General features: G+C 60.7%; 100 protein-coding genes and 9 pseudogenes (2 of these 109 running past the window's edge). 74 read left to right on the forward strand and 35 right to left on the reverse strand.

The window, feature by feature from the left end; genetic code table 11:
• The 5 genes and pseudogenes from ACUN0E_RS08645 to ACUN0E_RS08665 form a co-directional block, all read left to right on the forward strand.
• Positions 1-925, forward strand: partial view of an alanine racemase gene (locus tag ACUN0E_RS08645; RefSeq protein ID WP_445566300.1) — the 3' portion only. 176 nt of this gene lie to the left of the window's left edge; 925 of the gene's 1,101 nt are visible here — the last part of the coding sequence; its start codon lies beyond the left edge, outside the window; it ends in the stop codon at positions 923-925.
• A gap of 61 nt (positions 926-986) precedes the next feature.
• Positions 987-1,379, forward strand: coding sequence for a RidA family protein (locus ACUN0E_RS08650; RefSeq protein ID WP_445566301.1), 393 nt, complete (start codon positions 987-989; stop codon positions 1,377-1,379).
• 23 nt (positions 1,380-1,402) lie between these two features.
• Positions 1,403-2,188: an SDR family oxidoreductase gene (locus ACUN0E_RS08655; protein ID WP_445566302.1), complete on the forward strand. Its 786-nt coding sequence runs from the start codon at positions 1,403-1,405 to the stop codon at positions 2,186-2,188.
• Between the two features lie 27 nt (positions 2,189-2,215).
• On the forward strand, positions 2,216-2,959 hold the full coding sequence (locus tag ACUN0E_RS08660) for a ribonuclease activity regulator RraA (RefSeq protein ID WP_445566303.1): 744 nt from the start codon (positions 2,216-2,218) through the stop codon (positions 2,957-2,959).
• A gap of 73 nt (positions 2,960-3,032) precedes the next feature.
• Positions 3,033-3,197: pseudogene (locus tag ACUN0E_RS08665) on the forward strand (IS6 family transposase); the annotation flags it as partial.
• 141 nt (positions 3,198-3,338) lie between these two features.
• On the opposite strand, the gene ACUN0E_RS08670 reads toward ACUN0E_RS08665, so the two are convergent.
• Positions 3,339-3,575, reverse strand: a complete 237-nt coding sequence (locus ACUN0E_RS08670; protein WP_408240275.1) for an Arm DNA-binding domain-containing protein — start codon at positions 3,573-3,575, stop codon at positions 3,339-3,341.
• 99 nt (positions 3,576-3,674) lie between these two features.
• Between ACUN0E_RS08670 and ACUN0E_RS08675 the strand changes: the two are divergent.
• Positions 3,675-3,854, forward strand: a pseudogene (locus tag ACUN0E_RS08675) (IS5/IS1182 family transposase); the annotation flags it as partial.
• 76 nt (positions 3,855-3,930) lie between these two features.
• Here the strand turns inward: ACUN0E_RS08675 and ACUN0E_RS08680 are convergent.
• Together ACUN0E_RS08680 and ACUN0E_RS08685 are read right to left on the reverse strand one after the other, a co-directional pair.
• A complete protein-coding gene (locus tag ACUN0E_RS08680; RefSeq protein WP_445566304.1) occupies positions 3,931-5,286 on the reverse strand; it encodes a sensor histidine kinase in 1,356 nt (451 codons plus the stop codon).
• Positions 5,273-5,956, reverse strand: coding sequence for a response regulator transcription factor (locus ACUN0E_RS08685; protein WP_408240281.1), 684 nt, complete (start codon positions 5,954-5,956; stop codon positions 5,273-5,275). Before ACUN0E_RS08685 ends, ACUN0E_RS08680 begins: the two co-directional genes overlap by 14 nt.
• Positions 5,957-6,118: 162 nt before the next feature.
• Here ACUN0E_RS08685 and ACUN0E_RS08690 point away from each other — a divergent pair, with 162 nt between their 5' ends.
• The 9 genes and pseudogenes from ACUN0E_RS08690 to ACUN0E_RS08730 all read left to right on the forward strand — a co-directional run bounded on the left by ACUN0E_RS08690 (position 6,119) and on the right by ACUN0E_RS08730 (position 17,476).
• Positions 6,119-6,796 (forward strand): response regulator, encoded by a 678-nt coding sequence (locus tag ACUN0E_RS08690; protein WP_445566305.1) that lies wholly within the window; start codon positions 6,119-6,121, stop codon positions 6,794-6,796.
• Between the two features lie 149 nt (positions 6,797-6,945).
• Positions 6,946-8,436 carry an efflux transporter outer membrane subunit gene (locus tag ACUN0E_RS08695; protein ID WP_445566306.1) on the forward strand — a complete coding sequence of 497 codons (1,491 nt, stop codon included), beginning with the start codon at positions 6,946-6,948 and terminating at the stop codon, positions 8,434-8,436.
• A complete protein-coding gene (locus ACUN0E_RS08700; RefSeq protein ID WP_445566307.1) occupies positions 8,433-9,644 on the forward strand; it encodes an efflux RND transporter periplasmic adaptor subunit in 1,212 nt (403 codons plus the stop codon). Before ACUN0E_RS08695 ends, ACUN0E_RS08700 begins: the two co-directional genes overlap by 4 nt.
• Positions 9,641-12,754: an efflux RND transporter permease subunit gene (locus ACUN0E_RS08705; protein ID WP_445566308.1), complete on the forward strand. Its 3,114-nt coding sequence runs from the start codon at positions 9,641-9,643 to the stop codon at positions 12,752-12,754. Before ACUN0E_RS08700 ends, ACUN0E_RS08705 begins: the two co-directional genes overlap by 4 nt.
• Before the next feature lie 262 nt (positions 12,755-13,016).
• Entirely contained in the window at positions 13,017-13,178 is a 162-nt protein-coding gene (locus ACUN0E_RS08710; RefSeq protein ID WP_408509182.1) for a hypothetical protein, read from the forward strand.
• Positions 13,179-13,691: 513 nt separating this feature from the next.
• Positions 13,692-14,612 carry a hypothetical protein gene (locus ACUN0E_RS08715; protein WP_408240299.1) on the forward strand — a complete coding sequence of 307 codons (921 nt, stop codon included), beginning with the start codon at positions 13,692-13,694 and terminating at the stop codon, positions 14,610-14,612.
• A gap of 470 nt (positions 14,613-15,082) precedes the next feature.
• Entirely contained in the window at positions 15,083-16,006 is a 924-nt protein-coding gene (locus ACUN0E_RS08720) for a class I SAM-dependent methyltransferase (RefSeq protein WP_445566309.1), read from the forward strand.
• A 595-nt stretch (positions 16,007-16,601) separates the two neighbouring features.
• Positions 16,602-16,829: pseudogene (locus ACUN0E_RS08725) on the forward strand (GTP-binding protein); the annotation flags it as partial.
• Positions 16,830-16,831: 2 nt separating this feature from the next.
• Positions 16,832-17,476, forward strand: coding sequence for a sigma 54-interacting transcriptional regulator (locus ACUN0E_RS08730; protein ID WP_445570405.1), 645 nt, complete (start codon positions 16,832-16,834; stop codon positions 17,474-17,476).
• Here the strand turns inward: ACUN0E_RS08730 and ACUN0E_RS08735 are convergent.
• Positions 17,441-17,635: pseudogene (locus ACUN0E_RS08735) on the reverse strand (DDE-type integrase/transposase/recombinase); the annotation flags it as partial. The gene ACUN0E_RS08730 and the pseudogene ACUN0E_RS08735 overlap by 36 nt on opposite strands.
• 175 nt (positions 17,636-17,810) lie before the next feature.
• On the opposite strand from ACUN0E_RS08735, the gene ACUN0E_RS08740 reads away from it, so the two are divergent.
• The 10 genes and pseudogenes from ACUN0E_RS08740 (at position 17,811) to ACUN0E_RS08785 (ending at position 29,523) form a co-directional block, all read left to right on the forward strand.
• Positions 17,811-18,776, forward strand: coding sequence for an ornithine cyclodeaminase family protein (locus ACUN0E_RS08740; protein ID WP_445566310.1), 966 nt, complete (start codon positions 17,811-17,813; stop codon positions 18,774-18,776).
• A gap of 223 nt (positions 18,777-18,999) precedes the next feature.
• A complete protein-coding gene (locus tag ACUN0E_RS08745) occupies positions 19,000-19,932 on the forward strand; it encodes a LysR substrate-binding domain-containing protein (RefSeq protein WP_445566311.1) in 933 nt (310 codons plus the stop codon).
• A gap of 205 nt (positions 19,933-20,137) precedes the next feature.
• Positions 20,138-21,682: an APC family permease gene (locus ACUN0E_RS08750; RefSeq protein WP_445566312.1), complete on the forward strand. Its 1,545-nt coding sequence runs from the start codon at positions 20,138-20,140 to the stop codon at positions 21,680-21,682.
• Positions 21,683-21,742: 60 nt separating this feature from the next.
• Positions 21,743-22,504 (forward strand): SDR family NAD(P)-dependent oxidoreductase, encoded by a 762-nt coding sequence (locus ACUN0E_RS08755; protein ID WP_408195192.1) that lies wholly within the window; start codon positions 21,743-21,745, stop codon positions 22,502-22,504.
• 72 nt (positions 22,505-22,576) lie between these two features.
• Complete coding sequence (locus ACUN0E_RS08760) at positions 22,577-24,007, forward strand: aldehyde dehydrogenase family protein (RefSeq protein ID WP_445566313.1); 1,431 nt, start codon at positions 22,577-22,579, stop codon at positions 24,005-24,007.
• Positions 24,008-24,169: 162 nt separating this feature from the next.
• Entirely contained in the window at positions 24,170-25,255 is a 1,086-nt protein-coding gene (locus ACUN0E_RS08765; protein WP_445570406.1) for a DSD1 family PLP-dependent enzyme, read from the forward strand.
• 53 nt (positions 25,256-25,308) lie between these two features.
• On the forward strand, positions 25,309-26,487 hold the full coding sequence (locus ACUN0E_RS08770) for a porin (RefSeq protein ID WP_445566314.1): 1,179 nt from the start codon (positions 25,309-25,311) through the stop codon (positions 26,485-26,487).
• Positions 26,488-26,500: 13 nt separating this feature from the next.
• Positions 26,501-26,688: pseudogene (locus tag ACUN0E_RS08775) on the forward strand (IS6 family transposase); the annotation flags it as partial.
• Between the two features lie 664 nt (positions 26,689-27,352).
• Positions 27,353-28,840, forward strand: coding sequence for a catalase (locus ACUN0E_RS08780; RefSeq protein WP_445570407.1), 1,488 nt, complete (start codon positions 27,353-27,355; stop codon positions 28,838-28,840).
• Positions 28,841-28,908: 68 nt separating this feature from the next.
• On the forward strand, positions 28,909-29,523 hold the full coding sequence (locus tag ACUN0E_RS08785; RefSeq protein ID WP_445566315.1) for an ankyrin repeat domain-containing protein: 615 nt from the start codon (positions 28,909-28,911) through the stop codon (positions 29,521-29,523).
• 22 nt (positions 29,524-29,545) lie between these two features.
• On the opposite strand, the gene ACUN0E_RS08790 is transcribed toward ACUN0E_RS08785, so the two are convergent.
• The 3 genes from ACUN0E_RS08790 to ACUN0E_RS08800 are packed head-to-tail and all read right to left on the reverse strand — an operon-like array spanning position 29,546 to position 33,313.
• A complete protein-coding gene (locus ACUN0E_RS08790) occupies positions 29,546-31,810 on the reverse strand; it encodes a molybdopterin cofactor-binding domain-containing protein (protein ID WP_445566316.1) in 2,265 nt (754 codons plus the stop codon).
• Positions 31,810-32,259: a (2Fe-2S)-binding protein gene (locus tag ACUN0E_RS08795; RefSeq protein WP_408229441.1), complete on the reverse strand. Its 450-nt coding sequence runs from the start codon at positions 32,257-32,259 to the stop codon at positions 31,810-31,812. The genes ACUN0E_RS08790 and ACUN0E_RS08795 overlap by 1 nt, the downstream gene beginning before the upstream one ends.
• A 55-nt stretch (positions 32,260-32,314) precedes the next feature.
• Positions 32,315-33,313: an aldo/keto reductase gene (locus tag ACUN0E_RS08800; RefSeq protein WP_408229435.1), complete on the reverse strand. Its 999-nt coding sequence runs from the start codon at positions 33,311-33,313 to the stop codon at positions 32,315-32,317.
• A gap of 157 nt (positions 33,314-33,470) precedes the next feature.
• Between ACUN0E_RS08800 and ACUN0E_RS08805 the strand changes: the two genes are divergently transcribed.
• The 5 genes and pseudogenes from ACUN0E_RS08805 to ACUN0E_RS08825 form a co-directional block, all read left to right on the forward strand.
• The gene (locus ACUN0E_RS08805) at positions 33,471-33,905 is read left to right on the forward strand and encodes a winged helix-turn-helix transcriptional regulator (RefSeq protein WP_445566317.1); all 435 of its coding nucleotides are present in this window, start codon (positions 33,471-33,473) and stop codon (positions 33,903-33,905) included.
• Positions 33,906-34,018: 113 nt separating this feature from the next.
• The gene (locus ACUN0E_RS08810) at positions 34,019-35,236 is read left to right on the forward strand and encodes an MFS transporter (protein ID WP_445566318.1); all 1,218 of its coding nucleotides are present in this window, start codon (positions 34,019-34,021) and stop codon (positions 35,234-35,236) included.
• Positions 35,233-35,751 carry a helix-turn-helix domain-containing protein gene (locus tag ACUN0E_RS08815; protein ID WP_445566319.1) on the forward strand — a complete coding sequence of 173 codons (519 nt, stop codon included), beginning with the start codon at positions 35,233-35,235 and terminating at the stop codon, positions 35,749-35,751. The genes ACUN0E_RS08810 and ACUN0E_RS08815 overlap by 4 nt, the downstream gene beginning before the upstream one ends.
• A gap of 87 nt (positions 35,752-35,838) precedes the next feature.
• Positions 35,839-35,925: pseudogene (locus ACUN0E_RS08820) on the forward strand (ABC transporter ATP-binding protein); the annotation flags it as partial.
• An 83-nt stretch (positions 35,926-36,008) separates the two neighbouring features.
• A pseudogene (locus ACUN0E_RS08825) lies at positions 36,009-36,092 on the forward strand (IS6 family transposase); the annotation flags it as partial.
• A 4-nt stretch (positions 36,093-36,096) separates the two neighbouring features.
• On the opposite strand, the gene ACUN0E_RS08830 reads toward ACUN0E_RS08825, so the two are convergent.
• Both ACUN0E_RS08830 and ACUN0E_RS08835 read right to left on the reverse strand, forming a co-directional pair.
• On the reverse strand, positions 36,097-36,714 hold the full coding sequence (locus ACUN0E_RS08830) for a hypothetical protein (RefSeq protein ID WP_408229426.1): 618 nt from the start codon (positions 36,712-36,714) through the stop codon (positions 36,097-36,099).
• A gap of 43 nt (positions 36,715-36,757) precedes the next feature.
• Positions 36,758-37,453: an NADPH-dependent F420 reductase gene (locus ACUN0E_RS08835; protein ID WP_408229423.1), complete on the reverse strand. Its 696-nt coding sequence runs from the start codon at positions 37,451-37,453 to the stop codon at positions 36,758-36,760.
• A 112-nt stretch (positions 37,454-37,565) separates the two neighbouring features.
• Between ACUN0E_RS08835 and ACUN0E_RS08840 the strand changes: the two genes are divergently transcribed.
• Positions 37,566-38,474 carry a LysR family transcriptional regulator gene (locus ACUN0E_RS08840; protein ID WP_445566320.1) on the forward strand — a complete coding sequence of 303 codons (909 nt, stop codon included), beginning with the start codon at positions 37,566-37,568 and terminating at the stop codon, positions 38,472-38,474.
• Positions 38,475-38,544: 70 nt separating this feature from the next.
• Here the strand turns inward: ACUN0E_RS08840 and ACUN0E_RS08845 are convergent, their stop codons facing one another.
• Positions 38,545-39,447 carry a LysR family transcriptional regulator gene (locus tag ACUN0E_RS08845; RefSeq protein ID WP_445566321.1) on the reverse strand — a complete coding sequence of 301 codons (903 nt, stop codon included), beginning with the start codon at positions 39,445-39,447 and terminating at the stop codon, positions 38,545-38,547.
• 275 nt (positions 39,448-39,722) lie between these two features.
• Here ACUN0E_RS08845 and ACUN0E_RS08850 point away from each other — a divergent pair, with 275 nt between their 5' ends.
• The 3 genes from ACUN0E_RS08850 (at position 39,723) to ACUN0E_RS08860 (ending at position 43,796) form a co-directional block, all read left to right on the forward strand.
• The gene (locus ACUN0E_RS08850) at positions 39,723-41,492 is read left to right on the forward strand and encodes an amidohydrolase family protein (RefSeq protein ID WP_445566322.1); all 1,770 of its coding nucleotides are present in this window, start codon (positions 39,723-39,725) and stop codon (positions 41,490-41,492) included.
• A 186-nt stretch (positions 41,493-41,678) separates the two neighbouring features.
• Positions 41,679-42,395, forward strand: a complete 717-nt coding sequence (locus ACUN0E_RS08855; RefSeq protein ID WP_445566323.1) for a YczE/YyaS/YitT family protein — start codon at positions 41,679-41,681, stop codon at positions 42,393-42,395.
• Between the two features lie 324 nt (positions 42,396-42,719).
• Positions 42,720-43,796 carry a porin gene (locus ACUN0E_RS08860; protein ID WP_445570408.1) on the forward strand — a complete coding sequence of 359 codons (1,077 nt, stop codon included), beginning with the start codon at positions 42,720-42,722 and terminating at the stop codon, positions 43,794-43,796.
• 114 nt (positions 43,797-43,910) lie between these two features.
• Here the strand turns inward: ACUN0E_RS08860 and ACUN0E_RS08865 are convergent, their stop codons facing one another.
• Positions 43,911-44,753 (reverse strand): helix-turn-helix transcriptional regulator, encoded by an 843-nt coding sequence (locus ACUN0E_RS08865; protein WP_445566324.1) that lies wholly within the window; start codon positions 44,751-44,753, stop codon positions 43,911-43,913.
• 295 nt (positions 44,754-45,048) lie between these two features.
• Here ACUN0E_RS08865 and ACUN0E_RS08870 point away from each other — a divergent pair, with 295 nt between their 5' ends.
• The 8 genes from ACUN0E_RS08870 to ACUN0E_RS08905 all read left to right on the forward strand — a co-directional run bounded on the left by ACUN0E_RS08870 (position 45,049) and on the right by ACUN0E_RS08905 (position 55,625).
• Positions 45,049-46,170, forward strand: a complete 1,122-nt coding sequence (locus tag ACUN0E_RS08870; RefSeq protein WP_445566325.1) for a polyamine ABC transporter substrate-binding protein — start codon at positions 45,049-45,051, stop codon at positions 46,168-46,170.
• A 36-nt stretch (positions 46,171-46,206) separates the two neighbouring features.
• A complete protein-coding gene (locus ACUN0E_RS08875) occupies positions 46,207-47,745 on the forward strand; it encodes a DUF3138 family protein (protein WP_445566326.1) in 1,539 nt (512 codons plus the stop codon).
• A 56-nt stretch (positions 47,746-47,801) separates the two neighbouring features.
• Entirely contained in the window at positions 47,802-49,094 is a 1,293-nt protein-coding gene (locus tag ACUN0E_RS08880) for an NAD(P)/FAD-dependent oxidoreductase (protein ID WP_445566327.1), read from the forward strand.
• A gap of 73 nt (positions 49,095-49,167) precedes the next feature.
• The gene (locus ACUN0E_RS08885; protein ID WP_445566328.1) at positions 49,168-49,599 is read left to right on the forward strand and encodes a cupin domain-containing protein; all 432 of its coding nucleotides are present in this window, start codon (positions 49,168-49,170) and stop codon (positions 49,597-49,599) included.
• A gap of 1 nt (position 49,600) precedes the next feature.
• The gene (locus tag ACUN0E_RS08890) at positions 49,601-51,031 is read left to right on the forward strand and encodes an amidase family protein (protein ID WP_445566329.1); all 1,431 of its coding nucleotides are present in this window, start codon (positions 49,601-49,603) and stop codon (positions 51,029-51,031) included.
• Between the two features lie 109 nt (positions 51,032-51,140).
• Positions 51,141-52,634 (forward strand): aldehyde dehydrogenase, encoded by a 1,494-nt coding sequence (locus ACUN0E_RS08895; RefSeq protein ID WP_445566330.1) that lies wholly within the window; start codon positions 51,141-51,143, stop codon positions 52,632-52,634.
• A gap of 232 nt (positions 52,635-52,866) precedes the next feature.
• Positions 52,867-53,061: a heavy-metal-associated domain-containing protein gene (locus ACUN0E_RS08900; RefSeq protein ID WP_445566331.1), complete on the forward strand. Its 195-nt coding sequence runs from the start codon at positions 52,867-52,869 to the stop codon at positions 53,059-53,061.
• Positions 53,062-53,450: 389 nt separating this feature from the next.
• Positions 53,451-55,625, forward strand: a complete 2,175-nt coding sequence (locus tag ACUN0E_RS08905) for a carbohydrate-binding protein (protein ID WP_445566332.1) — start codon at positions 53,451-53,453, stop codon at positions 55,623-55,625.
• A 340-nt stretch (positions 55,626-55,965) separates the two neighbouring features.
• Here the strand turns inward: ACUN0E_RS08905 and ACUN0E_RS08910 are convergent, their stop codons facing one another.
• Positions 55,966-56,523 carry a sugar O-acetyltransferase gene (locus tag ACUN0E_RS08910; RefSeq protein WP_445566333.1) on the reverse strand — a complete coding sequence of 186 codons (558 nt, stop codon included), beginning with the start codon at positions 56,521-56,523 and terminating at the stop codon, positions 55,966-55,968.
• A gap of 600 nt (positions 56,524-57,123) precedes the next feature.
• Between ACUN0E_RS08910 and ACUN0E_RS08915 the strand changes: the two genes are divergently transcribed.
• The 16 genes from ACUN0E_RS08915 (at position 57,124) to ACUN0E_RS08990 (ending at position 75,808) form a co-directional block, all read left to right on the forward strand.
• Positions 57,124-58,326 (forward strand): pyridoxal phosphate-dependent aminotransferase, encoded by a 1,203-nt coding sequence (locus ACUN0E_RS08915; RefSeq protein ID WP_445566334.1) that lies wholly within the window; start codon positions 57,124-57,126, stop codon positions 58,324-58,326.
• Between the two features lie 100 nt (positions 58,327-58,426).
• Positions 58,427-59,611, forward strand: coding sequence for an acetylornithine deacetylase (gene argE / locus ACUN0E_RS08920; protein WP_408229377.1), 1,185 nt, complete (start codon positions 58,427-58,429; stop codon positions 59,609-59,611).
• 80 nt (positions 59,612-59,691) lie between these two features.
• On the forward strand, positions 59,692-61,080 hold the full coding sequence (locus tag ACUN0E_RS08925) for an MFS transporter (RefSeq protein ID WP_408229374.1): 1,389 nt from the start codon (positions 59,692-59,694) through the stop codon (positions 61,078-61,080).
• 110 nt (positions 61,081-61,190) lie between these two features.
• Entirely contained in the window at positions 61,191-62,279 is a 1,089-nt protein-coding gene (locus ACUN0E_RS08930; RefSeq protein ID WP_445566335.1) for a porin, read from the forward strand.
• 58 nt (positions 62,280-62,337) lie between these two features.
• Positions 62,338-63,480 (forward strand): aminotransferase class V-fold PLP-dependent enzyme, encoded by a 1,143-nt coding sequence (locus ACUN0E_RS08935; RefSeq protein WP_408229368.1) that lies wholly within the window; start codon positions 62,338-62,340, stop codon positions 63,478-63,480.
• 61 nt (positions 63,481-63,541) lie between these two features.
• Positions 63,542-64,960, forward strand: coding sequence for an amino acid permease (locus tag ACUN0E_RS08940; RefSeq protein WP_408229365.1), 1,419 nt, complete (start codon positions 63,542-63,544; stop codon positions 64,958-64,960).
• 13 nt (positions 64,961-64,973) lie between these two features.
• Positions 64,974-65,210, forward strand: coding sequence for a hypothetical protein (locus ACUN0E_RS08945; protein WP_445566336.1), 237 nt, complete (start codon positions 64,974-64,976; stop codon positions 65,208-65,210).
• The gene (locus tag ACUN0E_RS08950; RefSeq protein WP_445566337.1) at positions 65,207-66,304 is read left to right on the forward strand and encodes an LLM class flavin-dependent oxidoreductase; all 1,098 of its coding nucleotides are present in this window, start codon (positions 65,207-65,209) and stop codon (positions 66,302-66,304) included. The genes ACUN0E_RS08945 and ACUN0E_RS08950 overlap by 4 nt, the downstream gene beginning before the upstream one ends.
• An 11-nt stretch (positions 66,305-66,315) precedes the next feature.
• A complete protein-coding gene (locus tag ACUN0E_RS08955; RefSeq protein ID WP_445566338.1) occupies positions 66,316-66,501 on the forward strand; it encodes a hypothetical protein in 186 nt (61 codons plus the stop codon).
• Positions 66,502-66,584: 83 nt separating this feature from the next.
• Positions 66,585-67,286 (forward strand): GntR family transcriptional regulator, encoded by a 702-nt coding sequence (locus tag ACUN0E_RS08960; RefSeq protein ID WP_408229353.1) that lies wholly within the window; start codon positions 66,585-66,587, stop codon positions 67,284-67,286.
• Between the two features lie 68 nt (positions 67,287-67,354).
• Positions 67,355-68,101, forward strand: a complete 747-nt coding sequence (locus ACUN0E_RS08965) for an HpcH/HpaI aldolase family protein (RefSeq protein ID WP_408484636.1) — start codon at positions 67,355-67,357, stop codon at positions 68,099-68,101.
• Between the two features lie 86 nt (positions 68,102-68,187).
• Positions 68,188-69,531 carry an MFS transporter gene (locus tag ACUN0E_RS08970; RefSeq protein ID WP_445566339.1) on the forward strand — a complete coding sequence of 448 codons (1,344 nt, stop codon included), beginning with the start codon at positions 68,188-68,190 and terminating at the stop codon, positions 69,529-69,531.
• Positions 69,532-69,536: 5 nt separating this feature from the next.
• Complete coding sequence (locus ACUN0E_RS08975; RefSeq protein ID WP_445566340.1) at positions 69,537-70,961, forward strand: FAD-binding oxidoreductase; 1,425 nt, start codon at positions 69,537-69,539, stop codon at positions 70,959-70,961.
• A gap of 97 nt (positions 70,962-71,058) precedes the next feature.
• Positions 71,059-73,281: a thiamine pyrophosphate-dependent enzyme gene (locus tag ACUN0E_RS08980; RefSeq protein WP_445566341.1), complete on the forward strand. Its 2,223-nt coding sequence runs from the start codon at positions 71,059-71,061 to the stop codon at positions 73,279-73,281.
• Positions 73,274-74,908 carry an indolepyruvate oxidoreductase subunit beta family protein gene (locus ACUN0E_RS08985; protein ID WP_445566342.1) on the forward strand — a complete coding sequence of 545 codons (1,635 nt, stop codon included), beginning with the start codon at positions 73,274-73,276 and terminating at the stop codon, positions 74,906-74,908. Before ACUN0E_RS08980 ends, ACUN0E_RS08985 begins: the two co-directional genes overlap by 8 nt.
• Positions 74,909-75,028: 120 nt before the next feature.
• Positions 75,029-75,808, forward strand: coding sequence for a cyclase family protein (locus tag ACUN0E_RS08990; protein ID WP_408229335.1), 780 nt, complete (start codon positions 75,029-75,031; stop codon positions 75,806-75,808).
• A 154-nt stretch (positions 75,809-75,962) separates the two neighbouring features.
• Here the strand turns inward: ACUN0E_RS08990 and ACUN0E_RS08995 are convergent, their stop codons facing one another.
• Entirely contained in the window at positions 75,963-76,601 is a 639-nt protein-coding gene (locus ACUN0E_RS08995; protein ID WP_408509203.1) for a TetR/AcrR family transcriptional regulator, read from the reverse strand.
• Positions 76,602-76,828: 227 nt separating this feature from the next.
• Here ACUN0E_RS08995 and ACUN0E_RS09000 point away from each other — a divergent pair, with 227 nt between their 5' ends.
• Together ACUN0E_RS09000 and ACUN0E_RS09005 are read left to right on the forward strand one after the other, a co-directional pair.
• Positions 76,829-77,230, forward strand: a complete 402-nt coding sequence (locus tag ACUN0E_RS09000) for a nuclear transport factor 2 family protein (RefSeq protein ID WP_445566343.1) — start codon at positions 76,829-76,831, stop codon at positions 77,228-77,230.
• Between the two features lie 41 nt (positions 77,231-77,271).
• Positions 77,272-78,027 (forward strand): SDR family oxidoreductase, encoded by a 756-nt coding sequence (locus ACUN0E_RS09005; RefSeq protein WP_408336186.1) that lies wholly within the window; start codon positions 77,272-77,274, stop codon positions 78,025-78,027.
• Positions 78,028-78,155: 128 nt separating this feature from the next.
• Here the strand turns inward: ACUN0E_RS09005 and ACUN0E_RS09010 are convergent, their stop codons facing one another.
• Positions 78,156-79,160: an aldo/keto reductase gene (locus ACUN0E_RS09010; RefSeq protein WP_445566344.1), complete on the reverse strand. Its 1,005-nt coding sequence runs from the start codon at positions 79,158-79,160 to the stop codon at positions 78,156-78,158.
• 432 nt (positions 79,161-79,592) lie between these two features.
• Between ACUN0E_RS09010 and ACUN0E_RS09015 the strand changes: the two genes are divergently transcribed.
• From ACUN0E_RS09015 to ACUN0E_RS09025, 3 genes are all read left to right on the forward strand, one after another.
• Positions 79,593-80,495, forward strand: a complete 903-nt coding sequence (locus ACUN0E_RS09015; protein ID WP_408229320.1) for a LysR family transcriptional regulator — start codon at positions 79,593-79,595, stop codon at positions 80,493-80,495.
• 126 nt (positions 80,496-80,621) lie between these two features.
• Positions 80,622-81,383 carry a glucose 1-dehydrogenase gene (locus tag ACUN0E_RS09020; RefSeq protein ID WP_445566345.1) on the forward strand — a complete coding sequence of 254 codons (762 nt, stop codon included), beginning with the start codon at positions 80,622-80,624 and terminating at the stop codon, positions 81,381-81,383.
• A gap of 57 nt (positions 81,384-81,440) precedes the next feature.
• A complete protein-coding gene (locus ACUN0E_RS09025) occupies positions 81,441-82,235 on the forward strand; it encodes a shikimate dehydrogenase family protein (RefSeq protein WP_445566346.1) in 795 nt (264 codons plus the stop codon).
• Between the two features lie 77 nt (positions 82,236-82,312).
• On the opposite strand, the gene ACUN0E_RS09030 is transcribed toward ACUN0E_RS09025, so the two are convergent.
• Positions 82,313-82,501, reverse strand: a complete 189-nt coding sequence (locus ACUN0E_RS09030; RefSeq protein WP_445566347.1) for a hypothetical protein — start codon at positions 82,499-82,501, stop codon at positions 82,313-82,315.
• Positions 82,502-82,555: 54 nt separating this feature from the next.
• Positions 82,556-83,338, reverse strand: coding sequence for an SDR family oxidoreductase (locus tag ACUN0E_RS09035; RefSeq protein WP_445566348.1), 783 nt, complete (start codon positions 83,336-83,338; stop codon positions 82,556-82,558).
• Positions 83,339-83,456: 118 nt separating this feature from the next.
• Between ACUN0E_RS09035 and ACUN0E_RS09040 the strand changes: the two genes are divergently transcribed.
• Positions 83,457-84,356 carry a LysR substrate-binding domain-containing protein gene (locus ACUN0E_RS09040; RefSeq protein WP_445566349.1) on the forward strand — a complete coding sequence of 300 codons (900 nt, stop codon included), beginning with the start codon at positions 83,457-83,459 and terminating at the stop codon, positions 84,354-84,356.
• Positions 84,357-84,395: 39 nt separating this feature from the next.
• Here the strand turns inward: ACUN0E_RS09040 and mug are convergent, their stop codons facing one another.
• A complete protein-coding gene (mug, locus tag ACUN0E_RS09045; protein WP_445570409.1) occupies positions 84,396-84,974 on the reverse strand; it encodes a G/U mismatch-specific DNA glycosylase in 579 nt (192 codons plus the stop codon).
• Between the two features lie 175 nt (positions 84,975-85,149).
• Here mug and ACUN0E_RS09050 point away from each other — a divergent pair.
• A pseudogene (locus ACUN0E_RS09050) lies at positions 85,150-85,437 on the forward strand (LysR family transcriptional regulator); the annotation flags it as partial.
• A 146-nt stretch (positions 85,438-85,583) separates the two neighbouring features.
• Here ACUN0E_RS09050 and ACUN0E_RS09055 read toward each other — a convergent pair.
• The 6 genes from ACUN0E_RS09055 to ACUN0E_RS09080 form a co-directional block, all read right to left on the reverse strand.
• Positions 85,584-86,852, reverse strand: coding sequence for a hypothetical protein (locus tag ACUN0E_RS09055; RefSeq protein ID WP_445566350.1), 1,269 nt, complete (start codon positions 86,850-86,852; stop codon positions 85,584-85,586).
• Between the two features lie 195 nt (positions 86,853-87,047).
• Positions 87,048-87,938: a glycosyltransferase family 9 protein gene (locus tag ACUN0E_RS09060; protein WP_445566351.1), complete on the reverse strand. Its 891-nt coding sequence runs from the start codon at positions 87,936-87,938 to the stop codon at positions 87,048-87,050.
• A 56-nt stretch (positions 87,939-87,994) separates the two neighbouring features.
• The gene (locus ACUN0E_RS09065) at positions 87,995-88,951 is read right to left on the reverse strand and encodes a glycosyltransferase family 9 protein (RefSeq protein ID WP_445566352.1); all 957 of its coding nucleotides are present in this window, start codon (positions 88,949-88,951) and stop codon (positions 87,995-87,997) included.
• A gap of 121 nt (positions 88,952-89,072) precedes the next feature.
• The gene (gene bamA, locus ACUN0E_RS09070) at positions 89,073-91,388 is read right to left on the reverse strand and encodes an outer membrane protein assembly factor BamA (protein WP_408229293.1); all 2,316 of its coding nucleotides are present in this window, start codon (positions 91,386-91,388) and stop codon (positions 89,073-89,075) included.
• A 103-nt stretch (positions 91,389-91,491) separates the two neighbouring features.
• Positions 91,492-91,890, reverse strand: coding sequence for a hypothetical protein (locus tag ACUN0E_RS09075; RefSeq protein ID WP_408229290.1), 399 nt, complete (start codon positions 91,888-91,890; stop codon positions 91,492-91,494).
• Between the two features lie 367 nt (positions 91,891-92,257).
• A complete protein-coding gene (locus tag ACUN0E_RS09080; protein ID WP_445566353.1) occupies positions 92,258-93,316 on the reverse strand; it encodes a LacI family DNA-binding transcriptional regulator in 1,059 nt (352 codons plus the stop codon).
• A 97-nt stretch (positions 93,317-93,413) separates the two neighbouring features.
• On the opposite strand from ACUN0E_RS09080, the gene ACUN0E_RS09085 reads away from it, so the two are divergent.
• Positions 93,414-94,607 (forward strand): phytanoyl-CoA dioxygenase family protein, encoded by a 1,194-nt coding sequence (locus tag ACUN0E_RS09085; protein ID WP_445566354.1) that lies wholly within the window; start codon positions 93,414-93,416, stop codon positions 94,605-94,607.
• Positions 94,608-94,615: 8 nt separating this feature from the next.
• On the opposite strand, the gene ACUN0E_RS09090 is transcribed toward ACUN0E_RS09085, so the two are convergent.
• The 6 genes and pseudogenes from ACUN0E_RS09090 to ACUN0E_RS09115 all read right to left on the reverse strand — a co-directional run bounded on the left by ACUN0E_RS09090 (position 94,616) and on the right by ACUN0E_RS09115 (position 99,864).
• Positions 94,616-95,257 (reverse strand): MAPEG family protein, encoded by a 642-nt coding sequence (locus tag ACUN0E_RS09090; RefSeq protein WP_445566355.1) that lies wholly within the window; start codon positions 95,255-95,257, stop codon positions 94,616-94,618.
• Between the two features lie 156 nt (positions 95,258-95,413).
• The gene (locus ACUN0E_RS09095; protein ID WP_408229278.1) at positions 95,414-95,815 is read right to left on the reverse strand and encodes a VOC family protein; all 402 of its coding nucleotides are present in this window, start codon (positions 95,813-95,815) and stop codon (positions 95,414-95,416) included.
• A gap of 303 nt (positions 95,816-96,118) precedes the next feature.
• On the reverse strand, positions 96,119-96,781 hold the full coding sequence (locus tag ACUN0E_RS09100; protein ID WP_445566356.1) for a TetR/AcrR family transcriptional regulator: 663 nt from the start codon (positions 96,779-96,781) through the stop codon (positions 96,119-96,121).
• Between the two features lie 173 nt (positions 96,782-96,954).
• Positions 96,955-97,857, reverse strand: a complete 903-nt coding sequence (locus ACUN0E_RS09105; protein WP_408229272.1) for a metal-dependent hydrolase — start codon at positions 97,855-97,857, stop codon at positions 96,955-96,957.
• Between the two features lie 64 nt (positions 97,858-97,921).
• Positions 97,922-98,980, reverse strand: a pseudogene (locus ACUN0E_RS09110) (SDR family oxidoreductase); the annotation flags it as partial.
• An 11-nt stretch (positions 98,981-98,991) separates the two neighbouring features.
• Positions 98,992-99,864, reverse strand: a complete 873-nt coding sequence (locus tag ACUN0E_RS09115) for a M24 family metallopeptidase (protein WP_445566357.1) — start codon at positions 99,862-99,864, stop codon at positions 98,992-98,994.
• A gap of 275 nt (positions 99,865-100,139) precedes the next feature.
• Between ACUN0E_RS09115 and ACUN0E_RS09120 the strand changes: the two genes are divergently transcribed.
• Entirely contained in the window at positions 100,140-100,493 is a 354-nt protein-coding gene (locus ACUN0E_RS09120) for a DUF1428 domain-containing protein (protein WP_408392867.1), read from the forward strand.
• A 75-nt stretch (positions 100,494-100,568) separates the two neighbouring features.
• Here the strand turns inward: ACUN0E_RS09120 and ACUN0E_RS09125 are convergent, their stop codons facing one another.
• The 4 genes from ACUN0E_RS09125 to phnA all read right to left on the reverse strand — a co-directional run bounded on the left by ACUN0E_RS09125 (position 100,569) and on the right by phnA (position 105,553).
• A complete protein-coding gene (locus tag ACUN0E_RS09125; protein ID WP_445566358.1) occupies positions 100,569-101,726 on the reverse strand; it encodes an alpha-hydroxy acid oxidase in 1,158 nt (385 codons plus the stop codon).
• Positions 101,727-101,918: 192 nt separating this feature from the next.
• Complete coding sequence (locus ACUN0E_RS09130) at positions 101,919-102,611, reverse strand: NnrU family protein (RefSeq protein WP_445566359.1); 693 nt, start codon at positions 102,609-102,611, stop codon at positions 101,919-101,921.
• 238 nt (positions 102,612-102,849) lie between these two features.
• Positions 102,850-104,304: a phosphonoacetaldehyde dehydrogenase gene (phnY, locus tag ACUN0E_RS09135; protein ID WP_445566360.1), complete on the reverse strand. Its 1,455-nt coding sequence runs from the start codon at positions 104,302-104,304 to the stop codon at positions 102,850-102,852.
• A 13-nt stretch (positions 104,305-104,317) separates the two neighbouring features.
• A complete protein-coding gene (phnA, locus tag ACUN0E_RS09140) occupies positions 104,318-105,553 on the reverse strand; it encodes a phosphonoacetate hydrolase (protein ID WP_408336220.1) in 1,236 nt (411 codons plus the stop codon).
• 228 nt (positions 105,554-105,781) lie between these two features.
• Here phnA and ACUN0E_RS09145 point away from each other — a divergent pair, with 228 nt between their 5' ends.
• The 5 genes from ACUN0E_RS09145 (at position 105,782) to ACUN0E_RS09165 (ending at position 112,435) form a co-directional block, all read left to right on the forward strand.
• The gene (locus ACUN0E_RS09145) at positions 105,782-106,837 is read left to right on the forward strand and encodes a putative 2-aminoethylphosphonate ABC transporter substrate-binding protein (protein ID WP_445566361.1); all 1,056 of its coding nucleotides are present in this window, start codon (positions 105,782-105,784) and stop codon (positions 106,835-106,837) included.
• A 118-nt stretch (positions 106,838-106,955) separates the two neighbouring features.
• Entirely contained in the window at positions 106,956-108,047 is a 1,092-nt protein-coding gene (locus ACUN0E_RS09150) for a putative 2-aminoethylphosphonate ABC transporter ATP-binding protein (protein WP_408392699.1), read from the forward strand.
• Positions 108,044-109,771, forward strand: coding sequence for a putative 2-aminoethylphosphonate ABC transporter permease subunit (locus ACUN0E_RS09155; RefSeq protein WP_408229245.1), 1,728 nt, complete (start codon positions 108,044-108,046; stop codon positions 109,769-109,771). The genes ACUN0E_RS09150 and ACUN0E_RS09155 overlap by 4 nt, the downstream gene beginning before the upstream one ends.
• A gap of 34 nt (positions 109,772-109,805) precedes the next feature.
• Positions 109,806-110,936 (forward strand): 2-aminoethylphosphonate--pyruvate transaminase, encoded by a 1,131-nt coding sequence (locus ACUN0E_RS09160; protein ID WP_445566362.1) that lies wholly within the window; start codon positions 109,806-109,808, stop codon positions 110,934-110,936.
• Positions 110,937-111,046: 110 nt separating this feature from the next.
• Positions 111,047-112,435 carry an FAD-dependent oxidoreductase gene (locus ACUN0E_RS09165; protein WP_445566363.1) on the forward strand — a complete coding sequence of 463 codons (1,389 nt, stop codon included), beginning with the start codon at positions 111,047-111,049 and terminating at the stop codon, positions 112,433-112,435.
• 100 nt (positions 112,436-112,535) lie between these two features.
• Here the strand turns inward: ACUN0E_RS09165 and ACUN0E_RS09170 are convergent, their stop codons facing one another.
• A complete protein-coding gene (locus ACUN0E_RS09170) occupies positions 112,536-113,243 on the reverse strand; it encodes a phosphonate utilization associated transcriptional regulator (RefSeq protein ID WP_445566364.1) in 708 nt (235 codons plus the stop codon).
• 132 nt (positions 113,244-113,375) lie between these two features.
• Between ACUN0E_RS09170 and ACUN0E_RS09175 the strand changes: the two genes are divergently transcribed.
• Positions 113,376-113,534, forward strand: a complete 159-nt coding sequence (locus tag ACUN0E_RS09175) for a hypothetical protein (protein ID WP_445566365.1) — start codon at positions 113,376-113,378, stop codon at positions 113,532-113,534.
• Positions 113,535-113,550: 16 nt separating this feature from the next.
• Here the strand turns inward: ACUN0E_RS09175 and ACUN0E_RS09180 are convergent, their stop codons facing one another.
• Positions 113,551-113,844 (reverse strand): DUF1330 domain-containing protein, encoded by a 294-nt coding sequence (locus ACUN0E_RS09180; RefSeq protein ID WP_408229232.1) that lies wholly within the window; start codon positions 113,842-113,844, stop codon positions 113,551-113,553.
• 296 nt (positions 113,845-114,140) lie between these two features.
• On the opposite strand from ACUN0E_RS09180, the gene ACUN0E_RS09185 reads away from it, so the two are divergent.
• Positions 114,141-115,072: the 5' portion of a porin gene (locus ACUN0E_RS09185; RefSeq protein WP_445566366.1), read on the forward strand. 232 nt of this gene lie beyond the right edge of the window; the window shows 932 of its 1,164 coding nt (coding positions 1-932); the start codon lies at positions 114,141-114,143; its stop codon lies beyond the right edge, outside the window.

Below are 115,072 nucleotides of genomic sequence, written 5' to 3' on the forward strand. Positions count from 1 at the left end.
CGTTTCGTTGCTGCTGGCCAATGGAGTCCTCGCTTTCAAAGCCAGTACGCTCGCGGAGGTCGAAATGGTGCTGACCGCGGGCGCCACACGCGTCACCTGGGCGTTTCCCACTGTCAATCCGCAAAACATCGGCCGCTTCATCGAATTGGCCCGGGCATTTCCGAAGGCCGAACTCACGGGCCTGATTGATTCCCGCGAGGGACTGGACGTATGGACGCGGCTACTCGACGGCGCTTTGCCTTCGGTTCGCCTACGTATCGATCTCGATCCCGGAATGGGGCGCACAGGCGTGGCGATGGACGAGGCAGCGCTCGAACTCGCGCGCGGGGTGGAGGGACTTGGTCGGCTTGCGGGGTGGCATGTTTACGACGGCCACATCCGGGGCGCGTATGACGAGCGCAAAGCCGAAGTGGAGAAACTTGCCGGCACGCTGGAGTTTCTGCAGTCTAGCCTGCGCGGAGACGGCATCGATGTCGACGTCGTCGGCGCATGCAGTTATACGTTCGACCTGTGGCCGCGCTCTGTGATGCAGTACGTGTCGCCGGGCACCTGGGTGTATTCGAACGCCCAGCACTTGAGGGAGCTATCGCATCACAACTGGGTTGCGGCCGGGTTTGTATTGACAACCGTTGTTTCAACGCGCAATGGCACGTCGACATTGGACGCCGGCAGTAAGGCGATCTCACCTGACAAACCGCTGCGGCAGCGTTTTGACGGCGTCGGCGAGATCGTGATGATGAACGAAGAGCACACCGTGATCCGCAGCGAGGCACTTCACACCGGCGACAGGCTGTTGCTGATCCCGGAGCACACGTGTACCACCGCCTACCTGTACAGCAATGCCCTGGTTCGATCTCTTGACGGACAGTGGGAATACCGCGATCAGCTCGGCAACGAACGTTCTGTTGTCGCGTTGACGCGGTGACTGCCAAAAGGCGAGTACATGCGGACCCTGTCCGTACTCCTCCCAACTTGAGACCTCACACATGACCGAATCAAGCAAGCAACCGTCCACGGGCGGACACTACAGTCTATGGCGCCGCGCAGGCGGACTGATTTTCGTGGCGGGTCAGGTTCCGCGAGATCCTGAGCGAAACATTATTGGCGACACGCTCGAAGAGCAAACGACCGCGGTGCTCAACAATTTGCGTCTTGTCCTGGAAGACGCCGGCACTGATTTCAGCCGACTTGTTCGCGTCCAGGTGTATCTGTCGGACATCAGCGAATTCCAACGCTTTAACACCGTATACGCCCAGGTGATGGGCACTGCCGCCCCCGTACGAACCACTATCGGGTGCGCTTTGAATGGCGTGCGTATCGAAATTGATGCTGTTGCGGAACCCGGTGACGCACCGATCCGCCCAGCGGTAAATAGTTAACCGGTTTCTCACAGGGAAAGAGGATGGACCTACAGTTAAAAGATAAGACCGCTCTCGTGCTTGGCGGTGGTGGCGGTCTTGGTGGCGTCATCTCGCGAACGCTTGCGGCCGAGGGCGTTCGCGTTGCCGTTGCCGATATTGATCTGGCGGCAGCCGAAACGACCGCAAAAGCAGTGAGAGAGGCGGGCTCCCATGCCATTGCGCTTCAGTGGGATCTTGGAGATCTGTCTGCCGTGGACAGTCATGTCGCCCGGATCGAGGACGAACTGGGCTCCATCGACATACTGGTGAACAATACCGGAGGCCCTCCGCCGACGCCGGCGCATGGACAGGATGCAGCACTGTGGCGCGAGCATTTCGAGAGCATGGTCTTGTCGGTGGTATCCATCACCGACCGGGTGCTTCCGGGAATGCGCGAACGTGGTTTCGGCAGGGTGATCACTAGCACCTCATCGGGTGTTGTCTCGCCTATACCGAATCTCGGGTTGTCGAACGCACTGCGCATGTCTCTCGTCGGCTGGTCGAAAACACTGGCGCGGGAAGTCGGTCGCGATGGCGTTACCTGCAACATCGTGCTGCCCGGACGTATTGCCACCGATCGCATCCGCTTCCTTGACGAGGCCAAAGCCATGCGTGAAGGGCGATCGGTCGAGGACGTTGCTGCCGAGAGCACTGGGTCGATTCCGGTGGGGCGCTATGGCGAGCCGCAAGAGTACGCAGATGTGGTGACCTTCCTTGCGAGTCCTCGGGCTTCATACATTACTGGCTCGACAGTCCGGATCGACGGCGGCCTCATCGCCAGTACCTGATCACTTTTTTTGGGGAAACGCCAAACCATGACCATCGACTCACTTCCGCTCGACGAAAAAATCGTTGCAACCCTCTCGGGCGTATCTACGGCCACGCTTACGACGGTCCTGCTCAAGCATGGTCTTCGCAACGTATGGCTTCGCGGTACCCGACCGATAGCGGAAGGTCAGCGACGGCTCGTCGGCCGTGCATTCACGCTCCGTTTCGTGCCGGCCCGGGAAGACCTTGCGACCCCCGCTTCGTGGGGCTCGCCCATTTCAACCCGCGCGGCTATTGAAGCAATGCCACGTGGCTGTATTGCCGTAGTGGGCGCACTGGGCGTAACCGATGCGGGAATCTTCGGCGACATTCTCTGCGCACGGATGCACAAGCGCGGAGTCGCAGCGCTTGTCACGGACGGCGTGGTTCGGGATATTGCGGGCGTGCTGAATACCGGCCTTCCAGTCTGGTGTCAGGGTACCGCATCGCCACCCTCAGTGGCCGGTCTGACGTTTGTCGGCTGGCAGGAACCTATCGACTGCGGTGGCGTCGCGGTATTTCCAGACGACGTAATCGTGGTCGACCGGGATGGCGCTGTGCTTATTCCGGCCGCGCTTCTTGACGAGGTTGTTGCCGCGTCGGTCGAACAGGAGCGACTGGAAAACTGGATCATGAGCGAGGTCGAAAACGGCGCTGCTTTGCCAGGCCTCTATCCGCCGAATGAGGCAAACCGGGATCGCTATGCAGCGGCGAATATTTCATCGGGCAGTGCGTCGAACGTAGGTGAGTAACGCGTAGTAAAAACGAGGTCTTACATATCCCGGCTCTGTCAAGTTGATGGGGAGGCGGCGATAGAATGAAGTGATGAAGAAAACGATATCGCTTTATCGCGGTCACCGCTTCCCTGCCGTCGTCATCAGCTGCGCGGTTCGCTGGTATTTCCGGTTCAGCCTGAACCTGCGCGACATCGAGGAGTTGTTGCTCGAGCGTGGTGTCGTGATCACGTACGAAACGATCCGTTGCTGGTGTTGATGTTCGTTAATTCAGGGAGTGGACGAAAAGTTGGGGAGGGCGGCTTTCAGCTTTGATTATTTCTGGCGATCTGAAGTGAGGAAACCGTTTGGCGAAGCAGGCCCTCAGTCTTCAAGATACGCACCTACTCGTAGGCCATCATCGGTTCTGTGCGCGAGTTGTTTCGCGAACTTGGAGTGGGAAAACTTGCGCATAGTCGAACGTGCCGCGCGATACTTCGTACAAGATTTGTGCACGGTGTTGTTCAGCTCGTTTCAGGTTAGCGGCTGTAGGCGGCAACGGGATTGATTCGCGCCGGCGCTTGCCTTCGTACTGGAACGTGATTTCGACGCTGGTTTCAGATTTTGGCTTAACGCCACGCCCGTTTCGCCCCATTCTGAAAATCCCTCTGTGCTTATCATGACACGGCCATCAGGCGCTTTGCGCCAGAGTTGGTTCTCGGGCCAGACACGGTCCTCAATTTTGCGTCGGATCTGGTCCAGCGTCTGCCCGGGTTGCCCTATGAAGGAACGATGTTCACCCAGCGACTATCGTCGCATCCGAAGATGGGAGCACGAGAACATACTGGAAACCATGCAGCGACGGCTCGACGGGAAGCCCGATGCAATGACCATCCGCCGAAGTACTGTCGAGCATGTCTTCGGTACGCTCAAGCGTGCGCGCAAGTGAAGACGTGATCTGGAGGTAGCGCCGTTTCCGGATCAGTTAGTCTTGACGCCGGGCGCACGCACTATTCGGTCGGTCTGTACAAAAGGACTTCACATCCGGGCGTCGCGTCCTTGAAACGGATCGACATGCCGTGCATGCCGGCCACCGCCAGCACAAGGCTCAGGCCAAGCCCGCTGCCGGGTGTGTGACGGCTCGCCTCACCGCGATAAAAGCGCCGCAGCACGGCTTGCTGTTCGGCAGGCGCAATGCCCGGCCCGTCGTCCGAAACGGTGACGCCTGCGCCGGTCTTGTCGCGGAACACGGTGATCCGAACATGCCCGCCGTGCGGTGCGAACTTGATGGCGTTTTCCACCAGATTCGCCAGCGCCTCAAATAGCAGGTTCGGATCACCCTGGATATCGAGCGGTCCTGATACCGTTCGTTGCAGCTCGAAGGCGATCTGCTTGTCCTCGGCAGTCGGATCATAGAACTCGAAGACGTCGTCGGCAACGGCAGCCAGATCGACCGTCGTGAATCCCGCGCGGCGCACACCGCTCTCGATTTCCGAAATACGCAGCAGCGCGTTGAAGGTGCGCAGTAACCCACTGGTCTCGACGATGGTTTCATCGATTGCCGCGCGATACTCCGTTTCGGTTTTGGCGCGGCGCTGTGCACGTTCGAGTCCGCCGAGCATCCGTGTGAGCGGGGTGCGCAGATCGTGCGCAATCGCATCGCACACGCCTTTGACCTCGTTCATGAGCCGTTCGATTTCGTCGAGCATACCGTTCACAACGCCGACGAGGCGATCCACGTCGTCGCGTTTCGAATGCACCGGCAGACGCCTGCTGAGATTGCCGGCGACGATTTCTTCGATCGAGGCGGTCACCGCATCGAGCCGCCGCATTGCGGAAATGCCGATCAGGCTCGCCCCGACCAGGCCGATCACGAGCGTGATCATGGCGGTGGAAAGCAGCGCGTGCAGCAACTCTTCGTCGAAGTGGTCAAGCTCACGGGTGTTCTGGCATTGCAACGCAATGCGGTTATCCGGCACGCGCGCGGCGATGCAACGGCCGGGCGGATGACCGGGCAGCTTCGCGAGACGCATGGAGAACGGTTTGTCGAAGACCGGGATGGCCGGCTGATCGCCCGCGTAACCGCCGGCAAGATGCTTTCCGGCGGCGTCGAACAGACCGAACGGGCGCTGACGGCGCGGATCGAACTGGTTTTGATGTTCGAATCGCGCGATCAGTTCGTCCGGCTCTTCGCGTTGCAACTGTGCATGCTCGCGAAGCAGCCAGTCGTCGATGCGCTCCTGTTCGAAGCCGGTGATCTCGCGGTACAGATAGCCGAACAACAGTATCGCGATCACGCCGAACAGCATCAGAAACAGCGTGGCGAGGCGAAAGCCGGTGGTGCGATGCAGTTCAGTCAGGCGCATGGAGCATGTACCCCGAACCGCGCACGGTATCGATCATAGGAGCCGTCCCGTCCGGGTCCAGCTTCTTTCTCAGGCGGCTGATGTGCACGTCGATCACATTGGTCCGCTCGTCGAGCCGGTAATCCCATACCGCCTCGAATAACATGGTGCGGCTCACCACCTGGCCCTCATGCTGCATCAGGTATTCGAGCAGCCGGTATTCGCGTGGCAGGAGCGGGACCGGACGACCGGCGCAGCTCACTTCGCGCTTGAGCGGGTCGAGACGCAACGGGCCGACCTGATATTCCTGCACACCGGGCGCCGCTTCGCGCCGACGCATCAGCGCGTCGAGCCTTGCGGTCAGCTCGATGAATTCAAACGGCTTGGTCAGATAATCGTCGCCGCCTGCGCGCAGACCGCGCACACGTTCGTCGACCGCGGAGAGCGCGCTCAGAATCAACACCGGCGTGAGCACGCCGGCGCTGCGCAACGCTGCCAGCATGCCGAGCCCTTCGAGTCCGCCGGGCAACATGCGATCGAGCACGATAGCGTCATAATGGTTGGCGACCGCAAGCATCAACCCGTCGCGGCCTGTGCTCGCAGTCTGCACCTTGCAGCCGTGATCGGTCAGCGCTTCAACGATCTCCGCGAGGGTTTGCCCGTCGTCTTCGACGACCAATACGTTCGACATCCGTTTTTCCAGAAGTAAGCGCGCGGTGAACCTGTGCGAGCCGGTCATTTACACTACGCATCGTACCTACGATGCACCGAAGTATGCCGCGCGAAGCTGCACAGGCGTTTCGCGCCAACATTAAAAATTTTTAATGTTGGCCCTCATCAACCGGTTTAGCACATGCGAATCCTGCTGGTCGAAGACGATATGCGCGCCAGCCAGTTCCTGGCGCGCGGCTTGAGCGAGAGCGGTCTCATTGTCGACACCGTGGCGGACGGTGCAACCGGGCTCGCCTACGCGCGCGAGGGCATTTACGACGTGATTGTGACCGATCGGCTCCTGCCGGCGCTCGACGGCATCGCCCTCGTGCAGCAATTGCGCGCGGGTGGCGATACCACGCCGGTGCTGATGCTGTCCGCGGTGGGTGGGCTGAACGAACGCGTTGAAGGCATCCGCGCGGGTTGCGATGATTACCTCATGAAGCCCTATGCCTTCGCCGAAGTGCTGGCGAGAGTCGAGGCGCTCGCGCGGCGTGCGGATCGCCGGAGGATGAGCGAGCGGCTCGAATGCGCGGATCTGGTGCTGGACACCCGGGCGCGAACCGCGACACGCGGCGGCCGCGATCTGCGTCTGCAGCATCGCGAATTTCTATTGCTCGAATGCCTGGCGCGTCGGGAAGGCCAGGTGGTGACGCGCAGCATGCTACTCGAGGCGGCGTGGAATTACGATTTTGAACCGCGCGGCAATATCATCGATATGCACGTGCATCGGCTGCGGGCGAAGGTGGATCGCGATTTTCCCGTGGCGCTGATTCATACCGTGGTGGGTGCGGGTTATGTGCTGAACCCGGCGCCGTAGGCGGCTTTGGGTGGACGTGAATAGCCTCGTGGTGGCGCGTTCCCACGGCGTGTTGCGGCACATTAAATTTTTTTAATTATTGGGCGAAAGCGCCGACAGGACCCGCTGACTAATCTGGTGACATTCCCATGTTGCCGGAGCGTTCTCCAATGTCAGGGCTGCCCCGTTCGGCGCTGTTTTCGCACGTCGTCAGTCCTCGTGCGCCTCATCTGAGGGCGCGCGCTACCGTATGTGCCGTGTGTGCCGCAGTCTGCGCAGTCGGTGTCGCGGTTCTGGCCGGGTGCTCGCTCGTGCCGGCCTATCAGCGGCCAGGTGCGCAGCTTGCACAGCGCTTCGACGGCGCGGCGAGTGCATCGCTCGCCGATACCGTTCCTGTCAGGAGCGGCTGGTGGCGAGAATATCGCGACCCCGCGCTCGATGCGCTGGTCGATCGCAGTCTGCGCAACAACTTCACGCTGGCGTCTGCAATCGCGAGCGTCGAACAGGCGCGCGGCAACGCCGAGAAAGCCGGCGCGCCGCAGTATCCGTCGCTGTCGCTCGGCGCTACCTTCGACCGCAGTCACCAGGGGCGCGGCTCGACCACCAAAACCCAGAGCCTGTTCGCCGAAGCCAGCTACGAGGTCGACTTCTGGGGCTTCAACGCCGCCAACGCCAGCGCGGCGGACCTGCTCGCGCGCGCGTCTGAGTTTGATCGCGATACGGTGGCGTTGACGCTGACCGCATCGGTGGCGGACACGTATTTCCAGGTGCAGAGCCTGCGCCGTCGTCTGGCGATCGCACGGTCCATCTCCGATGATGCCGCGCACATTCTGCAATTGTTGCTCGCGCAACAGGAGGCGGGCGTCGCGACCGAGCTGCAGGTGCAGCAGCAGCGCAATGCGCTCGCCACCTTCCAGGCGGCGGTGCCGGCGTTGCAACAGCAACTGGACACCAACATCCATGCGCTCGCGGTGCTGGTGGGCACCGCGCCCGAGCAGTTCACGGTCAACGACGCGGCGCTCGCCGGCATCGCCATTCCGCAACCGCGTCCGGATCTGCCGGCCAGCCTGCTGGAAACGCGCCCCGATATTCGCTCGAAAGAAGCGCAGTTGCAGTCGGCCAATGAGAGCGTCGGCGCGGCGCGCGCGGCCTTCCTGCCGAACATCGTGCTGACCGCCGACGGCGGGCTCAGCAGTAAGTCGCTTTCGCATTTCCTGTCGAGTCCGTTTGCGAGCCTCGCCACTTCGCTGGCTGCGCCGCTGTTCGACGGTGGCGCGCTGCATGGTCAGTTGCACGCAAGCCAGGCCGCCGAAGCAAAGGGCGTCGCCGATTACCGGCAGGCTGTGGTAACTGCGCTGCAGGACGTCGAGGATTCGCTCTCGGCGGCGCAACAGCAACAGCTCGCGGAGGCCGCGGACCAGACCGCTGCCGACGCCGCGCGCAAAGCCGCCACGCTCGCGCAAGCCCAATACAGGCTCGGCACCGTCGACTTTCTGACCGTACTCGACGCCCAACGCACGCTCTTTCAAGCCGAAGACACGCTGGTGCAGGCGCGGCTCGCACGCCTGCAGGCTTCGGTGAGCCTGTTTCGCGCGTTCGGCGGCGGCTTCGGCGTGACCGACAGCAGCACCGCTTCCACTTCTACGCCGTCTCCCTCATGAAACCTGCAGACCTTTCGAACCACGAGGCGCCCCGCGGGCGCCGTCGCGCGCCGCTAGTGGCGGCGTTCGTTGTCCTTGTCGTGATTCTTGTCGCATGGTTATGGCCGAGGCATCCGGCCGTGAAGCCTGCGGCTGCAGTGCCGGTCAACGCCGGCCGTCCGGTAATCAGCGACTTTCCGATTCGGGTGGCCGCAGTGGGTACGGTGCTGGCGCTCAATACCGTGGACGTCAAAGTGCGTGTGGACGGCCAGTTGCAGCGCGTCGCCTTCAATGAAGGGCAGGACGTGAAGGCAGGGCAGTTGCTCGCCCAACTCGACCAGGGCCCGCTCACCGCGCAATTGCATCAAGCGGAAGCGGCGCAACGCAAGGACCAGGCCTCGCTCGATAACGCAAGGCTCGATCTCGCGCGGTACTCGAAGCTGGTCGGCATCGGTGCGGCGACCACCCAGGCCGTGGACACCGCGAAGGCGCAAGTCGAAGCACTCGCCGCCACGGTCGCGGCAGACGCAGCACTGGTGCAGAGCGAGCGCCTGCAACTGAGCTTCACCACGCTCTTCGCGCCGTTCACCGGGCGTGTGGGCGCGCGCGAGGCCGACATCGGCGCGATCGTGCATCCCACCGACACGACCGGCATCGTCACCGTCACGCAGATGGAGCCGATTACCGTGCTGTTCTCCGTGCCACAAGACGTGCTGCCCGATTTGCTCGCAAATCAGGCGGTCGCGCCTTTGGCGGTGAACGTCACCACGCGTGCCGGCAGCACAGCGCTCGCCGACGGCACGCTCGTGTTCATCGACAGTACGGTCGATCCCACCACGGGGCAGATCAAACTCAAGGCCTCGTTCACCAACAAGGACCGCAAGCTGTGGCCGGGCGAGCTGGTGAATGCGCGCGTGCTGTTGCGCACCGATACGCAGCGGCTCGCCGTGCCGAGCCGCGCGGTGGTGAACACGCAGAACGGCACGCAGCTGTACGTGATCAACGCGAATGGCACGGCGCAGATGCGTCCGGTGCAAACCGGCGTGACGGTTGATGGAATGACGGAAATTCGCAGCGGCGTTGCGCCCGCGGATATCGTTGTATTCGATGGACAAAGCCGCTTGAACCCAGGCGTGCGTGTGGCGGTCACCACGGTGCCGACAGTAGCCCAGGCACCGGTCAACGCAAACTCGGCGGGCAGCCAGACTAACCAGGACAATCCGTCATGAGCCTGATGGAACTGTTCATCAAGCGGCGCATTGCGACCAGTTTTCTTGCCATCGCAGTGCTGCTGGCTGGCGCGGTGGCATATTTTCTGCTGCCGGTCGCGCCCTTGCCGCAAGTCGACTTCCCGACCATCCAGGTCGTGGCGAAGTTGCCGGGCGCGAGTGCAGAGACCATGGCGACGTCGGTAGCGACGCCACTCGAACGGCAACTCTCGTTGATTGCGGGCATCACGCAGATGACGTCGTCGAGCTCGCTGGGAACCACCAACATCGCCGTGCAGTTCGACTTGACGCGCGATATCAACGGCGCGGCGCAGGATGTGCAGACGGCGATCAACGCTGCCGGCGGCACCCTGCCGAAGAATCTGCCAAACCCGCCGACCTACGAAAAGGTCAACCCAGCCGACTTCACCTTGCTGTCACTGGCACTGACGTCGCCATCGCTCACGCTTACGCAACTCGACAGTTACGCCGAAGACTATCTGGCGCAGCAGATCTCGCAGATGCCAGGCGTAGGTCTCGTCGATTTCCATGGCCAGCAGCGGCCCGCCGTGCGTATTCAGCTCGATCCCGACAAGCTCACCGCACGCGGCCTCACGCTGGAAGACGTGCGCTCGATCGTCGGCTTGCAGACGGTGAACGCCCCGAAGGGCAGCCTGAACGGCCCGGATCGCTCGGTGATTTTCAATGCGACCGATCAGATCACGACCGCCTCGGCGTATCGCGATCTGGTGGTCGCGTACAAGAACGGCGCGCCGGTTCGCGTATCCGATCTCGGCACCGTTCTGAACGCCGCCGAAGACAACCAGCAGGCCGCATGGCTTCAGCACGAACGCGCGATCATCCTCGATATCCACAAGCAGCCTGGCTACAACGTCGTACAGACGATCGCCAACATCAAGGCGAAGCTGCCTGCGCTGCAAGCAACGCTGCCCGCGGCCGCGCATCTGCATGTGGTGGGCGATCGCACGCAGACCATCAATGCATCGGTGCACGACGTGCAGTTCACGCTGATGCTGACGGTCGCGCTTGTCGTGATGGTTATCTTCTCGTTTCTGCGCAACGTGTGGGCGACGATCATTCCGAGCCTGACGATTCCTTTGTCGCTGGTCGCTACATTCGGTGTGATGTATCTGCTCGGCTATAGCCTCGACAATCTGTCGCTGATGGGTTTGACCATCGCGGTGGGCTTCGTGGTGGACGATGCGATCGTCGTGATCGAAAACGTGATGCGGCATGTCGAGGAAGGCGTGCCGCGCATGAAAGCCGCGCTGCTCGGCGCGATGGAAGTGCGCTTCACCATTATTTCGATGACGATCTCGCTGATCGCGGTGTTCATCCCGATCCTGCTGATGGGCGGCATTGTTGGGCGCCTGTTCCGCGAATTCGCGGTGACGGTGAGCGCGGCGATCCTGATGTCGGCGCTGGTCTCGCTGACCGTCACGCCGATGCTATGCGGCTGGCTGATCCGCTTGCCTGAGCCGGACGAAGCAGGGCGCATGCGCAAAGTCGAAGCGTGGCTCGAACGAGGCTTCGTTGCGGTGGAGCGGCGTTATGAACGTGGTCTCGATTGGGTGTTGAATTGGCCGAAACTGATGCTTGGCGTGACGATTGCAACGATCGTCGCGACGATCGCGCTGTTCGTCGTGATCCCGAAGGGCTTCTTCCCGCAGGAAGACTCCGGTTTGATCATGGGTGTCGCGCAGGCCGCACCGGATATTTCCCCGCGCGCGATGTCTTTGGAAATGCAGCAACTGGGCAATATCATCGAAGCCGATCCCGCCGTCGATAATGTCTACTACTGGATGGGCGCGAATCCCACCGTGAGCCAGGGCCGCGTGATGATCAACCTGAAGGCGTTCGGTCAGCGCAAGGACAGCGCCGCGCAGGTGCTCAATCGTCTGAAGCCGCAGTTAGCAAAGGTGATGGGCATTTCACTGTCGATGCAGGTCCGCCAGGATATTCAGGTAGGTGGCCGTATCAGTGCCGCGCAGTATCAGTACACGCTGCAAGACCCCGATATCAACGAATTGAATCATTGGGCCGGCGTGCTGACCGACAAGCTATCGACTTTGCCGCAACTCGCGGACGTCACCTCCGACCAGCAAGCGGCTGCTACCAGCGCGACACTCGTAATCGACCGCAGTACGGCCTCGCGCTTCGGCATCACCGCACAAGCCATCGACGACACGCTCTACGACGCGTTCGGCCAACGGCAGATCGCCACGCTGTTCACGCAACTGAATCAGTACCACGTTGTCGAGGAAGTCGATCCGGGTTTCCAGTTGACCACCGACGCGCTCGCGCACCTCTACGTGCGTTCACCGTTGACGAATGAACTGGTGCCGCTCAACACGCTGGCGAAGATCGACAACAACGTGTCGCCGATTTCGGTGAATCACCAGGGGTTGTTCCCGGCTGTGACGATCTCGTTCAATCTGGCGCCGGGGCAATCGCTCGGCAATGCCGTGACGGCGATTCATCAGGCCGAAGCCGCGGCAGGCAAACCCGACAGTTTGACGGGGTCGTTCCAGGGCACGGCGCAGGCGTTCCAGGCTTCGCTTGCCAGCGAACCGTATCTGATCGCGGCGGCGCTCGTCGTGGTGTATCTGATTCTCGGCATCCTGTACGAAAGCGCAATTCATCCGCTCACCATCATTTCGACGTTGCCCTCGGCGGGGGTGGGGGCATTGCTTGCGTTGATGCTGTGCGGCCAGGATCTCTCGATCATGGGGATGATCGGCATCATCCTGCTGATTGGTATCGTGAAGAAAAATGCCATCATGATGATCGACTTTGCGCTCGTGGCTGAACGCGAGCAAGGCTTATCGCCGCGCGAAGCGATCCGTCAGGCATGCGTACTGCGCTTCCGGCCGATTATGATGACGACGCTCGCCGCGCTGTTTGGCGCGCTGCCGCTCGCGCTGGGTCATGGCGCGGGCGCGGAATTGCGAGTCCCGCTCGGTATTGCGATTGTCGGCGGCCTGATTCTTTCGCAGATGCTGACGCTCTTCACGACGCCGGTGGTGCACCTGTGGTTCGACCGTTTATCGCATTGGCTAGCGAAACGGCGCGCCAGAGGCAGTCTGCTCGAGTGTGAATCGGTGGGTTGAGCCCCGACGGCGTGCAACTGCCTGCGCGCTCACCCTGCTCAGCGTGTCATCCCGGCACGCATTCCAACTCTGTGGGACCGCCACCGATCCGGCGCGGCGATCCCTGCCTTCAGGCTGAATGTCCTGAGTGCGTTAATGCACTTTGGCTGCGACCTCCTTCGCGAGCAGGCGTTGCGCCTGCTGATCGCCTTTGCCTGCTTCCTGCGCGGTTTGAACCGACGTCTCGCTTGCTTCGGCCAACAAGGCACGCGCGGCGCCGCTAATGTTGACCGTATACGACGACCCGGACGACGCGGACGTGCTGGTGCTCGACCCCGTAGCCGAAGAAGCGCTCGTGCCTGATGCCGGCGCGCTCGCCGCAGAACTCGAGGTCGACGCGGTGGATGTAGCTGATGCTTGCGCGGTGCTTTGCCCGATTGCCTGAATGGACATCCCAATCTCCCGATAGAAAAACGTGTGTACTGCGCTCTGTCTATCGGCCTCGATTCGGAGGGCTTGAGCAGTATATTTTTCAGAAATTTCCATCTTCTTAAGGATCTCTTAAGGAGAGTTAAGAAAAGGCCAAAAGAGAGCGTTGACAAGATAAATCCGTTTGCCGTAGAAGCGTCCTTTTCTTAAGGTTGGCATAAGGTTTCTCACTGCATTGAGAGCCGTCACCGTTGAGTCACGCGCGCATGTTTTTATCTATTCCGTTTCATTACCGGCTACCTCGCAAAAGTCGGTGCCCATGCCTTCCCACCCCGCATAAATGTTTCAGGAGACAAACATGCCGAGCATTCGATCTGTTCACGCAGTAAGCCGCATTTTTAGTCGCACCGCGCTCGCGTTCACCGCCCTCTGTTTCGCGGCCGGCAGCGCCGACGCGCAAACCTCGGCGAAGCCGATCGTCACTCCGGGTTTTAGCATGACTGTGTTCGCAGCGGGTTCCGGCGGGTTGATGAGCGCGCCGGACTCCCTGGCCGTGCTTGATGGTCACGTTTGGGTCGGCTATGCAAACAACGGCGCACCCGATGGCTCGAACGGTGCGATGAGCGTGATTGTCGAATACGCGCAAGACGGCAGTGTCGTGAAGACTTATCAAGTCGCGGGACACAACGATGGCCTGAAGGTCGATCCGTACACTCGCGAGATCTGGGCGATGCAGAATGAGGATGCGAATCCAAACCTCGTCATCATTAATCCCGCGACCGGCCAGGCATCCAAACCGTATTCCTTTGGCAAGACGCTGCACGGCGGCGGTTACGATGACATCGTGTTCAAGGACGGCCAGGCCTACTTCAGCGCGTCCAATCCCACCCTTAACAGTAGCGGCAAGAATATGGGGCCCGCGATTGTCCGCGTTGTGCACCTTGATGCAAACACCTACACAATCGACGTTACTCCGGTAATGCGCGGCACATTGGACGCCAGCAATATTCCGTTTGGCACGGTAGCGAACCTCACCCTGACCGATCCGGATTCGATGACGCTGACGCCGTCGGGTGATGTACTGCTCGATGATCAGGGAGATGGTCAGCTTGTCCTGTTGCGCTCGTCGGGCGATGAACCGCGAGTGCAATATCTGCCGCTTCTCGGCAACGTGCAGGTTGACGACACGGTATTCGCCACTGCGCGACGGGGCTACCTGCTGGTGTCCGATACAAAGGCGAACACGGTGTACAAAATAAGCGCCAATGTCTGGCAGCGTGACGCAGCGTTCTCCGCATCAACGGGCGTGGCCGCTACGAGTAGCACGCCGGCGGTGCCGGCTTATGTAGGCCAACTTGATTTGCGTAGCGGGGCACTCCTTCCGTTGGTAACCAATCTGGCCAGTCCGCACGGCATGGCCTTTGTACCGGCAGATGACGACCAGAAGTAACAGCCGCGCGTTGATTGCCGGATGACGTGATCGCCGTAAGCAATTCCGCGGCGGTTGCGTTGGCCGGTGCGTGCTTTCCCGACGCCTGCGTGACTCGCCAAACTGCTTGCGCGTCTGGAAAAGCTCGTATCCGATCCGATCGGGATGTCCGGCTTGCAATGCATCGAATCGAGGCGCCGTTGGCCGAACGCTCGGTTGTCCCCTGGCGCGGATCGCCTCGCAGTCGGGTCGGCGTGATGCGAAGCCTCTCATAGCGCGGCCCCCTTTGTCTATCCACAGTCCGACTCCAGACATTCCTACGTGGTCTCCCGTTCTGATAGAAAATCCTTCAGGTTCTCATAAGGTAACGTCCCTTACATTCATGTGCCGACGGCGATGCCGCTCAATTGCTGGTCGGCTGGTCCGGGATGAGGTTCGAGTCTTTGGTCATTCGACACACCTCGTTATCCAATCGACATTCGTCCTTCGACATGAATAGTTTCGACTCCCAGCCCCAATCCGATGTGTGGTCCGATTGGCTGTTACATATTCGGCACGGAGATGATCCAGGGCACGAACGAGCCCTCCATGTCGAACTCAAACCCCATGTGGACCGCGTTCTGGACGGCGTGATGCTTGCCCCTGGCATGACGCTCGCCGACATCGGTACCGGCGATGGACTGATCGGTTTAAGCGCGATCGACCGCATAGGCCAGTCGCTGCACGTGCTTTTCACGGATATCTCAGTGCCTCTGCTTCGTCACACTGAAGCACTTGCAGTTCAGCGGAACATCCAGGATCAGTGCGTCTTCATCCAAGGCTCCGCCGAATCACTTGATGGCATTGAGGATGGCGCTGTCGATGCGGTCGCGACTCGGGCCGTTCTCGCCTATGTCCCTGACAAGATGGCCGCCCTGCGAGAATTTCATCGGATTCTCAAACCTGGTGGCCGGCTATCGATCGCTGAACCGATCATGCGCGACGATGCAATCGAGGCAAGCTCGCTGCGGAAAATCGTCGAAGGTTTGCCCGAGAGAGCCGGGGACAACTTCTTCCACCTGCTGCATCGCTGGAAATCCGCTCAGTTTCCCGACACTGAGGAAAAAATTTCTGCGAGTCCGATTGCCAACTACGGCGAACGCGATCTGGTCCGCTTCGCTTTAGATGCGGGATTCGCGGATATTCATATGGAGTTTCACATTGATGTACGCCGCGCTGCGGTCACCTCGTGGGACGTGTTGCTTGGCAGTTCGCCGCACCCTTGGGCTCCGCGGCTCGGCGACATTCTCGCGACACAGTTCACAGTGGACGAACGACTATTCTTCGAACAGATCCTCCGCCCGCAAGTTGAAGGTCGCCGAATGGTCATGGCCGAGCGCACCGCTTACCTTACCGCACTAAAGCCTCTTCGCTGACGCGCACAGCCGCTTCGATCACTTGGCTCGGTTCCCGTTCGGGAGTGCCGGTAGCCCAAGGACCTTTGCCGAACCATTGTGAAGTGTTTGAACGCCCGGTGCCCGGTAGTCGCGTTGGGCGCATCGCCAGCGCAGGATTTGCGCTGGGTGGTCATCCGCGAAGGTAGCGCGCCATACCGTGCGAACGACACTTCGGCGGATCGTTTGCCGGCCACCGAGGCTGTACCAACGGCTGTTATACATTGCGGTTCGTCGTTCAACTCGGGCGGCGTCGAAGGGCCGAAGTGGGCCGTGTGTCGCAGATGACCAGTCACACGTCAGCAAAAGCGGGATGTCCCATTTTGAAACAGGTCAGACGGCCTGCTTTATCCATACGTCCGATTTTGCGACAGCACGGGCCACTCTCGACCAGCGTTATGTCCTGCGCACCCTTGTCCATCACGTAGACCGCGCCCATGCCTGGCGATTTCAGGATTATTGGCACGGAGCTTGCGCAGGAAGCGGTAGAGAAAATTCACAAGCGTGTCAGATAGATCTTGCAGTGGCCGACCACACGCTCGAACCCGAAACACAACATGATTGACGGAGACGAAACGTGAAAGCCGCAGTGCTGCACCAGTACGACGAATCATTGACCCGCGACGAGTTCGTGCGCTACGAGGAGATCGCGGATCCGAAAATCGAACACCCCACCGACGTGATCGTCCGTATCGGAGGCGATCTCGTCGTGGGCGCGGAAGACGAAGTCGTCGAACTGAACAACGGCTGTATCTGCTGCAAGGTGCGGGGAGATCTGATTCGCGTGCTCGCAGGCGTGTGCCGGTTCTGATCGAGGGCGAAACCGGGGTCGGCAAAGAATTGTTCGCGCGCGCCATACATGGTGAAGAAGGGGGAGGCAGACCTTTTGTCGCGTACAACTGCGGGCCTGCGTCGGAAGAATTGATCGCCAGCGAGTTGTTCGGCCACGTGCGTGGTGCCTTTACGGGGGCGACTGCCGAGGGGCGGCCGGGCCGATTCGAACTGGCTCACGGAGGCAAGCTATGTCTCGACGAAATCGGTGAGATGCCGCTCGAACTTCAACCGGTCCTGCTGCGCGCACTCGAGGAGGGCGTTATTTACCGGCTAGGGGACACTCAGCCGCGACATGTCGACGTGCGCTTGCTGGCGATGACCAATCGCAATCTGCGCGAAGAGGTCGACGCGGGCCACTTCCGACGCGATCTTTATTACCGCATCAGCGTTACGCGCATACGCATTCCGCCGCTGCGCGAACGGGACATCGACATCGATCTCCCCGTCGCGGTTTTCAACCAGCGACTCGCTCAACGCCACGCGGTTCCCGAGCGACGACTAAGCGCCGAAATCATGGCGGTGCTACGCGCTTATTCCTGGCCCGGCATCTTGGATTCGCTTATGTGGCGCCTCCCCGGCATTCTACGCAGCGGGCGCAGTGGTATCTTTGAGGCTTAGCTTCACGAGGTTGAATTGACCTTTGCGAATGCGATGCATCAACTCAATGCTTGCCAGAGTGATCGTGGCATTCCTGAAGCATTTGAAGCCGAGCATGACGTTCGTTCTAGACTTGACGTTGCGATGATCCTGTTCGATGAGATTGTTCAAATACTTCGATCCGGCGTATGACGCTTCACCCAACCGCGCGCGGCCTACGTGAACGCTCGCAATCCGAACGTGTCGTATTTCGACGCGACACGCAATCGTCTTTGCATGAGTCCATACTGGAACGGCATTGGTCTGCCGGATTTATTACCGCTATGTTCAGGGGTTTTAATTCTGCGAGGCTTTCATGTTGATCATTCCGGAGCAACTGGCGTCCCAACTCGTGTCCGTGGAAGACGCGATCGCCGCCGTCGGCGATGCTTTTGCCGCAAGCCACACTGGCAATGCCCGATCGTATCCAGTCGTGCGCGAACAAACTGGCCATGCCGACGCCGTATTCGGCGTGAAAGCCGGCTTTGATGCGTCGCTGCCGGTGCTCGGTCTCAAGGCCGGCGGTTACTGGCCGGGCAATGTAAAAAGGGGACTGGGTAATCACCAGTCTTCAGTACTTCTGTTTGATGCAGACACCGGTCGCGCGGCCGCCCTTGTAGGCGCGAACTATCTCACCGGCATTCGCACTGGAGCGGCCAGCGCACTTGCGACGCGTGGTCTCGCGTCCCCGGACGCGTCGATTCTCGGTATCGTCGGCACCGGCGTACAGTCGATTCATCAATATCGCGCGACGTGCGCAGTGCGTCCGATCACGCGTGTGCTGGCGTGGGACCCGAATCCGGACAACCTGCGCACGTTGCGAGACGAGGTCGAGGCGGACGGTCTGCGATTCGATGCGCTGTCCCTTGAGGCGGTCGCGCGCCACGCCGACGTGTTGATTACGGTAACGCCGTCGCATATGCCGCTTATCCGCCGCGAGTGGATTCGCCCGGGCGTCCACATCAACGCAATGGGAGCCGACACAATCGGCAAGCAGGAACTCGAGGTAGAACTGGTGGCGGCAGCCAGCATTGTCGTCGACGAGATCCAGCAGGCGGTCTCGATTGGCGAATGCCAGCATGCATACGCCCGTGGTTTGCTCGCGGCGGAAAAGTTGCGCTTCACGCTCGGCGGTTTGGTGAGTGGCGCCCAGCAGCGTGGCGCAACCGACGACATTACGATCTTCGACGGAACCGGCACCGCGCTACAGGACCTGGCTGTCGCGGCGCTCGCCTGTCGACGCGCGCTAAGCGAAGGTCTGGGGGTTGCATGCGACTTTTGATCGTCAGGTGAGCCCTCTGACCGGTGTGTTTTGGCCCATTGATGGTGCATCCTTTTCGTTTGCCACCGACAGCGTTGTGCGCGTGCACCACAATGGGCCGTCAGCATTTCCCTTATGGCGTATTCGGCTCGGCACAGCAGTTGCTTCGTCTTGCATCTGCCTTCGGCGAGCATGACTTCATCGGCGCGGGCATTTCTTCGACTGAAGCGGTTGGTTTTTGCCCATGGAACTGAAGTGGCTTGAAGATTTCCTGACGCTGGCGGCCACGCGTAATTTCTCGCGCACCGCCGAGCTGCGTTTCATGACGCAGCCGGCGTTCAGCAGGCGCGTCAAGATGCTGGAAGAGTGGGTCGGCGTCACGTTGCTCGATCGTAACGCGCAACCGATTGCGCTGACCGCAGCGGGTGAGCGGTTCCGCGATATCGCCGAGGAGGTGGCCCGGCAGCTCTACCAGGGGCGCGACGAGTTGCGTGCGGCAGCGGAGGGACTCGCCAGTACGGTCAAGTTTGTCGCGACACACAGCCTTTCACTGACATTCTTCCCCCAGTGGATCAGCGCTTCTGAAAAAACAGGGGAAGTGCTGAAGTTCCGGCTCGATACCGGCCATGCGAACGCGTGTGTGCACATGATGCTGCAGGGCACGAGCCACTTTATGCTGTGCCACACGCATCCTTCAGTCGATATTGGCCTCGACCCGAAACAGTTTCTTGTCTATCGCGTTGGCTTCGACCGCTTATTGCCGTTGTCGCGGCCCGGTGCCGACCATGAGCCGATCGATTCGCTTGACGGTGCGTCTTCGCATCGCTGCCGGTACCTGGCGTACGCCGAAACGTCTGCCATCGGTCGCGCGGTCGAGAACCTGTTGCGTACCTCGCCGGCAGCCAATCAGCTCGACCGCGTCTTCGTTTCGCCGCTCGCCGGCGTGTTGAACTCGATGGTGCGCGATGGGCGCGGACTTGCGTGGCTGCCGCAGAGTCAGGTCGGTCGCGAACTCGAATCGGGGGAACTGGTGCGCGCGGGTTCTTCCGAATGGGACCTCGACGTCGACATCACGCTGTTTCGTCCACGCGCTCGCTTGCCCAGCAGCGCCGAAGCATTCTGGGAAACGCTGACGGCCGCTTCCGCAACGAATGCGGTTCTGCCGGCTGCGGCCTGAGTCGCTGAAAGCGCAAGCCGCTATTCAAGTCACCGCAATCGGCAAAGTCCGGTCGCGAGGCCTATGTTCGTGCCCATCCGGATAAGTCACACGAATACGCCATAGCGTCATGCCCGCTCAGCATCGCGTGATCGAATTTCGGCATTGGATTGCAGTTTTGTGGCCACCTACGATGCGCTCAAGTTGACCTGACTGGAGCGATTAGATGACGACGAAAGAGATGAGCGCGAGTGCTGAGGCCGATGGCCTCAAGCGCAACGCGTTGGGATTGATCAGTGCGATGGGCATGTCCCTCGCGTTTATCTCGCCGACCATCGGCGTGATGTTCATATCGGCGCTGATCGGCGGCAAGGCCGGCGTGTCTTCGCCATTTGTGTTCGTGCTGGGGACTGCCGGCATTGCGCTAATGGCGCTGACGATCGCGGAATTCGCCAAGCGTGTCACGTCAGCGGGTGGCTTCTACAAGTTCATTACGCTGGGTCTTGGGCCCGAAGCCGGTTTTGCAGCCGGGATGCTGATGCTGTTCGCGTACGCACTGCAAAGCCCGATCAATACCAACCTGTTCGGCGGTTTTCTCAGCAACGCACTTCGGAATGACTTTGGCATCATGGTGCCGTGGTGGGCGTTGATGATCGGCGTCGTGGTCCTGGTCGGCATTCTCGCGTGGTATTCGGTCCATGCGTCGATGCAATTCGACGTCGCGCTGCTGATCGCGGAAGTCGTCGTGGTGGGCGGCCTATTGATCGTTATCGTGATCAAGGGTGGCGATGCGGGTCAGGTGCCGGAGAGCTTTTCGCCGATGCACGCGGATCAGGGGTTCGGCGGTATCGGCCAGGCATTCGTCTTTATCGTCATGGCGTTTTTCGGCTTCGAATCGTGCCTGACTGTGGCGGAGGAATGTCGTAATCCGCGCCGCAATCTGCCGATCGCGCTGATTGGATCAGTCGTGCTCGCTGGCTTGTGGTTCACGTTCGCGATGTATTCGATCGTGGTCGGCTACGGTTCGGCGCACATGGACAAGCTCGCCAATTCCCAGGAACCGATCCACGACCTTGCCGTGCGCTATCTTGGGCACATGTACGGCAATCTCGTCGATCTCGCGGCGGTCTCTGCAATCGTCGCTGTCGTGCTTGCCATCCATACCGCTAATTTCCGCGTGTTGTATTCGCTGGGACGCGATGGGCTGCTTCACAAGGCGCTCGGCCGCACTCATCCGAAGCACAAGACGCCTCACGTCGCGATTATCGTGTACTCGATCCTGACCCTCGTGGTGGGGATTGGCGCAGGGTTCTGGTGGGACCCGATGTCCGCGTTTGGCAATCTCGGCTATCTGTCGTCACTCGGCATGCTGCCCATCCTGATCCTCACCAACGTCGCATTGCCTGTCTTCATGTGGAAGCGCTATCGCGCAGAGTTTTCGCTGGTGCTGCATGTCGCGTTCCCTGTTATCTCCAACGTCATTTTCCTGGCAGCGATCTGGCTGAACGTTCATCCGTGGCCTGCCGCGCCGTTGACCGTGTTCCCGTGGATTGTCGTGGCCGTGATCGTCCTCGCCGCGTTGTGGGGCCGGCAACTCAAGCGTCGCGGCTCGCCAGCGCTCTATCGCCTGGGTGCCGTGCTCTTCATTGAAGGCGATGCGATTCCGGAAATGGTCGATGTCGAAATCGAATCACTCGATGAATTGCCGGTCGGCTCGGCGACAACACGCGGCGCTGACAAGGCACTTGGCTACGGCAACGAAGCGGCCTGAAATTTTCTTCGCCACGCAGAGGTCTCTTCGTGGCTTGTGGCAACCAACCTGAGAATCGTGATGGGCAGACTAAATGGCAAGATCGCGCTGATTACCGGTGGTGCGTCAGGCATAGGCAAGGCAATTGCGCAGTTGTTCGCGCAGGAGGGCGCGCATGTCGTGATCACCGACATCAACACCGCGGCGCTCGCCGCAGCGGTAGACGAACTGACGCAATACGGCAACGTGTCCGGCTGCACAGGCGACGTGCGTTCGATGACGGATGCCGGCTACATGGTGGAGCACGCTGTCGATGAGCATGGCGGCCTTGACATCCTCGTATGCAATGCGGGCATTACCAGTGTGATGCCGATCGAGCAACTATCCGAGGACGAGTGGGACGCGGTTCTGACCACCAACGTCAAGGGTATGTTCACGATGGTCAAGCATGCGGTGCCTAAGATGATCGAGCGCGGCGGCGGCAAAATCGTCACGCTCGGCTCGGAGATGGGCATCGTCGCGGTCCCTGAGTCACCGGCATATAACGCCAGCAAAGGCGCGGTAATGATGTTCACAAAGTCGATCGCGCTCGATCTGATTCGTCACAACATTCGCGTCAACGCGCTGTGTCCGGGCATTACGCGTACGCCGCTGCTGCAGGCGGAAGTCGATAACAGCCTGGACCCCGCGAAGACCGCCGCGGCTCAGGCGTCGTGGGCGCCGATCATGCGCGTGGCCGACGCACGCGAAATCGCCTACGGCGCACTTTTTCTGGCAAGCGACGAGAGCTCGTTTGCGGTCGGCACGGATCTCGTGCTCGACGGCGGCTTTACTGCGCGCTAGGTATTCCACTCATTCCCGCAACGTTCGGCCGCTGATGCGGCGGCCGGCTTGCGCCTCCACAGGAGTCACATAATGAAACAGACGGCCGCCTTCATCGACGCAGAGTCGATCGAGACAAACAATACGGTTGCGGTGCTGGACCCATCCAGCGGCAAGGTGATCGCCCTGACAGCGGATTGCGGTCCCGATGAGATCGATCGCGCTGTGCGCGCGGCCCGGCGCGCGTCGCGGCAATGGCGCAAGGTTGCGGTTGCCGAGCGCGCTCGCATCCTGCGGCGCATCGCCGAACTGATCAAGCGTGACGAGGCGGATCTCGCACATCTCGAAGCGCTGCAAACCGGCAAGCCGTTGAAGCAGGCGCGGCGCGACGCGGAACTCACCGCCCGGTATTTTGACTTCTACGCCAGTGCGGTGGAAACACACTACGGCTCATCGATCCCGCTGAATGCGGACACGATGATCTTCACGGAATGGGAGCCGCACGGCGTCACGGCGCATGTGATCCCGTGGAATTACCCGATGCAGATTTTCGCACGCACGATTGCGCCGGCGCTAGCGATGGGCAACTGCTGCGTGTTGAAGCCCGCCGAAGAGGCGCCGTTGACCGCCGTGCGGCTCGCATCGCTCGCATTCGAAGCAGGTCTGCCTGCGGGCGCTCTCAATGTCGTAACCGGGTTTGGTGAGACCGCGGGCGCGGCATTGACGGGGCACGACGACATCGACCATATCTCATTCACCGGCTCGGTCGAAGTGGGGCGCATCATCGCTCACGCGGCGGCCAACCGCGTGATCCCGGCGACGATGGAGCTGGGCGGCAAGTCGCCGAATATCGTGTTTGCCGATGCGGATCTCGAGCGCACGGTGCCGGGTGTGATCAACGCGATCCTGCAAAACGCAGGTCAGACGTGCTCTGCCGGTTCGCGGTTGCTGGTCCACGAGAGCCTGCACGCCGTGATGGTGGCGCGCGTTGCGCAGGCCTTCGCCAACGTGGAGATCGGTCCCGCGCTGAATGACCCGGCACTGGGTCCGCTGATTTCGAAGACTCAGCGCGGCCGCGTCATGTCGTTCGTCGAACGGGCGCGCAGTCACGGCGCAAAAATCGTTGTCGGCGGCGATGCGCTCAACGGCGGTGTACTGGGCGACGGATTTTTCTTTCAGCCGACACTGATCGACAACGTCGATCCGTACAGCGCGATCGGTCAGGAAGAAGTATTCGGGCCGGTACTGGCCGTCACGCCGTTCCGCGATATTGATGAGGCGGTGCGCCTCGCGAATGGTACCGACTACGGTCTTGTCGCCGGCGTATGGACGCGCGACATCGGCATCGCGCACCGGATGATCCGGGAGGTGCTGGCCGGACAGGTCTTCGTCAATACGTACGGTGCGTCCGGTGGCGTTGAGCTGCCCTTCGGCGGCTTCAAGCGCTCCGGCTACGGCCGCGAAAAAGGGGCTGAGGGGCTGCGCAGCTTTGCCCAGATCAAGACCGGCGTCGTCGCGCTGTAAGTGCGTTCACTTCTTTCTACATTCCGACTCATGACCAGCATCATGCCAACACCGCGCTCGCGCGGTGAGCCGAACATCGTCGGCGATTCGCAATACGTTCCTGCTTCAACCCGATCAATCGAATATCTGGCCACGCCCTCGCTACTGCTCGACGAAAGCCGGATGACCCGCAACATCGCCCGTCTGCGGGGAATGCTCACGGGGCTCGGTGTCAATTTGCGTCCGCACCTGAAAACGGCGAAATCTCTCGACGTTGCACGCCGTGTCATGGATGGCCCAGCCGGCCCAGCGACGGTATCGACGTTGCGCGAGGCCGAGCAATTCGCGGAGGGCGGCGTGCGCGACATCCTCTATGCCGTCGGTATCGCGCCGGGCAAGCTCGAGCGCGTGACGGCATTGCGTCGGCGTGGGATCGATCTGTCGGTGGTGGTCGACAACCTGGATGCCGCCCACGCGGTCGCGAAGCAGTCACGCATCAGTCGCGATCCCATTCCCACGCTGATCGAGATCGACTCGGACGGTCATCGTGCCGGCGTAAGCCGCAAGGCCTCTGAGCAACTCGTGGCCATCGGTCGTGTGCTGCGTGAGGGCGGCGCGCTGTTGCGCGGCGTCATGACCCATGCGGGCGAGTCGTACGGGTGCGACACCGTCGAAGCGATCAGCGCGATGGCCGAGCGCGAACGTGCGGAAGCGGTTGCGTGTGCGGCCGTGTTGCGCGATGCGGGTCTCCCCGCGCCGGTAGTGAGCGTGGGGTCGACGCCGACGGCTCACTTCGCGCGTGATCTGAGCGGCGTCACGGAAGTACGCGCCGGGGTGTTCGTGTTCTTCGATCTCGTGATGGCGGGTCTCAACGTGTGCGCCATCGACGACATCGCGCTCAGCGTGCTCGCGACCGTGATCGGCCATCAGCCCGACAAAGGCTGGATTCTGGTCGATGCGGGCTGGATGGCGATGTCGCGCGATCGCGGCACGGCATCGCAGAAGCTCGATCAGGGCTACGGCGTGGTCTGCGATGTCGATGGCGTGCCGTACCCCGACTTGATCATGGTCCAGGCGAATCAGGAGCAGGGCATTCTCGCGCTGCGCAGCGGGGCGGACGCCCAGTTGCCGCGGCTGCCGGTTGGGTCGCTGGTGCGCATTTTGCCCAACCACGCGTGCCCGACCGCCGCTCAGCACGATCACTACGCGGTCATCAGGACGGGATCGCATGAAATTCTCGATCACTGGTCGAGATTCCGGGGATGGTGAAGATGCAGCCGCATTTGGCAGAAGCCGTTCCAATTCAACGAAGAAGAGATCAGATGAAGATTAACCTCCTGGCTGGGCTAGCATGCGGTGCGCTGGCCAGCGCCGCACAGGCGCAAAGCAGTGTGACGCTATACGGCACGCTTGATACCGCTGTCGGTTATGTGAGCAATCAGCCGAAAGCGAATGGCGGAACGGGCAGCGCATTCCAGATGATAAACGGGACGCTGAGCGCCAACTCCTGGGGCTTGAAGGGCACGGAAGATTTGGGCGGCGGACTCTCCGCGGTCTTCAGGCTCGAAAACGGCTTTGTTCTCAGCAACGGCGCGCTGAACAACAACGGGCGGGAGTTCGGCCGCGTTGCGACCGTCGGCCTGGCGAGCGTTCCGCTCGGCACCGTCACGCTCGGACGGCAATTCGATCCGCTCGTCGACCTCATCGAACCGCTGACGGAGGACGCGATCTTCGGTTCGGCGTTCGCGACGCCGGGCGATCTCGACAACTACGACGAAAGCCTGGGTGTCAATAATGCCGTGAAGTATGTGAGCCCGAGTTATGCGGGCTTTCAGTGGGAAGGAATGTATGCGCTCGGTGGAGTCGCGGGCAACGCGTCGAGCGGTCAGACCTATGCGCTTGCAGCGGCATATGCGAACGGTCCGCTGAATCTTGCCGCCGGGTATCTTCACGCGAACTTCGCGAACGATTTCGTGTTGACCAGCAGCGGTGTGTCGCTCGCACCGGGCGCCAGCGCACCGACGACCGACAACCCCTATTTTTCGAGTATCAATCGCGGACTATTCTCGGCGAAGTCGGTGAGTATGATTCGCGCGGCCGCGAGTTATCAATTCGGTTTGTTCCAGTTCGGCGCGGTGTACAGCAATGTCGCATACGGAGAAGGATCGCTTTCGGCCAATACCCACTTTAACAACGCTACCGTCTATATGAACTACAAACCGGTTCCCACAACGACACTGGGCATCGGCTACGACTTCACCAAGGGCGACGGCGGCGCGCAAACCGACGCAACCTACAATCAGGTCAGCCTGGGTGCCGACTACACCTTCTCAAAGCGTACTGACGTCTACGCGCTCGCTGCATATCAGAAGGCATCTGGTCGAACGGCCGATGGCACAGGCGGCAGTACGGCAGCTACCGCGTCAATTGGCTCCTATGGCCTCGATTCGGGGAAGAACTCGGAGACGATGGTACTGCTCGGCGTGCGGCATCAGTTCTAAAGCGCAGCGCTGTCGCTTGCGTGGCTTTCGCGATCCCGAACCCACGCAAGAGCGTTGCTGTCGAGCTTCAACCCAATTCGCCAGCACTACGCGCTCAGGCGACATCTACTGTGCATCCCGCTCTATCGAAAACGACTCGGCGAGCGCTTTGTTGCAGGAATGGTTATCGATAGCACCTCAATTCACATTCGAGACGATTGATGAAATCAGGAAAGGCATCTCCAATTATTGGTGCGCATGCCTGCGGTCCTGATTTAATTGTCACTATTTCGTGCAATGATAAGGTTAACTTAAGGCGATTTATAAAATAATTAAACGTTTTCTGGATGTGATGGATAAAAACATATCATTCATAAGGGTATGCGAGAAAATAATAAATGAAGTTTAAATTATTCGAACTGAATAAAGCGCACACGGCGCCTGCCCACATATCGATCACGTGGCTTGCCCGGCATATCGCCGCACCAGGTTATCCACACGGCATACCACGGCTCAGTCCGACGAGCCACGCACGGCGCCTAGGCGGGCCGCCACGCGCGTGACGCGGCGTCATTGTTGGGAAACGGCAATGCAACAAGACCCATGACAGATTCTCTCTTCGAAATTCCGAATAATCTTTTAATTCACGTTTTCGTCATGGAATCCGCAATCTCTTTTCATTTAAATTCGTTTAAATTGTCAACTTTATTTTTGTAATTTTTATTTTGCAGGGTAATTCAGTGGCTATTGAAATGATAGGAAAAAGAGATTGGATAATCGAATGACTGAGTCATAGGATCCTTCTGGTTTCCCCATGAACCAGGAATCCAACGTGAAAATACTGAAGACACAGATTGCAGCAAGCATTTTCTCGATCGTCTCGGCAATGGCGATCGCTCAGCCGGCGTATGCCGTGGATATGACCCAGGATAGCGGGTCGCCTGTCGGCGACAACCAGAACTCCCAGACGGCAGGCCCCGAAGGTCCGGTTCTTTTGCAGGACTCTCATCTCATCGAGAAACTGCAGCGCTTCGACCGGGAACGGATACCCGAGCGCGTCGTGCATGCGCGTGGCACAGGTATCTTTGGCGAGTTCGTGCCGACTACAGACCTCAGTTCGCTGACCGCTGCCCAGGTGTTCACGCCTGGAACGAAGACCCCGGTCTTCGTCCGATTCTCGACGGTGATGGGCTATCGCGGGTCGCCCGAGCAGGCACGAGACCCGCGCGGTTTCGCTATCAAGTTCTACACGCAGCAAGGCAACTGGGATATGGTCGGCATCAACTGGCCGATCTTCTTCATTAGGGACGCCATCAAGTTTCCTGACTTTGTGCATGCGAACAAGCCATCGGCAGTGACTGGCGTGCAGGATCCGAATCTGGCGTTCGACTTTTTCGCCCATTCGCCCGAAGCGACGAACATGCTGACGCACCTCTACACGGACGAGGGCATGCCGGATTCGTATCGCCACATGGACGGCTACGGCGTGCACGCCTTCAAGTTCGTCAATGCAAAAGGGGAAGTTCACTACGTGAAGTTTCACTGGAAGAGCCGTCAGGGTGTCGAAGGCATTCGTCCCCAGGATATCCCGCATTCGATCGGCGCGGACTGGAATCTGATGACCAATGACCTGTACAACTCCGTCAAGGCGCGTTCATATCCACAGTGGGACCTTTACATCCAGGTGCTCTCGCCGAAGGACATGGACAAATTCGACTTCGATGCGCTGGATGACACGAAGGTGTGGCCGTCCTCCATCCCGGAGCAGAAGGTGGGCACGATGACGCTCAACCGCATTCCGGACAACTATTTTGAGTCCACGGAAGAGTCGGCTTTCGCGCCGTCGCGGCTCGTGCCGGGGATCGAACCTTCCGAGGACCGGATGTTGCAGGGCCGCCTGTTCTCCTATGCCGATACGCAGATGTATCGCCTCGGCCCGAACTACAACCAGTTGCCGATCAACCGCCCCATCGTCCCGGTCTACAACAACAACCAGGACGGCTTCATGAACGAGGGGGATCGAAAGGGCGAAGTGAACTACGAGCCGTCCGGAGTCGCCGAAATCTCGCAGCAGGACAAGTACAAGTCCGTGCAGACGCCGCTGAAAGGGACAACCCAGCAAAGAGCGATCCACAAGACGCTCGACTTCCGTCAGGCCGGCGAGTATTACCGGACGCTGTCTGAGACCGGCAAGACCGATCTGATCACGGCGCTGTCGGGCGACCTTGGCCGCGTGACCAACGACGCGAACAAGTACGCAATGCTCTCGTACTTCTATAAGGCTGATGCCGACTACGGTACCCGCCTCGCGCGTGCGACCAACGCGGATGTCACTCGTGTGAAGGATGCAGCCGCACACCTGAGCGATAACTGAAGCATGCACGGGAGCCTGCGCAAGCAGGCTTCCCAGCTGATTAGACAGGCTTTCTTACGGAGAACGCAATGCGATGCTCTTTCACTGCCCGGCGCCTTGTTCGGACCGTGGCGGTCGCCACCCTGGCCGCACTGTTGACGGCGAGTTGCGCACAGCATGTGTATCAGCCGGGAACGTATTCGGCCGTGACGGACACGCCGCGTTACACCGAAGACTGGTTTGTCGCGGCGCGTGCGGGACGCACGGATATCGTTCAGGCGCTGATCGACGCGCATTTCCCGCTCGAGACAACGACACCCGAAGGCTATACCGCGCTGATCCTTAGCGCGTATGACAATCACCCGGAGACATTGAAGGTCCTTCTTTCTGCCGGCGCCAACGCTTGCGCCGCCGACCGGCATGGCAACACGGCACTGATGGGGGCGCTCTTCAAAGGCGAGACGAATATCGCGACGATGTTGCTCGACACGCATTGCGACATCGACCAAACCAACAACGCGGGGGAAACGGCATTGTCGTTTGCTGCGCTATTCGGCCGACTCGATATGATTCCGGTGCTTGTCGCGCACGGCGCCAACGCGAATCATGTCGATGCGCGCGGCGGGACCGCGTTGCAAATGGCGATCGCACAACACAACCCGGTTGCGGAGGATGCATTGCGGCACGCCGGCGCGACACAATGAGACGTGACCGATAACCCGCCGTTCACGCCCGCTTTAACAACGCGCTATCGACCGGCAACGCCCGAATCCGCGTGCCTGTCGCATGGAAGATCGCGTTGCAGATCGCAGCCATTGCCGGCGGCACACCCGGTTCGCCAACACCGCCAGGCGGTGCAGCGCTCGGCACGATATATACGTGCGTTTCCGGCACGGAGTCGATACGGGCGACACGGTAGTCGGTGAAGTTCGACTGGTCGGCCGCACCCTGACTGAATGTCAGTTCGCTGTATAGCGTGTTGCCGAGCGCCATCACGACAGCCCCTTCGAACTGCGCGATCACGCGATCGGGATTGACGATACGTCCGCAGTCGACCGCCAGATCGATACGTGTCACGCGCACCGAGCCATCGTCGGCAACCTGCACCTGCGCGACGGCGGCGACGTACGACAGAAAGCTGCGATGAACAGCGATGCCGCGCCCATGGCGAGCGGGCAACGTGGCGGACCAGTTCGACCGCACCGCGGCCGCGCGGACCACCGCGGCATAGCGTGCGGTATCGATCGGATACTCGTCGATCGACGCGCCGTAGTTCGGATAGTCGACCCCCAGCGCATGCAGATCGACATGGCGCGGACTGCCCAGCAGCGCGAGCAGATGCTGCACCGGATCCTGTCGCGCAGCGGCGGCGAGTTCGTCGACGAACGAACCCAGCGCGAAGCCGTGCGGAATGTTGTACACCGAGCGATACCAGCCGATACGTGTATGCGCCGGCGCCGCTCCGTTTTCGCACTGCACGTTGGCGACGTCATAAGGCATGTCGGTCACACCCTGACCGAGTTCGCCCGCCGAACCATAAACGACGTTCGGCGTGAACGTCGAACCGATCGACGGAAACACGCTCCGGTGCAACCACGCAATGGTCCTGCCCTGCGCATCGAGTCCGCCTTCCATGTGCTGCGCGCACACGGCATGGAAGTAGTCGTTTCGAATGTCGTCTTCGCGTGTCCACGTCAGCTTGACGGGTGTGCCGACTTCGCGCGCCAGGAACGCGGCCTCGGCCACATAGTCCGGTTTCGACTTGCGGCCGAAGCCACCGCCGAGCAACGTGACATTGATCGTCACGGCCTGCTCCTGCAGGCCGAGCACCTGTGCGACGGTTGTACGCGCTTGCTGCGGATTTTGCGTCGCGGTCCAGACCTCAACCACGCCGTTCGCAAACGATGCAGTCGCAGCCAGCGGCTCCATCGCCGCGTGCGCCAGATGCGGCACGTAATAGTCCGCTGACACATGTCGTGCAGCGTTTTTCAGCGCGCCCGCGGTATCGCCGTTGTTGCGCACAACTTTCCCAGGCTGACGCGCGGTGTCCTCAAGCGCCTTGCGATACGCGTGGCTATCGTAAGTGCCGTTCGGCCCGAGGTCCCATCCGAGCTTCAGTTTCAGACGCCCTTGCTGCGCGGCCCACGTGTTGGTCGCTATCACTGCAACGCCGCCCAGCGGCCGGAAGCCGGCGGGCAGCGGGGTGGAAGCAATGCGCACCACGTGCAACACGCCGGGCACCTTCATCGTTTCGGTCGAGTCGACGCTTTTGAGCGTTGCACCGTACACGGGCGAACGTTCGACCGACGCATACGTCATACCGGGTAATACGACATCGATGCCGTACGTCGCACGGCCGTGAACAATGTCGTCGAGATCGACGATCGGCAGCGACTTGCCGATATAGCGCCACGTGTCCTCATTTTTCAGGTGCAGCGTGTCGCGGCCGGGCACTGGCTGACGCGCCGCGGCTACGGCCACCGCGCCGTATGAAAGGCGCCGCCCACTCGCAGCATGCACCACATGACCCGGTTCAGTCCGGCAACTCGCCGGGCTCACGCACCACTGCGCAGCGGCGGCGGCCATCAACATCTGGCGCGCAGAGCCGCCTGCCTCGCGCAGTGGCTGGAAGAACTGGCGGATGCTGCGCGAGCCGTCGGTATTCTGGTCGCCGTACTTCGCATCGCCTTGTGCCTGCACGACCTTGACGGTGTTCCAGTCGGCATCGAGTTCGTCGGCGAGGATCATTGCGAGGCTGGTGCGAATGCCGGTGCCCATCTCGGAGCGATGCACGACCAGCACGATCTCGCCCGACGGCGCGACCGATACATAGACGTTCGGTGCAAATACCGTTCTGGCGCCGCTCGCCGAAGCGAGCGGGCTCGCTGCGAACGCCATGCGTGCGCCGCCGACTTGCAGGCCCAATACCACCCCGCCCGCCAAAGTGCCCTTCAGCACCCGGCGCCGGCTCAGATTGACAATCTCGCTCATTACGCCTGCTCCGCCGCTGCCTTGATGGCAACCTTGATGCGTTGATAGGTGCCGCAGCGGCAGACATTGCCGGACATCGCTTCGACGATCTGCTCATCGCTCGGTTTCGGCGTCTGTTTTAGCAGCGACGCAGCCTGCATCATCTGGCCAGGCTGACAGTAGCCGCACTGCGGCACATTCGCGGCTTTCCACGCTCGCTGCACGGGATGCTCGCCGCCTTTGCCCAAGCCTTCGATCGTCGTCACGGGCTTGCCCTGCACATCGCTCAGTGAGGTGACGCATGAACGCACCGCCACGCCGTCCAGATGTACGGTGCAGGCGCCGCATGCGCCCACGCCGCAGCCAAACTTGGTGCCATGCAGGCCTAACAGGTCACGCACCGCCCATAGCAGCGGCATGTTCGCGTCGGCGTCGAGGTTGTGATGCACGCCATTCACAATCAGTTCCATCGGTTCACTCCTTGTTGTCGACGCACGCCACATCTGCCAGGCGTCTGGCTCCCTGTCATGCTACGAGCACACGTTCCGGGGGCGCCATGAATTCCGGCCCAACAGGATCTTTGACGAATTGCGCAACAATCGCGTCAATCTGCTCGAACGCCTTCTCGTCGAGGCGCCAGCCGAACACATCTTCGATCCCGTCGAGCTGCGCCGGGCGACGTGCGCCCCACAGCGCGATCGTCGGGCCGCGGTCGAGCACCCAGCGCACCGCCAGCGCGAGCACCGATTTATCGAAGTTATCGCGCGCGAACACGTTGAGTGCTTTTACGGCCGCGACATACTGCTCGCGACGCGGCTCGCGAAACTTCGGGTCGCGCTGGCGCAGATCGTCGCCCTCGAACCGCGTCTCGACACCGATGCGCCCGGCCAGCAGTCCGCGGCATAGTGCCCCATAGGCAAGCGCGACGAGCCCATGCTGTTTTGCGTACGGCAGCACATCACGATCGATATCGCGCTCGAACAGGTTGTACGGCGGTTGCGTGGCTGACAGCGGCGCCACGCGCCGGAATGCATCCATTTGCGCAGGCGAGAAGTTGCTGACGCCCAGCGCCCGCACCTTGCCTTCCTTGCGCAGATCGTCGAGCACCGCGGCGGTCTCTTCGATCGGCACGAGCGGATCGGGCCAGTGCACCTGATACAGATCGATGTAATCTGTCCGCAAGCGCCGAAGCGTATCCTCTACTTCTTGACGAATGCGCTCTGGCGACGAATTGCGGAACACCGCACCGTCGTGCCATTCCAATGCGACCTTGGTCGCGATGACCGCCTTGTGCCGATACCCATCGGCCAGCGCCTTGCCGACAATCTCCTCCGAAGCGCCGAAGCCGTACACCGGCGCTGTGTCGATCAGATTGACACCGCTGTCGAGCGCCCGGCGGATCACCGCGATCGAGTCTTTCTCGTCGGTGCCGCCCCACATCCATCCGCCGATCGCCCAGGTGCCAAGGCCGATGCGTGAGACGGGGGTCGTTAAACCTTCAATTGCGATTGTTTCAATAGTCATGTGAAGCTCTCTAATCAAAGCACTACGTAAAGCACCGCATCCGGGTCGAATGCAATCTGACTAACGGCGACGTGCCCATCGGACGGGCAGGCAAGTCGATTATTTCAGCGGCATCCGGCGATCACAAGAAGGCACCTGACGGTTTCATACTTTCCCCATGGAAACTAATTGCTACGACGGCGCTTACGCGCACGACAACCCACAAAAAAAAACCGACGACCTGGCGCGGAACATCATCGAGCAGATCGCGGACAAGTGGACGATCCTCGTCATCGACGCACTCGGTACGCATGGCGAGATGCGTTTTTCGCGGCTGCGCGAAGTGGTGGAGGGCGTGAGCCAGAAAATGCTCACCAAGACGCTGCGGCAGCTCGAGCGTGACGGCCTCGTTACGCGCTACGTGCATCCGGTGATCCCGCCGCGAGTCGACTATCAGCTGACGCCACTGGGGCGGAGCCTGCTCGACAAGATCTGCGGGATATGGGATTGGGTCGAAGTCCACATGAGCGAAATGGAATTGGCGCGGCGCGAGTTCGACCACGGCGAAAAGCGGATCGATCACCTACGTCCGCGTGAGGTGCCGATCGCTTAACGCCGCCGCTGGAATGTAAGGTCGAAGCTGACCGCCACGGTCGAGCCGCCAGCAAGGCCGTGAGAAATTGCCCATAATTGCCCGCAATCTTCGAGCAACCGTTGGGACGTTTCATGAAAGCAGCTGCTGTCACACCGCAATCCCCGATTGCATTTCTGGCTGTCGCGTTGGCGTTCGCGATCAACATGATGGGTACAACGCTACCGACGGCAATCTATCGGTACTACCAACTGCAGTATGGTTTTACACCGACCATCATCACGGTGATCTACGCCTCGTATGCAGTCGGGGTGCTGGGTGCGCTGCTACTGGTCGGCAACTGGTCCGATCAGCTAGGCCGTCGTCGCATGCTACTGGCGGGACTGTGTGCGTCGGCCGCATCAGCGCTGACGTTCCTGCTTGGCGACGGGTTGGTGCTTCTGATGCTCGGCCGCCTGCTGTCGGGAATTTCCGCCGGCATCTTCACAGGAACCGCCACCGTAGCCGTGATCGAACTCGCGCCGCCTGCGTGGCGCGGCAAAGCCATGCTCGCGGCCACGGCATCAAATATGCTCGGGCTGGGTTGTGGTCCTTTGCTAAGCGGCATCCTCGTCGAATTATTCCCCTGGCCAACGCGCTTGCCCTATGCGGCGCATCTCGCGTTGGTGGGCGTCGCCGTGCTAGTTGTCCCTGGCGTGCCGGAGACCGCTACGATTCCTGCCCGGGTGAAGCTCGGCATCCAGAAAATTTCGCTTCCTGCCGAAGTACGCCGTGCGTTTATTCCTGCCGCGCTGGCGGGGTTTGCCGGTTTCGTCGTGGTGGGCTTCTTTGCGGCTGTCGCCCCGCAACTGATTCGGGTCGTACTCGGCTTTCACAGCGGCATCGTGACCGGCGCGATCGTGTTCCTGCTGTTCGCGTGCTCCGCACTCGGGCAAATCGTACAGACGGTCATTGCTGCCCGACGGAGGCAAGCGGCTGGCTGCGTTGGACTCGTCGTGGGACTGATATGTGTTGGTCTGTGCGTGCCGGAGCGCTCGCTCGGTGCGCTTTTGCTCGGCACCGCCCTGGCAGGAATCGGGCAGGGCATCAGCTTCCGCGCCGGGTTGGGCGAGATCGCGTCCGCGGCGCCGGCGCACAGGCGAGCGGAAGTCACGTCCAGCTTTTTCGTCGTGCTTTATGTGGCGATCTCACTACCCGTGATTGGCCTTGGCATCGCCGTGCAGCTCGCCGACATTCAACGCGCGACGTTGCTCTTCGTTGGCTTGACGATCGTGCTTGTGCTTATCGCGCTGCTCCTGCTGATGCGTGAGCAGGCGAACCAGGGGCAGGACAATGAAGCGATCCGGGATTGAATGCGAAACTCCAGCAGATCAGCTGCCGTGTTGTCTTTCGACGCGATTCCACGCTCGATTCAGGCACCTTGATTCTCAAAGCAATGCTGGTGCCGACCGAATACGAGTTGGGCGGACGCGACGAGCGTCTGATGCTGCTGATTCTCGACGAGATGGTGCGTCTGCCGACCGCGCCCTTGTACCTGCGGATGCCCGCCGATGAACGTCTGCTACGCGTGTGCCGCGCGCTCGTCGCAGCGTCCGACGATGCGCGCGACATGGACGAGTGGGCTGCTCTCGCGAACATGTCGCGTCGCACGTTTACGCGCACGTTCAGGAACGAAACGGGATTGAGCTTTTCGGACTGGCGCCAGCAGGTGCGGATCTTCGAGCCGCTGGCGCTGCTCGCGACGGGGAAGTCGGTCACGGCGACGGCACTCGAAGTCGGCTACGGCAGTGTGAGTGCGTTCACGGCGATGTTCCGCCGCAGCTTCGGCATTGCGCCAACCGCGTATTTGAATGAGCGTGTGGACTAGGATGGACCCTTGTTGTCTGCGGCCGGCCGTGCTGGCGATCGTTCGGCGCTACGGTGTTTTGTTCACCGGGCGTACGCATGCAGATTTGTTTCTCAGTCGCACGCGGTCTGTCCGCGTATGACGCTGTACGACAACATGGCGTTCGGCCTGAAACTCGCGGATGCAAGAAAACCAGGCTCGCCTAGGTAGGTCATGTCACGTTGCTGAGATGGTCGAGTAAGGTCGCGTGAGGAAGAATGCGAGATCGCTTTACCACGATCAAGGCTGCGCGTCGCAAGCCTGGCTCGACCTGGCACCTCGACGAAATGTGCGTGACACTGTGCGGCGAGTCTTATCTGCTCAAGTTCATTGACGACGCGTGTAGCTATAGCGGTTGCCAAGCCACTTGATGGGTGCACTCCCGGCAGCCGTGAAGTACTGGTCCTTCAATTCATGATCGGCGTCCTGACGCAGGATCACTTGCTCCATGCGGAGCATTTGCCCGTTTGCGCCGGCCCCGGTGCCGCTCGGCGTGGCGAAGGGCAGGAAGCTCATGAACACGCGCTGCTCTGGGTCTGCGTCGAGGCTCCAGGCAGACATCAATCCGTCCGGAACACGGCTGTCCATGGACATATATTGCCATCGCCCTTCGAGCCGATTGAAGGTCAAATAGTCTGCACGACTGAAGGACGCCCTGGTTGTGCCAGGACTCGGTTGCAGGACCTCTTCGAGCATCGGCCCGATCATTCGGCGTTCGGCCACGAGCCCAGTGATGACGACAGGCGCAGCGCCCGGCGCATCCCAACTCGTGATCGTGACGTCCCAGGTTCCGACGCGTCGGGCCAGGGCCTCGGCTTCCGGGCCCGCCTGGTTCAGCCGTTCGATCAGCGTTGGCGGCTCTTTGGCCACTGCGTGCACGCCGGCGAGGTTCGACGATACAACCAGAATGGCCGCAAGGGTGCGGAGAGAGCGATTGAGGTTCATGGGAGATCCAGGTGATGACACAAGCAACCGGCGATGCACTGCCTCAAATAGGCGACTCGAACGAGCCCGGGCTGCTCGCGGTCCCGGACCACTCGGCGGTACGCTCTCGCCGAGCCTGCTGCAGCGCTGCGCGCACTCCTGCGGAGTCAAAGTCCTGGAGGTAGCCTGGCGTGCCCGGTTGCTGGCGCCAGGAGTCGGCGATCGTGCCGGCATCCACGGTGTCGAAACCGATGTCGTCCAGCAGCTTCATGACGACAGTTTTCTCATCCGCCTCGTCGCCGGCGACCGCCAGCGCAATCCGCCCCGGCGTGCCCGCGGGCCGTCCGTTCTCAACGAGACTCTGCGCCAGGATCGAGTTGAACGCCTTGACGACGCGGTGTCCGATACGTTGCTGCACCCAGCCACTTTCGGTGGTGCCGGCTTCGATATCGCCGATGCGACCGTCGCGCTGACGCGGATAGTAGTTGCTTGTGTCGATGACGATCGGGCCACGCGCTGCACCGGAAAACAGACCAGCGGGCAGGGACTCGACGTTCTTCAGAGGTATTGACAGGACCACGACCTCGGCGCTTTGCGCGACCTCGTTGACCGAAGAAGCGCGTGCACCAGTCTCGCGCTCCAACTCGGCCAGGGAAGCCGGGCCACGCGAGTTGGCAACGGTGACTTCGTGTCCGGCCGCGCGGAAAAGGCGCGTGAGGGCGCCGCCGATGTTGCCTGATCCGATGATTCCGATTTTCATGTTCATTCCTTTCGTCCGTGTCGATATGACATCCGATGGGTTTGAGTGTATCAATCTCGTTTTAGATAATAATTACTCAATTGAGCATTAGTCTCACCACCAGGAGTAGTGAATGGATCGGCTTGCCAGCATGACCACGTTCGTCAAGGCCGTGGACCTGGGCTCGTTCGCCGCCGCGGCCTCAGCCCTCACGATGTCGCCGCAAATGGTCGCCAAACACGTCAGCTACCTCGAAGCGCGCCTTGGCGCGCGGCTTCTCAACCGCACCACCCGGCGCCAGAGCCTCACCGAGATCGGCAAGACCTACTACGAGCGCTGCAAGCTGGTGCTGGCGGAGGCCGAATGGGCGGATGCGGCTGGCGACAACGCTACAGGCACCCCGCGGGGGCGTCTGCGAGTCAATGCCCCGGTGTCGTTCGGCACACACACGCTGATGCCCCTCGTGACCCGCTACCTGCGCCAATATCCCGAAGTCGAGATGGAGTTGATCCTCACCGACCGATATGTCGATCTGGTCGAGGAAGGTTTTGAGGCCGTCTTCCGGATCGGCCGGCTGGCAGACTCGTCGCTGACGGCGCGCGCGCTGCGTCCATTCCGCGTGGTCGCCTGCGCATCACCGGCGTATCTGAATCAACGAGGAATCCCCCGCGACCCGACAGACCTGAAGGCGCATGAATGCCTTGGCTATGCCGACACGTGGGCATCGTCAGTCGACTGGCGATTCTTGCGCGACGGTCGCAAAATCGACGTCCGGGTTCGCAGTCAGCTACAGGTGAACAATGCCGCCGCCTTGCTCTCGGGAGCGCTCGAAGGGTTCGGCATCGCCTTCATCGCTGAAGATCTCGCGCGAGCATCCATCGCCAGCGGTGAGCTCGTCCGGATACTGCCGGACTTCGACACCCCGTCGCGACCGATGCACCTGCTCTTCCACGCCGACCGGCGGCAGACCACGAAGCTGCGCAGCTTCGTGGACGTTGTCATGCGGGAACTCGGCTCCGAGAACATTGCGAAGGCGCCCTGAGTAAAAATTCAGGAGCCCAAATATTTCCTGAACGACTTGGCGCGACAGATCCCCATTTCATGGGCCAGCGTCATCCGCTCATTGCCCCCAATACACCCATGATTTCCTCAGCGAGCAGCAAGCTCGCAAGGCCGTGTCCGAGCTTTTCGCGGCGCACGAGGGAGAGGACGTTCTTGCTGAAGACGCGGTCACGAATCTGTCGATAAGTGAGAATCTCCTGGCGGTGCTCCTCCGCGATGTCGAACTTGCTGAGAAACGCAATGCTTTCGCTCGCAGCGGCGAGGCGTTTCATGGTCTCGATCGAATTCGTTCGAAAGGCTGGTTCGACGCTGAGTCCCGCTTCCACGAAAGTATCGGCGACGATGCCGTGCATAAGCATGGATCGGTCGGCGAAGATGAGTGGATAAGAGGTGCAGTAGGCGAGCGGTATGGACTCCATGCGCGCCAATGCATGGTTCGGTGCGATCACAGCACCGAGGCGCGTGTCCATCTCCCAAAGGATTTCGAGTTGTGGTGATGGCGCCAGGTTGAAGCCCAAGCCCAGATCGGCTTCACCGCTGACAAGCGCGTCCAGGATTTCACGCGCGGACATGGCCGTGATCGAAATCTTGATATGAGGGTGGTGCGTACAGAAACTTGCTGCTGCAGTGGAGGCGATTCCGCTGGCCAGCCCGGTCACGGTGGCAATGATCACCTCGCCCTTCTGCAGCGTCTTGAGGTCGCGTATCTCGGCTTCGACCTGGCGGTATTCCAGAATGGTTTTGCGCACATGGGCAAGGAGGATTTCCCCTGCCTGCGTCGGTCGCAGTCCGCGCGGCAGGCGCTCGAACAGCGGTTCGCCGATCTCCTCTTCAAGGAGCAGCAGATGCTTATTGATGGCAGAAGGGGCAATGTGCAGCTTTTCGCCAGCACCGCGGATCGAGCCGGAACGTGCAACTTCGTCGAGGTAGCGCAGCAATCGTGAATGGAGCATGTTCGGCTGCCTCCCTGGTCGGTCGCCTGCCTCTCTGGTCGGCATAGCGTACTCGAAAAGTGCACGCTCCGTGCAAAAAACGCTTCTTTTTAGAAACGCTCACTTCAGTCTTAATTGCACCAGTCGCAGCCGCTGGTGATGGGATCTGAAATGGCCTGCCCAGCACGCTCCCGACCGGTTTTTCCGCAAATATTGTTTGGATCTATTCCAACAAATTGGTCCGCTGCGGCGCGACAAAAAGCAGGCTCAAACTAATTGATGAAAGTGAGACAACCATGTATCAAGAAGTCAGCGAGAGAAACGTCACAGCATCCGGGCAACATGGCCAGGTGAGTACCCACTATGACCAGGTGAGAGCGATTTTCGAGGTTCTCAATGGAAGAAAGGAGGCCGATCTTCTCCTGAAGAATCTGAATATCCTCGACGTCCATAGCGAAACTGTCTATCAAGGGTCCATTCTTGTTTACGACAAGCGCATCGTTGCATTGAATCCTGACGAAACGGCTATCAAGGTGCGCGAGGTTTTTGACGGTGAAGGCCTTTATGCCATCCCGGGCCTGATCGACGCCCACGTTCACTTCGATGCGCAATTGGCCCATCCGGCAGCGTTTGCCGAGGCCATCGTCCCCTGCGGTACGACCACCATTTTTTCCGAATGCCTCGATTTTGTGAGTGCGGCGGGCGCAGAAGCGGTGCAGGCCACCGAGCAACTGTTCAAGAATCACGAACGCCTACCCTATCGGGTGTATGCGTTCGCACCAGGAAAGAAAACTTCCGTGGAGGTCACCGATGCCCTGCTGAAGATGGATCCGGTGATCGGCCTGGGCGAGCTCGCGCACCTGACCTATAGCGTGGGCAATGACGACGACTTCCGCAAATCGGCCTTGGGGCGTGCCAAGGGCGGTTTCATGAACACTCACTGGGGCGTGACTGCGCTATCGGACATGATGCTGAACTACATGCCCGCGATCGGCGCCTTCGCCAACCACGATGTCTGGAAGGAGGACGACATCGAGAAAAGCGTCCGCTACGGGCTTCAGACGCAAATCAAATTCGGCGTCGGCAGCAGCGACGTGATTAAAATCATGCTGCGCGCGATTGTCAAACGTAAGTGGCCTGCCGAGAATTTTCAACTGTGCGCGGACAATATCTCGGTCGACCGCCTGTTGACCAAGGGCCACATGGACTGGATCGTTTCGCTGTGTGCCGAAATGGGCATCGATCCGATCAAGGCGATCAAGATGGCGACCCTTTATACGGCGCGTGCATTCCGGATGGACAACAAGTTCGGTTCCCTGACGCCAGGCCGGTTTGCCGATATCGTGCTGACCGACAGCCTGTCGAAGATCAACCCGCGTTTTGTTTTCAAGGATGGCGAACTGGTCGCCAAAGATCGCAAGCTGTTGAAGCAAGCCGATATCGACTATTCCAGCATGGTGAAAAAGCCGGTTCCGGGTCTCGGCGATCTGACGCCGGAACAACTGGACCTTGTTCCGCTGGAAATCTCGGCAGATGGCGAGCAGGCGAAGGTGTACCTGTTCGACGTCTATGGCCGTGGCCACGAGAAGTTCTATCAGGAAGTGTGGGTGCCGTTGCGGGACGGCAAAGTCGTCGCCGAAGTAGGGGGCGTCAAGCTCAACCGGATTTCGGTCGTACAGCGCTATGCCGACGGCAAGCGCCATGTGGTCAACGGTCTGTTCAAAGGCGTTTACATCGATCGCGGCGCCGTGGCAACGTTTTGGCCTGCGCCCAAAGCTTACTTCGTCGCGGTCGGACAGGACAGCGCAGAAATGTGCCACTGCCTTCAACGGGTCGACACCTATGCGGGTGGGTGCGTCGTCACCGACAACAAGGAAATCAAGGCGGTGTTGCCCCTCGACATCTACGGCGTCCAGGCCAACATGAACCTTTCCGAGTTGCTCAGCGCGACCCGCGCCGTCGACGCCGCGTTGGAGGCGATGGGTAACCGCAATGAGGGCGAGCCCGTGGTGAACAAGCTTTTGACCTTGTTCATCTCTCTCGACCGGTTCGGTTTCATGGTTTGATGTTAACCCGATAGGAAGAGAAGGCCGGCGGGTGCGCTAGATTCCCGCCGGCCGTGGGAGCTGAGGATGGAACCGGCACGTTCACTCCGGTACATCGCGGAAAACGCCTCACCATAGCGCGGTGCCCCATCATCAAGAAAGGCGAACAGCACCGCACAAAAGCAGGAAGACAACCAAGGGGCAGTAATGGCGCACCATGCAAGGGAAGCTGAAGTCATTGATACCGGGAGCCTGAAACGGCGCTGGATCACCTACGTCATTGGCATTTACATACTGACCTTGGGCATCAGCCTGGCGATCAGGGCTGGCATAGGCATTTCACCGCAAAGCAGCCTGACCCGGACGATGACCCTCGTGTACCCGCGTCTGAGCCAGGGAACGTACAACTTCATGCTCGAGTTGTTCATGCTGTTCCTGACTTATCTGGCCGCGCGGAAAGACTTCAAACTGAAGAACTTCGCCTCGTTGATTCCGGCATTTGTGCTGGCTACGTGCCTGGATCTGAACCTGATGCTGACCAGGTCGATCGGTTTTCAGGACTATCTCCCGAAATTCTTCCTGTTAGCTTTCGCAGATGCATTGCTGGCTTTCGGCCTGTTCCTGATGATCCGCGCGAATCTCGTGCTCATGCCGATCGACATGTTCGTCAATACACTTTTCAAGCGCACGGGACGAAAGTGGGGTGACATAAAGACGGCCTTTGACTGCACGCTTTTGATCGTCAGTGCGGTGATCGGGTTCACCCTGCTTGGCGGGCCCAAATTCATCCGCGAAGGCACGTTCATGAACGCCATTCTGGTGGGGCAGTACATCAAACTCTATTTCTTTCTGTTCCAGAAAATCAAAACTGCGATCGTGTTGTATCACCGAAGATCGTTGGAACATCGGTCCTATTCGCGTTAGCGCTTCTGAACCAGGGCGGCTGCCAGCGACGGAGTCGATGGCAATCGTCCTGGCTTTGCGTGTCGCACCAAACCCGACGCTGCACACATACCAACGCGGGGAACATCAAAGGCGGCTCCCCAAACAATCGATTGTTTGTGATCGTGTGATCGCCTGCAGGTCGCATCCGGCACGCTGCCGCATTTGATTTGCGGCCAGACCTCCGGCCTTGAATTCCGCCTCAGGTATAAGTTGCGCCCGCAATTACCCCCGGCTTCGAGACGTCAATCATGACGTCGGCATCCATTCGTCATTTAAAAGAGCGAAAGAGGTAATACTATGCTTATAGAAAGTGCTTGCACTGTTTTGCTGAAAAGGATCTGCCGCATTGCTGCGATAATCGTCTTTATGGTGGTAGGCGCTCATTCATACGCGCAATCGAGCGTGCAGCTGTATGGCATCGTCGATACATGGGTCGGCGTCCAGAAATATCCCGGCAAAGCTGCTAGCTGGCAGGAAGGCGGCGGTGGTCTGTCTACCTCGTTCTGGGGCTTCGGTGGTCAGGAGGACCTGGGTGGCGGCTACAAGACGATCTTTGCTATCGAGGGATTTTTCCGTCCACAGAATGGCGCGTACGGCTCCTTCAACGGCGATCCGTTTTTCTCACGTAACGCCTATGTCGGTCTCACGACACCCGCCGGCACTGTCACGCTGGGACGCCAGAGCAGTCTGCTGTATTTGCAGGCATGCCAGTTCAATCCGTTTTACGCTTCTTTCACGTTCTCGCCGACCATCGCCCAGATGTATGCAGGCCTTGGCACTTATCCGGCGTACAAGACAGATCAGGGGATTGTCGGCGGGACCGCCTGGAGCAATGCGGTCCAGTACGCCACTCCCGATCTGCACGGATTCACCGGTCACGCGATCTACGCGTTCGGCGACAGCAACGCGGGGAACGGTAGCAAGCGGTATTCCCTGCAGGCTTCTTATCGGAACGGTCCCTTTGCCGCCGGCGCTGTCTACCAATACGCGAACTTTAACTCGACGGCGGGCGACCTGAATTCGCTGCTGAAGGGTTTTCACAGTCAGACGGCGACTCAGCTCGCGGTTTCGTACGAGTTTTCGTTTGCGAAGCTATACGGCGAATACACCTATACGGACGACAACGTGGTCAGCAAGGATTTTCACGTCAACATGTTCGAAGGCGGCGCGGCAATCGCTGTCGGAACGGGCAGGATTCTGGCGTCGTATGCGTATTCGCGCGATTCCGGCGGACTCAATCAGACCCGCCAGACTGCATCGCTCGGATACGACTACCCGCTCTCCAAACGCACCGACCTGTACGCCGTATATATGTACGACCATTTTGCCGGTTTGTCGTCTGGCGAGACTGCGGGAGTGGGGATTCGCGCGCGGTTCTAGGCATAAGCGGCACCGCCATCAAAGTCCACCGGACGGTGGCGGTTTTTAGCAGATCCGTTTCTCGAGGAAAATACCCACGAAGCCCGTCGGACAGCCGCGCGTCATCTGGCTCCACTAAACGCCTTCGCTGTCATGTCTTAGCGGTGCGCTCTTCAGCACGAGCGCCATCAATTGTCGCCGCGAATCGACGCCGAGCTTCGCGAATGCCCGCTTCGCATAGGTCTCGACGGTCGAGGGTTTCAGTCCCATCGATTGCGCGATCGCCGGTGTCGTCATTCCCTGGATGAACGACGAGCACACGTGCGTTTCGCGTGACGTCAGCTTGCCGTGCAACTGCGGAAGCCACTGCGCGAGCAGGTTGTTGTCCGACGTATCCGGGCGGCCATCGTCCGGCGAGATCGCGCCGATCAGTCGCTTGTGTACCGCCGACAGCGGTAGCACGACGTGCGCGAACTGCTTCAGCAGGCTCAACTCCTTCAGCGAAAACGATGGCAGGCGCCGTGAGCGCGCCATCGATATCGAGTATCGCGTGCCGTTCGTCACGCCGAAGACCACGCATTCATCGTGGATGTTGCCGATGTCGAAGAACAGATGCCGGAGCTCGCTCGCAACCTTCTGCGCGGAGATCTGGATCAACTGCACGTCGCGCTTGTCGCCGATTCCTTCGTATGTCGCGTCCTCGCTCGCATAGCTCCGGTAGTAGTGCCGCATCACCTGCTCGACGAGCTCACGATCGCGACCGAAACTCCCGATCCAGCCGATGCTGCGCTGGCCGGGCGGGGACACACGTTCGTAGTCCAGATGCACCGCGTCGAAGTCGACGAAACGCACAAGACTTTCATACACGACCTGAATGAACTGCGGAGCGCCGACGGCTTGCGCGACGTCGCCCAACGTCTCGGTCACGAACGCGACCTGACTGAGCTGGATATCCGGGGAGGTGGGCGCGGCGTTCATCACTTCGGCTCTCAATGGTTTCTGGGTGGCGCTACTGGTACCACGACAAATTCCCCATGCCTACACGGGAATGCACCCAAACCGCCGTCATAGGCGATGACGTTTGTCCTTTGTTCCAGGGACAGACGATGCGTACCCCGATCTTTACAGTGCGATACAGCACCGCGCGCCGATACCCGTTACCCAACGTTCTCTCTGCACGTCGACGATTGCCTCGCGACGCTTTAACGACTTTGCTTATCGGCAGTATCCGCATTGAACGGGGCGGCCGACTCACCCTAACAGGAGATTTTCTATGCGTGCCCGTTTTCGTCGCCGCCCGATCGTCAGGATCGTGTTCGCCGCATCAGCCAGCCTCGCGTTCGCGGCGAGCCAGTCCGTCCAGGCCGGCGACACCAATCTGAACGTTTACAACTGGTCAGAGTACATCGCGAAGGACACGGTGCCAATCTTCGAGAAGCAGACCGGCATCAAGGTGCGCTACGACAGCTATGACGGCGACGATACGCTGCAGACCAAGCTGCTCACCGGCAGTTCCGGCTACGACATCGTCGTGCCGACGTCGAACTATCTCGCGCGGCAGATCCAGGCGGGCGTCTACCAGAAGCTCGACAAGTCGAAGATACCGAACCTTGCGAACCTCGACCCGGTGCTGATGAAGATGATGGCGAAGGCCGATCCCGGCAACCAGTACGGCGTGCCGTGGGCGTGGGGCACGACGGGGGTTGGCTACAACGTCGAGGCCGTCAGGAAGCGGCTTGGTGACAATGCGCCGACCGACAGTTGGGCGCTGCTGTTCGATCCGGCGAACGTGTCGAAGCTGAAGGGCTGCGGCGTATCGCTGCTCGACGCGCCGGACGCGGCATTCGCGGCGGTGCTGCAATACATGGGCAAGGACCCGGAAAGCAGGAACCCGGCGGACTATCAGGCGGCCTACGAGGTGCTGAAGACGATTCGTCCGTACATCACGCAGTTCAATTCGGTGGGCTATGCGGACGATCTTGCGAACGGCGACGTGTGCGTGGTGCTCGGCTGGTCGGGTGACGTCAGCCTCGCGCGGCGGCGCTCGGCGGAGGCGAAACACAGTTACGAGGTCCGCTACGTGAATCCCAAGGAAGGCGGCCTGCTGTGGTTCGACGCGATGGCGATCCCGAAGGATGCGCCGGATCCCGAGGCGGCGTTGAAATGGATCAACTACATCGAGGATCCGAAGACCAACGCGGCAATCACGAACGAGATCGCCTATCCGAGCGCGAACAAGGCCGCGCGCCCGTTCGTGAAGCCGGAGATCGCGCAGGATCCGAACGTTTACGTGACTGACAGCGCGCTTGCCAAAATGTCGCTCGCGATGCCGATCAGTGCCGAACTCACGCGTTTGCAGAACCGCCTGTGGCTGCGCTTGAAGTCCGGCGGTTGAGGAGTCCGAATCGAACAACAACAAGGAGACGGTTTCATGAAGAAGAGGTTAATCAGCGCGCTGGTGGCCGGGGTGCTGCCGGGGCTGGCCGCGGCGAGCCCGACCGGCGATCAGATCAAGGCGCTGCAGCAGCAGCTCGCCACGCTGCAGCAGGAGGTCAAGGGGCTGCAGTCGCAGCTTGCCGCGAAGCCCATCGCCGCGCCGGCGCCAGCGAGGACGGCCGCGGTCGATCCGTCGTCGGCGGACTACGGCCTGGCGCCGGCAGTATTGACCAACGACGACGTCGCCGAGTTGAAGCAGCAGACCGCGAGCCAGCAGCTGAAGGTCGATGCGCTGACCGACGCTGCTCAAACTGGCCCGATTGCAGGGCTGTCGGTGACCGGCTACATCGATCCCTCCTATCTGTATAACCGTGCAGCGGGCACGTCGTCGTTCCAGTTCGCAAACCACGAGAACGCGTACCAGTACTACAACAGCACGTTCGGCGATCTGTACCTCGACATCAAGAAGACGTTCGGCGTTGGTCCGATGGCGCCCTCCGTCGAAGTGACCTTGATGCCGAACCGCGGCGCCGGGATGTACCTGATGAACGAACACGGCGACAGCGGGCTCAACATTCTGAACACCGCGATCGCGACGGTGCCGCTGACACCGACCACGTCGGTCGTCGCCGGCCTGATGGCGGGGCTGAGCGGCTACGAGATGCAGCAGTCGAACCAGATGCTGACGCTCACGCACAACCTGCTGTACGACTTCTCGGATCCGGGCAGCTCGATCGGCGCCGGTGTGAACTACACCGGTGATCAGTGGGCATGGAAATTCCTGCTCGGCAACGAGCAGTTCCGTACCGCCGGCTCGGTTACGCAGACCGGCACGAACGCACTCGGTGATCCGATCACGACGAGCAACCGCATGCCGACGTTCACCGCGCGGGTCGACTACTTCCGCGGCAGCCAACTCGACGTCGGCGGCTCGTTCGCGGTCGGACGGCAGACGCTGCCGAGCGCGATCGACCCGGCGACAGGCTCGGTCAGCTACGGCTGGGGCGGCCAGGCGTCGAACGGCTACGGCACGTTCTTCTTCACCGAAGCCGATGCGACGTACGCGCTGGCCGACGTACAGTACAACGCCGAAATCGACTACGGCCAACAGCAGAATGGCGCATGGAACGGCGGCCAGGCGCAGTGGTACGGCCTGTCGCTGCTCGCGCATCGGAAGTTCAGGCTGCCGGTGGTCGGGCGGATGGGCGTGACGGCCCGCTACGACCTGTTGGTCGACAGCAAGAACGGTGGCGGTGGCGGTGGGGTCGCCCTCAACGGCAATGGCATGGATCCGTATAACGGCTTCGGCGTCGACGTGAATTGCCTGGCGGCTTCGAGCAACCACGGCTTTGAGTGCAAGGGCGCGACGCGCCAGGACGCCGCGCTCGACCTGCTGTTCTATCCGACCCAGCAGGTCACAGTGAAGGTGGAATACCGGCACGATTGGGCGAGCCATCAGGTGTTCCTGCGTAGTGACGGTACGTATGCGAAGTCGAACGACCTCCTGGCCGCGCAATTCATCTACTCTTTTTGATGCGATGCCGGCGTCGGCCTGAGGAAACAGGGCCGCCGCCGATCGCGAGGCTTTTCATGCTCAAGTTCGAAAATCAAGCACATGTCCCGTCGTATTACGCGGCCACCGCGAACGACTGGACGTGTTATCCACCGCTCAATGCGTCGGTATCCGCTGACGTCTGCGTGATCGGCGGTGGACTCACTGGCCTTTCCAGCGCGCTCAGTCTCGCGGAGCGCGGTTACTCGGTCGTGCTGCTCGAGGCGTCGAAGATCGGCTGGGGCGCCAGCGGACGCAACGGCGGCCAGCTGATCGCGGGCTATTCGTGTGACATCGATACGTTCTCGTCCTACATGTCGCAAGAGGACGTGCGGCGCGTCTGGGCAATGGGGCTCGAGTCGGTCGAGATCGTCAAGGAGCGGATCGCGAAGCACCAGATCGATTGTGACCTGACTTTGGGCTACGTGACCGCGGCAAACAAGCCGCGCCACGTCGACGCGCTGCGTGCCTGGCGGGAAGCCGCCGAGAAGCGCTTCGGTTGTAGCGCGTACCGGTATGTCGAGCGTGACGAGATGCGCCAGGTGGTCGCTTCGGATCGCTACCTGGGCGGGCTCCACCATGCCGGCAGCGGCCATCTGCATCCGCTCAACTACACACTCGGTCTGGCGCGCGCGGCGCGCGACGCAGGGGTGTCGATCCACGAGGACACGAGCGCGCACGCAATCGTGAAGACCGCGCAAGGCCATTGGGTGACGTGCGCGCGCGGGCTGGTGGACGCGCGCTACGTCGTGCTCGCGGGTAACGCCTATCTCGGCCGGCTGGCGCCGGCGCTTGCGCGCAAGATCATGCCGGTGGCGACCTACCTGATTGCGACCGAGCCGCTCGGCGACGCGAGGGCGAGCGACACAATGCCAACGGACGTGGCGATCAGCGACTGCAATGCAGCGCTCGACTATTTCCGCCTGACGAAGGACCGCCGGATGCTGTGGGGCGGCAAGGGGAGTAGCTCGACGCGCACGCCGCGCGATCTCGCCGCCGTGATGCGACGAGACATGCTGAAGACGTTTCCGCAACTCGCGGACGTGAAGATCGACTACGCGTGGGGCGGGTTCGTTGACGCGACGATGAATCGCGCGCCGCATTTCGGCCGCATCGAGTCGACCGTGTATTTCGCGCAGGGTTTTTCCGGGCACGGCGTGAACGTCACGGGGCTCGCGGGACGGCTGATCGCGGAAGCGATCGACGCACAGGCCGCCCGCTTCGACCTGTTCGGCAAGATCCGGCACCGCGACTTCCCGGGCGGCCGCCTGTTGCGCACGCCGATGCTGATGCTCGCGATGACCTGGCACCGGATGATGGACGCGCTTTGAGCCGGCGCCGGCCGGCACGTTCGGCCGCGCGGTACCTGACCCATATCGAACACTGCATACCTTGGATGCATTCATGACAGACATCACGAATATCGTTGACCTGATGCGGGACCCGGCGGAGCTGACCCAGTCCCGCGTGCCGCGCGGGCTGCTGCTGGGCGGCAATCCGATGCAGACGCTCACGCATCACTACATCAGTCCTTGTGGACAGTTCAGCTCCGGCATCTGGGAGAGCACGCCCGGCCATTGGACGATCGAGTACGATGAATCCGAGTACTGCGAGATGTTGAGTGGCGTGGCGATCGTGCGAGACATGCAAGGGAACGAAAAGGTGCTGCGCGCCGGGGATCGCTTTGTGATTCCCACTGGTTTTCGCGGCACCTGGGAGGTGGTAGAGGCGTGCAGGAAGATTTATGCGTCGCATGCCCCGCAGGTCGAGCCGTCGCATGCGCAGCGCGACGGCTCGACCTGCAACGTCAATCATCGGAATCAACCAGGAGCATGACATGACTCAGGATTTGTGGCGTCTGAGCGCTGCGGAAATGGTCGAGCGCGTCGCGCGTCGCGACGTGTCGTCGACGGAACTTACGCAGAGCTGCCTGCAGCGACTCGAGGATGTGAATCCCGGCATCAACGCGATTGTCGACGTACTGGCCGACAGCGCGTTGATGGCCGCGTCGCAGGCTGACGCGGCGATCGCGCGGCGCGAGCCGGTCGGCCCGCTGCACGGCGTGCCGGTGACGGTCAAGATCAACGTCGATACGGCTGGCTACGCGACCACCAACGGCGTGAGCGCGTTCAAGGACCTCGTCGCGGACGAGGACAGCCCTGTGGTCGCGAACCTGCGCAAGGCCGGCGCGATCGTGATCGGCCGCAGCAACGCGCCGGCGTTTTCCTATCGCTGGTTCACCGGCAACGATCTGCATGGCCGCACGCTGAATCCGTGGAATCCGCACCTGACGCCGGGCGGTTCCAGCGGCGGGGCTGCGGCTGCGGTCGCCGCCGGCATCGGCGCGATCGCGCACGGCAACGACCTTGGGGGCTCGATCCGCTATCCGGCCTACGCGTGCGGTGTCGCGGGACTGAGGCCGAGTACCGGCCGCGTACCCGCGTACAACCCGACGCAGGCGAAGGACCGGACGCTCGCAGTCCAGCTCGCGTCGGTGCAGGGGCCGCTCGCGAGAACGGTTGGTGACCTGCGCATTGCGCTGGAGGCGATGGCGGGCGGCGATCCACGCGACGCATGGTGGATGCCGGTAGAGCCGGTCGGCGATCGCGCGCCGTTTCCTGCGCGTGTCGCCGTCTGTGCGGAACTGCCCGGTGTCCGTTCCGACCCGGCGGTCGTCGACGCGATCCGGCAGGCGGCGGCCTGGCTTGAGGACGCGGGTTGCATCGTCGAAGAAACCGTCCCGCCGCAGATGGCCGAGGCCAGCGCGTTGTGGCTGGACCTCGTCACCAACGAAGCGCGGAGCGGGCTTGGCGACGTGATCATGCGTCATGGCGATGACGCGATCCGGACTGCGTTTGCCAGCCAGCGCCGCCTTGCTGCACCGCTCGACCTGACTGGCTACATGAACGGTCTGGCGCGGCGCACCGGTCTGTTACGGGACTGGCAGCGCTTCTTCGGGCGCTATCCGCTGCTGCTGATGCCAGTCTCGTGTGCGCAGCCGTTCGCAATCGACGAGGACCAGCGCGGCGACGACGCGATGCGGCGCATCCTCGACATGCAGAGTCCGCTGCTCGCGACCGCGCTGCTCGGACTGCCGGGGCTGTCCGTACCGACCGGTATACGCGACGGCGTGCCGACGGGCGTTCAGCTTGTCGCCGGTCGCTTCCAGGAGGCGCTGTGCCTCGCCGCGGGCGAAGCGATCGAGGCGCGCGTGGGAACTTGCACACCGATCGATCCCGTCGGTGCGGTGATGCGTTGCGCGGGTTGAGCGAAGGCGCCGGCATCACGCCGGTCCATTCGTTGCAGATGTGATGCGCATGGCGCGGCGGTACCGCTCGCGCCGTGTTTGATCAATAAATATTCATATAGGTATCCTGATGAATAAGAAAAATTTCTCAGACTGGAAGAATAAAGCCACCCTTATGAAATTCGAAGGGCGTGCATTTATCGATGGCACACTGCGCCATGCGCACAGCGAAAGGACATTCGCCTGTGTGAGTCCGATCGATGGCCGCGTGCTCGTCCACGTCGCCGACTGTCGCGAGGCGGATGTCGACGCGGCCGTGAAGTCGGCCCGGCGGGCATTCAACACGCAGACATGGGCGGGCATGAATCCACGCGATCGCAAGGTCGTGCTGCTGCGCTGGGCGGCATTGATGCGTGAGCACCTCGAGGAGCTGGCTTTGCTCGAGACGCTCGATGTGGGCAAGCCGATCGGCGACACGACGGCCATCGACGTACCGGCTGCTGCGCACTGTGTCGAGTGGTATGCCGAGGCGATCGATAAGATGGGTGGTGAGCTCGTGCCGACCGACCATCATCTCGTCGGTCTTGTGACGCGCGAGCCCGTTGGTGTGGTCGCTGCGGTGGTACCGTGGAACTTTCCGCTCCTGATGGCGGCGTGGAAGTTTGCCCCGGCGCTTGCTGTCGGCAACAGTGTGATTCTTAAACCATCGGAAAAGTCGCCGCTCACCGCCATTCGCATCGCCCAATTGGCGCACGAGGCAGGCCTGCCGCCCGGTGTATTCAACGTTGTGCCGGGTGGCGCCGAGCCGGGCCGGCTGCTCGCACTACACCACGATGTCGACTGCATTGCGTTCACCGGCTCGACGAGAACCGGAAGGCAAATCATGGAATGCGCGGCGCAATCCAACCTGAAGCGCGTGTGGCTCGAACTCGGAGGTAAGTCACCGAACATCGTGCTGCCCGATTACCCCGATCTCGATCGCGCAGCGAAGGCGGCCGCCGACGCGATTTTCTTCAACATGGGCGAGGTGTGTACGGCGGGCTCGCGGCTTCTCGTGCACCGGGATATCAAGGACGCATTCGTCGCGAAAGTGGCCGCCGCGGCACGTGCCTATGAGCCGGGTCATCCACTCGATCCGTCTGTGACGATGGGACCCATCGTCGATCGTATCCAGTTCGAGCGCGTGACGGCTTATATCGACGCGGGTCGCCGGGAAGGCCGGCTCGTGACGGGAGGCGCACGCGTCAGGGAGGAGACCGGCGGTTTCTATGTCGAACCGACCGTGTTCGAGGTCAAGCCGGATGCACAAATTGCCCGCGAAGAAATCTTCGGACCGGTTCTGGCCGTGATCGAGTTCGATGACGTTGACGAAGCGGTGCGCATCGCGAACGACACGGAATACGGCCTCGCGGCTGCTGTATGGTCTGGCGATCTGACGACTGCGTACGAGGTGGCGAGGCGCCTGCGTGCAGGAACAGTCTGGATCAATGGCTACAACGAAGGGGCTGACGACATGAATTTCCCATTCGGTGGTTACAAGCAGTCGGGCAACGGCCGCGACAAGTCTCTGCATGCGATCGAGAAATATACGGAGTTGAAGTCGACGATTGCGCGGCTGCAATAGGTGGTGTTCAGGTGATCCAGAACGTCCCGGCATTGATTTCCTCGCATGACGCGCTGCACGCGCAAACGCTGGTCAGCGTTCTTCGATGGTCATCCCTTCCCGGGTTCGCCCAAACGCGGGGCAGGCATTTCGCCATCGAAGTCGAAGTAAAAAAATCGTTAAAAAGCGGTTGACCTTACCACGCTGTCAAACCCCATCTTGGTCAGACACGGTAACCAACCAGGAGATCAAGATGCTGCGTTTCTACATTCCAAACATGACCTGCGACGGCTGCGCCAAGTCCGTCACCAAGGCGCTGCTGAGCGTCGACCCGCAAGCCCGCATCGAAGCCGATCCGCCCGCGCGTGAAGTTCGGGTCGATAGCGTCTTGGACGAGAGCGCTTTCCTCGCAGTGCTTAGCGAGGCCGGGTATCCGGACAAGCAGTGACTCGAAGCGATGAGTGACTGATCGGCGAGTGGGGCTCATACACATCAGGCATCTTCTAGCGATCGGCGGCACGCGACCCAGATGGGGTGGGTGCCGCCCTCGACAGCAGACATTCGAGCGATACGTGTCGCGACGCACGCTATATGCCGCATGACTGGTCAACCCATATTGCCGTCAGCATGGCGAAACGAATGCCTTTGAGGATCCAGTCGCCGTGTCGATCAATCAAGTGCGTGTGATTTATCTTTTACGCATAGATTTCTGTATCCCTAAACATTCCCACCTGATGGGATAACAAAAAAATTTTGGAGTTCCAGAGCAGACCTGAATATAGTCATCCCCGAAAACAGCCCTGCCGCAAGAGTCAAGCGTTCAACCAGGAGACAGACATGAACCTGCTCGTGTACAGACGTTGTGCCCTTTCGCTGTTAACCGCATTAACCGTGAGTGTGTCGCTGGGTTTGTCGGGCTGTGGCGGCGATGCGTCGGGCGGTAGCGGCGCCGTCGCTTCGGTGAATAGTCAACAGGTCGCGGCGGCCGCTGCCGCGCAAAGCGAATCTGCGGCGCCGCAAAACCGCCCCCGCTCGCGTCAAATCGCCGTGGTGCCGCCGCCAATGGGCTGGTCGTCATGGAACAGCCTTGCGGAGAACGTGAATTACAACACGATCAAGGCCGAAGCCGATGGCCTTTCCGCACTGAATGCGCAGATAAAATCCGGCGCGCAGTACGAGTATGTGAACACTGATGAAGGCTGGTGGACCTCAGGGACGAGGGACGCCAACGGCAACTTCGTCATCGACAACACGCAATGGCCGGGCGGCATGCCGGCCATTGCGCAATATATCCACAGCAAGGGACTGAAAGCGGGCATCTACATCGACGCCGGCCCGCAGGGCTGCGGCACGCGGACCAACGGCACGCATTTCGTCGGTAGCGGCTTCGCGCATTACGATCAAGACTTTCTGCAATTTGCGCAGTGGGGATTCGACTTCGTGAAGGTCGACTTCTGCGGGGGCAGCGCAGCCGGCTATGATCCGCAGCAAGCCTATACGGCCATCGCCGATGCGATCGACAAGGCATACGTGCAGACCGGCCACCGCGTGACGCTCAGCATCTGCGACTGGGGAACCATCGGCAATAACAGCACGTACCCCGACTTCAACGAAGGACCATGGGCGTGGGCCGCCGGCGTTGGCCGGATGTGGAGAACCACGGGCGACATCTATGGGCCGAACAGCGGCGCGCCGAACTTCGGCAGCGTGACCGGCAACTTTTTTGGCAACTACCACCCCGAGGCCCAGCACACCGGCTTCTACAACGACCCCGACATGATGGTGGTCGGCATGGGCATGACGGCGGTTCACGATCAGGCGCACATGAGCCTGTGGGCGATCGCCGGTGCACCGCTGATTCTCGGCAACGACCTGTCGAAGCCGCTGACCGCGGATGCCACGCGGTTGACGACGAGCACCGACGTCATTGCGGTCGACCAGGACCCGCTTGGCACACAAGGCGTAAAGGTCGCACAGTCCGGCGCACAGCAGGTGTGGGCGAAGCTTCTGGCCGGCCAGGGGCAGCGTGCTGTCGTGCTGTTCAACAACGGCACGACTGACGCGCCGATGACGGTCACGTGGCAGCAACTCGGCCTGGTGCCAAACGCGCGCGCGGTCGTGCGTGATCTGTGGGCCGGCAAGCAACTCGGCTCGTTTGCCACTTCGTATACGGCGCCCGCGGTGCCGGCGGGCGGCGCCGTGATGCTCTCGGTAAGCGGACAGGACGTCGCTGCGACGACCTACCAGCCGACCTCACTTGGCGGTGGCGCATCGTATACGCACTGCCCGGACTGCGATGACGGCAGGATCGTTCGGGGACTTGGCACTGTCACCTTCGGTAACGTCGCATCGACTGGCACTGGCGGCTACGTTGAGATTGCCTATGCGAACCGCTCTCACGAAACGTTGACCGCACAACTTTCGACAGACGGCGGGCAGGCGACCACCGTGGCATTTCCGCCGACCGGCGGCGAAGGGCGCGTTGGCACGGTAACGGTCTACGTGCCGCTGCAAACCGGGGTTAACTCGCTGACGCTGTCGAGCGCGGACAGCACCGCGCCTGCGCCCGAGATTGGCACCGTCTCTGTCGTCGCCGGCCCGGTGACGCTACCGCCATTCAAGGCCGCCTATGAAGCAGAAGCGTCGAGCAGCGTACTCGCCGGTGGCGCGCGTATTTCGGCATGCAGCGGGTGTTCGGGCGGCTCGGACGTTGGCTATATTGGCAACGGCGGGACACTGACGATCAACAACATTAGTGTCGCCGCGGACGGCACCTATACCGTGTTGATTGGTTATGCGAACGGCGACTCGTCGCCGCGCTCCGCGGACATCAGCTTTAATGGATCAACGCCTGTCACTGTTTCGTTTCCGCCGAGCGGTGGGTGGGGCACCGTCTCCACTCTCGCTGTGACGGGCACATTCAAGTCGGGCAACGCGAACGCGCTAATCTTCTCGAATCCTTCGGGTTGGGCACCGGACATCGATGGCGTTGGCGCGCCGGCAGCGCAGTAGCTTCAGTTGAAGGATCTGCGCCGCCGTCTCCAGCGGCGGCGCAAACGTCAAGCCAGGAAAGCAGGCAACGTTGAGGCTGAAACAGTACGCGAGCGGACAGCCTTATAGCGTTTGCAGCAGTTCGCTTGGACCATTACGGTCTGCATATTCGCGCTGCCACCCATTGTGACGCGCATTACCTGAAGACTTCAGTTGCTTCGCAGTTCGACTATCCCCATTCTGCCCGCGAGCTCCGCAAGTTTGGAAAGCAGTTCTGACGTTAGCCCGCTGGCGTTCGATGCAGCGGATGCGTGCTTAATCCGCTTTTTAGCTTCGGAACCGACCTCTTGCGGACGTTCCCTTAGTTAGCAATCGAACGAATGACCCGTGCCGGATTCCCTCCGACAAGCGTATTCGGGGGAACGTCCCTGGTGACTACCGACCCTGCCGCGACGACCGAATTCTCGCCTACTGTTACGCCACCGATGATGGTCGCGCCGGCCGCGATCCACACGCCTTTCTCAATTACGATGGGCTTTCCGATTGTGGCGGCGCGTCGCTGCGAGGGATCAAGGGGATGGCCCGTCGTGATGATGCTCACGTTCGGCCCGATCATCACATCGTCTGCGATGTCGAGGCCGCCAAGGTCATAGAACGTGCAGTTCTGATTGACGAAGACATTGTGTCCGACGCGGATTTCGTCCCCACCGGCCGTATAAAACGGAGGGATCAATAAAAAGCTCTCATCTACCTTTTTACCGATCAGTTCGCTGAACAGGATACGAATTTCGGCCGCATCGTTGAACGTCAAACGGTTAAGTGTGGCGGTGATCGCCATCGCTCGTTTGACGTTTGCCAACATGTCCGCCGATTCCGGCGTCCTGCTATAAATTGTCCTGGTGCGATCGTCATTCGGCATTCTCTATTTTCCTCCGGTTGCGCGAGCGTGCGGCGCATGACGGCCGTGCGAGCGCTGAGTATAGTCACAAAAATGGCGGGGAAATTCCAGCCCTATGTGACGCCGATAACGAGGGTGCTGCGGGGCGGCTTCGACGCGATAATCCATGGGCCGGTTGCGCCTACAACGGCGATGAGCTTCTGAGTGTTCGACATGGTTGTTCTCCAGGGCGTATTTTGTTAGGGCGGTGCTACCGCACGCAGCGAGCGCGGCGGTCTCTTTCTCTTTCTTCGCCGCGGCGCTGACCAGCTTCTTGCCGCCGCACAGTCTGGCCGGCCGTGCTCTTCGTAGCGGAATTCGATGCGTCGCATCGATTCACTGAACTCATCCAAAATCCCTCCGCGTTCAGGCATCGGCAAGCGCCGCCATCTCCCCGAAAGTCATGCCCCATCGGCCTTCCGGCCCGCTGACGGCCGCATATCCGTGCAGACCCCTAGCCGGGAAAAGCTTGACACCTAAATTATGTGCAAATAATCTGAATTCAGAATGTTGAATTTAGTTCGAAATCCCGGCTGGTGATCTCATGGAGGATCACCCCCGTTAAACTGGAAAGGACTAGCCGTGCCAGACGCATTGCAGGCTGCGCGTATCGTGAAGCCGACGATCTCAGCGCTTGAGGATTCACCCATCATCGACGTGTGGCGGCTCGGGATCGACCGCCCGGACGTGATCGGCTTGTGGGCCGGGGAGAGCGACTTGCCGACGCCCGCGTTCATTTGCGAGGCCGCCAGCGCCGCGCTTGCGCAAGGCAAGACGTTCTATTCGCAAAACCGCGGCATTCCCCCGCTGCGCCAGGCCATTCGCGACTATTACGCGCGTCTGTGCGGCGTCGGGATCGATGATGCCCGCATTTCCGCGACATCGTCCGGTATGAATGCGGTGATGCTGGTCGCGCAGGCGATTGTCGGCGCAGGCGATAACGTCGTTTGCATCACACCCTCGTGGCCGAACATCTTGCGCGCGATTTCGATCCTCGGCGGCGAGGTGCGCGAAGTGCCTCTCGGCCACGACGAAAGCGGTTGGTCGCTCGATCTGGAGCAGGTGTTTGCGGCCTGCGACGGCCGTACCCGTGCCGTTTATTTCGCGTCGCCCGGCAATCCGACCGGTTGGATGATGGAGCGCGAGGCGCAGCAGCGCCTGCTCGACTTTGCGCGGCAGCGCGGCATTGCACTGATCGCCGACGAGGTCTATCAGCGCATTGTCTACGACCGTGCCTACGCGCCTTCAATGGTTGAAATCGCGCAAGCCGACGACCCCGTCTTTGTCGTCAACAGCTTTTCAAAGGCCTGGGCGATGACGGGCTGGCGCATGGGTTGGATGATTTTCCCCGAAAGCATGACGGCGGACTTCGAGAAACTGATCCAGTTCAATACGAGCGGCGGCCAGGTCTTCACGCAGGAAGCCGCCGCACTCGCGCTGACCGAGGGCGAGCCGTTCGTGAAGTCGTTCGTCGAGCGGTGCAGGCGCGGACGTCAGATCGTGCTCGACCGTTTCGCCCGGATGCCTGGCGTGCGGGTCGTGCCTAATCTCGCATCGTTCTATTTGATGTTCGAGATCGAAGGCGTAACGGACACGCTCGAATTCTGCAAGCGGGCGGTGCTCGAAGCCGGCGTCGGCCTCGCACCCGGCATTGCTTTTGGCGCTGAATCGGCGCAGCAGATCCGGCTTTGCTATGCGCGCAGCGATGCCAGCCTGAGCGAAGCCATGGACCGTCTCGCACCGTTCATCGCACGCGTCGCCCAACCCGTCATACAGACCGGTTAGCGGTTCTCGCCGCTTTTCCAGCTGACTCGCATCGATCGCAGGCGCCATGCGCCCGCGAGGGTGCGACACGCATGCAGTTTGACCGTATCGGGGATTCCAGATGACAGACATAGCCAACGCCCGGCCATCGCAAGCGACGCTCGATTGCCTGAGTCAGCTGATCGGTTTCGACACCACGAGCCGCAATTCCAATCTCGCGTTGATCGAATGGGCTGCCGACCGCCTCGAGTCGGCCGGCGCGACGCTGCGCTACGACTACAACGCTGAGCGTTCGAAAGCGAATCTGTTCGCCACCTTCGGCAATGGGCCAGGCGGCGTTGTGCTGTCGGGTCACACGGACGTTGTGCCGGTGGATGGTCAGGCGTGGACCAGCGACCCGTTCACGGCGCAGATTCGCGACGGCCGCGTGTATGGCCGCGGCGCGTGCGACATGAAGGCGTTTATCGGTGTCGTGCTGGCGCAGGCCCAGCGCTTTGGCGCAGCAAAGCTGCGCGAGCCGCTGCACATCGCGCTGAGCTATGACGAGGAAGTAGGCTGTCTCGGCGTGCCCGGTCTGATCGCGGCGATGAAAGACGCGGGGCTGACGCCGTCGGGCTGCATCGTCGGCGAACCGACGGACATGCGCGTGATCGCTGCCCACAAGGGCGGGCGCATCTACCGTTGCCACGTGCGGGGTTGTGCGGCGCATTCGTCGCTGACGCCGAAGGGCTTGAACGCGATCGAATACGCGTCGCGGATCATTTCGCGCATCCAGGATCTCGCGGACGAAGAAGAGGCGCATGGCGAGCGCGTCGGGGGTTTCGACGTGCCGTTCTCGACCATCTCGACCAACACGATCGAAGGCGGTAACGGCCGCAACATCATCCCCGCCGACTGTGAGTTTTACTTTGAGTACCGCTTCCTGCCGGGTGTCTCGCCGGACCGGTTCATCGACGCGCTCAAACAGTATGTCGACGCTACCGTGCTGCCGAAAATGCGCGCCCGCAACGGTTTGGCCGACGTTTCATTCGAATGCGTCGGCAATATTCCGGCGCTCGACGCAAGCGAGTCGGATGAGATTCACCGTCTTGCCATGGCGCTTCTCGGTGACGCGAACGGCCGCGGCGGCAAGGTCGCCTACGGCACCGAAGCGTCGTTCTTCCAGAACGCGGGGGTGCCGGGAATCGTGTGCGGACCGGGTTCGATCGATCAGGCGCACAAGGCCGACGAATACGTGTCACTCGATCAGCTTTACCAGTGCGAGCGTTTCATCGACCGCCTGATCGAGCGGGTGAGCCTGGTCTAAAACCGTCGCGATACCTTCGTTTTCGCCCTGACGCCGTCGTTCCCTGAGTCGTTCCATTTCGAGCCACACGACAAGCATTCATGCCAACCGCCCATTCTTCACTGCCGATGCCCGACACGATTGAAACCGCACGCGACGCCGATCTGTTTCGCAAGGTGACGTGGCGGTTGATGCCGATTCTCTTCATCAGCTACATCGTCGCGTATATCGATCGCGTCAACATCGGTTTCGCGAAGCTGCAGATGCTCGACGACCTGCATTTCAGCGCGGCGGTCTACGGCTTCGGATCGGGTGTGTTTTTCGTCGGTTTCCTGCTGTTCGAGGTGCCGAGCAATCTGATCCTGTACCGCGTGGGTGCCCGCGCATGGATTGCACGAATCATGGTCACGTGGGGCGTGATTTCGATGTTGACGCTGTTTGTGAAGACACCGGCGGCGTTCTACACGATGCGATTTCTACTGGGCGCGGCCGAGGCGGGATTTCTGCCTGGGGTGGTCTACTACCTGACCCAGTGGTATCCGAAACGCCGGCACGGGCGCGTGATCTCGTTGTTGATTACGGCAGCTGCGGCCGGCGGTGTGGTCGTCGGTCCGCTGTCGGGCTGGATGATGGATGTGTTCACCAATGTCGGCTCACTGCGTAACTGGCAATGGTTGTTCCTCCTGCAAGGGATTCCCGCACTGATCGTCGGCGCTGCGGTATTTCTCGGACTCGCAGATTCGCCGCGCAAGGCGAAATGGTTGAGCGAAGCCGAAAGGGAGCGCCTCCTCACGATCGTCGAAGCGGATCGTAGCGGTACACATCAGCGTGCACGCATTCGTGACGCTTTCGGCGAAAGCAAGGTCTGGCTGCTCGGCTCCGTGCTCATCGCATTGAATCTCGGTATCTATGCGGTGGTGTTCTGGACGCCGACGATTATCAAGGCCGCCGGCTTTGTGCATTACCGGACCATCGGCCTGATTTCCGCGATTCCCTATCTCGCCTCCGGCGTGGCGATGCTTTTGCTTGGACGCAGTTCCGATCGCTTTGGCGAACGACGCTGGCATATCGCCGGCGCCTGCATCGTCGGCGCGGTGGGACTCGTTTTCAGCGTGATATTCGCCGGCCGGCCGTTCTTCTCGATCGCGGGCATCGTGCTCGCCACCGCGGCCTTTATTGGTGCGACGCCGCTGGTGTGGGCACTCGCCTCGAACTTCATGAAAGACCGCGCCGCGGCCGCCGGCTTCGCGCTGATGAATGCGCTCGCGGCACTCGGCGGTCTGTTTGGCCCCTATCTGATGGGGCTGGCGCAGGACCTCACCGGCAACACGGCGGTATCGATGCTTGGTGTGGCCGCCTGCGCGGTGGCGGGCAGCCTCATCGTGTTGCTTCTGCCTACGCCGCGTCGCCTCGCGGACGAGCAGGCGCCACGCTTTAACCCGGACGCAGGCGGCTCGCGTCAGGTCACGGATCACAGCAGGACGCAGTAAGACGTTTCGTTTTGAAAAAGCAACCGGTTCGCCCGCCGACGCGGTGATGTTTGCGCGTCTCCTTCAATTCGCCTGACGCATTCGTCTCACCCCTAACCTGATCGCGATCGATGAAACCGACGCCTAAAAATATTGCTGCCTCTACGCTCTTCGCCGGCTGCTGTGCCGGCATGTCGATGGCCGCACACGCGCAAAGCACAGTCACGCTGTACGGCATCCTCGATGCCGGGATCACATGGGCCAGCAACGAGGGCGGCCACTCCGTGCCGTTTCTCGACACCGGCGTCATGCAGGGTAACCGCCTCGGCTTCAAAGGCGTTGAAGACCTGGGCGGGGGCATGAAGGCCATCTTCGACCTCGAGAACGGCTACCAGTTGCAGAACGGCAAACTGGGGCAGGGCGGTGCGCTGTTCGGCCGCCAGGCGTGGGTTGGATTGTCCGGCGACCGCTGGGGCGTGCTGACCGCCGGGCATCAGTACGACTTCATGTGCGACACACTGGAGACCTACTACACGCCGACATGGTCGGCGGGCGGCTACGCGAACAATCCGCTCGATAACGACCGGATGAGCGGACAGCGCGTCGACAACTCAGTCAAGTACATGTCGCCCGATCTCGCCGGCTTCAAGTTAGGGGCGATGTACGGTTTCTCCAACCTTGCCGGCAACATCAACGGCAATGGGCGCACCTACAGTTTCACGGGTGTCTATGCACGCGGCAACTTCAGCGCGGGCGTGGCCTATACGGAGATCAGCGGCGCCACGCTCGATATCTCGCCGCTGGTGGGATCGGCGACGCCGGTCAACGTCGGCGGCAGCAAGCTGAGGACCTGGGGCGCGGGCGCGGACTATCAGTTCTCGCAGGTGACGGTCTATGGCGTGTATTCGCAGGCGCAGTACGAGTCGGCGAACGGACTGCCCTCCGCGATGTTCCGCAATTACCAGGGCGGTTTCAATTACACGCATAACGTCGCGCAGATCTACGGCATCGGCTATGGGCTCACCACCCTGGGTGCGAACAGGTATCACCAGTTGAATCTGACCTTCGACTATTTGCTGTCGAAGCGCACCGACGTGTACGTGCAGTCGATCATCATGCACGCGACCGGCGAATCCGCAACCGCTGCAATTATCAGCATTCCTGCATCGTCGAACGGCAATCAGGTGTTGCTGCGCCTCGGTATGCGCCACAAGTTCTGAGCGACTCCACGGCGCTCAGACCTCTACCGCGACACATCACACACACACGTACTCACTCATGCAATCGAATGCAAATCAATCGCCGGGTAGTCACGACGGCTGGCTCATGTACCACTCGGTCGGTCTGTTTCCCGGTCAGGAAACGGCGATGCGCGACGCGCTGGCGCAGTTCGCCTCGAGCTGGTGCGCACCCGGTCTCAAGCGCTGGGACGAAGGGCTCGCCGCACGGCAACGCGTGCTCGACGACTGGGCACGCCTTGTCAACGCCAATACGCGCAACGTGTTTGCCGCTGAAAACGTCACCGAGGCATTCGGGAAGTTTGTCGCGGCGCTCGGCACGCGGTTGACAGGCCGCAAGGTGCTGATCGCCGCCGATTGCTTTCCGAGTCTGCATTTCCTGCTGTCGGGCCTGGCCGGCACGTTCGGGTTCACGCTCGAAACCGTGCCGCTTGCAAGCGGTGCCTCGTGGGTCACGGACGACGCGTTCATTGATGCATGGCGTGACGATGTCGCACTCGCCATCATCACGTGGGTCACGTCGACCGCGTCAAAGCGCGCGGATCTTGACCGGCTCGTTGCACACGGCCGCAAGCAGGGCAGCCTGATCGCCGTCGATATCACGCAAGGCGCGGGCATTCTCGATTTCGACGTGATCAGGCCGGCGGTCGATTTCGTCGCGACAACCACGCTGAAATGGTTGTGCGGAGCGCCTGGTACCGGCCTCGGTTATGTGTGTCCCGCGTTGCTCGACAGTGGTCTCGCACCGCAGATGACCGGCTGGTTCAGTCAACCGGATCCGTTCAATTGGGATATCGCACGCTTTTCGCTGGCGGCGGAAGCCCGCCGGTTCGATACCGGCACGCCGTCATTCCTGCCGTTCGTGGCGTCCGCGCCGGGTCTTGCGTGGCGCCTGTCCAGCGCGGCCGATGGACTGCGCGAGCGCAACCTGCGCCTGTGCCGCGCCGTGATCGACGTGCTCGACGCCAAGGGTTACGCGTTGCATTCGCCACGCGCCGACGCGGCACGCGGCGGCAGCGTGATGGCGACACTGCCCGCGCATATCGACCCGCAAGCACTGGAAGCCAGTCTCGTCGAGAGCGGCGTTGTGGTCGATACGCGAGGCCGCGTGATGCGCTTTTCGCCGGGTGTGCTGACGCACGATTCGATCGCGAGCCGGCTCGCCGCGCTTTTGCCTGACTGATCCGCACGTTCCTGTCGACGCGCTTTGCACGCGTCCTGCACCAGTTATTGGGAGTCTTCAGATGGAAGTCACACCCGCAACAAACCGGGAAGCCGGCCTCGAAAAAGCGCTGAGCCAGCGGCAGATCACGATGATCGGCATTGGCGGTGCGATCGGCACCGGGCTCTTCATGGGCAGCGGCATTGCCATCGGCTATGCCGGCCCCGCGGTGCTGATCAGCTATGCCATTGCCGCGCTGGTAGCGGTCATCATGGTGTTCAGTCTCGCCGAAATGGCCGTTGCCCATCCGTCGGCGGGATCGTTCGGCACCTATGCCGAGATGTATCTGAACCCGTGGGCCGGGTTCGTCGTGCGTTACACGTACTGGGTGATCGAAGTCGTCGCGGTGGGCGGCGAGGCGCTCGCGGTCGGCATCTACATGGGCTTCTGGTTTCCCGGCATACCGGTGTGGTGGTGGTCGCTCGCCTTCGGCGCGGTGTTGGTGTACGTGAACTGCCGCTCGGTGAACAATTTCGGTTCGTTCGAGTACTGGTTCGCGCTGATCAAGGTCGTCGCGATCATCGCGTTCATCGTGTTCGGTCTTGCGGCAATTTTTGGTTTTGGCGGCCTGGGAATGTTCGGGGCGGGCGTGCATACGGAGCCGGTGGGGATGCATAACCTGACCGGGCTGCCGGGCGGCTTCATGCCGCATGGTTTCAGCGGCGTCTGGATGGGCGTACTGATGGCAATCTTCTCGTTCTACGGCGTTGAAGTGGTCGCGGTGACATCGGGCGAGGCGCGCGATCCGCAGAAGGCAATCCCGCACGCATTGCGTTCGATGGTGCTGCGTCTCACGCTGTTCTACCTACTCGCGCTCGGCATCATGATTACCTATCTGCCGTGGACGGAAGCCGGCGCGAAGATCGTTCAGCAAAGCCCGTTCGTCAGGTTGTTCGAACACGCGGGTGTGCGCCATGCCGCCGGGCTGATGAACTTTGTCGTCGTCACCGCGGCACTGTCCAGCATGAACACGAACCTGTACCTGTCGTCGCGGATGATGTTCTCGCTGGCCCGTGGCGGTTTCGCACCCCGCTGGCTGGGAAAGCTGACGGCAAGAGGTACGCCGCTCGCCGCCACGCTGGTTTCCGGGCTCGGCGTGCTGGTGGCCGCGCTCATCTCGTTCCTGAGTCCGCTGGCGTACAACTATCTGTTTGGCATCGCGCTGTTCGGCGGGATCATGGTGTGGATCGTCATCCTCGTGACGCACTTGCAGTTCCGGCGCGCATGGCGCGGCCGCAAGCTACCGGTGCGCATGCCGTTCTTCCCGTATGCGCAGATTCTCGGTATTGGTTTGCTGGCTGCCATTCTGATCACGATGGGGCTCGACACCAGTTTCTGGAACATCTCGTGGATCGTCGGCGTACCGTGGCTGCTGTTGGTGTCGCTCGTGTACTTCCTGTTCCGCAAGCGGCTTGCCGGGCTTTCCGCCGTCTCGACTTGAGCCGGATACCGTCATGCAGCACTGGCCGGGCGCTTTGTCTTATCCACGCGCACGGGCCGCGCAGCGCAACAAGGTCGTATTCGATGACCGCGCCGCGTTGACCCGCGCGCTGCATTCGCCGGTGCGGCACGCGCTGCGTGAACATTCGCTACATGCACCGTCGCTGGGTGGCAACAGCACCCACTATCCGATGACAAGCCGGTCGTTGCAGTTGCCGTTACAGCCGGCCAAAGACAGGGAGACAACGTGAGCCTCATTACCAATCCGATGCGCGGACCCAATCCCTTCAAGGTGGGTGTTTTCTCAGCCAATGCCGACGGTGGCTTAAGTTTTACGACTGTTCCCGAACGCTGGCGCGCTGGCTGGGACGACGTGCAGCGCGCGGCGCAAATCGCTGACCAGGGCGGGCTCGACTTCTTCCTGCCGATCGCCCGCTGGCGAGGTTTCGGCGGCGCGACGGACGTGCGCCAGTGGTCGTTCGAAACCTTCACGTTTGCTGCCGCGCTGGCCGCGGTGACACAACGGATCGCGCTGTTCATGACGGTTCACGTTCCGCTCGTGCATCCGCTGTATGCGGCCAAAGCGCTGGCGACCGTCGATCACATCAGCCATGGGCGTGCCGGGCTGAACATCGTCTGCGGCTGGAATCCCGACGAATTCGCGATGTTCGGCATGCAACTGAATCCCGAAGGCTACGCGCAGGCCGCCGAATGGACGGAGATCCTTCAGCGGCTCTATACGTCGGCGGAACCGTTCGATTTCGATGGCCGCTTCTATCAACTGAAGGAGGCCATTTCACGACCTGTAGCGGTGCAGACGCCGCGTCCGGTGACGATGAATGCAGCGTTCGGAGCGCCGGGGCGCGATTTCGCCGCACGGCATTGCGATTGTCTGTTCACGACGTTCTCCGAACTCGACGCGGGGCGTCAGCACATCGACGATATCCGTCAGCGCGCGCACGCGGTGCAACGCGACGTTCTGGTCTACACGGTAGGGCACGTGGTGTGCCGCGAAACCGAAGCGGAAGCGCGCGCCTATTACGACCATTATTCGCGCGATCACGCGGACGAAGCCGCGCTCGATTACCACATGCGCCAGAAGAAAGGCTTTAGTCAGAGCCACGACGACGCAGCCTATCGCCTGTACCGGCAGCGCTTCGCCGCGGGCACGGGCACCTTCCCGCTGGTCGGCACGCCGCAACAGATTGTCGATACGCTGGTGCAGATGCATCAGGCCGGCTTTGCCGGTGCGGCGCTCTCGTTTGTGAATTATGTCGACGAACTGCCGTTCTTCTGCGAGCGCGTCGTGCCATTGATGCGTGAAGCCGGCCTGCGCGTCGATTGAGGATACGAAAGATGAACCCGACCTCCGAAGCGTTCCTTTCCACCGACCTGCCGCTCGCCGAAGCGTTTCGCGGCGGAATGCGCCGTCTCGCCTCCGGTGTGTGCGTGGTGGCCGCACGCAGTACGCACGGCATACCGCTGGGCGTCACTTGTCTATCGCGACGGGGAATTTCATCCTCTCCCCGCCGTACAAGCTGAAGGTAGCGCATCTACTGCTTGACTAACGTGCCCCTTCACCATAATCTGAATTCAGAATTCGTAAATTAGAAAAAGGAATCATTGTGGCCCAGTCCGATGACAAGGTTGTCAAACTTCCGCGGCGAACCGCACTCAAGCCGACCACGCTTAGCGAAAGCATTTATCAGGAAGTGCGTGGGCGTCTGCAACGTGGCGAGATCGGTACTGAAGAGCGCGTGCTCGACTACGAAATCGCCGCGGAATTCGACTGCACCCGCATGCCGGTTCGTCAGGCGCTGTTGCGGCTCGCGAACGAAGGCTATCTGGTCGGTACAACGCGTGGCTTTGTGGTGCCGACCATCACAAGCGACGACATTCACGAGATTTTCGAAGTGCGCCGGCTACTCGAACCGGCTGCGGCGGCAAGCGCGGCGGCGGTGCTGACGGACAAGCAGGAAGCCGAGCTCAAGAAGGCGTATCAGAAGGCGCGCCGCGCGTACGACAAGCAGGACGTCGACCAGATGATTTCGGCCAACGTCGAGTTTCGTGCCACGTGGCTCGAGGCAGTCCAGAACGCGCGCCTGCGTTTCACCATCCTGCGCTTCGTCGATCACGCGCAGCAGGTCCGCCTCGGCACGCTCAACAACCGTTCAACGCAGAAGATCGTAATCGACGGCATGCGGGCGTTGCTCGAAGCGTTTGTCGAACGCGACCCGAAGCTGATCAAGGTGGCGATGCTCGAATTCATGCTGAACGCCGAACAACAGTATTTCGCATTGCTCAACGGTGAAAAAGCGGACGAATGACCGCAGGTAACACTTCAAAGCTAAAGGTGCCGCTGGCGCCGAACTTCAGAACCAAAGCAGGAGACAGTGTGCACGACACCCCGATTCTTTCGATGCTGCATGACAAACAACCGATCGACCTCATCTGGCTTGCGCTAGGCAGTCCGGCAATCGCGGAAATCGCTGCACATGCGCGGCCAGGTGCAATCGTGATCGACATGCAGCACGGCTTGTGGGACCGTGCATCGCTTGAAGCGGCGGTGGGGATCGTGCGCAACAGTACGCGCGTCATTGTGCGCTGCGCCGACGACTCGCCGACTTCGATCGCACAGGCGCTCGATTCCGGCGCGCATTCGGTCCTGATTCCCTTGATCGAAAGCGGGCGCGCCGCGGCGGATGCCGCGTCGGCGAGCCGCTATCCGCCGGAGGGTACCCGCTCCGCGGGCGGTGTGCGTCCCCTGCTGCGTGGCGTCGAGACACTGCTCGAAGCCAACCGTGAAGTGGCGGTCGGCGTGATGATCGAAACCGTCGCGGGTGTCGAACATGCAAGCGCGATTGCGCGGACGAAGGGCGTGGACTACATATTTATCGGCACGGGAGACCTCGCCATGTCGCGCGGCGCGACCCTGCCTGCCGACATTGAACGCGATTGTGAACAGGTCCGACGGGCCGCGCTGGAAAGCGGCCTGCCGTGCGGCATTTTTACGTCCAGCGCCGCGGATGCCGCCATGCGGCTCGAAGCCGGCTACGCGCTGGCGGTGGTAGCGAACGATATCGAGCTGGTCAGACGCGGTGTGGTCGATGCGCGCGCCGCTTTGAAGGCCCGCACCGCGTAACGAAGCAGACAGCGGTAGAGATGTGCGGCGACGCGTCATGCGTGCGCTGCGGCCTGAACACGTCCATCCTTTGGTCTGGAGTCACGATGACTGCACGCAGCACTGCTCTCGCGTCCGCGCCGACGCTCGAGTACGGAGTCGAGCAGGCGCTGTTCGCCAGGATCGCGTGGCGCCTGATGCCATTTCTGTTCTCCTGCTATCTGATCGCGCAGATCGACCGGATGAACGTGAGCTTTGCCAAGCTCGAGATGCTGCAAGATCTCGGCTTTTCGGAAACGGTGTATGGCCTCGGCGCGGGCATCTTCTTCGCGGGCTATGTGTTGTTCGAAGTGCCGAGCAACATAATGCTCAAGCGTTTCGGCGCGCATCGATGGATCGGGCGCATCATGATTTCGTGGGGACTGCTGTCGGCCGCCACACTGTTCGTCGCCACGCCCACGCAGTTCTACATCATGCGTTTCCTGCTCGGTGTGGCGGAAGCAGGATTTTTTCCGGGCATCATTTTCTATCTGACGCAGTGGTTCACCACGCGATATCGCACGCGGATGACCGCAATCTTCATGACGGCGATCGCGGTGGCGGGGCTCCTCGTCGGTCCTGCGTCGGGGTTGATTCTGCACAGTCTGCCGGGATGGCTCGGCTTGCATGGCTGGCAGTGGCTGTTTCTGATCGAGGGCGTGCCCGCGGTCGCACTTGGCGTTGCGTCGCTGTTCTATCTCGACGCCACGCCACAGCGTGCGAAATGGCTGAGCGCCGAGGAGAAGCTCGCCCTCAGCGAAGCGCTCGCCGCTGAGCAAACCGGTGCGGCGGATTCGCGGCTCGCCGACGTGTTCCGTTCGCCGCGCGTCTGGCTGCTTAGCGCGATCTACGGCTGCTACGGTATGTCGTTCTTCGGTTTTGTATTCTGGCTGCCCACGATCGTCAAATCGGCGGGCGTCGATAACCCGTTGCAGATTGGGTTGTTGACCGCCATACCGTGGTCCATCGCCGTACTCGCGATGATGCGGATCGCCAGTTACGTGGACCGTCATCGCAACACGCGGCCTGTGCTGATCGTACTCGCCGTGCTCGCCGCGTTCGCGTGGGCGTTGAGTCCGCTCGTGCTGCACAACGTCGTACTGTCGATGCTCGTGCTGACTCTGGCGATGTTCGGTTTGATGGCCTCGTTGCCGGTGTTCTGGAATTTGCCGACCACACTGTTTCGCGGCTCGGCGGCCGCGGCGGCGATCGCGATGATCACCTCGCTCGGCAATCTGCCGGGATTCTTTTCGCCCTATATCGTTGGCTGGATCAAGCAGACCACGGGTTCGATGAACCTCGCGATGGTGTTGTTCGCCGCCGTCACCCTGCTTGGCGCGGTCCTGCTCGCCGTGCTGCGCGACGACCCTCGCGAGTCGGCTCAACCCCAGCCTCCCACCGGACACGCCTGACGATCATGACCCAGCCTACCCATGAAGACGCGGCATCGCCAGTTGACGTCATTAGCGAATTGATCGCGCAGCTTGGCGCCGACGTCGTGACGCTGCCAGACGCATTCGGCAGCCGCAGTTTCGCGGACTGGAGCGGTGTGCCGAGCGCGCTGCCCCGTGCGCTGATCCGTCCACGCAGCACCGCCGAAGTAGCGCGTGCGATGGCGATCTGCCAGCGGCACCGGCAACCCGTCGTCACCCAGGGCGGGCTGACCGGGCTGGCGGGCGGCGCCTGTCTGTGCGGCGGGGAAGTGGCACTGAGTCTCGAACGCATGAACACGATCGAGTCGCTCGATACCGTGTCGGGCACGATGACGGTTCAGACCGGCACGCTGCTGCAAACCGTCCAGGAGGCTGCGCTGGCGGCGGGATGGTTCTTCCCGCTGGATCTCGGTGCGCGAGGCAGTTGTACGATCGGCGGCAATCTGGCGACGAACGCGGGCGGTAATCGTGTAATCCGCTACGGGATGATGCGCGACCAGGTGCTCGCCGTCGAAGCGGTGTGCGCCGACGGCGCCGTGATCGGCGAGTTGCAGCCGATGATCAAGAACAACAGCGGCTACGACATCAAAAACCTGCTGATCGGCAGCGAAGGGACGCTTGCCGTGATGACCCGGGCCGTGCTGCGCTTGCGGCCCCGTCCGCGTTCGGTGGCAACGGCGTGGTGCGGACTCGCCGACTACGCAGCGGTGACGCGGTTGCTGACGGTGGCCCAGGCGGAACTGCCGGCCGGTGTATCGGCCTTCGAAGTGATGTGGCCAGGCTACTACGATTTTGTGCTCGACAGGTTGCCCGCGTTGCGCGCACCGCTGGTGGAGCGTCACGCGTTTTACGTGCTGCTCGAAAGCACGGGGGGCGACGCGGCGCGGCACGCGGAGGACTTCGAGAACGTTCTTGCACGTCTGCTCGAAGACGGCACCGTGGCCGACGCCGCGATTGCGTCGAACGAGCGCGATGCGCTGGCGTTCTGGGCGATCCGCGACGCACCGGGCGAGTACCCCAAGCTGATCCCCGGCATGGTGGCGTTCGATATCAGCTTCTCGATCGCACAGATCGGCGAGGTCGCGCAGCGTTGCGAGGCGGCGCTGAAAACGCGCTGGCCAGACTGCGTCGCGCTGGTCTACGGTCACCTCGGCGACGGCAATCTGCACGTGGTCGTGCATCGTCCGGAACTCTCGAAGGAAACGGCACGGGAAATCGAAACGCTCGTCTACGACCTCACACGCGAATACAACGGTTCGGTATCCGCCGAGCACGGGATCGGGCTGAAGAAGCGTGACGTACTCGGCCATACGCGCAAGCCCGAGCATGTCAGATCGATGCGCGCCATCAAGGCTGCGCTCGACCCCTACAACATTCTGAACCCGCACAAACTGTTCAATACGGACTGAGCGGTACCGAACGACGCAACATGAACAGGGCAACGGCTCGCAGCAGGCCTGCATGTGTGCCGGTCCCGGTACGCTCATCGCACAGGAAAGCATCGACATGGCTGAAAGATCGTTTAAGGCGGAAGTAGAGAAACTGCGCACGCCGGCAGGCGAGGAGTTTCGCGGTGAAGGCATTCTGGGCGTCACCAAGGCATTGCTGCAATCGGGCGTGTCGTATGTGGCGGGTTATCAGGGCGCGCCGATTTCGCATCTGATGGACGTGCTCGCCGACGCGAACGATATTCTCGAAGAGCTCGGCGTGCACTTCGAGAGCAGCGCGAGCGAAGCGACGGCTGCGGCGACGCTGGCGGCTTCCGTCAATTATCCGCTGCGCGGCGCGGTTACGTTCAAGGCGACCGTGGGCACCAACGTGGCCTCCGACGCGCTCGCCAATCTCGCCTCGGGCGGCGTGACGGGCGGCGCGCTGATCATTGTCGGCGAGGATTACGGTGAGGGCTCCAGCATCATGCAGGAACGCTCGCACGCCTTCGCCATGAAGTCGCAGATCTGGCTGCTCGACCCGCGCCCGAATCTGCCTTCGATCGTCCATGCCGTCGAGAAGAGTTTCGAACTGTCCGAAGCGAGCAATACGCCGGTCATGCTGCAGATGCGGATCCGCGCGTGCCATGTGCATGGACGCTTCATCGCGAAGGAGAATGTCCGGCCGGCATTCACGCTCAAGGATGCGATCGAGAAGCCGGTGCGTGATGTCAGCCGGATCGTTCTGCCGCCCGCGAGTTTTCTTCACGAAGAGGAAAAGATCCAGCACCGCTGGCCGGCCGCGATCGATTTCATCAAACGTGAAAAGCTGAATGAATTCTTCGGCAGTGAGCAAGGCGATATCGGCATCGTCACGCAAGGCGGCATGTACAACACGCTGATGCGCGCGCTGCAACTGCTCGGGCTCGCGGACATTCACGGCAATACCGATGTGCCGCTCTATGTGATGAATGTCGCGTACCCGCTTGTCGACGACGAGGTTCGTGGCTTCTGCGAGAACAAACGCGCGGTGCTGATGATCGAGGAAGGGCAACCGGAGTTCGTCGAGCAGTCCGTCAGCCTGATCCTCAGACAGGCGGATATTGGCGCGCGGCTGCACGGCAAGGACATGCTGCCGCGCGCCGGCGAATACACGCCAGTTGCCGTGATGAAGGGGCTGCTGAAATTCTTCGAGCGCTATTGGCCTGACTGGAACGGCCGGGCGGCTCTGTCCGAGGGCGTGCTCGCGGCCATCGCGCCGCAGCGGCCGGTGTCCGTACCGGTCCGCGTCGCAACGGCCGGCGACGATGCGGCGCTAGAGCCGCCTGTTGCCGCAGTCGCTGAGCCCGCGCCTGAATTGCATCCAAGACCGCCGTCGTTCTGCACCGGCTGTCCGGAACGCCCGATCTTCACCGCGATGAAACTGGTGGAGCGCGAACTCGGACCGCACCATGTCAGTTGCGACATTGGCTGCCATCTGTTCTCGATCCTGCCGCCGTTCAATCTCGGCGCGACGACCATGGGTTACGGACTCGGCTGGGCCGGTTCCGCGGCGTTCAATACCCGCGAAACGCAGCGCCGCACGATCAGCATGATGGGCGACGGCGGCTTCTGGCATAACGGGCTGACGAGCGGTGTCGGCAATGCGGTGTTCAACAAGAACAATAACGTGCTGGTGATCGTCGATAACGGCTACTCTGCCGCGACAGGTGGTCAGGACATTCTGTCGTCGCGTGCAGCCAATGCGATTCGTGCGACTAATAATCCGATCGAAACAGCAGTGCGCGGTGTTGGCGTGAAGTGGGTCAAGACGATCACGCATACCTATAACGTCGCGCAGATGCGTGACACCTTGCGTGATGCACTCACCACGTCCGAGACGGGGCCGAAGGTCATCATCGCGCAATCCGAATGCATGCTGAACCGGCAGCGCCGCGTCAAACCGCTGGTGAAGAAGCTGGCAAGCGAAGGCAAACGGGTCGTGCGCGAGCGTTTCGGCGTGGATGCCGATACCTGTACGGGCGATCATTCGTGTATCCGTCTGTCGGGCTGTCCGTCGCTGACGGTGGCGGACAATCCCGATCCGCTGCGGCGCGAACCGGTGGCCGCTGTGCTGAACAGTTGCGTGGGCTGTGGGCTGTGTGGCGAGGTTTCGCATGCGGCTGTGCTGTGCCCGTCTTTCTATCGCGCGGAAGTCGTTACGAACCCCGGCCGGTGGGACAGGTTATCGACGCGTCTAGCGGGCGCGGTGATCGGCTGGTTGCAAAAGCGCGTGGCCGCGCGGGAGATCCGCTATGTCTGAGCGTCCGATCGGCATTGCGATTCTGGCGATGGGCGGCGAGGGCGGTGGCGTGCTCGCCGACTGGATCGTCGATCTGGCAGAACATGAAGGTTATCCGGCGCAGACCACGTCGGTGCCCGGCGTCGCGCAGCGTACCGGTGCGACGATCTACTACGTCGAATTTCATCCTCACGCAGTCGATGTTCACGACCGCGTGCACGAACCGATCCTCTCGCTGGTGCCGACGCCGGGTGACGTCGACATTGTGCTGGCATCCGAGTTGATGGAGATGGGCCGTGCGATCCAGCGCGGTCTCGTCACGCCGGACAGAACCACGTTGATCGCTTCCACTCACCGCGTGTATTCGATGACGGAGAAGACGTCGATGAGCGACGGCCGCGTCGATCCCCGGCCATTTGTCGTGCAGGCGGAGAAAGCGGCGAAGCATTTCGTACACGCCGATTTCGCGCAGATTGCCGAGCATAACGGGAGCGTTATCAGTGCGGCTTTGTTCGGCGCGCTGGCAGGCGCCAACGCGCTGCCGTTTTCACGCGAACAGTTCGAAGCCGCGATCAAACGGGCGGGCGTCGGCGTGCAAAGCAGTCTCAACGCCTTTGCTGCGGGCTTCGAAACGGCGGTGAGGTCGAACGGCGATACGGCTCAGCCCAAGGCCAGGATATCGAGCGATGCCACTCCGGCACGGGGCAGTCAGCCATTCGATATCGGCGCGACGAACCATCCGGAGATTGTCACGCTCGATCGACGCATACAAAGCGAGTTTCCCGCTGAAGTCGCGGACATTCTGCACCGCGCGGTGCGCCGCCTCGCGGACTATCAGGACGTGAGTTACGCACACGACTATCTCGACCGGCTGAAGCCGCTGCGCGCGGTAGACGACGCCGCCACCTATGCAGTAAGGGGCGACGCCTTGCTGCTTGCCGAAGCAGCGCGCCATCTCGCACTCTGGATGTCGTATGAAGACACGGTACGCGTCGCCGAACTGAAAATCCGTGCCACCCGTTTCGCCCGAGTGCGAGATGAGGTCAAAGCCGCGCCCGGACAACTGCTGCACATCAACGAATTTCTCCACCCTCGCCTCGAGGAAATCGCTGATACGTTGCCTGCCGCGCTGGGCCGCTGGCTGCTGAAACCGGGCGCGCTGCGTTCAATGGTCGAGCGCATGACGTCGCGCGGACGCATTGTGCGGACCACCTCGTTGCGCGGCTTTCTGATGCTGTACGGCGTGGCATCGCTACGTGGCATGCGGCGCCGCTCGTTGCGCTACCAACGCGAGCACGCGGAAATCGACGCGTGGCTGGCACGCACGCTTCGCTACGCGATCCACGATTACCCGCTGGCGCTTGAAATTGCACGCAGTCAGCGTCTCGTGAAGGGCTACGGCGATACGCACGCCCGGGGCATGCGTAACTACAGGAAGATCGAAGCCGTCATGCCGCTCGTCGCCCAGACCGTCGCGCCTGGTGCTCGTCTTAAATCGCTATGCGAAGCGGCATTGGCGGACGAAGAGGGTACGCGTCTCGACACGCTTCTCGATGATCTGCGGCGCAGCGAGGGTGAATCGAATACGCGCACGGGCCAGGAAAGCGCGAATGTCGCTTCGGCCACTTTGAGCTCCGCCACACATTGACAGCTTGCACAACTGGTTGCGGACGCATTCATCGTGATCCGCAACCGTCCGTATCGAACTGACACTCGGCCGTAACCCGGCTATAACCCAGCCGTAACTCGACCGTACAAGGAACCCGACATGCCGACTCTGCTGAACCAACTCGCCCATGCGCTCGGAACGGGCACGATCCAGGTGATCGATCTGAGCCAGAGCCTTCACCATCGCACGCCGATCATCTCGCTGCCGCCGCAGTATGGGCAAAGCGCGCCGTTCCGCATGGAGGAGATTTCACGCTACGACGAACGCGGCCCCGGCTGGTACTGGAACAATTTTTCCTGCGGCGAACATACGGGTACGCACTTCGACGCACCAGTTCACTGGGTCACGGGCAAGGACTTTCCCGACAACACGACCGATGCGATTCCCGTCGGCAACTTTATCGCGCCGGCCTGCGTGATCGATGTGTCGGCGCGCGTCAAGGACGATAGCGACTATCTGCTGACCATTGCAGACGTGGAGGCATGGGAAGCGGAGCACGGCCGCATTCCGGCGGGCTCGTGGGTGTTGATGCGGACCGACTGGTCGCGGCGTACCGATCCCGACGCGTTCCTGAATGCACGCGAGGACGGCAGTCATACGCCCGGGCCTCATCCCGATCTGCCCGAGTTTCTGGCGCGAGAGCGCGATGTGCTCGGCTGGGGCGCGGAGGGCGTCGGCACGGACGCGGGCCAGGCTTACGCGTTTTCGAAGCCGTTCCCATGTCATTCGACGATGCACGGCAACAACAAATTCGGGCTCGCAAGCCTCGTCAACCTGGACCGGTTGCCCGCGACCGGCGCGATGCTGATTACGCCGCCACTGAAGATCGTTGGCGGCTCGGGAAGCCCTTGCCGGGTGCTCGCGCTCGTCGAACACTGAATTTGACCCGCCACGGAGTTACCGGCCACTGGCCGCACCCTTCCACACAGGGCATTTTTTGATCAGGACGGCCGCCCTCAGGTGTATTAACGCTTCGCCGGGGCGCTTGTGACGGGGCGCGGATCAATGCGGATTCGGCCCCGCAGACATTCGACTACCGTCGGCGCGAATGCTTGCGCGCCTGAATTCCGGGTTGCGTATCCACGGCGGCGAGAAGTTGCTGGCGGCCCTCGTCGAGAATTTCGTCCGCGAGCGCCGGGTCAACGTCTGCGACAGCACGCGAAAGCAGCAGCGTACCAACCATCTGGCTGAACAATGTGATCGCCTTCCTGCGGCTGCCTTCGCTGCTTCCCCCCGACTCTTCAATGGCCTTGGCGAATCGGTCGAGGTTCGCCGCGAGACCTTCTGCGTAAGAGCCGCGCGCCACGTCGCCAAACCGGCGGGCGTCGCCGACAAAACCCGAGAAGGGGCAGCCCGCCTCGATATTCGCGCGATGCTCGGGGGACAGGTACCACTGAATGTTTTGCTTGACCGGGTCGGCATCAACTGACCTGGCGTTTTCGATTTGGGAGGCAAACGCTTCTCCTCCCTCTTCCATGGCCTTTTCCATCACTGCGGCGACCAGCGCGTCTTTTGATTTGAAGTGGTTGTAGAAACCGCCCTGCGTAAAACCCGCCGCCTTCATCAATTCCGCAAGTCCGACCGCATCGACGCCGCGCTCGCGAAACAGCTTCTCGGCGGCTGCCACGATCGCGTGCCGGTTTTCAACCGCCTGCTGCCTGGAAACACCCACTCTCCCTCCCTTTGGCCTGCGACGGCCCAATCAGATCCATCGAAAAATACAATGTCAATCACCATTGACATTGCCCGGGCGCGCGCCCACTATTCGATGCAATGACAATGTCATTCACCATTGTCTTAAGTATAGCCTTCTTTACCTGAACGGTCAGGCAGCAGGGGGCAAACGGCTATCTGATGCCTGACGGCGTCGCCACCTGAATCTTTGAAGAGGACCGCAACATGACTAAGACAACCCCCGAACAGAACAAAGCGCTCGCGCTGGAAGCATTCGAAACGCTGTTCAACAAGCGCGACTACATTGCAGCCGAACGCTTCTGGTCCGACCGCTACATTCAGCATAGCGCCCATATTTCACCGGGACGCGATGGCCTGTTCAACCTTGTTCGAGCGCTGCCGGACACCGCGCGCTATGAGAACCATCTGATGGTGGCCGAGGGAGATTATGTGATCGCGCATGGCCGCTTCTCTTCGATCGGCAGGCCCACTGCGTGGATTGCAGCGGACATCATCCGCTTTGAAGACGGCAAGCTCATCGAACACTGGGACGTCCTTCAGGACGAAGCGACCATGGCCGAATCCGCAAGCGGTCTGCCGATGTTCGGCGACCGCTTCCCAGCCTGACAACGAACCCTACTGACAGCAAGCTCAACAGGAAAACGATCATGAAACTCACTGGAAACACGATCTTCATCACGGGCGGCGGTTCGGGCATTGGCCGCGGGCTAGCCGAGGCGCTCCACAAGCGCGGCAACAAGGTCATTATCGGTGGCCGCCGGCGCGGCCATCTCGACGAGGTGGTGGCGGCGAATCCCGGCATGGCAGCGATTGAGCTCGACATTGCCGACGCGGCCAGCATCGAGACGGTAGCGGCGCAACTGATCGCGGACTATCCCGACCTCAATGTGCTGATCAACAACGCCGGGATCATGCAGCCCGATCGGGCCGGTGGCCACATCGACGACGCGCTGATGGTATCCACCATTACGACCAACCTCATGGGCCCGATCCGCATGACGTCGGCGCTGATCGATCATCTCAGGACGCGTAATGATGCCGTTGTCGCCTATACGAGCTCGGTGCTTGCCTTCGTTCCGTTGGCCGTGACGGCAGTGTATTCATCGACCAAGGCGGCCTTGCATTCGTACATCCTCTCGCAACGCTTCATGCTGCGCGACACGAAGGTTCGCGTACTCGAGATCGCACCGCCCTGGGTGCGTACGGACCTCATGAACAGCCGCGAGGCCGAACAGGCGATGCCGCTTGACGCTTTCATCGACGAAACGATCACTGTCCTTGGAACGGATGTGGATGAGGTTCTGGTGGAAGGTGCGAAGCAGTTCCGCGAGAACCCGGGACCCGGTGAGCATGCCTTCGTCAATGGCTTGAATGCGCAGATGGTGGAAGTGCTGGGTGGGTGAATTGCTGGCTGCCGGATATCTGACGCACGCAAGTCGGCGCAAATCCGGCAGCAGTCATATCAAGGCGACGTGCGCTGACATTCATTCGGGAAACACAAGGCTTGGCCCCTAAGACCCGGTTCCTGACTTCAGAAGGCCCGGCGACCTTCAATCGGATATCCCGGATCCGTGTAACCCGGGGTCGATGCGTGGCCGGGCGGCACCAGACTATCCACGAACTTCTCGTCTTCGGGTCCTAGTTGCACATTCAGCGCTTGAACGTAGCTGTCCCAATGAGCCACCGTGCGAGGACCGGCGATAGTCGAGCTGACAAGTTTATTCTTGAGCACCCACGCCAGGGCGAAGGCGATCGAAGTCGTACCGCGTGACTCAGCGTGAGCAGCAACTTGTTGTGCGATGGCCAGCGATTCAGGCCGCCATTCAGTTTGCTGGATGCGCTTGTCGCCGCGCCCTGCGCGCGAATCTGGCGGCGGCGCGTCATCAGGCGCATATTTGCCGGTCAGCACGCCTCGAGCCAGAGGGCTATAAGGGACGACGCCGATGCCATAGTGTGCTGCTGCGGGCAACTGCTCGACCTCGGCGGTACGATCCACCATGTTGTAGAGCGGCTCGCTTGCTACTGGCCGATCAATGCCGAGTTGGTCAGCAAGACGCACGATTTCGGCAATGCGCCAGCCGCGGAAGTTGGATAAGCCGAAGTAACGGACTTTGCCTTGACGAATCAGGTCGCCAATCGCGCGGACGCCTTCTTCGAGCGGCGCATCGAGCAGTGCGCGATGGAAGTAAAGGACATCGATGTAGTCGGTGCCCAGACGCTTGAGGCTGGCTTCGACCGACTGGATGATCCACTTGCGCGACTGGCCTTGTTCGTTCGGACCTTGAGCTGTCGGATAGCCAAACTTGGTGGCGACCACCCAACTGTCGCGCCGCTCGCCAAGCGCACGGCCGACGATTTCCTCGGAGCGGCCGCCGTGATAAACGTCCGCCGTATCGATGAAATTGACGCCCTGATCGAACGCTTTATCGATGATGCGTTTCGACGTGGCTTCGTCCGTTTCGCCACCGAACATCATCGCTCCCAGGCACAAGGGCGAAACTTTGAGGGCGCTGCGGCCCAGATATCGGTAATCCATTCGCTTTCTCCATGCTATTGACCGCGGCATTGCTGAATGCCTTCACGCATCTCGATGCTGCATCAGATGAAATGATAGACATATGCCGCCTATGGATTAAGTCCATGAAACCGCAAGCTGCTATGAATGAAATTCATGAATGTGGATGCGCGCCTGAGTCAAAAATGGCGTTTGCGGATACTGGCGATGAAAACGGGCAACCGACGAAGGTCCTTGGTCTCCAGTGAGCCTGTTTCATAAGTGTTTGCGGATTTTGGTGTCTTGGGTATCGGTGCGAGGCCTTATGTGATTGGGTCAAAGGCATCGCTCGCTCAAGGCAGCGGTGTGACTATTGTCGAAATGCAAGCTAAGATTGGCCTTGAAAATTTAACGGATGTGTTCATGTGCGACTAGTGGTTAAATGCCTCAAACACCTATGAGGTCAGTTCACTAATGCCACGCGAAAATTTCAATGACCTGCTTGCCTTCATCGCTGTTGCGCGGGAGCGAAGCTTCACCCGCGCGGCTGCACAGCTAGGGGTGTCCCAATCGGCTTTGAGCCATACGATTCGCGCGCTCGAAACCAGACTCGGGTTGCGGTTGTTGACGCGAACCACGCGCAGCGTATCGCCGACCGAGGCAGGCGAGCGCATCCTGCGGACAGTGGCGCCGCGCTTCGAGGAGATCGAAGCTGAACTGACGGCCGTCACCGAGCTTCGTGACATGCCTGCCGGTACGATTCGTATCACGGCGACAGATCACACGACAAACACGATTCTTTGGCCCAGGCTGTCCAAGGTGCTCCGCAAATATCCGGAGATCAAGGTTGAGATCATGACGGATTATGGTCTCACCGATATCGTAGCGGACCGTTTTGACATTGGGATCCGTCATGGGGACCAGGTCGCGAAGGACATGATCGCGGTTCGCATTGCACCGGACATGAAGATGTCGATCGTTGGCTCGCCGGCGTACCTGGAAAAGCAACCGCTGCCGAAAACGCCTCAGGACCTGATGGCGCACAACTGCATCAATCTGCGTCTGCCGACACATGGGGCGTTTTACGCATGGGAGCTGAAAAAGGGAAGTCGTGAAGTTCAGGTTCGCGTGGAGGGCCAGCTCTCTTTTAACGGTACCTACCATATGCTCGACGCCGCGTTGGCAGGCTACGGCCTTGCATACTTACCGTCCGACCTGGCACAGGCTCACGTTGCCGCAGGGCGCCTCGTTCGTGTCCTCGACGACTGGTGTCCGACGTTTCCAGGCTTGCATGCATACTATGCGAGCCGGTCCGAATCCTCGCGAGCCATGGCGCTGGTGATCGATTCGCTGCGCTATCGTTCGAAAACGAGGTAGATCCGCGGCGGATTTCCGGGACTCATTCATGATTGTGGTTCATGACACTTTGCAGTTTCATGGGCTTAATCAATAGGGCATTTCTCCCTATCATCTGGCTGACTGAACGATTGAAGCGAGCCAGATATGAACATTACTTTCGAAGGTCAGGTGGCGCTTGTGACCGGGGCGGGCTCTGGCATGGGGCTAGCCACTGCCAAAGCATTTGCCGAGGCCGGGGCAGCGGTCGTTCTCGCGGATTTTAATGAAGAGACGGTTCGTGCCGCCGCGCAGGAACTCGTATCGGACGGCCACAAGGCCATTGCGGTGCGATGCGATGTGGCCGATGAGGCGCAGGTCAAGGAGATGGTCGATGCGACTATGTCTGCCTTCGGCCGCCTGGATGCTGCGTACAACAATGCCGGTATCAACAGTCCGGTTGCCGAGACCGCCGACGCTAGCAGCGAAGAATACGATCGCGTGATGGCGATCAATCTGCGCGGCGTCTGGAATTGCATGAAATATGAATTGCTCCAGATGCGCAAACAGGGAAGTGGCGCGATCGTCAACTGTTCATCGCTGGGCGGACTGGTAGGCATCGCCGGCCGCGGCGTCTACCACGCGTCCAAGCATGGCGTGCTCGGACTGACCAAGAGCGCGGGACTTGAATATGCCGCCCGGGGCATTCGCGTCAACGCGATTTGCCCTGGCATTATCGCGACGCCGATGGTCACCGGCATGATCGAGCGTGAACCCGAGGCGATGGATGCGTTGATGAAGGAGCAGCCAATCGGGCGACTCGGCCGGCCTGAGGAAATTGCGTCCGCAGTGCTCTGGCTTTGCAGTCCCGGCGCCAGCTTTGTGATCGGCCACGCGCTGGCTGTCGACGGCGGGTACACGGTGCGGTAGGAGAGTGCGGGAATCTCCCCATTTCTGCCTGATGCTTCGCGCTGACGGGAGAACAGAATGCTCGAAAATTTAAGCGGTAAGACGCGACTGTTTCCCATCATCGGCGACCCGATCGTATTCGTCGAGTCGCCGCAACGTTTGACCCGTGGTTTCGCGGCACGAGACCACAACGGCATCTGCATACCCATGCAGGTGCTGGACGGCGCGCTGGAGGCTGTCATGCAAGGTCTCACGAGCACGCCGAATGTCGACGGTCTGCTTGTCACCATGCCGCATAAATTCACCGCCTTTACATACTGCGCGACCAGCTCCGAGACGGCGAGGCTGCTCGGCGGTGTGAGCGTGATGCGTCGTAATCCTGACGGTACGTGGCATGGCGGCATGCTCGATGGCCTCGCTTTCGTCAAGGCGCAGATAGACGAGGGTGCCAGGCCGGACGGCGCGCGTGTACTGCTGGTCGGCGCCGGCGCGGCGGGCAGCGCAATTGCGATCGCGCTACTTGAGGCGGGCGTTCGCGAGCTGATTATTCACGACGCCAACGAATCTCGCGTTGCACAGTTGATGGGGATCGTCGCCGATCTGGGTCGTGGCCGGGTGACTGCGGGTCCGGCAGACCCGACAGGTTGCGATATGGTGTGCAATGCCACCTCAATGGGGATGGCCGCCGGTAACCCGCTTCCCGTCGCCGCCAATCTGCTCACGTCGTCTATGTTCGTGGGCGATGTTATCGCCGGGCATGGGGTGACGCCATTTTTGCGGGCCGCCCAGGCCGCCGGCTGCAAGACGGCAAACGGCGTGCAGATGGTCGAGGCCGTGCAGGAAATGATGCTCGACTTCATGCTCGGCAAATAGTCGCTTATTGCGTGCTACAGCAGCGCAGATTTTCTCTAAACAACGAGGATCATTGCTCAGAAAATTGATGTGACCTGTCAGCGTCGAGCGGCCATCGATACGGCGAAGCTGTCTTCCAGCCCGACCCAGGGCAGCACGCTTGAGTCGCCTGGAATATTCCAGTCGAGATCGGGTGTGCACAACGAAGCCATCTCCTCAGCGCTAGCCCCCGCGCCCATTTTTTCAAGAAACTGTTGGGCGAGGCGAAGGTTTTCTGGCGAATTCATGGTGTTTTCCTGTTTGTGTCGCGTCCATGCCTGGATGAGCGCGGCGCCGAAAAATCAGACTTGTGCGCGGCCGCCGTCGACGAACATTTCGATGCCGGTGATATAGCTGGCGTCGTCGGAGGCGAGGAAGGATACCGCCTTCGCGATCTCATCGGCGGTGCCGACCCGGCCGAGCGGCGTCGTTTCGGCGACTTCCTTGCAGTACGCCTCGATCTGCTCATCACTCAGCTTGAGTTCGGTCTTGTAGGCGGGCGTGACGACGACTCCGGGTGCGACCACATTGACGCGAATGTCACGGCCTTTGAGATCGGATGCCCAGGTACGCGCGAACGATCGCAAGGCCGCTTTGGTCGCCGCGTAGACACCAAATGCGGGTGCGCCTTGTATCGACGTGATCGACCCTGTTATGACAATTGCGCTGCCTGGCGGCATGAACGGCAGTGCGCTTTGCACTGTGAGCAAGGTGCCTTTCGCGTTGATGCCAAAGTATTTGTCGAATTGCGCTTCGGTAATCTCGCCGAGGCGCGCGAATTCGCCGCCTCCCGCGTTGGCGAAGAGGATGTCGATTTTCTGGTGAGCCGCCGACACGATCTCCACAATGCGCTCAAGGTCGGCTGCTACAGAAATGTCGCCACGAATCGCACGTGCGCCGTGGCCGATTTCCGATGCCGCGGTATCCAACTCGGCCTGGCGTCGCCCCGTGATGAACACCGTGGCGCCTTCGCGAGCAAGACGTTTGGCGGTGGCGAGGCCAATACCGGTGCTGCCACCAGTAATGAGCGCAACCTTGCCGGCGTGTTTCGTCGAATGGATGTTGGTGTAGAGAGAAACAGTCATTCCGGGCCTCCTTCGGCCTTGGACAATGACTCAAGCTTAGTGAAAACGCGTGGGGAGATAAAGATGCATAATGTGGTTTGTTTATTCACGTATGTGAATAATTTGCGGAGACGAGTTGATGGACCATTTGCAGGCCATTCGCATTTTTGTCCGGGTCGTTGAAACAGGCGGTTTCGGACGGGCTGCGGCCTCGCTGAAAATGCCCAATGCCACGGTGAGCAAATGGATCAGATCGCTAGAGGCACACCTGGGCGTGAAACTGCTGGAACGAACCACGAGGAGCGTCAGCGTTACAACAGATGGCGCTGCTTACTATGAACGCACCCGCCACCTCCTCAGTGAACTCGATGACATAGAAGCGACGCTTGGCCGTGCCCAGGCAAGCCCGCGCGGTGCGCTGCGGGTCGACACGGGTGGGTCGACCGCCAGTGGAATACTTATTCCTGCGTTGCCGGCGTTTCGTGAGCGATACCCCGACATCCAGGTGCAATTGAGCGTCACGGATCGGACCGCCGATCTCATTGCGGAAAACATCGACTGTGCGATTCGAAGCACTGCAGACGATCCCGGCCTGGTGACCCATCCGATCGGCACGTTCGCGTGGACAACCTGCGCGAGTCCGGCCTATCTGGCGAAGTATGGAACGCCCAGGCATCCCCGCGAGATCACCGATAAAAACATGCCCGTTGTCGGATACTTTTCTGCAAACACGGGTCTTATCCAGCCGCTTGAATTCTGTCGTGGGGACGAGAAGTTTACGCTGGAGCGCTTACGTAACGATGTGCTTGTCAGCGAGAGCAATGCCCATCTTGCCACGGCGCTTGCTGGCCTCGGCATTGTTCATACGCTGGATTTCATGGTGCACCCATCCATCAAGCAGAAGAAACTGGTGCCCATTCTCGCTGAGTGGCGTTCTGGTCCGCTTCAGGTGTATGTTGCCTATCCGCCCAGCCGGCGATATAGCACTAAGGTGAGGGTATTCATCGACTGGGTGACTGCGCTTTTTGCGTCAATGTGAAACGAGCCGAAGTGGCCGCGAATTGAATTGACTCGCAGCCTAGTCTACTGTGCGAATTCCCAAAGCCGAACCAGCCGGCGTGACTGCAAGACGAAGTTCGCGGTAGGCAGTCACCAGTGCGTCCAGGCTAAAGCCTCGGTTCAGGCCGCTAGGATTCGGCAACACCCATGCACGGGCACCGCCGAACGCTGTCGGTTGCAGACCCCAATCGATATCGCGTTTGCCCGACATGGCGCAGAGCGCCATCTTTCCAAGGAAGGCAACACACTGCGGTGCGTATCGTTCGATCTTCCGCTCGAATTCCACCGCAGCTGCTTTGAACTCCGATTGTGAAAGTTCGTCCGCTCGTGCGGTCGGACGCGAGACCACCGTTGTCAGGCCACAACCGTACTGCAGGAGAGCGCGATCGTCCTCGGGAGAAATGTGTTCAGGAGTAAAACCCGCCAGATGAACGGCCCGCCAGAACCGGTTGCCTCGGCCGGCAAAGTGGTGGCCGGTCGAGGCCGCAAGGACGCCCGGATTTATGCCGCAAAATACCACTGATAAACTCGGTTCGAGGATATCGGGAAGAGATTGAAGTGAATCGGAGTGAGTCACGGATGGTGCAGGCCTTTTCATGAAGTACATTCGAATCGCCGAGCGGGAATAACAGGCTACCTCGACGACAGCGTCTTCTGATTGCATCGAGATACTCTCACGGAAGGACCTGGAACCGCACCCGCCTGTTCCCCCATTGAGGGAGCCCTCTCACGAGATCAGTTTGAGTTGACATTGATAACCCTACGCTAAGCATATGGACCGAATCGATGCAATGAGGGTGTTCGTAGGCACGCTGGACGAAGGCAGCCTGGCGGGCGCCGGACGTCGGCTCGGGCGATCGCCAGCGGCGGTGAGCCGCGCCATCGCGTTCCTCGAAGAGCACACCGGAACGGCCCTGCTGCACCGGACGACGCGGACGATCAGACTGAGTGCGGCGGGCGAACGTTATGCGTCGGCCTGCCGGCGCATTCTGACCGATCTCGAGGAAGCCGATTTGCTGGTGGCAGACGAGTGGTCGGCGCCGCGGGGCATGCTCACAGTTGATCGCATTGCAGAGCAGGTCGGGTACGCGGACGGCGTCACGTTGCGGACGTTGCTACGGCGGCGGATAGGTAAGGGCATACGTGAGTTGCGGGCTTCGTAGAAACGCGCCCAGAAACGATTGCGGAATGCGCTTCGCGTCTCCCTTCACCCGCCGCGGGCAGAACTCACGTGACGTTTCGGCGAGCACAGTTTGCGTACCGACTCCGACAGGCGCCAGAACGGCGAACGCTGCAGCCTGGCAAGTTGTTGCTTCACCTCTCCTAAAGCCGCCCGCGTTGCTGCGAGTTCGCCTGCCAGCACTGTGTCGAACCCCGCGCCGTCGATCAGCGCGATATCCACGATACGTGTAGCCCGATGAGGAGGAACCTGCGTCTGCGGCCAGTTCGCCTGCGCACCGAAGGCCAATACCTGCGTGGCTTGCGCGAGTTTGCTGGTCCAGAGCGAAAATGTATCCGGATGCACGGCGCCGCTGCGCACCATCTCCTTGCCGAAATGCATGGCTTCAAGATGGATCTTCAATCCTTCCGACGCGTCGAACCCGCAGTGACGCTCGCCCCCACTCGTTTGACGCACGGTTCTGAACGATGGCTCAAGTCCTGTTAGATCGGCTACCCAGCGTTCAGCGGCCTGCGTATAAGCGGGCGACCGGGCCGCGAGGTCGCAATCAAAGATCGCGTGTGCGTGGGTTGCCGCATGCTGTAACGTAAGGAGCCAATGTCCAAGAAAAGCGCGATATGCAGCGGCAGGTGCAACACGCACGGCATGTTGCTTGAAAAAATCGAGGTAGGGTCCAAGCGTTTCTTTCCCGGGCTCCCGCGATACCTCTGGCAGATCGATATGCAGCGCATCGAGCACCCGGTCGACCATCGGCGTATGTCTGTTCAATGCCAGAACGGCAAACGGGACGGCGACAAAATGTGGGTTTCCGTGAGTGGCGAGCAGATCCCAACAGGAGAGCCATTGAGAAATCGGGTTTTTCTCGACCACGATGTGCACGGCGTCCGGGAAGGTGCTGCGGAACCACTGAAGTCGACCTAGCGATCGACAGAACTTGAAGACAGGCACGCTGCCTTGCTCATGAGCGGCGCCGATCAGATCGCGTAGATAGGCCTCAAGCCGGTCAGCTCCGTCTGGCGTTTGTCCCGTGAAAGAATCGATTGAAAAGCGCTCCTCGTAGCCGGGAATACCGCGTTCACCGGATCGAAGCAAATGAGCAAATTCGGCGAAATACGGTTTCTCCAGTTTCGGATGGCCCGAATGCCAACTGTCAGCCGTACTCGTAGCCAGGCTTGCCGAGTCGATCGTCGACAACATCTCGTGCAATGGTTCGTAGTAGGCGGTGACTTCGTTGAGACGGCGAAAACACGACCATAGCCATGTGCCCGCCGTTCTATAGCCGGAATGCAAAAACACTGCTTTTGTTACTGAAGTCATCGAGCGTAATGTAAGTTGAATTCCGATAACTTGTTCTGAACCCTCGTGCCAGGTAAACAATTCCTTCATATGCCACCCAGACTGGGCCGCAGCCCGCGGAGCGCCAGCGGTATCCGTACAACGTGGCTCAGGCAACACCGCAACGTACTGTCGTTTCAGAACGAGAAAATCGATTTATAGCTGGGTTGAATCGGGTTCCGCTCTGTTGCCGTCATCTCGAACCATGCGCTGAAATGCCGACAAAACACGCGCGCAGGTGAGTGTTTGACGCCAGAATTTCTCCTTGAGCCGCGCGGTGGGAACCCATTGCCAGGGCAAAACAACGTTGACGGTTCCCCACGCTGGGCGCCAGCGCTCAGACACGCGGCGCCGGCGGAACAGACTGATGGTCGGAATGCTGAGACTTGACGCAAGATGCCCGACGCCGGAATCGTTTCCGATAAACCAGCCGCATTCGTATAACCAGCATGCCAGTTCATGAGGGTTGCTAAATTCCGGCGCAGGGATACCCCATCTTTCCAGTTCGAACCAGCGCTCGCGTTCGTGCGGCGCAATCACAAAGTGGACGTCGTAACCACGCCGACGCAGATTTTGGGCCAATTTCACGAATCGTTGCGATAGCCAGCGTTTGTCCTCCGTGCTGGCCTCGGGGTGAATCGCGATCCGGCGAATGTATTGGCGGTGTCGTAGCGCGGGCGGGGGCGTCATGCCGTTGTACAAGCCGACATTCGATAGTCCGAGTTCGTCGCGGCAGAAGTCGGCGAAGCGTTCCGCCATACACCCTGAGCGGTCCCCAAATACGACCTTATCCAGATCAAGGACACAAGGATGGGCTTCCGTCAGGCGTGGCATTGGCTGATTCCGATGCATTTGCAGAACAGTGTCGTACGGCGCCAGCATTGCCTTGCTATCCGCCTCGTCCGGCAACGGTTGAATCGTCACCTCGGGGAACCAGTGTCGCAAAGCATGAGCTGGGCGCCCGAATACCGTGACATCAATACCGTTTCTTAAAAGATTTTGCACGATGACCATCAACACCAGCGTGTCGCCAATTGCGTTCGACATGACTACTGCGATGCGTCTGCGTCCGTCTCCGCTCATGCTTGGGAAGGGTAGCGAATTCATGCGAAATTGGCGCGTAGTTGCTCGAATGCCTGGGTCACTTTGCCAACGGACAACAGGTATTTCCAGTAACGCTCCTTCAGACGTCCCGTGGGCAGGTAGGCGCCGCCGATCAGCACCCGTCCGGTCCCCCAATCGGGGCGCCACGTGCGCGCGATACCGCGGCGCATGAACAACGAGAGGGTGGGAATCTGCAGGTTTGATGCAAGATGGCCGATTCCCGAATCATTACCGATGAACCACCCGCACTCGAAAAGCCACGCGGCGACGTGATCAAGCGAGGAGAGATCGGGCAGCGTGATACCTAAACGCTCGACGTGTTGCCAGTCCGCACGCTCGTGCGATGCAACCACAAATTGCGGGCTAAAACCCTGGTCGCGCAGTTCCACGCCCAGTTGAATGAAGCGTGACGCCAGCCAGCGTTTGTCCACGGTGCTTGCCGTTGGATGGATGGCGACGCGACGCGGGTGTTTGCGGTGCTGAAGTCCAGGCGGCGGCGTGATGCCGTTACTTTTCCCCGCATCCAGCAGACCGAACTCGTCGCGACAAAATAGTGCAAGTCTGTCTGCCATCGATTCCGACGAACGGGCGCGACAGATGTGATCGAGCAGGATCACTCGGGGATGCAAGCGATCCAGCCCGGCAAACGGTCTATTGTCGTGCATCTGAATGACCGTATCAAAGCCGTGCAGTTTTTCCGCAAGATGAGCTTCGCCCAATTCTGCCCGTATATCGATACCCGGGAACCAATCGCGCAAAGCATGCGCATGCTGGCCAAACACGGTAGTTGCAATGCCGTTTTTCTGGAGGTTGCGCGCAACCGTCATCATCAACAGCGAATCGCCTACCGCCGGTGAAAGAATCAAGGCCACGCGAGATACTGGCTGAGTTGCCTGCCACATAGATACATCCGATTGGCGCGCTTCCAACAGTTGGCGAAGCGCTTGCCAGGTCATGAACGGGTACCGCCCGCTGAATTGAACAAGTCTAGATTCAGCGCACGTTACTTGAGTTACAACGTCCATTACCGGGGTTTACTCCTGCTGTACCCGATGATAGGCAGCGCGATTGCCGGCGTTAAAACGAAGTCCCAATCTGGAACTGGAATTTCTGGTACTGGTCACCGGCGTGCTTCACGATCGGCAGACCGAAGTCGAGCTTCAGCGGACCAATCGGGGAAATCCATTCGAGACCTGCGCCATAGCTGTACCGCAATCCGTTGGCGCCGACGCTATTGCCTTCCGTGCCCCAGACGTTACCGCCGTCGACAAAGGTGAAGACGCGCAGCGTGCGGTCGTAGCCCGTGCCTGGCAGCGGGAATGTGAGTTCCACATTGCCCACAATCATTTTCGAGCCGCCGATCGGGTCGCCCGTCGTTGCATCGCGCGGACCCAGCGAGCTCGGCTCATAGCCGCGCACTGACCCGATACCGCCGGCATAGTAATTCTTGAAGATTGGGTAAGGATCGCCGCCGAGCCCATTGCCGTAGCCGCCCTGGAAGTTCAGGCCGAGTACGAAACCGCGTGCGAAGGAGTAGTAGTACTGGGCTTGCACATCGGTCTTGTAGTAGTTGGTTCGGGCGAGCGGTGTGCCGTACTCCGCGTTGAACTGCGTGAAGTAACCGCGGCTTGGCACCAGCGCGCTATCGCGGTTATCGCGCGACCAGCCCACGGTGACCGGTACGTTATTCGACACACGGCCGAACGAGTTGACGTAGTCGACATAGCTTTTCGGCGTGTTCGCGTCGACATCCAGGCGGTTCTGTTCAATGCCAGTGCCGAAGTAGACCATGTCCGATTCGGAGAAGGGGATGCCGAATTTCAGATCGGCGCCTAACGTGATGACACGGAAACTCGTGTCGGTCACGTTCGAGTAATACAACGGCTCGCTCGTCCGGTAGTAGACGTCGGTAATACGCTTGATGCCGTCCACCGTGAAGTAAGGATCGACTTGCGTAACCGTCAGCGTACGGAACGTTGTGGCGGTATTCACGTTCAGCGCGAGGCTCGTGCCCGAGCCGAACACGTTGTCTTGCGACACGCCCGCCGAAATGATCGGACCCTCGCCGGAACCGTAACCGAGACCCAGCGAAATCGAGCCGGTCGGCTTTTCCGTGACCTTCACGTCGATGTCGACCTGGTCCGGCGTGCCTTCAACCGGCACGGTTGTCACGTCGACATCGGTGAAGTAGCCGAGGCGATTGATACGGTCCTTCGACAGTGCAAGGCGGTTCGAATCGAACCACGAGCTTTCCATCTGACGCATTTCGCGCCGGACCACTTCGTCGCGAGTGCGCGTGTTGCCGGTGATGTTGATCGCGCGCACATAGACACGACGGCTCGGATCCACCTGTAGCGTCAGGTCTACCTTATGGTGCTCCTGATCGATTTGCGGCTGCGCATTCACGGTGGCGAATGCGTAACCATACTCGCCAAGCTTGTCGACGACGGCCTTGGTGGCATCTTTCAGCTTTTGAGCCGAGAAACGCTCGCCTGGTTTGATCTTGATGAGCTTCGAGAGCTCAGCCTCGCGGTTCAGCAGGTTACCTGCCAGATGAATGCCGGAGATCGTGTAAGGCTCGCCCTCGTGAATCGTGAGCGTCAGGTACATGTCCTTGCGATCCGGCGACAGCGATACCTGGGTCGACTCGATGTTGAACTCGAGATAGCCACGGTCCAGGTAATACGTGCGGATCTTCTCGAGGTCGTCGGCGAGCTTGTCTTTCGAATACAGGTCGTTTTTCGTGTACCACGAGAACCAGTTCGGTGTGGATAGCTCCATTTCATCGTGCAGTTCGCGGTCGCTAAAGACCTTGTTGCCGATAAAGTTGACCTGACGGATCTTCGCGCTCGGACCTTCAATAACCGAAAACAGGAGGCCTACGCGATCACGATCGATAGGCGTGACTGTCGTTGTCACTTCAGCGGCGTAGTAACCGCGCGTCAGATATTGACGCTTGAGTTCCTGCTGCGCGCGGTCGACGAGTGACTTGTCATAGTAGCGTCCCAACGACAGGCCAACCGCATTCAATGCTTTGACGAGGTTGTCCTTGTCGAATTCGTGGACCCCGGCGAAGTCGATCGTGCCGACCGCTGGACGCTCCTGCACCTGCACGACAACGACGTCGCCTTCGGCCGAAATCTTGACGTCGTTGAAGAACCCCGTGGCATAGAGTGCGCGGATTGCGTCCGATGCCTTGTTAGCGGTGAACGTATCGCCCTGCTTGATGGGTAGATACGAGAAAACCGTGTTGGGCTCGATACGTTGCAGGCCTTCGAGCCGGATGTCGCGCACCACGAACGAGTCTGCCGCGAAACCCGACGTTGCTGTCACGCTCAGGCCAATAAATGTTAGCGCCCGGGCGCTGCGGGTCAATAGCGTTTCAAAGTTCATACAGACAAACAGGAGGGATGCACAAAAAGGAGGGCGCAGACACATCTTGGGCTTACGCCTGCCTTGCGCTGCACGGGTCAACGGGGTGTAAGTGCGAGACGCACTATTGAAGTTTGCTGCACGATGTTTCCTTTACCCTGGTCAGCCCCGTCACGAGCGAAAGCACTTCAGTCATGTGGCGCGCTTCTGCGCGATGCATTCGAAACGACAGTTCGGCGCCACCCGGCAGACGAAATGTCAGGACCAGATGGGAGGATTCGTCTTTGTCTCCACCGATCGCCCATGCCTCGCACGGCATGGCGAATTTCATGTCGTCTTTTTTCCGGCGAACGCGCTGTGACCAGCCGATGGCGTTGGAGAGCGCTGCCAGGAGTTCGTGCATGACCGAGTAATGCAAGGCAATAACTTCGGGCTGGTTGCCTTTGAACATCAGGTACTGGCCGTCCGCGGTCAATTCAAACGAGTTCAGAGAATGAATCTCTAATGCGACTGACGGTGACATGTGGCACTCCCGGACTACGTTGATTGCGCAGTGTAGGAGAGTGAGATCGGTTTTCGGTTACGTGATGTTTACCGATTCTTCACCGGGAAAGGTGAAATAGATGATGAGAAAAACGAGGCGAATCCTATGGAAAGCACAACTTAAGTTGCGCGTCATGTAAATGGCAGCTTTGTAAGGTTGTGAATGTCTCTTTGAGTCAATGAAATTGACGCCTTTTACTCATATGTGATGCGTCGCGGTGCGGCTCGGATCTGGCGCTCGGGAATGCCTTCGCCATGTCGGGTACTGTCCGAGTCCTGTTTTCATTCGCTTCGAGGTTCCGGGCCGTGATCCGCTGATTAAATCGACGGGACAGATCCGAACACGGTCAGCGGCGAGGGGCGGTTTGGCTGAATCGCTGTTCGACGGACAGTGGAATGTTTGCCGGCGTGACCACGACCACGGACGACGACGGCCCGACAGCCGACGTCGGCAGCAATTTGTGAAAGTGCATGATGTGATGGCACGCGGTGCGCATGTCCTGTCGCAAGTCGTGGTGTAGCACGGCGCTGAGTTTTCCTTCGCGCAGCAACTCGACATTGTCCCTGTCCAGGTCGTGCCCGATAAAGCATTTTGGCGTCTGGCCCATTGACTTGAGTGCGCGAAGTATCGCCACGTTGCCGCCGCCCATCGAATACACCGCCACGACTTTGCGGCCGGAACCAACGGCTCGCTTTACTCTTGCCTCCGTTTGAGCGTCCAGGCCATGCCCGCCGCTGGCGTCAACGAGTCTTAGCCTGGGATATCGCCGCTGCAACTCATTGCGGAAGTTGGCTTCGCGTTCCTCCTCCCCTCTAAAGCGCTCGTTGCTCATCGTGACTAGCACGTCACCTTCCCGGCGAGCGAGCCATTGACCGATGAGATAAGCGGCTGTCGCGCCCGCCATCCGATTGTCGAGGCCAGCGTAGGCAATGCGAGCGGACTGCGGAATATCTGTAAAGATCGTGATGACGGGAATCCCCCGTTGCTGCAAGTCCGCGACAGCGTCGGCAATGTCGGGAACATCCTGCGCCTTGAGCAAAACGCCGTGGCTGCCTCGGCGGCCAATCGCTTTCAGGACGTCGACGACTTCCGCCGTTGTCATTGTGTCCTGCATCAGAAACCGCGGCCGGAACACGGCTGGCTGCAGGCCCGGCAGTTCCGACTCCAGTGCTTCACGTATCTCGTCGGAAAACCTGCGCGGCGCTTCGACAACAACATCGACAACGAGTTTGCGCCCGCTGGTCGCCAACTGGAACTGCTGTTTCTCCAGTTCATTTATCGCGTGCTGCACGCGCTGGCGGGTGTGTTCACGGACATGCTCCCGTCCGTTCAGCACCCGGTCGACCGTGGCGAGCCCGAGGCCCGCCTGGAGGGCGATTTCCTTCATCAGAAAGCGATGCGCCACGGCAACTCGCCCCCAATTGAGGTGTTTTTGAGGTGTTTATCGTACCGCAAGTGCCCGCTGAAGGACTATTGTTGAAGCAAGAACAGAAGGAGACACCATGAAGGCCACTGACTCGCGTCGCGACGCCCCAGTACGCAATGGATACCGGGAGCAGGATTGCAGCCTTCAGGACTTCGTCGCTGCGCTTCGCCCCCGTCCAGAAGACGACAGCCTGAGGTTCGCCTCTGCGATAGTCGACCACATTCCGGTGTACGACTGCCGTGAGCCTGGCAGCGCCCTTGAAGATGCATCGCGGCGCGCGGATCTGCAGAGCGAGTGGGCGAAGGTATTGAACGTGGGAGCGGGCGTGCTGGTGCTGAAGCGCGTTTATGCCGACACAGTAGTGGTCGATGAAGCGACAAGAGTCTTCGAGTCACTCATCCAGGAGGAACGCGAAGCCGGCAGCGCCGCTGCGGACCATTTCGCAAAAGCGGGCGCGAATGACCGCATCTGGAATGCGCAAGAAAAGCTTTGCCTGCGCGCGCCTGCGGTGTTCGCCCGCTACTTCGAGAGCGCGGCTCTTTGCGCGATAGCTGAGGCGTGGCTGGGTCCGCACTTTCAGGTGACCTCGCAGGTCAATGTCGTACGACCCGGCGGACAGGCGCAACAGGCGCACCGGGATTACCACCTTGGATTCCAGACGGTGGCGGAAGCTGAGCGCTATCCGGCTCACGTTCATGCGATGTCCCCCTTTCTCACGCTGCAAGGGGCGGTTGCCCACACCGACATGCCAGTGGAAAGCGGACCGACCAAGCTGCTGCCTTACTCGCAGCGCTACGCCGAGGGGTACCTCGCATGGCGTCGTCAGGACTTTCGCGACTACTTTGAAACACACTACGTGCAACTGCCGCTCGAAAAAGGCGATGCGCTGTTTTTCAATCCCGCGCTCTTCCATGCAGCCGGTTCGAACCGCACGGCTTCTGTTCAGCGCATGGCCAATCTCCTGCAGATTTCCTCGGCCTACGGGCGGGCGATGGAGTCGCTGAATCGCACGAAGATGTGTGAGGCGCTGTATCCGGTCCTACTGGAGCGGATGCGCTCGGCGAACATCACAGGGGAAGAGGCCAACGCGGTGATTGCGTCGTGCGCCGAAGGTTATCCGTTTCCGACGAACCTGGACCGGGACCCTCCGCAGGGTGGACTGGCGCCGGAGAGCCAGCAGGGACTATTTCGGCGGGCGCTAGCAGAGCTGTGGAGCGCGGACAGATTCGCAGCCGCAATTCGTGAGCAGGCTGAGCGGCGCGAAGCTTGAGGATTGAATCAAGCTTCTTTCACCGGCTGCGTCCCCCAAAACAGCACGGCCTCGACCGCGAAGAACATAACAAGCGGCACGATCGCCCCCACCGTCCCCGCGATCTCATGCCCAAACCGGCTCGTTACATAAAGCAGCACGATCATGCTGAGCGCCATGCCCGGCGCGCCGAGCCCGCGCAGCGCCGCGCTGCGATGGTAGCCGAGCCAGAACGCGGCCCGCGCGACGATCCAAACCGCGGTCGTCGCCACCACTGCGCGCATGGACGAGCCGTCGGGGCAGTAAGCGGCGAGGCCGAACAGTGATGCCGCAAACACGATAATCTGTTCCACCGTGTTCTGCAGGTATCGTTGATTGACGCGCAACCTGTGTGTCTCGAAACCCGCCAGCGGATCGAAGGCGGGCGAGGTCAATCGCTCGTGCGCCACGGCTTCGATGCCCGTCACCAGGCCGAACAGCACGGCAACACAGCAGCATTTGAGCGTCAGCAGCATCCGCGCGCCAACGCTGTCCATACCCGGCAGCGGCGACATCAAAAGATCGATGCCGAGCCAGAGCCCCAGGGCAAGCAGTGAGGCGACCGCGATGCCGGCAATGCCGACAGAGCGCTGACGGCGAAAGTCGGGCGCGTGATGGGCCGGAGCGGTCATGGATTTTTCCTCCTGGCGTTTCGTAAGGCGGCATCGGACGCGGCCTGCGCGTTTGCCTTGTGCGATCGCTAGTGTATTGCGTCGCCCTTGCGCTGTGCATTTTGCGAGATGAGGGAGTCTAATCTGGCGCTAACCGGGCTTCCGCTGGTCAAAGATTTAAAACAGCTTTTGCCACTGATCCTGCTTCTGCATATCTGCGCGTGTATTGACCTCGATCAGGACGCCACCAGGCGAGCGACAAAAAAATCGCGATCCGCGCGAGTTGTTGAAGACTTCCGTTTCCATGCGAACACCGCCCTCGAGAAATTCTTTGTAGAGGGTATGGACGTCATCCAGGCTATCGACCTCCAGTCCGAAGTGGAAGTTTTCGGGCCACGCCGGGACTTCCTCTTTGACGTGGTCCAGAACGATGTCAAAACCATTCCGTTTGAGCAGACAACTGTCCCCAACGGCAACGATCTCGCAGCCAAGGTATTGCTCGAAAAACGCAGCCGTCTCGGCTACGTTGGTTGTGGGAAAGCTCAGGTGATTCAGCTTCGCTTCTTTACGAAGATTCATGATCGGTCTCGCAGAAAGATGAAATGTTTTTGTGGTGGGTGGTCGCCAATCTGATCTGTGTGATCGGGCAGACCATGTGATTCCACAGAACCCATTTTGCGAGTAATTACTCGATTCTGAAACTCGCATTGGATAGCACTGTCGCGCTGCTGCGTAACGCAATGGTGGCGGGGCTTCGGGCCGTGTGCCGCAGCATCGATATGAACAATTGCTCGTATTTTTAGAGATCCGGACAGGTTCCGGTATTTCGGCCTCAAGATACGCACGCAGGCAACTGGGCGCGTGCGAAGACGGCGTTTGGCGTTAGGTGGTCTGGGACGTCCGCTGTTTCCTGGCCCGCGTCCGTGCGGGCGGCTGATCCGTGATCCCGAGGTATCCAAACAAAGCGCGGCCCACACGAGATTCCAGTGCTCCGCGGTCCACTTCCCCACGCTCTCCCGCTCCATCTACGATGGCACGCAGAATGGCGAGGAGGTCGTCGGTTGCTACCTCGACGTTCAGTTGCGGCGGAATGTCCTCATGGAGCAGAATCTGTCGCATCAACTCGCCAAAAGCGGTTTTCAATGCCACCAGTTCATTGGCAATGGCCGGGCGGTTTTCCTCGAAATCGAGCGCGCGTGCAAGTGCAGGACGACGCAGTTGCTGGTGCACCGAAACGGTAATCAGATACTTCAGCGCCTGCTGACCGGTTGGCTGGCTCAATGCGCCTTTAGCCTCCGCGAAGAACACGGCGCCTTCACGCTGACTCAGCGCAACGATAATCGCGTCTTTGCCAGGGAAGTACTGATACAAGGTGCCGACGCTAACGCCCGCGCGCTGCGCGACGACGTTGGTATTCAGGCCGTCCAGTCCTTTAGTTTCAAGTACCCGTGCCGCTGCCTCCAGAATGACCGCAACGGTCTGTTCCGCGCGGGATTGCTGTGGAATCTTTCGCGGCTTTAGTGATTGACGCCGATTTGTCGCCATGATCCGATCCGAAGAGAAGCGAGTATTCGCTCGGATTCTACAGCGTTAAGAATGACTCGTTTAGTAGCGGGCTGTCACCGTGGATCTGGAAGCGGCCACGCATGTGCGACTCGTATCGACAATCGGTCGCGGAGAGTTAGGCGTTTGCCCGCTCCACAGAGCCGCCCGCCGGATCAGTTCGCCTCACGCACCCAGTTGCCCCCATGCGCCGCGGCCTGTGCAGCGGGCGACGTCGCAAGATAAGCCAGCGCCTGCTCGGTGGAACCTTCGTGATGCGGCGTATAGCGCGGATTGAAATAGCGCAGCGCTGCCGCGATCATTTTCCAGAACGACGGCAGGCAACCGCGTCGCGCGCCGGCGCGCCAGGCGAGGATAAAGCCTCGGTACGTGCCGGCGCCGGGATCGCGCCGGTGCATGAAGCGTGCACCGCTGGTGAGAAAGTAGAGCAGAAGCATGACGGTCGAAAGCATGTGGAAGCAGCGTTCGAAATAGGTGCCGCCCATATGCCGGAAGATGTCGAAGGCTACGGTGCGATGCTCGACTTCTTCGGCGCCGTGCCAGCGCAGCAGGTCGAGCATGGTCGGATCGGCATTGGCCGCGTCGAGCCCGTCGGCATTGAGCACCCAGTTGCCGAGATAACCAAAAAAGTGTTCCAGCGCCGCGATGACACCAAGCTGCTGGCGCAGCCAGAAGCGTGTCTTGCCGATCTTCAGCCCAAGCGGTTGCTCGCCGAGCAGCTTGCCGAACAGCCAGTCGAGTTTCCGGGTGAAGGGTTGCGTGTCGATGCCGTGCGCCTTGTAGTAGTGCGTAAGGACCCCGCCGTGCGAGCGCGAATGCACCGCTTCCTGCCTGAGGAACCCTTGTGCGTCGTCATGCAACGCCGGGTCGGTGATGAGCGGCAGTGCCTTGTTGTAGACGCGGCAGAACCAGAGTTCGCCGGCGGGGAACAGCAGGTTCAGCACATTGATGACGTGCGTGCTCGACGGGTCACCGGGAATCCACTGGATGGGCGTTTGGCTCCAGTCGAACTTCACATGGCGTGCCCTGATCTTGTGTTGCGTGTGTTCCTGGGTCATGACGGTCTCCGGCGTCCGGTTGATGACGTCCGCGCTGATCTCAACGCGGCACCATGCTGATGCGGGCGCGCCATCGTCCAATGCCGCTGCCCGCGCCGGTCACGACTGCGAGCTTGCCGCCCAGCGATTTGCGTGGGGCACCCAATTGCGCGGCGTGCATACGGGCGCGTTGCAGGGTATCCGGTTCGGGGCCGCCTTCGGTGTGATTGACCAGATCGCGCACCATCTGCGCCATCTGTTCGGGGTGGGTGACCGGCACCCAATGCCGCGCGACCAGTTCACGGCGCCAGTATGTCGGCACCCATCGCGAAAGATCTTCGGACAGCGCCGGGCTGACGTATTTGTCCAGCGTCGGCACGATCACCTGGACCGGCGCGTGTGCGTAGCGCTTGCGCGGCGTGAACAGGCAGCGGATGAAGTTGGCGCGGTACAGCGATACGCCGCGTATGCCGTCCTGCGTTTGTGTCGGGCGAGGCGTGATCGCTGTCTTCTCCACACGACGCAGCACCCGCGGCCACGCGCGGCCGAGCCACAAGCGCCAGGTCAATCCAGGGAGCACCGGCAAGTGGAACAGCAGCACATACCAGGACCGCACCAGCTGACCCATGAGCTTGCCGATGGAGCGCGGCGTGGGGCGTAGCAGCCGCGCCCGTATCCAGTAAGCCACGTGGTCGAGGCACGGGCCGGAGCACGACGTGTACGAGGCAATGCGTCCACGCAAGCGCTCTTCGGTGACGAATTCCCAGCCCTGGATCGAGCCCCAGTCGTGCGCGACCAGATGGACGGCGCGTTGGGGGCTCACGGCGTCGATGACAGCGATAAAGTCGTCGGTGAGTTTGTCCAGGCGGTATGCCGATGTGCGCTTTGGCGCAGTGGATTGGCCCGCGCCGCGCACATCGTAGGTAACGACGTGGAAATCGTTTGCCAGCAGTGCGGCCAGCGCGTCCCAGACTTCGCTGTTGTCGGGGTAACCATGCACCAGCATCACGGTGGGCCGGGCAGGATCGCCCCACGCTTTGGCGGCGAGCGTTACGTCGCCCGAGCGCACCGTGAAACTGGTGGGACGTGTGGCCGGCGGCGCCTCGTAGAGCGTGGTCGGTAAGGGTTCGGTCAGGAGTTGCATGTGCGCCTCCGTCATGCCGCGACCAACGCCTGGCTGCGCTGCGCCCAGCGGCGCACGTGCGGCAGGTCGTCGTCGAGCCAGTAGGCGTCGTCATCGGTGATGACCAGCAGTTCTTCGAACTTGGCGCCCACACCCTGAAAGCCGAGATGCGGCTCGACAGCCCACAGGCCGGGCGTCGGCGCGTGATCCGAGCGGCGATCGATCGACCACAACGGCGACCAGCCTTCCTTCCTGCCTGCGCTAACCTGGTCGAGCACGAGATTGCGCGTGGCGTTCAGGCCGAAGCGCGCCACGAAGCGCGGCTTCGCGGGGTTATGCAGCTTCGCAACACGGTGCGCAAGCACCTTGAACGGATAGGCCTTGTGACGCGGCTCCACGCCCTGTTTTCGGCATAGCTGGTCAACCGCGCGGGCTACGTCCGCAAGCGTGCGCCGTTGTTTCACCATGCTGACGATCAGTTCGCGGTGTTCGGCCAGGTCGTCTTTCAGTTGCTCGAGAATGAGATTCGTGCCGACGCAGGTGGCATAGCCGACGTCGGCGATGACACCGTTCAGCACCGGCGCCACGTCGAGAATGACCGGCATGTTTTCTTCCAGCCGGCGCGAACTCGGGAAAAAAGCCAGATTAAAGCCGGCCATATGCGACAGCCCCGAAAACCCCTCGAAGGCGGTACGGTCGCCGAACCAGGCGAAGGGTTTGTGCAGCCAGTCACGCACGCCGTGATCCTGCAACCATTCGGTCAGCAGGCGAGCGGCGTCTTTTTCCGTCATGCCCGGCTGGAGCATTTCGCCGACGCTCTCGACGCACCGATAGGCCAGTTGCTGGACTTCGCGGAACTGCGCCAGCTCGTCCACGTTGACGTCTGGAATGGCCTTATCACCCATATCTGCCTCCCGAATATGCTGTCCGACGGCATGCGGCGACCCGTCACGATGACATTTTTTAGTGTTACATTTATCAATGTAATGATTGGATGCTACACCAAGCGATTCGCCCGTCCACTAGTTATTTCCCTGAGGCTCGGTTGAAGTCGACACGATCGCGGTCGATTTCATCGCGTGTCGTTCGTCGTGCTCATAGGATGGTGGTGCGGTGACGCCGGTCCGGGCGTCGTCGCTTTCCGCCGCTATTCGACTTTTAACCAGAAAGGAGCGCGTTCATGACTTACGTCGATGGATTTGTCGTGCCGGTAGCCACGATCGACCGCGAAAAGTACATAAAACAGGCTGCGATGGCCGCGGGCGTTTTTAAGGAGAACGGTGCGTTGCAGGTGGTCGAGTGCTGGGGAGACGACGTGCCGGAGGGAAAGCTGACTTCGTTTCCGATGGCCGTCAAACGCAAGGATGACGAAACGGTGGTGTTCTCGTGGGTTGTCTGGCCGTCGCGTCAGGTGCGGGATAAAGGCATGAAAGCCGTGATGGAGGATCCGCGGCTGCAGCCTGACGTGAATCCGATGCCTTTCGACGGCAAGCGGCTGATCTACGGTGGCTTCGAGGTCATCGTGGATGTGTGAAGGTCAAAGGAGGCGGCGCCGGCCGGAAATGATCAAAGGTCCATTTCCATGCGGTCCGCCCCTCCGGTACAGCCTTTATCGCGTTTTAACGGCCGTGTCGGGCAGCAGGATTCGCCCGTCCACCTGACGGATGTCAGTGTGGCCGCAAAAGGCCATGGTGATGTCCAGTTCCTTCTGGATGATCTGCAGGCACTGCGTGACACCCGCTTCGCCCATTGCACCCAGGCCGTAAAGGAAACTGCGGCCGATCAGGGTTCCCCTGGCGCCGAGCGCAACGGCTTTGAGTACGTCCTGCCCGCTGCGGATGCCGCCATCCATCCACACCTCGATGCGTGAGCCGACCTCGCGTGCGATCTCGGGGAGTGCCGAGATCGAAGAGGGTGCGCCGTCGAGTTGACGGCCACCGTGATTGGAAACGATCAGCGCGTCAGCGCCGCTGTCGGCGGCAAGGCGCGCATCTTCGACATCCATGATGCCTTTCAGAATGAGCTTGCCGCCCCACAGCTTCTTGACCCACTCGACGTCCGCCCAGCTCAGCGTCGGATCGAACTGTTCGGCGGTCCACGAACCTAGGGACGACAGATCGCCCACGCCCTTTGCATGACCGACGATGTTGCCGAAGGTGCGTCGCCGCGTGCCGAGCATGCCGAGGCACCAGCGCGGCTTGGTCGCGAGGTTGATGAGGTTCGCGGGGGTCAATTTGGGCGGTGCCGACAGCCCGTTCTTGATGTCCTTGTGGCGTTGGCCGAGGATCTGCAGGTCCAGCGTTAGCATCAAGGCGCTGCATCGCGCCGCGCGAGCACGCTCGATCAATCGCACAATGAAATCGCGGTCGCGCATCATATAAAGCTGGAACCAGAACGGCTTGGCGGTTGCGGCGGCAACGTCCTCGATCGAGCAGATGCTCATGGTGGACAGGGTGAACGGCACGCCGAACTTTTCCGCTGCGCGCGCCGCGAGGATTTCGCCGTCGGCATGTTGCATGCCGGTCAATCCAGTCGGTGCGATCGCGACGGGCATGGTGGCTTCCTGGCCGACCATTTCCGTGCGTGTGCTGCGGCCGGTCATGTTGACCGCTACGCGCTGGCGCAGCTTCAACTGCTGGAAGTCGCTTTCATTGGCGCGGTAAGTACCTTCGGTCCACGAGCCACTGTCGGCGTAGTCGTAGAACATGCGTGGTACACGTCGTTGAGCAAGCTGGCGTAAATCTTCGATGCAAGTGATGGCAGGCACGGTTTCTCTCAGCGCAGGGAACAACGGCGAGTGTAGCAGCCACTACAGCCAGCCTGAAGGGTGACATTCAAAAGGCAACGCACGACGTCTCGCTTCTCAAAGTTTGAGACGTTCGATGCCAATCTCACGCGCCGTTGTGCTCTCGCAATACCCGCGCGCTATCGCTGTATGGCGCGACAGCCGGGGCTGCGGCTACAACCAGCGCCAGATGCCCGCGGCCCAACCGGCGAAGGGGATATGCGCCCAGGTCGCAACGAGCCAGACGACGAGGCCGCCCAACAGCGCGTGCAAACCGAACCCGCCCAGCCGTGCACGGCCGGCGGCGATCGCGGCGAACGGCAGGTAGCTCGTCTTCGATTCCCATACGGGCCAGAGATCGGGCTGGAGCTGTTCCTTCTTCCGATCCTGCAGTGCGGCGCCGACGAGCGCGAGGAGGACGATAGCCGTTGCGGCGATGATGTTTTTGGTCACCGGGAACACGGCGATGTGGCACAGCCCCCAGAGTGCGAACGACCACATCATCGGGTGACGCGTCACCGCGTATACGCCGAGCGCCGCATCCGGGAACGCACTGGGCCGCCCGCCGGTGGGGAGCGCCGGGTTACGGATCAGGGAGCCCATCAGGAGGATCGACGCGATCAGCATGAGCACGGTCACAATCGCCCAGAGCCCGTTTCCGACCGGCCATAGTGATTCCGTCAGGGGCGCCTTTCGATAGGCCACGATCAGCCAGCCAAGCGTCAGGAAAGCAACCAGCGAATAGACGCCGAGGAACCCCACTTCGCCTATTGCGGCGACCAAACGCTTGCGCAGCGGATGGGACAAGACAAAGTGACTACCCACGAAGGCGATTGCCGCTACTGCAACTGCGTTAGTGCTTCCCATTGGCCCGGCTCCTCAAGTCATGTCGCCGGCTGACCGTATTGCCTATTGTCGACGGCGTGGTACAGGAATTTTCAGTTGCCCTTGCCTTTGATCTTACCCCAACGGAACTTGAAAAAATGACGGTTGCGTCGCGCTTCACGTTCCCTCTCAACGTGATTTCCGCTGTCGCACCGCCGCATCTCATTGCACCGGTTGCGTGTCGGGAAGCGCGTCAGCGCTTCCCGACTTCACCCCACCATCACCATGGCAGCGAGTAGGTCTTCGTATTGGTAAAGCTCTTCATGGCCTCCTGCACCCCTTCCTTGTAGCCGAGTCCCGAGTCTTTCACGCCGCCGAACGGCGTGAGTTCAAGCCGGTAACCGGGCACTTCACGTACATTCACGCTGCCCACTTCCAGTTCGGTGATGAACCGCGTGATGTAGTCGAAACGGTTCGTGCAGACCGACGACGACAGCGCGTAGTCCGTGCAGTTCGACATGCGGATCGCTTCGTCGATGTTGGCAAAGCGCATGATCGGCGACACCGGTCCGAACGTCTCGTACTTGACGAGCGGCATGTCGGGCGTGACACGGTCAACCACCGTCGGCGAGTAAAGTGCGCCATCGCGGACGTTGCCCGCAAGCAGACGGGCGCCGCGCGACAAGGCGTCGTTGACCTGGCGTTCGCAGAACTGCGCGGCGGCTTCGTCGATGACCGTTCCCATATCGACTGAACTGTCCGCCGGATTGCCATATTTCCAGGCGCGTGTCTTTTCTACGACGAGATCCGTGAAGCGGTCGGCAACCGCCTCATGTACCAGCATGCGCTTGATCGCGGTGCAACGCTGGCCCGAATTCTTGTATGAACCCGATACGGCGAGCGAACTGGCTTCGTCGAGATCGGCGTCCTCCATCACGATGATCGGGTCGTTGCCGCCCAGTTCGAGCACGGCACGCCGGTAGCCCATTCGCGAGGCAATCGATTTGCCGATCGAGACACCGCCGGTGAACGTGATGAGATCGACAGCGGGGTTCGTGATCAGCTCGTCGGCAATGACGCTCGGGTCACCCGTCAACACCTGAAGCATTTGCACCGGTAAGCCCGCTTCATAAAGGATGTCGGCAAGCAGATAGCATGACAGCGGCACTTTCTCCGAGGGTTTCACGACGATACGATTGTTCGTTGCAATCGACGGCACGATCTTGTGTGCGACCTGGTTCATCGGATGGTTGAACGGTGTAATCGCGGAGATCACGCCCAGCAGCGGATCGCGTTGCGTGTAAACGCGCCGTTTCTTGCCGTGAGGCGTGAGGTCGCACGAGAAGATCTGGCCGTCGTCTTTCAGCACTTCGCCGGCGCCGAACACCAGCACGTCCGCGACGCGGCCTGCTTCGTAGATCGAATCCTTCTTGCACAAGCCGGCTTCCGCCGTGATGACGGCGGCGATTTCTTCGGTGCGTGCCCGCACGGCATCGGCCGCGCGACGCAGGATCGCGGCACGCTCATAGCGCGTCAGCGTGGGACGGTATGCACGTGCGAATTCGAACGCGTGCCGCACGTCTTCGAGTGTCGCTTTCGGCACGGTACCGACGAGCGAGCCATCGTAAGGGTTGCGTACTTCGATCACTTCGTCGCGAAAGATTTTTTCGCCGCCGATACGCAGCGCTTCATGACGCACCTGCAATTGAGTCTTGATGTCAGCAACAGCATTCATTTCTGATCCCCGTTCATTGAAGGTGATTGAGCGCGATATCGATGATGTCGAAGTTGCGCAGCCGTGCCCGCTGCGTGACCGACTTCGCGACCGGCTGATTGAACAGGAGCGGCACGATCTGCTCGGCAAGGCCGCCGTGCGAGCGCAGCGGCACGTCGAGCCCGGACAGATCGTGCTTGATGCGTCGCGTGCCGAGCACCACGTCGCGCGTTGAGATCACGATGAGGTCGCCCATGCGCGCAGGCGGAAGTTCGAAGCGCGCGCAGCCTTCAGCACCCGTCAGCACGACTTCGATGCCGGGTTCCGCTGCAAGCCGGAGGCGCATTGCTTCGAGGTCGACTGAGGCGGGCAGATAGACCGTCGCGAACGATCCGAGCGCGCCGTGATGCACGACGTAGGGATCCGTGATCGGCAAGATCACGCGGGCAGCGTCTTCGCCAAGCCACTCGTCGAAGCGCTCCTGCAGATAGATCACGTTGGGCTCGCCGTCTTCGTTGTGCTTCGCATTCATGCCGTGGTCGGCGGTGAGCGCGACGATCGCACCCAGCTCGTCGAGCCGCTGCAGATAGCCGTCCATCATCTGATAGAACGCGTTCGCACCGGGGGTGCCGGGGGCGCACTTGTGCTGCACATAGTCGGTGGTCGACAGGTACATCAGGTCGATGTCGCGGGTTTCGAGCAGCCGGACACCGGCCGCGAAGACGAACTCGGACAGCTCTGCGCTATAGACGCTCGGCACCGGCTTGCCGACCAGTTCGATCAGGTTGTCGATACCGTTCTCCTCGAGCGTCGCTTCGTCGGCTTTCTCCGCCGAGAAGCAGACGCCCTTCAGACCCTTGCCGAGCAGCCGGCGCAGTTTGTCTTTTGCCGTAACCACCGCAACGTTCGCGCCCTGGTCGGCGAAACCGGCGAGCACGGTAGGGGCGACCAGGTACTTTGGATCGTTCATCAGCACCTCGGTGCCGCTGTCGCGATCGAAAAAGTAGTTGCCGCTAATGCCATGCACAGCGGGCGGCACGCCCGTCACGATCGACAGATTGTTCGGGTTCGTGAAGCTCGGCACGACGCAGTCGCCCTTGAGCGAAGTGCCGGGATGCAGCAGCTTGCCAATAAAGGGCGCGACCCCGGCCGCAGCCGCCAGCTCCAGATATTCATATGCGCAGCCGTCCACGCAGACCACGACGACGGGTCTGCGCATCCAGTTGTAGCTGCGGCCGTTCACTTCAATAGAAACCGGTGTTTCGCTCATGACATGTCCTCTGGGCTAGGGTAATTCGGGTGATGACGATGCGGCGTTATGTGGCAAAGTGTGGCAATACTTGACATTAAAATTGATACTTTGTAGATTGTCAACAACAGACAACAATTTACACACATTCTCAGGGGTGGTCGTCTGGAGGGTTGCAACACGCAGTAGTCCCGTAGCACCGGTCGTTTTCGTCGCTGGCCGCGACGCCACTTTTGAAGGGGTCTGGAAATGAAGGAAAAGTCGGGGTTTCAAGGTTGCAGAGGTCGTCTGAATCTGGCGCTGCGCTGTCTGGTCGCCACCGCCGTGACGCTCGGCGCGGTTCAGTTCGCGTACGCAAAAACGCAGTTGCTGGTCTATACGGCGCTCGAAGACGAAGCGATGAAGCCCTATAAAGACGCGTTCGAAAAAGCCAATCCAGACATCGAAATCCGTTGGGTTCGCGATTCGACCGGCGCGGTCACCGCCAAGCTGATCGCCGAAAAGAGCAATCCGCGGGCCGACGTGGTGCTCGGACTCGCGGCATCCAGCCTGACGCTGCTCGATCTGCAGGGCATGCTGATGCCCTACGCGCCGAAGGGGTTCGACAGTCTGACGCGCAAGTACAGCGACGCGAACACGCCGCCGCATTGGGTCGGTATGGACGTATGGGGTGCGACGGTCTGCTACAACCGCATCGAAGCGGAGAAGCGCCACCTGCCTAAGCCGACCTCATGGGAAGACCTGACCAAGCCGATCTATAAGGGCATGGTCGTGATGCCGAGCCCGGTGTCGTCCGGCACCGGCTATCTGGACGTGACGTCATGGCTGCAAACGTTCGGCGCCGACAAGGGCTGGAAGTACATGGATGCGCTGGACAAGAACGTCGCGCAATACGTGCACTCAGGCTCGAAGCCCTGCACGCTGGCGGGCACCGGCGAATTTCCGATCGGTATCTCCTTCGAATTCCGCGGCCACGAGTTGCAGGCGCAAGGCGCCCCCATCGACCTGATCTTCCCGAAGGAAGGGCTGGGCTGGGACATGGAAGCGACCGGCATCATGAAAACGACAAAGCAGCCGGAAGCGGCCAAAAAACTCGCGGACTTTATGGCCAGCAAAGAGGCCAATGAAATCACCGCGCAATGGTGGGCGATCGTTGCGTACCCGGGTGTCGCGAAGAAACTCTCGGGCATTCCCGATAACTATTCGGAATTGCTCGTGAAGAACGATTTCACATGGTCCGCAAAGAACCGCGACGCCATTCTCGCGGACTGGCAAAAACGTTACGGCGACAAGGAACAAAAATAAGGCCGGGTTCAGCCAGGTGTAGACGAGCGCCGGGCCGCGCGCTGCGCGGCCCCGAACGATGCGGTGATGCAACGGCAGTGCATCGTCGCCATGCAGATAAGCGGTACCGGAGGAGATGATGACAGCGTATTTGAGCGTGCAGCAGGTCTATAAGCGGTTCAACGACACGCCGGTTCTGGAGGACATCAATCTTGGCGTGAAGAAGGGAGAGATGCTCTGCTTTCTCGGCCCGTCGGGATGTGGCAAGACCACCTTGCTGCGGATCATTGCCGGACTGGAAACACAGAGCGCCGGCCAGATCACGCAGGACGGTCGCGATATTTCGCGGCTGCCGCCTCAGCTTCGCGATTACGGCATTGTGTTTCAGTCGTATGCACTGTTTCCGAATCTGACCATCTTCGACAACGTGGCCTATGGCCTTGTGAATCGCAGGATGAAGCGCGCGGCGATCGCCGACCGTGTGAACGAACTGCTCGCACTGGTGGGCTTGCCGGATGCGCAGCGCAAGCATCCGAACCAGTTGTCGGGTGGCCAGCAGCAACGTATCGCGCTGGCGCGCGCGCTGGCCACGTCACCGGGGCTGCTGTTGCTCGACGAGCCGCTCTCGGCACTCGACGCGCGAGTGCGTGTGCGCCTGCGTCAGGAAATCCGCCAGTTGCAGCAACGCCTCGGCGTGACCACGATCATGGTGACGCACGATCAGGAAGAAGCGCTTTCGATGGCCGATCGGATCGTGGTGATGAATCAAGGCGTGATCGAGCAGATCGGTACGCCCCACGAAATCTATCGCGAACCGGCATCGCCGTTCGTTGCCGATTTCATCGGCAAGGTCAATCTGATTCCGGCTGAAGTGGCGCACGACGGCAGTCTCAAGGCGGGCTCCATCGCGCTGCGCTACGGGTGTGGATCGGAGCGCGCGGTACTGGGTTCGAAAGTGTCGGCGTTCGTGCGCCCGGAAGACATTCATCTCAGCGCGCCGGGTAGTGAGGCAGACAACCTGCTGCCTGCCTCGGTCGAAAAACTGGAATTTCTCGGCGCGTTCTGCCGGGTCAGCTTCAAGGTGGACGGGCTCGGTGAGCAGGAGGTCGTCGCCGACCTGTCGTTCCATGAAATGAATCGTACCCGCTTGCAACCGGGGTCGCGTTTCAATCTGGCCATCAACCGGGAACACGTATGCGTCTTCTCCGCCGCGAAGGAGCGACTTCAATGAGCGCCGTTCTGATCGAGCGCCGCAGCGGCGAGGAAGGTCACGCTGAGGTGCGCCAGAAGAGCCATTGGCATGACCGGATCGCGCAGTTGGCCCTCCTGCTGATGTCCGCGTTTCTCGGCATGTTTCTGCTGGTGCCGCTGGGATTGGTCATAGGGAAATGTTTCGTCGATGCGGATGGCCATTTCGTCGGACTCGCCAATTTCAGCGGCTATCTGGTGGATTCGGGCGTGTGGAGGTCGACACTGCATTCGGTCACGGTTGCCTGCCTCGTGACGGTGATCGTGATTCCGATGGCTTTTACGTTTGCGTACGCACTGACCCGCTCGTGCATGCCGATGAAGAACGCCGTCCGCACTGTCGCGCTGCTTCCGCTGCTCGCGCCGACGCTGCTGTCCGCGGTGTCGTTCATCTACTGGTTCGGTAACTCGGGCATCCTGAAACCCTTGCTTCACGGGCATTCGATCTATGGGCTGCCGGGCATCGTATGCAGTCTGGTCTATGCCTCGTTTCCACACGTGCTGATGATTCTCGTGACGGCGCTGTCGCTGTCCGACGGCCGCTTATACGAAGCGGCCGAAGCGATGGGCACACGCCGCACACGCAAATTCTTCACGATCACGCTGCCGGGCGCGAAGTATGGGCTGATCAGCGCGACGATGGTGTCGTTTACGATCTGCATCAACGACTTCGGCGTGCCGGTGGTGATCGGCGGACCTTATTCGGTGCTTTCCACCGACATCTATAAGCTCATCATCGGCTTGCAGGACTTCAACCGGAGTGCGGTGGTCAGCCTGCTGCTGCTTTGTCCGGCGCTGGTTGCGTTCGCCGTCGACTTCTTCATTCGCCGCAAGCAGCAATCGCAACTCGGCGCGCGCTCGACGCCGTATCAGCCGAAGCCCACGCGTGGCTTCGACATGGCGATGCTCGGGTACTGCGGCTTTGTCTGCCTGCTGCTGTTGGCGGTGGTCGGCATTTCGGTGTTCGCTTCGTTCGTGAAATTCTGGCCGTATCAGATGAGCCTCGGCTTGCAGCACTACAAGATGGGACTGATCGGCGCGGGGATCTTCGATGCCTACAAGAACAGCCTGAAAATGGCTGCGTGCGTGGCGATCGGCGGCACCATCATCGTGTTCGGCGGCGCATATCTCGTCGAGAAGACGCGTGGGCCGCGCTGGTTACGCGGCTTTATCAATCTGTGCGCGATCCTGCCGATGGGCGTGCCGGGTCTCGTGCTCGGCATCAGCTACATCTTTCTGTTCAACTCGCCCTCCAACCCGTTGAACGGCCTTTACGGCACGCTCGCGCTGCTCGCGATCGTCACGGTGGTGCACTACTACTCGTCCAGTCACCTGACTGCGGTTACCGCGCTTCGTCAGATCGACAACGAGTTCGAAGCGGTCTCGGCTTCGCTGAAAGTGCCTTTCTACAAGACGTTTTTTCGCGTCACCGTGCCCGTGTGCCTGCCGTCGATCCTGCAGATCGCGCGTTATCTGTTCGTCAACGGCATGACAACCGTATCGGCGGTCGCGTTTCTCTATTCCCCCGACACGCAGCCGGCCTCCGTCGCCATTCTCAATCTCGACGACGCCGGACAGATTGGACCGGCGGCCGCGATGGCCACGCTGGTCCTCGTGACGGCCGCGTTTGCCTGTGTGCTGTTTGCCGGCGTGTCGCATGGCGTATTACGCAGAACCCAGGCTTGGCGCACGTCGCGCCGTGGCTGAAACGAGTCTTCATCAAGATCTATAAGGAGCTACTGTGAATCTGCCCTCCCAGCCCATTCTGCTCACCCCCGGTCCGCTCACGACCTCCGACCGTACGCGCGAGGCCATGCTGCGCGACTGGGGATCGTGGGACGGTGACTTCAATCAGATCACTGCCCGTGTCCGCCAGCAGACGCTGCGCATCGTGCATGGCGAAGGTACGCACGAATGCGTGCCCTTGCAAGGCAGCGGCACGTTCTCGGTCGAAGCCGCGATCGGCACGCTGGTGCCGCGCGACGGCCATGTACTGGTGCCGAACAACGGCGCGTATTGCCAGCGGATCGCGAAGATTTGCAAGGCGCTCGGCCGTCGTCACCAAACCCTCGACTATCCCGAAGACACGCAGGTCAAGGCGGCGGACGTCGATCGCGCACTAGCGGCCGATCCGGGCATCACGCACGTTGCGCTGGTGCATTGCGAAACCGGCGCCGGGGTGCTCAATCCGCTGCATGAGATCGCCGTGGTTGTCGCCAGGCATGGCCGCAGTCTGATCATCGACGCGATGAGCTCGTTCGGCGCAATCGACATCGACGCGCGCGAAACGCCATTCGATGCTGTCGTGGCCGCCTCCGGGAAATGTCTGGAAGGGGTGCCCGGCATGGGCTTCGTGATCATTCGCCGCAGCACGCTGGAGCAATGCGAGGGCAACAGTCCTTCACTCGCCATGGATCTGTACGATCAGTGGGCCTACATGAACCGCACGACGCAGTGGCGCTTCACGCCGCCCACCCACGTCGTCGCGGCACTGGATCAGGCGATCGCGCAATACGTGGAAGAGGGCGGTCTCGAAGCGCGCGGCGCGCGCTATACCAACAATTGCCGGGCGCTGATCGAAGGCATGGCCGCGCTCGGTTTTCGAACCTTCCTCGCCCCGGCGATTCAGGCGCCGATCATCGTCACATTCCATGCGCCTGACGATCCGAAGTACGACTTCAAGACGTTCTACGCGGAAGTGAAAAAACGCGGCTATATCCTGTATCCGGGCAAGCTCACCCAGCTGGAAACATTCCGTGTCGGCTGTATTGGACACTTCGGCGAATCCGGCATCCCGGGTGCGGTCGCCGCTATCGCCGATACGCTGAAGGCGATGGGGATCACGCGGGTATCGGCGCAAGCGCTGGCCTGAGTGGGGCCGACCATATCCATGCCCGTGTGCGAAGGCTTCTTTCCGTAGGATCGGGGAGAAGCTTTTTTTCACTGCGTGGCGTTAAACCGTTGTATCAATGCGAGCAATTCATGCGTCCGTTCTGGATTGAACAAGCACTCTTTGCCGATGGTTCACTGGCGCCCGCACTGCAAGGCACGACCACTGCCGATGTTTGCATTGTGGGTGGTGGTTTCACGGGTTTATGGACAGCCATCCAGGCGAAACAGAAGAAACCCGATCTCGACATTGTGATCATCGAGAGCGACCTGTGCGGCGCGGGCGCAAGCGGCCGCAACGGCGGCTGCCTGCTGACGTGGTCGACGAAGTTCTTCACGCTACGGCGTCTGTTTGGCGAGGCCGAAGCAATCCGCCTGGTGAAAGCGTCCGAAGCTGCTGTTGGGCGGATTCACGACTTCTGCGTCGAGCACGATGTGGATGCCGAGCTTCGGCTTGACGGCACGCTTTACACCGCGACTTCGCGCGCGCAAATCGGCCTGCTCGATCCGGTAATCGCCGCGCTGAGCGAGCATGGCATCAATTCGTATCAACATCTCTCTCCGGACGAAGTGGCGAACCGTTCAGGTTCTGCGCGCAATCTCGGCGGCGTGTATTCGCCGGTCGCGGCAACGGTTCATCCAGGCAAACTCGTGCGCGGCTTGCGGCGCGTCGCGATCGAAATGGGGATTCGTATTTACGAACGCACGCCCATGCTCGACTTTACTTCCGGCGAATGCGTGACCGTGCACACGCCGGCTGGCAGCGTGACGGCTTCCAAAATGGTGCTCGCGATCAACGCGTGGATGGCGAGCCGCTTCCGGCAGTTCGAACGCACGCTTGCAGTTGTCTCCAGCGACATGATCGTCACCGAGAAATGCCCGGAGTTGCTGCATCAGATGGGCTTGAAAGACGGTGTATCCGTACTCGACTCACGCATCTTCGTTTACTACTATCGCAGCACGGCAGACGGCCGGCTCATGCTCGGCAAGGGCGGCAATACGTTTGCCTGGCGTGGCCGGATCGCGCCGGTGTTCGATCAGCGCTCGCCGTATGAAGCGGATCTGACGCGCAGCCTGCACGACTTCTTCCCGGCGTTGCGCGACGTGCCGGTGACGGCGAGCTGGAATGGTCCGTCGGATCGGTCGGTCACCGGCTTTCCGTTTTTCGGCCGGCTCGACGACGCGCCGAACGTGCTCTATGGATTTGGCTATTCCGGTAACGGTGTTGGACCGACTTATATGGGCGGACAGATCCTGTCTTCGCTGTTGCTCGAACTCGACAACGAATGGACGCGCAGCCCGTTGACGACCGGACCGTTGGGCTATTTCCCGCCCGAACCGATCCGGTTCGTCGGCTCGATTACCGTACGCGACGCGATTCGTCGAAAGGAACGCGCGGAAGACGAAGATCGGGAGCCCTGGCTGGTCGACCGATTGCTCAGCAAGCTCGCAAACGCTGCCGGGAAGTCGGATAAAGCGTAGAACGCCGCTGCGGGCCCGCAGACAAGCGGACCCGCAGCGCTGAGTGCGGTACGCGAAATACGCGTGGTGCGCGTGCGCAACCGCCCAGCTTGCTTCAGTCTTAACCAGTAGTCCTGGCAGACGCGACCCAGTGTTCATGGGCATGCCGCATTCTCGCGAGGCCATGAGCAACGTGTTCGCGCACAAGCGTGACGGCGAGTTCTGCATCGCCTTTCGCGAGCGCGGTGACGATTTTTTCGTGTTCCGTGACCGACGTCGCCAGTGCGCTCTTTTCCGATTCGATGGCGGCCTGACGGAGCAAGCCGAGCTGACGGACGAGATGCCGATAGGTTTCGATCAGGTGCTGATTGCCCACGCCCGTCACCATCGCATCATGCAACTGCACGTTCAATGCGGTGTAGCGAGTGAGATCATGATCTTTCTTCGCGGCTTTCATCGACGTGAGGATGCCTTTGAGCGTCGCAAGCGTTTCGGGCGTCATCCGATTGGCGAGCGCGCGGACGACCGATTCGTCCAGCATCGCACGGACTTCATAAATCTCTTCGGCCTCGCGTAGCGACAGCGCGCGCACCGTGACACCGCGGTTCTTCTCCGTCTTCAGCAATCCTGCCTGTTCCAATGCACGGAACGCTTCGCGCAGTGGCCCGCGCGACACATTCAATCGCGTGGAGACTTCGACTTCGTTCAACTTCTCGCCCGGGGCGAATTCCCCTGAGACGATGCTGCGCTCGAGGGTTTCCTGGACGAGTGTCGCAAGGGAATGCCGCTGCAGCAGTTCGATGGCGCTAGATGTTGTTTGTGTGGTCATGAGCCGGCGAATGAAAACAAAGAAGGAGATAACGGGCAATCAGCTTCTTTGAACATACGTGGCAGCTTGTTTATTGTCAACAATCATCAAAGCCACCGACCCGGCGTTAAACTCGGAAAGCTACTTGCCTGCGTGTCTCAAGATAGGCGGAAGGCCATCGGTGAGGCCTATGCGCTCGTATTCGCTTCGTATAACGCAACGAGCTATCTACAGGCGCGGCATGGCGCGCCTGCGGAACTGATGAAAGCTATCGACGGCGTCGCCGCGCTCGTGCAGGCCGCCGCCGGCTGAGCCAATCGAGCTCAGGTTACTCAGCGCCGCGAACGATCCGCAGATCGCGCTCGACGGCGTCGCCCAAGGCTTCAAGCGCTTTCTTGTAGGCATCGCTTTCATAAGCGGCAACGGCCTCTTCGTAGGTCGGAAATTCAATCACGACAGTCCGCTCCTTCAAGCCTTGCTCACGAATCTCGTCGGCGACCCCACGCACGATGAATTTGCCGCCGGCGGCTGCCACCGCGGGCCCTGCCAACTGTGCGTAGGCGGCCAGCTTCGACGGGTCCTTCGTCGCGCGGTAGACGGTTACCCAATATCCCTTACTCATGTGTATCTCCTTGTTCTGCGGCGAGAAAGTAGTAGTCGCGTTGCAAGCAACGACGACGGGATTATGTCACTTCGAGAAACCCTCAGTCGTTCCTTTGACCATTGACAGGGATTTGATCGATTCAATCGTTTTAGTGATCGAATCGAAAAAAACTCTTGCAAACGACCGATTCGATCATTATATTGACTGAACCGGTCGTTTTGGCTGAGCGAAACGCTCAAGTTAGTGAGCCCTGACCGTCATCCAAATGGCCGAAGCATCATGGCCTGCCATCAAGAAAAAACATGGAGACACAATTGAAGAAGCGTTCCTTTCAGGTCCTGGCCACATTGGGCGTACTCGGTGCGGCCACGACTGCCGCACACGCGCAAAGCAGCGTTACGCTGTACGGATTGATCGATACCTCGCTCGTCTATTCGAACAGCCAGAAAGGCCATTCGAATATCCAGATGTCGAGCGGCACATTGTCTGGCAGCCGCTGGGGATTGCGTGGCCAGGAAGATCTGGGCGGCGGTCTGAGCGCGCTGTTCGTCCTTGAGAATGGTTTCAGCAGCACGACGGGCACGCTCGGTCAGAACGGCCGTGAGTTCGGACGTGCCGCTTATGTGGGTTTGAGCGGCGGTTTCGGTAAGGTGACAGCGGGGCGGCAGAACGACACCGCCGCGGATTTTCTGGGTGCGCTGACGGCGGCCAATCAGTGGGCGGGCGGTCTGGGCGCGCATCCGGGTAATACGGACAACCTCTACGTGAATGAGCGGATCAGTAACAGCGTGAAGTTCACCAGCAACGACTACGCGGGCTTTCGTTTTAGCGGCCTGTTCAGCTTCGGCGGTACGGCGGGCGACTTCTCGAATAATCGCGTATGGGGGCTCGGCGCCACTTACGCGAACGGTCCGTTCGTGGTCGCGGCCTCCTACGTGAACGCCACCACGCCGAATACCGGGCTGTTCGACGGCACTGCCGGTGCGGCGGCGATCTCGCCGAACAACACGCCGATCTATTCCGGCTATGCATCTGCGCGTACGCTGCAGATAGCGGCGGTGGGCGGTGCCTACACCTTTGGCGCGGCCACGTTCGGCCTGATCTACTCGAATTCGAAGTTCAAGGATCTGGGTTCGGGCGCGGCCTCCGCACCGGTGGCTCGTTTTGCCGGCGATACCGCGACGTTCGACAACCTCGAAGCCAACTTCCGCTATCAGTTGTCGCCGGCCGTGCTGCTCGGTGTCGC

The sequence above is a fragment of the Paraburkholderia sp. D1E genome, from assembly GCF_052682275.1.

What these genes read in the sequence shown, in the direction of transcription:
- ACUN0E_RS09170 (WP_445566364.1), bottom strand. Translation starts at nt 113,243, where the DNA reads ATGACCACACAAACAACATCTAGCGCCATCGAACTGCTGCAGCGGCAT.
- ACUN0E_RS08885 (WP_445566328.1), top strand. Translation starts at nt 49,168, where the DNA reads ATGACAGACATCACGAATATCGTTGACCTGATGCGGGACCCGGCGGAG.
- ACUN0E_RS08760 (WP_445566313.1), top strand. Translation starts at nt 22,577, where the DNA reads ATGAAACAGACGGCCGCCTTCATCGACGCAGAGTCGATCGAGACAAAC.
- ACUN0E_RS08690 (WP_445566305.1), top strand. Translation starts at nt 6,119, where the DNA reads ATGCGAATCCTGCTGGTCGAAGACGATATGCGCGCCAGCCAGTTCCTG.
- ACUN0E_RS08785 (WP_445566315.1), top strand. Translation starts at nt 28,909, where the DNA reads ATGCGATGCTCTTTCACTGCCCGGCGCCTTGTTCGGACCGTGGCGGTC.
- ACUN0E_RS08830 (WP_408229426.1), bottom strand. Translation starts at nt 36,714, where the DNA reads ATGAACCTCAATCGCTCTCTCCGCACCCTTGCGGCCATTCTGGTTGTA.
- ACUN0E_RS09090 (WP_445566355.1), bottom strand. Translation starts at nt 95,257, where the DNA reads ATGACCGCTCCGGCCCATCACGCGCCCGACTTTCGCCGTCAGCGCTCT.
- ACUN0E_RS08980 (WP_445566341.1), top strand. Translation starts at nt 71,059, where the DNA reads ATGGCTGAAAGATCGTTTAAGGCGGAAGTAGAGAAACTGCGCACGCCG.
- bamA (WP_408229293.1), bottom strand. Translation starts at nt 91,388, where the DNA reads ATGAACTTTGAAACGCTATTGACCCGCAGCGCCCGGGCGCTAACATTT.
- ACUN0E_RS08970 (WP_445566339.1), top strand. Translation starts at nt 68,188, where the DNA reads ATGACTGCACGCAGCACTGCTCTCGCGTCCGCGCCGACGCTCGAGTAC.
- ACUN0E_RS08715 (WP_408240299.1), top strand. Translation starts at nt 13,692, where the DNA reads ATGAGCGCGCCGGACTCCCTGGCCGTGCTTGATGGTCACGTTTGGGTC.
- ACUN0E_RS08655 (WP_445566302.1), top strand. Translation starts at nt 1,403, where the DNA reads ATGGACCTACAGTTAAAAGATAAGACCGCTCTCGTGCTTGGCGGTGGT.
- ACUN0E_RS08765 (WP_445570406.1), top strand. Translation starts at nt 24,170, where the DNA reads ATGACCCGCAACATCGCCCGTCTGCGGGGAATGCTCACGGGGCTCGGT.
- ACUN0E_RS08705 (WP_445566308.1), top strand. Translation starts at nt 9,641, where the DNA reads ATGAGCCTGATGGAACTGTTCATCAAGCGGCGCATTGCGACCAGTTTT.
- ACUN0E_RS08745 (WP_445566311.1), top strand. Translation starts at nt 19,000, where the DNA reads ATGGAACTGAAGTGGCTTGAAGATTTCCTGACGCTGGCGGCCACGCGT.
- ACUN0E_RS08800 (WP_408229435.1), bottom strand. Translation starts at nt 33,313, where the DNA reads ATGACTATTGAAACAATCGCAATTGAAGGTTTAACGACCCCCGTCTCA.
- ACUN0E_RS09035 (WP_445566348.1), bottom strand. Translation starts at nt 83,338, where the DNA reads ATGACTGTTTCTCTCTACACCAACATCCATTCGACGAAACACGCCGGC.
- ACUN0E_RS08855 (WP_445566323.1), top strand. Translation starts at nt 41,679, where the DNA reads ATGGCGCACCATGCAAGGGAAGCTGAAGTCATTGATACCGGGAGCCTG.
- ACUN0E_RS08695 (WP_445566306.1), top strand. Translation starts at nt 6,946, where the DNA reads ATGTCAGGGCTGCCCCGTTCGGCGCTGTTTTCGCACGTCGTCAGTCCT.
- phnY (WP_445566360.1), bottom strand. Translation starts at nt 104,304, where the DNA reads ATGAATGCTGTTGCTGACATCAAGACTCAATTGCAGGTGCGTCATGAA.
- ACUN0E_RS08685 (WP_408240281.1), bottom strand. Translation starts at nt 5,956, where the DNA reads ATGTCGAACGTATTGGTCGTCGAAGACGACGGGCAAACCCTCGCGGAG.
- ACUN0E_RS08910 (WP_445566333.1), bottom strand. Translation starts at nt 56,523, where the DNA reads ATGCCGAATGACGATCGCACCAGGACAATTTATAGCAGGACGCCGGAA.
- ACUN0E_RS08795 (WP_408229441.1), bottom strand. Translation starts at nt 32,259, where the DNA reads ATGGAACTGATTGTGAATGGCGTGCATCACAACCTCGACGCCGACGCG.
- ACUN0E_RS08870 (WP_445566325.1), top strand. Translation starts at nt 45,049, where the DNA reads ATGCGTGCCCGTTTTCGTCGCCGCCCGATCGTCAGGATCGTGTTCGCC.
- ACUN0E_RS08975 (WP_445566340.1), top strand. Translation starts at nt 69,537, where the DNA reads ATGACCCAGCCTACCCATGAAGACGCGGCATCGCCAGTTGACGTCATT.
- ACUN0E_RS08875 (WP_445566326.1), top strand. Translation starts at nt 46,207, where the DNA reads ATGAAGAAGAGGTTAATCAGCGCGCTGGTGGCCGGGGTGCTGCCGGGG.
- ACUN0E_RS09040 (WP_445566349.1), top strand. Translation starts at nt 83,457, where the DNA reads ATGGACCATTTGCAGGCCATTCGCATTTTTGTCCGGGTCGTTGAAACA.
- ACUN0E_RS08990 (WP_408229335.1), top strand. Translation starts at nt 75,029, where the DNA reads ATGCCGACTCTGCTGAACCAACTCGCCCATGCGCTCGGAACGGGCACG.
- ACUN0E_RS08835 (WP_408229423.1), bottom strand. Translation starts at nt 37,453, where the DNA reads ATGAAAATCGGAATCATCGGATCAGGCAACATCGGCGGCGCCCTCACG.
- ACUN0E_RS08660 (WP_445566303.1), top strand. Translation starts at nt 2,216, where the DNA reads ATGACCATCGACTCACTTCCGCTCGACGAAAAAATCGTTGCAACCCTC.
- ACUN0E_RS09065 (WP_445566352.1), bottom strand. Translation starts at nt 88,951, where the DNA reads ATGACCTGGCAAGCGCTTCGCCAACTGTTGGAAGCGCGCCAATCGGAT.
- ACUN0E_RS08700 (WP_445566307.1), top strand. Translation starts at nt 8,433, where the DNA reads ATGAAACCTGCAGACCTTTCGAACCACGAGGCGCCCCGCGGGCGCCGT.
- ACUN0E_RS08780 (WP_445570407.1), top strand. Translation starts at nt 27,353, where the DNA reads ATGGCGATCGCTCAGCCGGCGTATGCCGTGGATATGACCCAGGATAGC.
- ACUN0E_RS08940 (WP_408229365.1), top strand. Translation starts at nt 63,542, where the DNA reads ATGGAAGTCACACCCGCAACAAACCGGGAAGCCGGCCTCGAAAAAGCG.
- ACUN0E_RS09000 (WP_445566343.1), top strand. Translation starts at nt 76,829, where the DNA reads ATGACTAAGACAACCCCCGAACAGAACAAAGCGCTCGCGCTGGAAGCA.
- ACUN0E_RS08750 (WP_445566312.1), top strand. Translation starts at nt 20,138, where the DNA reads ATGACGACGAAAGAGATGAGCGCGAGTGCTGAGGCCGATGGCCTCAAG.
- ACUN0E_RS08880 (WP_445566327.1), top strand. Translation starts at nt 47,802, where the DNA reads ATGCTCAAGTTCGAAAATCAAGCACATGTCCCGTCGTATTACGCGGCC.
- ACUN0E_RS08865 (WP_445566324.1), bottom strand. Translation starts at nt 44,753, where the DNA reads ATGAACGCCGCGCCCACCTCCCCGGATATCCAGCTCAGTCAGGTCGCG.
- ACUN0E_RS08805 (WP_445566317.1), top strand. Translation starts at nt 33,471, where the DNA reads ATGGAAACTAATTGCTACGACGGCGCTTACGCGCACGACAACCCACAA.
- ACUN0E_RS09010 (WP_445566344.1), bottom strand. Translation starts at nt 79,160, where the DNA reads ATGGATTACCGATATCTGGGCCGCAGCGCCCTCAAAGTTTCGCCCTTG.
- phnA (WP_408336220.1), bottom strand. Translation starts at nt 105,553, where the DNA reads ATGAGCGAAACACCGGTTTCTATTGAAGTGAACGGCCGCAGCTACAAC.
- ACUN0E_RS09095 (WP_408229278.1), bottom strand. Translation starts at nt 95,815, where the DNA reads ATGAATCTTCGTAAAGAAGCGAAGCTGAATCACCTGAGCTTTCCCACA.
- ACUN0E_RS08740 (WP_445566310.1), top strand. Translation starts at nt 17,811, where the DNA reads ATGTTGATCATTCCGGAGCAACTGGCGTCCCAACTCGTGTCCGTGGAA.
- ACUN0E_RS09030 (WP_445566347.1), bottom strand. Translation starts at nt 82,501, where the DNA reads ATGAATTCGCCAGAAAACCTTCGCCTCGCCCAACAGTTTCTTGAAAAA.
- ACUN0E_RS08850 (WP_445566322.1), top strand. Translation starts at nt 39,723, where the DNA reads ATGTATCAAGAAGTCAGCGAGAGAAACGTCACAGCATCCGGGCAACAT.
- ACUN0E_RS09130 (WP_445566359.1), bottom strand. Translation starts at nt 102,611, where the DNA reads ATGGGAAGCACTAACGCAGTTGCAGTAGCGGCAATCGCCTTCGTGGGT.
- ACUN0E_RS08845 (WP_445566321.1), bottom strand. Translation starts at nt 39,447, where the DNA reads ATGCTCCATTCACGATTGCTGCGCTACCTCGACGAAGTTGCACGTTCC.
- ACUN0E_RS09165 (WP_445566363.1), top strand. Translation starts at nt 111,047, where the DNA reads ATGCGTCCGTTCTGGATTGAACAAGCACTCTTTGCCGATGGTTCACTG.
- ACUN0E_RS08985 (WP_445566342.1), top strand. Translation starts at nt 73,274, where the DNA reads ATGTCTGAGCGTCCGATCGGCATTGCGATTCTGGCGATGGGCGGCGAG.
- ACUN0E_RS08720 (WP_445566309.1), top strand. Translation starts at nt 15,083, where the DNA reads ATGAATAGTTTCGACTCCCAGCCCCAATCCGATGTGTGGTCCGATTGG.
- ACUN0E_RS08790 (WP_445566316.1), bottom strand. Translation starts at nt 31,810, where the DNA reads ATGAGCGAGATTGTCAATCTGAGCCGGCGCCGGGTGCTGAAGGGCACT.
- ACUN0E_RS09015 (WP_408229320.1), top strand. Translation starts at nt 79,593, where the DNA reads ATGCCACGCGAAAATTTCAATGACCTGCTTGCCTTCATCGCTGTTGCG.
- ACUN0E_RS09005 (WP_408336186.1), top strand. Translation starts at nt 77,272, where the DNA reads ATGAAACTCACTGGAAACACGATCTTCATCACGGGCGGCGGTTCGGGC.
- ACUN0E_RS09085 (WP_445566354.1), top strand. Translation starts at nt 93,414, where the DNA reads ATGAAGGCCACTGACTCGCGTCGCGACGCCCCAGTACGCAATGGATAC.
- ACUN0E_RS08935 (WP_408229368.1), top strand. Translation starts at nt 62,338, where the DNA reads ATGCAATCGAATGCAAATCAATCGCCGGGTAGTCACGACGGCTGGCTC.
- ACUN0E_RS09115 (WP_445566357.1), bottom strand. Translation starts at nt 99,864, where the DNA reads ATGGGTGATAAGGCCATTCCAGACGTCAACGTGGACGAGCTGGCGCAG.
- ACUN0E_RS08895 (WP_445566330.1), top strand. Translation starts at nt 51,141, where the DNA reads ATGAATAAGAAAAATTTCTCAGACTGGAAGAATAAAGCCACCCTTATG.
- ACUN0E_RS08900 (WP_445566331.1), top strand. Translation starts at nt 52,867, where the DNA reads ATGCTGCGTTTCTACATTCCAAACATGACCTGCGACGGCTGCGCCAAG.
- ACUN0E_RS09180 (WP_408229232.1), bottom strand. Translation starts at nt 113,844, where the DNA reads ATGAGTAAGGGATATTGGGTAACCGTCTACCGCGCGACGAAGGACCCG.
- ACUN0E_RS08945 (WP_445566336.1), top strand. Translation starts at nt 64,974, where the DNA reads ATGCAGCACTGGCCGGGCGCTTTGTCTTATCCACGCGCACGGGCCGCG.
- argE (WP_408229377.1), top strand. Translation starts at nt 58,427, where the DNA reads ATGACAGACATAGCCAACGCCCGGCCATCGCAAGCGACGCTCGATTGC.
- ACUN0E_RS08670 (WP_408240275.1), bottom strand. Translation starts at nt 3,575, where the DNA reads ATGGGGCGAAACGGGCGTGGCGTTAAGCCAAAATCTGAAACCAGCGTC.
- ACUN0E_RS08905 (WP_445566332.1), top strand. Translation starts at nt 53,451, where the DNA reads ATGAACCTGCTCGTGTACAGACGTTGTGCCCTTTCGCTGTTAACCGCA.
- ACUN0E_RS08840 (WP_445566320.1), top strand. Translation starts at nt 37,566, where the DNA reads ATGGATCGGCTTGCCAGCATGACCACGTTCGTCAAGGCCGTGGACCTG.
- ACUN0E_RS09075 (WP_408229290.1), bottom strand. Translation starts at nt 91,890, where the DNA reads ATGTCACCGTCAGTCGCATTAGAGATTCATTCTCTGAACTCGTTTGAA.
- ACUN0E_RS08680 (WP_445566304.1), bottom strand. Translation starts at nt 5,286, where the DNA reads ATGCGCCTGACTGAACTGCATCGCACCACCGGCTTTCGCCTCGCCACG.
- mug (WP_445570409.1), bottom strand. Translation starts at nt 84,974, where the DNA reads ATGAAAAGGCCTGCACCATCCGTGACTCACTCCGATTCACTTCAATCT.
- ACUN0E_RS09020 (WP_445566345.1), top strand. Translation starts at nt 80,622, where the DNA reads ATGAACATTACTTTCGAAGGTCAGGTGGCGCTTGTGACCGGGGCGGGC.
- ACUN0E_RS09120 (WP_408392867.1), top strand. Translation starts at nt 100,140, where the DNA reads ATGACTTACGTCGATGGATTTGTCGTGCCGGTAGCCACGATCGACCGC.
- ACUN0E_RS09150 (WP_408392699.1), top strand. Translation starts at nt 106,956, where the DNA reads ATGACAGCGTATTTGAGCGTGCAGCAGGTCTATAAGCGGTTCAACGAC.
- ACUN0E_RS08650 (WP_445566301.1), top strand. Translation starts at nt 987, where the DNA reads ATGACCGAATCAAGCAAGCAACCGTCCACGGGCGGACACTACAGTCTA.
- ACUN0E_RS09060 (WP_445566351.1), bottom strand. Translation starts at nt 87,938, where the DNA reads ATGTCGAACGCAATTGGCGACACGCTGGTGTTGATGGTCATCGTGCAA.
- ACUN0E_RS09155 (WP_408229245.1), top strand. Translation starts at nt 108,044, where the DNA reads ATGAGCGCCGTTCTGATCGAGCGCCGCAGCGGCGAGGAAGGTCACGCT.
- ACUN0E_RS09105 (WP_408229272.1), bottom strand. Translation starts at nt 97,857, where the DNA reads ATGACCCAGGAACACACGCAACACAAGATCAGGGCACGCCATGTGAAG.
- ACUN0E_RS08890 (WP_445566329.1), top strand. Translation starts at nt 49,601, where the DNA reads ATGACTCAGGATTTGTGGCGTCTGAGCGCTGCGGAAATGGTCGAGCGC.
- ACUN0E_RS08955 (WP_445566338.1), top strand. Translation starts at nt 66,316, where the DNA reads ATGAACCCGACCTCCGAAGCGTTCCTTTCCACCGACCTGCCGCTCGCC.
- ACUN0E_RS09100 (WP_445566356.1), bottom strand. Translation starts at nt 96,781, where the DNA reads ATGGCGACAAATCGGCGTCAATCACTAAAGCCGCGAAAGATTCCACAG.
- ACUN0E_RS08710 (WP_408509182.1), top strand. Translation starts at nt 13,017, where the DNA reads ATGTTGACCGTATACGACGACCCGGACGACGCGGACGTGCTGGTGCTC.
- ACUN0E_RS09025 (WP_445566346.1), top strand. Translation starts at nt 81,441, where the DNA reads ATGCTCGAAAATTTAAGCGGTAAGACGCGACTGTTTCCCATCATCGGC.
- ACUN0E_RS08770 (WP_445566314.1), top strand. Translation starts at nt 25,309, where the DNA reads ATGAAGATTAACCTCCTGGCTGGGCTAGCATGCGGTGCGCTGGCCAGC.
- ACUN0E_RS08925 (WP_408229374.1), top strand. Translation starts at nt 59,692, where the DNA reads ATGCCAACCGCCCATTCTTCACTGCCGATGCCCGACACGATTGAAACC.
- ACUN0E_RS08810 (WP_445566318.1), top strand. Translation starts at nt 34,019, where the DNA reads ATGAAAGCAGCTGCTGTCACACCGCAATCCCCGATTGCATTTCTGGCT.
- ACUN0E_RS08930 (WP_445566335.1), top strand. Translation starts at nt 61,191, where the DNA reads ATGAAACCGACGCCTAAAAATATTGCTGCCTCTACGCTCTTCGCCGGC.
- ACUN0E_RS09145 (WP_445566361.1), top strand. Translation starts at nt 105,782, where the DNA reads ATGAAGGAAAAGTCGGGGTTTCAAGGTTGCAGAGGTCGTCTGAATCTG.
- ACUN0E_RS08755 (WP_408195192.1), top strand. Translation starts at nt 21,743, where the DNA reads ATGGGCAGACTAAATGGCAAGATCGCGCTGATTACCGGTGGTGCGTCA.